General features: G+C 64.5%; 112 protein-coding genes and 4 tRNA genes (1 of these 116 only partly in view). 74 read left to right on the forward strand and 42 right to left on the reverse strand.

Annotation, left to right across the window (positions count from 1 at the left end; all coding sequences use genetic code 11):
* The 7 genes from tolB to nadA form a co-directional block, all read left to right on the forward strand.
* Positions 1-323 carry the end of a Tol-Pal system beta propeller repeat protein TolB gene (gene tolB, locus D7325_RS01735; RefSeq protein WP_120993459.1) on the forward strand. The gene continues 976 nt to the left of window position 1, outside the view, so the window shows 323 of its 1,299 coding nt (coding positions 977-1,299); its start codon lies beyond the left edge, outside the window; it ends in the stop codon at positions 321-323.
* A gap of 54 nt (positions 324-377) precedes the next feature.
* Positions 378-884, forward strand: coding sequence for a peptidoglycan-associated lipoprotein Pal (gene pal, locus D7325_RS01740; protein ID WP_120993461.1), 507 nt, complete (start codon positions 378-380; stop codon positions 882-884).
* 3 nt (positions 885-887) lie between these two features.
* Positions 888-1,700, forward strand: a complete 813-nt coding sequence (gene ybgF / locus D7325_RS01745) for a tol-pal system protein YbgF (protein WP_120993463.1) — start codon at positions 888-890, stop codon at positions 1,698-1,700.
* A 112-nt stretch (positions 1,701-1,812) separates the two neighbouring features.
* Positions 1,813-2,460, forward strand: a complete 648-nt coding sequence (queE, locus tag D7325_RS01750; protein ID WP_120993465.1) for a 7-carboxy-7-deazaguanine synthase QueE — start codon at positions 1,813-1,815, stop codon at positions 2,458-2,460.
* A gap of 20 nt (positions 2,461-2,480) precedes the next feature.
* The gene (gene queC / locus D7325_RS01755) at positions 2,481-3,155 is read left to right on the forward strand and encodes a 7-cyano-7-deazaguanine synthase QueC (RefSeq protein ID WP_120993467.1); all 675 of its coding nucleotides are present in this window, start codon (positions 2,481-2,483) and stop codon (positions 3,153-3,155) included.
* 58 nt (positions 3,156-3,213) lie between these two features.
* A tRNA-Lys gene (locus tag D7325_RS01760) sits at positions 3,214-3,289 on the forward strand.
* Positions 3,290-3,477: 188 nt separating this feature from the next.
* On the forward strand, positions 3,478-4,536 hold the full coding sequence (gene nadA, locus D7325_RS01765) for a quinolinate synthase NadA (protein WP_120993469.1): 1,059 nt from the start codon (positions 3,478-3,480) through the stop codon (positions 4,534-4,536).
* 12 nt (positions 4,537-4,548) lie between these two features.
* Here the strand turns inward: nadA and D7325_RS01770 are convergent, their stop codons facing one another.
* Positions 4,549-5,985, reverse strand: a complete 1,437-nt coding sequence (locus tag D7325_RS01770) for a M48 family metalloprotease (protein ID WP_120993471.1) — start codon at positions 5,983-5,985, stop codon at positions 4,549-4,551.
* Between the two features lie 105 nt (positions 5,986-6,090).
* Between D7325_RS01770 and D7325_RS01775 the strand changes: the two genes are divergently transcribed.
* Entirely contained in the window at positions 6,091-6,339 is a 249-nt protein-coding gene (locus D7325_RS01775) for a sulfurtransferase TusA family protein (protein ID WP_120993473.1), read from the forward strand.
* 9 nt (positions 6,340-6,348) lie between these two features.
* Here D7325_RS01775 and D7325_RS01780 read toward each other — a convergent pair whose 3' ends face one another.
* Both D7325_RS01780 and D7325_RS01785 read right to left on the reverse strand, forming a co-directional pair.
* The gene (locus D7325_RS01780) at positions 6,349-6,825 is read right to left on the reverse strand and encodes a peroxiredoxin (protein WP_120993475.1); all 477 of its coding nucleotides are present in this window, start codon (positions 6,823-6,825) and stop codon (positions 6,349-6,351) included.
* Positions 6,826-6,832: 7 nt separating this feature from the next.
* Complete coding sequence (locus D7325_RS01785; RefSeq protein WP_120993477.1) at positions 6,833-7,390, reverse strand: glycine cleavage system transcriptional repressor; 558 nt, start codon at positions 7,388-7,390, stop codon at positions 6,833-6,835.
* A gap of 181 nt (positions 7,391-7,571) precedes the next feature.
* On the opposite strand from D7325_RS01785, the gene dapA reads away from it, so the two are divergent.
* From dapA to D7325_RS01810, 5 genes are all read left to right on the forward strand, one after another.
* Entirely contained in the window at positions 7,572-8,450 is an 879-nt protein-coding gene (gene dapA, locus D7325_RS01790; protein ID WP_120993479.1) for a 4-hydroxy-tetrahydrodipicolinate synthase, read from the forward strand.
* Positions 8,450-9,553 (forward strand): outer membrane protein assembly factor BamC, encoded by a 1,104-nt coding sequence (bamC, locus tag D7325_RS01795; protein WP_120994109.1) that lies wholly within the window; start codon positions 8,450-8,452, stop codon positions 9,551-9,553. The genes dapA and bamC overlap by 1 nt, the downstream gene beginning before the upstream one ends.
* Before the next feature lie 58 nt (positions 9,554-9,611).
* Positions 9,612-10,481, forward strand: coding sequence for a phosphoribosylaminoimidazolesuccinocarboxamide synthase (locus D7325_RS01800; protein WP_120993481.1), 870 nt, complete (start codon positions 9,612-9,614; stop codon positions 10,479-10,481).
* An 80-nt stretch (positions 10,482-10,561) separates the two neighbouring features.
* A tRNA-Ser gene (locus D7325_RS01805) sits at positions 10,562-10,651 on the forward strand.
* Between the two features lie 529 nt (positions 10,652-11,180).
* Positions 11,181-11,585, forward strand: coding sequence for a tetratricopeptide repeat protein (locus tag D7325_RS01810; protein ID WP_120993483.1), 405 nt, complete (start codon positions 11,181-11,183; stop codon positions 11,583-11,585).
* Positions 11,586-11,590: 5 nt separating this feature from the next.
* Here D7325_RS01810 and D7325_RS01815 read toward each other — a convergent pair whose 3' ends face one another.
* Positions 11,591-15,073 carry a hybrid sensor histidine kinase/response regulator gene (locus D7325_RS01815; RefSeq protein WP_120993485.1) on the reverse strand — a complete coding sequence of 1,161 codons (3,483 nt, stop codon included), beginning with the start codon at positions 15,071-15,073 and terminating at the stop codon, positions 11,591-11,593.
* Between the two features lie 281 nt (positions 15,074-15,354).
* On the opposite strand from D7325_RS01815, the gene D7325_RS01820 reads away from it, so the two are divergent.
* From D7325_RS01820 to D7325_RS01835, 4 genes are all read left to right on the forward strand, one after another.
* Positions 15,355-15,924, forward strand: a complete 570-nt coding sequence (locus D7325_RS01820) for a GNAT family N-acetyltransferase (protein ID WP_120993487.1) — start codon at positions 15,355-15,357, stop codon at positions 15,922-15,924.
* A gap of 62 nt (positions 15,925-15,986) precedes the next feature.
* Positions 15,987-16,697: an AzlC family ABC transporter permease gene (locus D7325_RS01825; protein WP_120993489.1), complete on the forward strand. Its 711-nt coding sequence runs from the start codon at positions 15,987-15,989 to the stop codon at positions 16,695-16,697.
* The gene (locus D7325_RS01830; protein WP_120993490.1) at positions 16,697-17,023 is read left to right on the forward strand and encodes an AzlD domain-containing protein; all 327 of its coding nucleotides are present in this window, start codon (positions 16,697-16,699) and stop codon (positions 17,021-17,023) included. Before D7325_RS01825 ends, D7325_RS01830 begins: the two co-directional genes overlap by 1 nt.
* 33 nt (positions 17,024-17,056) lie before the next feature.
* Positions 17,057-18,928, forward strand: coding sequence for an MFS transporter (locus D7325_RS01835; RefSeq protein ID WP_120993492.1), 1,872 nt, complete (start codon positions 17,057-17,059; stop codon positions 18,926-18,928).
* Here D7325_RS01835 and D7325_RS01840 read toward each other — a convergent pair.
* Together D7325_RS01840 and rdgC are read right to left on the reverse strand one after the other, a co-directional pair.
* Entirely contained in the window at positions 18,903-19,859 is a 957-nt protein-coding gene (locus D7325_RS01840; RefSeq protein WP_120993493.1) for a bile acid:sodium symporter family protein, read from the reverse strand. The genes D7325_RS01835 and D7325_RS01840 overlap by 26 nt on opposite strands.
* 51 nt (positions 19,860-19,910) lie before the next feature.
* Positions 19,911-20,831, reverse strand: coding sequence for a recombination-associated protein RdgC (gene rdgC / locus D7325_RS01845; protein ID WP_120993495.1), 921 nt, complete (start codon positions 20,829-20,831; stop codon positions 19,911-19,913).
* A gap of 191 nt (positions 20,832-21,022) precedes the next feature.
* Between rdgC and D7325_RS01850 the strand changes: the two genes are divergently transcribed.
* Both D7325_RS01850 and D7325_RS01855 read left to right on the forward strand, forming a co-directional pair.
* A tRNA-Val gene (locus D7325_RS01850) sits at positions 21,023-21,098 on the forward strand.
* 14 nt (positions 21,099-21,112) lie between these two features.
* A tRNA-Asp gene (locus D7325_RS01855) sits at positions 21,113-21,189 on the forward strand.
* 348 nt (positions 21,190-21,537) lie between these two features.
* Here the strand turns inward: D7325_RS01855 and D7325_RS01860 are convergent.
* Complete coding sequence (locus D7325_RS01860) at positions 21,538-23,487, reverse strand: DNA topoisomerase III (protein WP_120993497.1); 1,950 nt, start codon at positions 23,485-23,487, stop codon at positions 21,538-21,540.
* A gap of 444 nt (positions 23,488-23,931) precedes the next feature.
* Here D7325_RS01860 and D7325_RS01865 point away from each other — a divergent pair, with 444 nt between their 5' ends.
* Together D7325_RS01865 and D7325_RS01870 are read left to right on the forward strand one after the other, a co-directional pair.
* A complete protein-coding gene (locus tag D7325_RS01865; RefSeq protein ID WP_120993499.1) occupies positions 23,932-24,153 on the forward strand; it encodes a hypothetical protein in 222 nt (73 codons plus the stop codon).
* Between the two features lie 190 nt (positions 24,154-24,343).
* Positions 24,344-24,748, forward strand: a complete 405-nt coding sequence (locus D7325_RS01870) for a hypothetical protein (RefSeq protein ID WP_120993501.1) — start codon at positions 24,344-24,346, stop codon at positions 24,746-24,748.
* Between the two features lie 89 nt (positions 24,749-24,837).
* On the opposite strand, the gene bla is transcribed toward D7325_RS01870, so the two are convergent.
* The gene (gene bla, locus D7325_RS01875; RefSeq protein ID WP_245961988.1) at positions 24,838-25,821 is read right to left on the reverse strand and encodes a class A beta-lactamase; all 984 of its coding nucleotides are present in this window, start codon (positions 25,819-25,821) and stop codon (positions 24,838-24,840) included.
* A gap of 21 nt (positions 25,822-25,842) precedes the next feature.
* Between bla and D7325_RS01880 the strand changes: the two genes are divergently transcribed.
* The 3 genes from D7325_RS01880 (at position 25,843) to mapR (ending at position 29,886) form a co-directional block, all read left to right on the forward strand.
* The gene (locus tag D7325_RS01880) at positions 25,843-26,718 is read left to right on the forward strand and encodes a LysR family transcriptional regulator (protein ID WP_120993505.1); all 876 of its coding nucleotides are present in this window, start codon (positions 25,843-25,845) and stop codon (positions 26,716-26,718) included.
* Between the two features lie 250 nt (positions 26,719-26,968).
* Complete coding sequence (gene ccoG, locus D7325_RS01885; protein WP_120993507.1) at positions 26,969-28,381, forward strand: cytochrome c oxidase accessory protein CcoG; 1,413 nt, start codon at positions 26,969-26,971, stop codon at positions 28,379-28,381.
* A gap of 95 nt (positions 28,382-28,476) precedes the next feature.
* Positions 28,477-29,886, forward strand: a complete 1,410-nt coding sequence (gene mapR, locus D7325_RS01890; protein WP_120993509.1) for a GntR family transcriptional regulator MpaR — start codon at positions 28,477-28,479, stop codon at positions 29,884-29,886.
* A 64-nt stretch (positions 29,887-29,950) separates the two neighbouring features.
* Here mapR and D7325_RS01895 read toward each other — a convergent pair whose 3' ends face one another.
* Entirely contained in the window at positions 29,951-30,916 is a 966-nt protein-coding gene (locus D7325_RS01895; RefSeq protein WP_120993511.1) for an integron integrase, read from the reverse strand.
* A 202-nt stretch (positions 30,917-31,118) separates the two neighbouring features.
* On the opposite strand from D7325_RS01895, the gene D7325_RS01900 reads away from it, so the two are divergent.
* From D7325_RS01900 to D7325_RS01935, 11 genes are all read left to right on the forward strand, one after another.
* Entirely contained in the window at positions 31,119-31,451 is a 333-nt protein-coding gene (locus D7325_RS01900; RefSeq protein WP_120993513.1) for a hypothetical protein, read from the forward strand.
* On the forward strand, positions 31,441-32,040 hold the full coding sequence (locus D7325_RS19195) for a hypothetical protein (RefSeq protein WP_218565167.1): 600 nt from the start codon (positions 31,441-31,443) through the stop codon (positions 32,038-32,040). Before D7325_RS01900 ends, D7325_RS19195 begins: the two co-directional genes overlap by 11 nt.
* A gap of 76 nt (positions 32,041-32,116) precedes the next feature.
* Positions 32,117-32,623: a hypothetical protein gene (locus D7325_RS01910; protein ID WP_120993515.1), complete on the forward strand. Its 507-nt coding sequence runs from the start codon at positions 32,117-32,119 to the stop codon at positions 32,621-32,623.
* A gap of 71 nt (positions 32,624-32,694) precedes the next feature.
* The gene (locus tag D7325_RS19000) at positions 32,695-33,147 is read left to right on the forward strand and encodes a hypothetical protein (protein WP_162987980.1); all 453 of its coding nucleotides are present in this window, start codon (positions 32,695-32,697) and stop codon (positions 33,145-33,147) included.
* A 90-nt stretch (positions 33,148-33,237) separates the two neighbouring features.
* On the forward strand, positions 33,238-33,606 hold the full coding sequence (locus D7325_RS01915) for a DUF2306 domain-containing protein (protein ID WP_120993516.1): 369 nt from the start codon (positions 33,238-33,240) through the stop codon (positions 33,604-33,606).
* A 74-nt stretch (positions 33,607-33,680) separates the two neighbouring features.
* Positions 33,681-34,133, forward strand: coding sequence for a hypothetical protein (locus D7325_RS19005; protein ID WP_162987981.1), 453 nt, complete (start codon positions 33,681-33,683; stop codon positions 34,131-34,133).
* An 87-nt stretch (positions 34,134-34,220) separates the two neighbouring features.
* Positions 34,221-34,622, forward strand: coding sequence for a hypothetical protein (locus D7325_RS19010; protein ID WP_162987982.1), 402 nt, complete (start codon positions 34,221-34,223; stop codon positions 34,620-34,622).
* A 936-nt stretch (positions 34,623-35,558) separates the two neighbouring features.
* Complete coding sequence (locus D7325_RS01920) at positions 35,559-35,897, forward strand: hypothetical protein (protein ID WP_120993518.1); 339 nt, start codon at positions 35,559-35,561, stop codon at positions 35,895-35,897.
* Positions 35,898-36,014: 117 nt separating this feature from the next.
* On the forward strand, positions 36,015-36,272 hold the full coding sequence (locus D7325_RS01925) for a hypothetical protein (protein WP_120993519.1): 258 nt from the start codon (positions 36,015-36,017) through the stop codon (positions 36,270-36,272).
* Positions 36,273-36,506: 234 nt separating this feature from the next.
* Positions 36,507-36,944, forward strand: a complete 438-nt coding sequence (locus D7325_RS01930; RefSeq protein WP_120993521.1) for a DUF2231 domain-containing protein — start codon at positions 36,507-36,509, stop codon at positions 36,942-36,944.
* A complete protein-coding gene (locus D7325_RS01935) occupies positions 36,941-38,233 on the forward strand; it encodes a PQQ-dependent sugar dehydrogenase (protein ID WP_120993523.1) in 1,293 nt (430 codons plus the stop codon). Before D7325_RS01930 ends, D7325_RS01935 begins: the two co-directional genes overlap by 4 nt.
* 64 nt (positions 38,234-38,297) lie before the next feature.
* Here the strand turns inward: D7325_RS01935 and D7325_RS01940 are convergent, their stop codons facing one another.
* From D7325_RS01940 to D7325_RS01965, 6 genes are all read right to left on the reverse strand, one after another.
* Positions 38,298-38,690: an ester cyclase gene (locus D7325_RS01940; RefSeq protein ID WP_120993525.1), complete on the reverse strand. Its 393-nt coding sequence runs from the start codon at positions 38,688-38,690 to the stop codon at positions 38,298-38,300.
* Positions 38,691-39,388: 698 nt separating this feature from the next.
* On the reverse strand, positions 39,389-40,540 hold the full coding sequence (locus D7325_RS01945) for an acyl-CoA dehydrogenase family protein (protein ID WP_120993527.1): 1,152 nt from the start codon (positions 40,538-40,540) through the stop codon (positions 39,389-39,391).
* A gap of 31 nt (positions 40,541-40,571) precedes the next feature.
* Positions 40,572-41,675: an enoyl-CoA hydratase/isomerase family protein gene (locus D7325_RS01950; RefSeq protein WP_120993528.1), complete on the reverse strand. Its 1,104-nt coding sequence runs from the start codon at positions 41,673-41,675 to the stop codon at positions 40,572-40,574.
* On the reverse strand, positions 41,672-42,565 hold the full coding sequence (mmsB, locus tag D7325_RS01955) for a 3-hydroxyisobutyrate dehydrogenase (RefSeq protein WP_120993531.1): 894 nt from the start codon (positions 42,563-42,565) through the stop codon (positions 41,672-41,674). Before mmsB ends, D7325_RS01950 begins: the two co-directional genes overlap by 4 nt.
* A 171-nt stretch (positions 42,566-42,736) precedes the next feature.
* Positions 42,737-43,510, reverse strand: a complete 774-nt coding sequence (locus D7325_RS01960) for an enoyl-CoA hydratase (RefSeq protein ID WP_120993534.1) — start codon at positions 43,508-43,510, stop codon at positions 42,737-42,739.
* 13 nt (positions 43,511-43,523) lie between these two features.
* Positions 43,524-45,029, reverse strand: coding sequence for a CoA-acylating methylmalonate-semialdehyde dehydrogenase (locus tag D7325_RS01965; protein WP_120993536.1), 1,506 nt, complete (start codon positions 45,027-45,029; stop codon positions 43,524-43,526).
* A 135-nt stretch (positions 45,030-45,164) separates the two neighbouring features.
* Between D7325_RS01965 and D7325_RS01970 the strand changes: the two genes are divergently transcribed.
* Positions 45,165-46,058, forward strand: a complete 894-nt coding sequence (locus D7325_RS01970; RefSeq protein ID WP_120993538.1) for a LysR family transcriptional regulator — start codon at positions 45,165-45,167, stop codon at positions 46,056-46,058.
* 159 nt (positions 46,059-46,217) lie between these two features.
* On the opposite strand, the gene D7325_RS01975 is transcribed toward D7325_RS01970, so the two are convergent.
* Positions 46,218-47,405, reverse strand: coding sequence for an acetyl-CoA C-acyltransferase family protein (locus D7325_RS01975; RefSeq protein WP_120993540.1), 1,188 nt, complete (start codon positions 47,403-47,405; stop codon positions 46,218-46,220).
* Positions 47,406-47,651: 246 nt separating this feature from the next.
* Between D7325_RS01975 and bamJ the strand changes: the two genes are divergently transcribed.
* On the forward strand, positions 47,652-48,431 hold the full coding sequence (gene bamJ, locus D7325_RS01980) for a BamJ family beta-barrel-assembly machinery protein (protein WP_120993542.1): 780 nt from the start codon (positions 47,652-47,654) through the stop codon (positions 48,429-48,431).
* 73 nt (positions 48,432-48,504) lie between these two features.
* Here bamJ and D7325_RS01985 read toward each other — a convergent pair whose 3' ends face one another.
* A complete protein-coding gene (locus D7325_RS01985) occupies positions 48,505-49,341 on the reverse strand; it encodes a DUF1206 domain-containing protein (protein WP_120993544.1) in 837 nt (278 codons plus the stop codon).
* A 244-nt stretch (positions 49,342-49,585) separates the two neighbouring features.
* Between D7325_RS01985 and D7325_RS01990 the strand changes: the two genes are divergently transcribed.
* From D7325_RS01990 to D7325_RS02015, 6 genes are all read left to right on the forward strand, one after another.
* Positions 49,586-50,104, forward strand: a complete 519-nt coding sequence (locus D7325_RS01990; protein WP_120993546.1) for a sigma-70 family RNA polymerase sigma factor — start codon at positions 49,586-49,588, stop codon at positions 50,102-50,104.
* Entirely contained in the window at positions 50,101-51,033 is a 933-nt protein-coding gene (locus D7325_RS01995; protein ID WP_120993548.1) for a FecR domain-containing protein, read from the forward strand. Before D7325_RS01990 ends, D7325_RS01995 begins: the two co-directional genes overlap by 4 nt.
* 109 nt (positions 51,034-51,142) lie before the next feature.
* Positions 51,143-53,644: a TonB-dependent siderophore receptor gene (locus D7325_RS02000; RefSeq protein WP_120993549.1), complete on the forward strand. Its 2,502-nt coding sequence runs from the start codon at positions 51,143-51,145 to the stop codon at positions 53,642-53,644.
* Between the two features lie 74 nt (positions 53,645-53,718).
* The gene (locus tag D7325_RS02005) at positions 53,719-54,906 is read left to right on the forward strand and encodes a PepSY-associated TM helix domain-containing protein (RefSeq protein WP_120993551.1); all 1,188 of its coding nucleotides are present in this window, start codon (positions 53,719-53,721) and stop codon (positions 54,904-54,906) included.
* 76 nt (positions 54,907-54,982) lie between these two features.
* Positions 54,983-57,436 (forward strand): pyrroloquinoline quinone biosynthesis protein PqqF, encoded by a 2,454-nt coding sequence (pqqF, locus tag D7325_RS02010; protein ID WP_120993553.1) that lies wholly within the window; start codon positions 54,983-54,985, stop codon positions 57,434-57,436.
* A gap of 248 nt (positions 57,437-57,684) precedes the next feature.
* Positions 57,685-58,860 carry a porin gene (locus tag D7325_RS02015; RefSeq protein ID WP_120993555.1) on the forward strand — a complete coding sequence of 392 codons (1,176 nt, stop codon included), beginning with the start codon at positions 57,685-57,687 and terminating at the stop codon, positions 58,858-58,860.
* 45 nt (positions 58,861-58,905) lie between these two features.
* Here D7325_RS02015 and D7325_RS02020 read toward each other — a convergent pair whose 3' ends face one another.
* Both D7325_RS02020 and D7325_RS02025 read right to left on the reverse strand, forming a co-directional pair.
* On the reverse strand, positions 58,906-59,409 hold the full coding sequence (locus D7325_RS02020) for a L,D-transpeptidase family protein (RefSeq protein ID WP_120993557.1): 504 nt from the start codon (positions 59,407-59,409) through the stop codon (positions 58,906-58,908).
* A 31-nt stretch (positions 59,410-59,440) separates the two neighbouring features.
* A complete protein-coding gene (locus D7325_RS02025; RefSeq protein ID WP_120993559.1) occupies positions 59,441-59,995 on the reverse strand; it encodes an NUDIX hydrolase in 555 nt (184 codons plus the stop codon).
* A 125-nt stretch (positions 59,996-60,120) separates the two neighbouring features.
* On the opposite strand from D7325_RS02025, the gene D7325_RS02030 reads away from it, so the two are divergent.
* From D7325_RS02030 to D7325_RS02040, 3 genes are read left to right on the forward strand one after another with little or no spacing between them, the layout of a single operon-like run.
* Entirely contained in the window at positions 60,121-60,738 is a 618-nt protein-coding gene (locus tag D7325_RS02030; protein WP_120993561.1) for a CoA pyrophosphatase, read from the forward strand.
* The gene (locus tag D7325_RS02035; protein ID WP_120993563.1) at positions 60,735-61,259 is read left to right on the forward strand and encodes a gamma carbonic anhydrase family protein; all 525 of its coding nucleotides are present in this window, start codon (positions 60,735-60,737) and stop codon (positions 61,257-61,259) included. Before D7325_RS02030 ends, D7325_RS02035 begins: the two co-directional genes overlap by 4 nt.
* Positions 61,256-61,459, forward strand: coding sequence for a DUF1289 domain-containing protein (locus tag D7325_RS02040; protein WP_120993565.1), 204 nt, complete (start codon positions 61,256-61,258; stop codon positions 61,457-61,459). Before D7325_RS02035 ends, D7325_RS02040 begins: the two co-directional genes overlap by 4 nt.
* A 28-nt stretch (positions 61,460-61,487) precedes the next feature.
* Here D7325_RS02040 and D7325_RS02045 read toward each other — a convergent pair whose 3' ends face one another.
* Together D7325_RS02045 and D7325_RS02050 are read right to left on the reverse strand one after the other, a co-directional pair.
* The gene (locus D7325_RS02045; protein WP_120993567.1) at positions 61,488-62,771 is read right to left on the reverse strand and encodes an HlyC/CorC family transporter; all 1,284 of its coding nucleotides are present in this window, start codon (positions 62,769-62,771) and stop codon (positions 61,488-61,490) included.
* Positions 62,771-63,571, reverse strand: coding sequence for a cytochrome C assembly family protein (locus tag D7325_RS02050; protein WP_120993569.1), 801 nt, complete (start codon positions 63,569-63,571; stop codon positions 62,771-62,773). The genes D7325_RS02045 and D7325_RS02050 overlap by 1 nt, the downstream gene beginning before the upstream one ends.
* A 167-nt stretch (positions 63,572-63,738) precedes the next feature.
* On the opposite strand from D7325_RS02050, the gene ffh reads away from it, so the two are divergent.
* The 6 genes from ffh (at position 63,739) to D7325_RS02080 (ending at position 67,776) form a co-directional block, all read left to right on the forward strand.
* Positions 63,739-65,115 carry a signal recognition particle protein gene (ffh, locus tag D7325_RS02055; RefSeq protein WP_120993571.1) on the forward strand — a complete coding sequence of 459 codons (1,377 nt, stop codon included), beginning with the start codon at positions 63,739-63,741 and terminating at the stop codon, positions 65,113-65,115.
* A 160-nt stretch (positions 65,116-65,275) separates the two neighbouring features.
* Complete coding sequence (gene rpsP / locus D7325_RS02060) at positions 65,276-65,527, forward strand: 30S ribosomal protein S16 (RefSeq protein WP_120993573.1); 252 nt, start codon at positions 65,276-65,278, stop codon at positions 65,525-65,527.
* A gap of 4 nt (positions 65,528-65,531) precedes the next feature.
* Positions 65,532-66,068: a ribosome maturation factor RimM gene (rimM, locus tag D7325_RS02065; RefSeq protein ID WP_120993575.1), complete on the forward strand. Its 537-nt coding sequence runs from the start codon at positions 65,532-65,534 to the stop codon at positions 66,066-66,068.
* Positions 66,069-66,071: 3 nt separating this feature from the next.
* Positions 66,072-66,821, forward strand: coding sequence for a tRNA (guanosine(37)-N1)-methyltransferase TrmD (trmD, locus tag D7325_RS02070; RefSeq protein ID WP_120993577.1), 750 nt, complete (start codon positions 66,072-66,074; stop codon positions 66,819-66,821).
* 40 nt (positions 66,822-66,861) lie between these two features.
* Positions 66,862-67,212, forward strand: a complete 351-nt coding sequence (gene rplS, locus D7325_RS02075; protein WP_120993580.1) for a 50S ribosomal protein L19 — start codon at positions 66,862-66,864, stop codon at positions 67,210-67,212.
* A 153-nt stretch (positions 67,213-67,365) separates the two neighbouring features.
* Entirely contained in the window at positions 67,366-67,776 is a 411-nt protein-coding gene (locus D7325_RS02080; protein ID WP_120993582.1) for an acyl-CoA thioesterase, read from the forward strand.
* On the opposite strand, the gene D7325_RS02085 is transcribed toward D7325_RS02080, so the two are convergent.
* Complete coding sequence (locus tag D7325_RS02085) at positions 67,773-69,581, reverse strand: cation:proton antiporter (RefSeq protein WP_120993584.1); 1,809 nt, start codon at positions 69,579-69,581, stop codon at positions 67,773-67,775. The two genes, D7325_RS02080 and D7325_RS02085, sit on opposite strands and share 4 nt — an antisense overlap.
* 75 nt (positions 69,582-69,656) lie before the next feature.
* On the opposite strand from D7325_RS02085, the gene xerD reads away from it, so the two are divergent.
* From xerD to thrC, 4 genes are all read left to right on the forward strand, one after another.
* A complete protein-coding gene (gene xerD / locus D7325_RS02090) occupies positions 69,657-70,553 on the forward strand; it encodes a site-specific tyrosine recombinase XerD (protein WP_120993586.1) in 897 nt (298 codons plus the stop codon).
* 95 nt (positions 70,554-70,648) lie between these two features.
* Positions 70,649-71,392, forward strand: coding sequence for a thioredoxin fold domain-containing protein (locus tag D7325_RS02095; RefSeq protein WP_120993589.1), 744 nt, complete (start codon positions 70,649-70,651; stop codon positions 71,390-71,392).
* Between the two features lie 146 nt (positions 71,393-71,538).
* On the forward strand, positions 71,539-72,843 hold the full coding sequence (locus D7325_RS02100; RefSeq protein WP_120993592.1) for a homoserine dehydrogenase: 1,305 nt from the start codon (positions 71,539-71,541) through the stop codon (positions 72,841-72,843).
* 64 nt (positions 72,844-72,907) lie between these two features.
* A complete protein-coding gene (gene thrC / locus D7325_RS02105) occupies positions 72,908-74,317 on the forward strand; it encodes a threonine synthase (RefSeq protein ID WP_120993594.1) in 1,410 nt (469 codons plus the stop codon).
* Between the two features lie 124 nt (positions 74,318-74,441).
* Here thrC and rnt read toward each other — a convergent pair whose 3' ends face one another.
* Positions 74,442-75,116, reverse strand: a complete 675-nt coding sequence (rnt, locus tag D7325_RS02110) for a ribonuclease T (protein WP_120993596.1) — start codon at positions 75,114-75,116, stop codon at positions 74,442-74,444.
* Entirely contained in the window at positions 75,113-76,156 is a 1,044-nt protein-coding gene (pyrC, locus tag D7325_RS02115) for a dihydroorotase (RefSeq protein WP_120993598.1), read from the reverse strand. The genes rnt and pyrC overlap by 4 nt, the downstream gene beginning before the upstream one ends.
* Before the next feature lie 157 nt (positions 76,157-76,313).
* Between pyrC and D7325_RS02120 the strand changes: the two genes are divergently transcribed.
* The 3 genes from D7325_RS02120 (at position 76,314) to gloA (ending at position 79,026) form a co-directional block, all read left to right on the forward strand.
* On the forward strand, positions 76,314-77,216 hold the full coding sequence (locus D7325_RS02120; protein WP_245961989.1) for a flagellar protein MotY: 903 nt from the start codon (positions 76,314-76,316) through the stop codon (positions 77,214-77,216).
* A 122-nt stretch (positions 77,217-77,338) separates the two neighbouring features.
* Entirely contained in the window at positions 77,339-78,556 is a 1,218-nt protein-coding gene (locus D7325_RS02125) for an argininosuccinate synthase (protein WP_120993602.1), read from the forward strand.
* 77 nt (positions 78,557-78,633) lie between these two features.
* Positions 78,634-79,026, forward strand: a complete 393-nt coding sequence (gene gloA / locus D7325_RS02130; protein ID WP_120993604.1) for a lactoylglutathione lyase — start codon at positions 78,634-78,636, stop codon at positions 79,024-79,026.
* Positions 79,027-79,059: 33 nt separating this feature from the next.
* On the opposite strand, the gene D7325_RS02135 is transcribed toward gloA, so the two are convergent.
* The 8 genes from D7325_RS02135 to metG all read right to left on the reverse strand — a co-directional run bounded on the left by D7325_RS02135 (position 79,060) and on the right by metG (position 86,097).
* Positions 79,060-79,242, reverse strand: a complete 183-nt coding sequence (locus D7325_RS02135; RefSeq protein ID WP_120993606.1) for a PA3496 family putative envelope integrity protein — start codon at positions 79,240-79,242, stop codon at positions 79,060-79,062.
* Between the two features lie 109 nt (positions 79,243-79,351).
* Positions 79,352-79,990, reverse strand: coding sequence for an endonuclease III (gene nth / locus D7325_RS02140; RefSeq protein ID WP_120993608.1), 639 nt, complete (start codon positions 79,988-79,990; stop codon positions 79,352-79,354).
* A complete protein-coding gene (locus D7325_RS02145; RefSeq protein WP_162987983.1) occupies positions 79,987-80,541 on the reverse strand; it encodes an Rnf-Nqr domain containing protein in 555 nt (184 codons plus the stop codon). Before D7325_RS02145 ends, nth begins: the two co-directional genes overlap by 4 nt.
* A complete protein-coding gene (locus tag D7325_RS02150) occupies positions 80,538-81,116 on the reverse strand; it encodes an RnfABCDGE type electron transport complex subunit G (RefSeq protein WP_245961990.1) in 579 nt (192 codons plus the stop codon). The genes D7325_RS02145 and D7325_RS02150 overlap by 4 nt, the downstream gene beginning before the upstream one ends.
* A 17-nt stretch (positions 81,117-81,133) precedes the next feature.
* Positions 81,134-82,135 carry an RnfABCDGE type electron transport complex subunit D gene (locus D7325_RS02155; RefSeq protein ID WP_120993613.1) on the reverse strand — a complete coding sequence of 334 codons (1,002 nt, stop codon included), beginning with the start codon at positions 82,133-82,135 and terminating at the stop codon, positions 81,134-81,136.
* The gene (gene rsxB, locus D7325_RS02160; protein ID WP_120993615.1) at positions 82,132-83,223 is read right to left on the reverse strand and encodes an electron transport complex subunit RsxB; all 1,092 of its coding nucleotides are present in this window, start codon (positions 83,221-83,223) and stop codon (positions 82,132-82,134) included. The genes D7325_RS02155 and rsxB overlap by 4 nt, the downstream gene beginning before the upstream one ends.
* On the reverse strand, positions 83,211-83,768 hold the full coding sequence (locus tag D7325_RS02165; protein WP_120994113.1) for an Rnf-Nqr domain containing protein: 558 nt from the start codon (positions 83,766-83,768) through the stop codon (positions 83,211-83,213). Before D7325_RS02165 ends, rsxB begins: the two co-directional genes overlap by 13 nt.
* Before the next feature lie 295 nt (positions 83,769-84,063).
* Positions 84,064-86,097 (reverse strand): methionine--tRNA ligase, encoded by a 2,034-nt coding sequence (metG, locus tag D7325_RS02170; RefSeq protein WP_120993617.1) that lies wholly within the window; start codon positions 86,095-86,097, stop codon positions 84,064-84,066.
* A 167-nt stretch (positions 86,098-86,264) separates the two neighbouring features.
* On the opposite strand from metG, the gene apbC reads away from it, so the two are divergent.
* The 3 genes from apbC to dcd all read left to right on the forward strand — a co-directional run bounded on the left by apbC (position 86,265) and on the right by dcd (position 89,503).
* Positions 86,265-87,356, forward strand: a complete 1,092-nt coding sequence (apbC, locus tag D7325_RS02175; RefSeq protein ID WP_120993619.1) for an iron-sulfur cluster carrier protein ApbC — start codon at positions 86,265-86,267, stop codon at positions 87,354-87,356.
* A 16-nt stretch (positions 87,357-87,372) separates the two neighbouring features.
* Positions 87,373-88,842, forward strand: coding sequence for a helicase HerA-like domain-containing protein (locus tag D7325_RS02180; RefSeq protein WP_120993621.1), 1,470 nt, complete (start codon positions 87,373-87,375; stop codon positions 88,840-88,842).
* A 94-nt stretch (positions 88,843-88,936) separates the two neighbouring features.
* Positions 88,937-89,503, forward strand: a complete 567-nt coding sequence (gene dcd / locus D7325_RS02185) for a dCTP deaminase (RefSeq protein ID WP_120993623.1) — start codon at positions 88,937-88,939, stop codon at positions 89,501-89,503.
* A 137-nt stretch (positions 89,504-89,640) separates the two neighbouring features.
* On the opposite strand, the gene D7325_RS02190 is transcribed toward dcd, so the two are convergent.
* From D7325_RS02190 to D7325_RS02210, 5 genes are all read right to left on the reverse strand, one after another.
* The gene (locus tag D7325_RS02190; RefSeq protein ID WP_120993625.1) at positions 89,641-90,342 is read right to left on the reverse strand and encodes an ABC transporter ATP-binding protein; all 702 of its coding nucleotides are present in this window, start codon (positions 90,340-90,342) and stop codon (positions 89,641-89,643) included.
* Complete coding sequence (livG, locus tag D7325_RS02195; RefSeq protein ID WP_120993627.1) at positions 90,342-91,109, reverse strand: high-affinity branched-chain amino acid ABC transporter ATP-binding protein LivG; 768 nt, start codon at positions 91,107-91,109, stop codon at positions 90,342-90,344. Before livG ends, D7325_RS02190 begins: the two co-directional genes overlap by 1 nt.
* Entirely contained in the window at positions 91,106-92,362 is a 1,257-nt protein-coding gene (locus tag D7325_RS02200) for a high-affinity branched-chain amino acid ABC transporter permease LivM (protein ID WP_120993629.1), read from the reverse strand. The genes livG and D7325_RS02200 overlap by 4 nt, the downstream gene beginning before the upstream one ends.
* On the reverse strand, positions 92,359-93,282 hold the full coding sequence (gene livH, locus D7325_RS02205) for a high-affinity branched-chain amino acid ABC transporter permease LivH (protein WP_120993631.1): 924 nt from the start codon (positions 93,280-93,282) through the stop codon (positions 92,359-92,361). Before livH ends, D7325_RS02200 begins: the two co-directional genes overlap by 4 nt.
* Before the next feature lie 215 nt (positions 93,283-93,497).
* The gene (locus tag D7325_RS02210) at positions 93,498-94,622 is read right to left on the reverse strand and encodes a branched-chain amino acid ABC transporter substrate-binding protein (RefSeq protein ID WP_120993633.1); all 1,125 of its coding nucleotides are present in this window, start codon (positions 94,620-94,622) and stop codon (positions 93,498-93,500) included.
* Between the two features lie 192 nt (positions 94,623-94,814).
* Between D7325_RS02210 and D7325_RS02215 the strand changes: the two genes are divergently transcribed.
* The gene (locus D7325_RS02215) at positions 94,815-95,129 is read left to right on the forward strand and encodes a DUF2288 domain-containing protein (RefSeq protein WP_120993635.1); all 315 of its coding nucleotides are present in this window, start codon (positions 94,815-94,817) and stop codon (positions 95,127-95,129) included.
* Between the two features lie 10 nt (positions 95,130-95,139).
* On the opposite strand, the gene phnE is transcribed toward D7325_RS02215, so the two are convergent.
* The 4 genes from phnE to D7325_RS02235 are packed head-to-tail and all read right to left on the reverse strand — an operon-like array spanning position 95,140 to position 98,379.
* The gene (gene phnE / locus D7325_RS02220; RefSeq protein WP_120993637.1) at positions 95,140-95,907 is read right to left on the reverse strand and encodes a phosphonate ABC transporter, permease protein PhnE; all 768 of its coding nucleotides are present in this window, start codon (positions 95,905-95,907) and stop codon (positions 95,140-95,142) included.
* Complete coding sequence (locus D7325_RS02225; RefSeq protein ID WP_120993640.1) at positions 95,904-96,734, reverse strand: PhnE/PtxC family ABC transporter permease; 831 nt, start codon at positions 96,732-96,734, stop codon at positions 95,904-95,906. Before D7325_RS02225 ends, phnE begins: the two co-directional genes overlap by 4 nt.
* Positions 96,728-97,531, reverse strand: coding sequence for a phosphonate ABC transporter ATP-binding protein (locus D7325_RS02230; protein ID WP_120993642.1), 804 nt, complete (start codon positions 97,529-97,531; stop codon positions 96,728-96,730). Before D7325_RS02230 ends, D7325_RS02225 begins: the two co-directional genes overlap by 7 nt.
* Positions 97,528-98,379, reverse strand: a complete 852-nt coding sequence (locus D7325_RS02235; RefSeq protein ID WP_120993644.1) for a putative selenate ABC transporter substrate-binding protein — start codon at positions 98,377-98,379, stop codon at positions 97,528-97,530. Before D7325_RS02235 ends, D7325_RS02230 begins: the two co-directional genes overlap by 4 nt.
* Before the next feature lie 140 nt (positions 98,380-98,519).
* Between D7325_RS02235 and D7325_RS02240 the strand changes: the two genes are divergently transcribed.
* From D7325_RS02240 to D7325_RS02260, 5 genes are all read left to right on the forward strand, one after another.
* Positions 98,520-99,401, forward strand: coding sequence for an NAD(P)-dependent oxidoreductase (locus D7325_RS02240; RefSeq protein WP_120993646.1), 882 nt, complete (start codon positions 98,520-98,522; stop codon positions 99,399-99,401).
* The gene (locus tag D7325_RS02245) at positions 99,401-100,186 is read left to right on the forward strand and encodes a hydroxypyruvate isomerase family protein (RefSeq protein ID WP_120993648.1); all 786 of its coding nucleotides are present in this window, start codon (positions 99,401-99,403) and stop codon (positions 100,184-100,186) included. Before D7325_RS02240 ends, D7325_RS02245 begins: the two co-directional genes overlap by 1 nt.
* Positions 100,183-100,779, forward strand: coding sequence for an O-methyltransferase (locus D7325_RS02250; RefSeq protein ID WP_245961992.1), 597 nt, complete (start codon positions 100,183-100,185; stop codon positions 100,777-100,779). The genes D7325_RS02245 and D7325_RS02250 overlap by 4 nt, the downstream gene beginning before the upstream one ends.
* Before the next feature lie 138 nt (positions 100,780-100,917).
* A complete protein-coding gene (locus D7325_RS02255; RefSeq protein WP_120993650.1) occupies positions 100,918-102,246 on the forward strand; it encodes a spinster family MFS transporter in 1,329 nt (442 codons plus the stop codon).
* Between the two features lie 437 nt (positions 102,247-102,683).
* Positions 102,684-103,949: an Hsp70 family protein gene (locus D7325_RS02260; RefSeq protein WP_120993652.1), complete on the forward strand. Its 1,266-nt coding sequence runs from the start codon at positions 102,684-102,686 to the stop codon at positions 103,947-103,949.
* 122 nt (positions 103,950-104,071) lie between these two features.
* On the opposite strand, the gene rapA is transcribed toward D7325_RS02260, so the two are convergent.
* Positions 104,072-106,918, reverse strand: a complete 2,847-nt coding sequence (gene rapA, locus D7325_RS02265; protein ID WP_120993653.1) for an RNA polymerase-associated protein RapA — start codon at positions 106,916-106,918, stop codon at positions 104,072-104,074.
* A 146-nt stretch (positions 106,919-107,064) separates the two neighbouring features.
* Between rapA and D7325_RS02270 the strand changes: the two genes are divergently transcribed.
* The 6 genes from D7325_RS02270 (at position 107,065) to D7325_RS02285 (ending at position 110,201) form a co-directional block, all read left to right on the forward strand.
* The gene (locus D7325_RS02270; RefSeq protein ID WP_120993655.1) at positions 107,065-107,355 is read left to right on the forward strand and encodes an aspartate-semialdehyde dehydrogenase; all 291 of its coding nucleotides are present in this window, start codon (positions 107,065-107,067) and stop codon (positions 107,353-107,355) included.
* Between the two features lie 52 nt (positions 107,356-107,407).
* Positions 107,408-108,013 (forward strand): alpha-ketoglutarate-dependent dioxygenase AlkB family protein, encoded by a 606-nt coding sequence (locus tag D7325_RS02275; RefSeq protein ID WP_120993657.1) that lies wholly within the window; start codon positions 107,408-107,410, stop codon positions 108,011-108,013.
* Positions 108,010-108,162: a hypothetical protein gene (locus D7325_RS19015; protein WP_162987984.1), complete on the forward strand. Its 153-nt coding sequence runs from the start codon at positions 108,010-108,012 to the stop codon at positions 108,160-108,162. Before D7325_RS02275 ends, D7325_RS19015 begins: the two co-directional genes overlap by 4 nt.
* 322 nt (positions 108,163-108,484) lie before the next feature.
* A complete protein-coding gene (gene ccoM, locus D7325_RS19350) occupies positions 108,485-108,595 on the forward strand; it encodes a cytochrome c oxidase subunit CcoM (RefSeq protein ID WP_281273480.1) in 111 nt (36 codons plus the stop codon).
* Between the two features lie 266 nt (positions 108,596-108,861).
* Positions 108,862-109,410: a non-canonical purine NTP pyrophosphatase gene (locus tag D7325_RS02280; protein ID WP_120993659.1), complete on the forward strand. Its 549-nt coding sequence runs from the start codon at positions 108,862-108,864 to the stop codon at positions 109,408-109,410.
* Positions 109,410-110,201 (forward strand): SIR2 family protein, encoded by a 792-nt coding sequence (locus D7325_RS02285; protein WP_120993661.1) that lies wholly within the window; start codon positions 109,410-109,412, stop codon positions 110,199-110,201. The genes D7325_RS02280 and D7325_RS02285 overlap by 1 nt, the downstream gene beginning before the upstream one ends.
* Positions 110,202-110,329 lie beyond the last annotated feature (128 nt).

Below are 110,329 nucleotides of genomic sequence, written 5' to 3' on the forward strand. Positions count from 1 at the left end.
TAACTTTTATCGGCAACTACAACGCCAACCCCAAACTTTCTGCCGATGAAAAGACGCTTGTGATGGTTCATCGGCAAGAGGGCTATACCGTCTTCCGCGTCGCTGCGCAGGATTTGGAGCGCGGCAGTCTGAGAATACTTTCCGAGACCAGTCTGGATGAGTCGCCCACTGTTGCGCCCAATGGCACCATGATAATCTACGCCACCCGCCAGCAGGGCCGGGGAGTCTTGATGCTCGTGTCCACCAATGGCCGAGTGAGGCTCCCACTTCCTACCGCTCAAGGCGAAGTCCGAGAGCCATCCTGGTCCCCTTACCTGAACTGATGCGGCGTTACCCAACCAAACCAAAACACACCTGGGGTTATTAGGAGTTACATGATGGAAATGCTGAAATTCGGTAAGTTCACCGCGCTGGCACTGGCCATGGCTGTTGCTGTTGGTTGTTCGTCCAAGGGTGGCGACAACGCCGGTGAAGGCTCGGGCGCTGCTGTCGATCCGAATGCTGGCTACGGTGCGAACACGGGTGCGCTGGATGGCAGCGCAAGCGAAGAAGCCGCTCTGCGTGCTATCACTACTTTCTACTTCGAGTACGACAGCTCCGATCTGAAGCCCGAAGCCATGCGCGCCCTCGACGTCCATGCCAAGGACCTGAAGGCCAATGGCGCTCGCGTCGTTCTGGAAGGCCACGCCGACGAGCGCGGTACCCGCGAATACAACATGGCGCTCGGTGAGCGTCGTGCCAAGGCTGTCCAGCGCTACCTCGTCCTGCAGGGCGTTTCCCCGGCCCAGCTGGAACTGGTCTCCTACGGCGAAGAACGTCCGGTTGCCATGGGTAACGACGATCAGGCGTGGGCCCAGAACCGTCGCGTCGAGCTGCGTAAGTAAGTCATGACTCAGTTCCGCCGTGCCTGTGTTGCGCTGACGCTCTGCCTGCCGGCCCTCGCGCTGGCTCAGGCGCCGGTCATCGAGAGTAACTCCGTAGGTGGCTACGCGACTCCGGTCGCGCCTCCTCCTGCGACTCAAGGCAACGGCGGCGCATACGCAGGGGGTGGGGCGGCTGCCCCATCCTCTGCGGAGGCGATGTTGTTCACGCAACTGCAGCAGATGCAGGATGAAATTACCGAGCTGAGGGGAATGGTCGAGGTTCAGAAGAACCAGATCGAGACGCTTCAGCAGCAAAGCCTGGAGCGCTATCAGGACCTGGATCGGCGCTTGTCATCAGGCGCATCCTTCGATTCCTCCAGGGCACAGGCGCCCGAATCCGGCGCTATAGATGCCAGCCAGAGCCCTACGCCTGCCCGCCAGAATGGCCCAGCAGCGGAGGCTGATCCGGCCAAGGAAAAGCTTTATTACGATGCCGCCTTCGATCTGATCAAGGCAAAGGATTTCGATAAGGCCAGCCAGGCGTTCGCCGCCTTTCTGCGCCGCTATCCCGACAGCCAGTACGCCGGTAATGCCCAGTATTGGCTCGGTGAGGTGAACCTCGCCAAGGGTGATCTTCAGGCCGCGGGCCAGGCTTTCGCTCGCGTGAGCCAAGCCTACCCGGATCACAACAAGGTCCCCGATTCGTTGTACAAACTGGCGGACGTCGAGCAGCGTCTCGGCAACCAGGAAAAATCCCAGACGATACTGCGCGAAGTCGTGTCCCGCTATCCGAATAGTTCCGCGGCGCAACTGGCTCAGCGGCAGTTGAATCGGTAGGGTTCCCCCGCTTTCATAGACCCGCCTTTTGGCGGGTTTTTTCGTTAGAATGCGCGCCCCTTCAAGCAACGGAGGCGGACGGCCTGTCTCGCTGTCACGCCCGTGGCCTTTTATGCAAAACAACCTGCGTATTACCGAAATATTTTTTTCGTTGCAGGGTGAGTCGCGTTCCAGCGGCTTGCCTACCGTTTTCATTCGCCTGACCGGCTGTCCGCTGCGTTGCCAGTATTGCGACACTGCCTACGCTTTCAATGGCGGTGAGCTGTGGTCGATCGACGCCATTATTGCGGACGTCGCGCGCCTCGGTGGCCGGCACGTGTGCGTAACCGGCGGTGAGCCGCTCGCTCAGCCAAACTGCATGCAGCTGCTGTCTCGACTCTGTGACGAAGGCTACGAGGTGTCCCTCGAAACCAGTGGTGCGCTTGATGTATCGCCTGTCGACCAGCGTGTCAGTCGGGTTGTCGACCTCAAGACGCCCGATTCCGGCGAGGTCGCTCGAAACCTTTACGCGAATATCGGCTGCCTGACGCGGCACGATCAAATCAAGTTCGTCCTCTGTTCCAGGATTGATTATGACTGGGCAGTAAGCAAACTCATCGAGTACCGACTTGACGCGCGCGTCGGTGACGTCCTGTTTTCGCCCAGCTATGGCCAGCTTGCTCCCGAGGAGCTGGCCGACTGGATCATCCAGGATCGGTTGCCGGTGCGCTTCCAGCTGCAGCTTCACAAGATTCTCTGGAACGATGCCCGCGGTCGTTGATAGGTGGATGAGGAGACGTCATGAGCACTAAAAAAGCGGTCATTCTGCTCTCGGGCGGCCTGGATTCGGCCACTGTCATTGCGATGGCCAGAGCCGAGGGTTACGCCTGTTACACCATGAGCTTCGATTATGGGCAACGGCATCGTTCGGAGCTGGCGGCAGCCGCTCGTGTCGCCCAGCAGTTGGATGTCGTCGAGCACAAGGTAATTGGGCTCGACTTGAACGGAATCGGTGGTTCTGCGCTGACCGACACGGCGATCGATGTGCCGGAGGTAGGCGGGGAGGGCATCCCAGTCACCTATGTTCCCGCGCGAAATACGGTATTCCTGTCGCTCGCACTCGGATGGGCGGAAGTGCTCGGGGCGCGTGACATTTTCATTGGAGTCAACGCGGTCGACTATTCCGGTTACCCCGATTGCCGACCGGCTTTCATCGAGGCGTTCGAGCGGATGGCTAACCTCGCCACGAAGGCTGGCGTCGAGGGAGATGGCTTCCGCATCCAGGCACCCCTGCAGCACATGAGCAAGGCAGACATCGTCCTGACCGGCACGCGTCTTGGCGTCGACTACGGACTGACAGTCTCGTGTTACCAGGCTGACGAGGATGGTCGCGCCTGTGCTCGCTGTGACAGCTGCAGGCTGCGTGCGGCAGGATTCGTGGCGGCTGGCTTGGCCGACCCGACTCGTTACGCTTGAATTTTTTGGCTGAGGCGGTTGATTTAGCCAATAAAATCAGTATTATGCGCAACGCGTTGGGTCGTTAGCTCAGTCGGTAGAGCAGTTGGCTTTTAACCAATTGGTCGTAGGTTCGAATCCTACACGACCCACCATGAATGCATTGACGAGACCGGACGATCGCAAGATCGCCCGGTTTTGTTTTATTGGGCGCGGAAAGTGCGCAGGGCTCGTGTCGCATGCCTGGCATACCAAGGGGCGGGGATGCTGCGGTATAGTCGGCGTCCCTTGGTAAACATCGAGGCACCGGACGATCCAGCCGGTAAGCAAGCAGGTCCTTCCGATGACGCAGATTCCCGAACGTATCCTTGTCCAGGCTCATCTTGCTGCCCGCCAGCCGGTCGAGCTGAGCGCAGAGCAGGAGGCCGGCCTGCGTCAGGCGATTGCCGAAGAACTCGAGCGGCAAAACGCGGTGCTCGTTGCACATTTTTATACCGACCCGGTGATCCAGGCCTTGGCCGAAGAGACGGGTGGCTGCGTTTCCGATTCGCTGGAAATGGCGCGCTTCGGTAACGAGCACAAGGCCGGTACCGTTGTGGTGGCCGGCGTTCGCTTCATGGGCGAGACGGCCAAGATTCTCAACCCCGAGAAGCGGATTCTGATGCCCACGCTCGAGGCGACCTGCTCCTTGGATCTGGGTTGTCCGGTCGGCCCATTCTCGGCATTTTGCGATCAGCATCCCGAGCGCACGGTAGTGGTCTACGCCAATACGTCGGCAGCGGTAAAAGCCCGTGCTGACTGGGTGGTCACCTCCAGCTGCGCGCTGGAAATCGTCGAAAATCTGATGGACAACGGCGAGACCATTCTCTGGGGGCCGGACCAGCACCTTGGCCGCTATATCCAGGCCAAGACCGGCGCAGACATGCTGCTCTGGGATGGGGCTTGTATCGTCCACGAGGAGTTCAAGGCCAAGCAGCTCGAGGACATGAAAGCGCTCTATCCGGACGCTGCCGTGCTGGTGCATCCGGAATCGCCGTCTTCGGTCATCGAGCTGGCCGATGCGGTAGGCTCGACCAGTCAGCTGATCAAAGCTGCCCAAACCTTGCCTAACAACACGTTCATCGTCGCGACCGATCGCGGCATCTTCTACAAAATGCAGCAGCTGTGCCCCGACAAGGTGTTCGTGGAGGCGCCGACGGCGGGCAACGGCGCCGCCTGCCGCAGCTGCGCGCATTGCCCCTGGATGGCGATGAACACGCTGGAGCGAACCCTTGCCTGCCTGCGTGAGGGGAGCAACGAGATCCTGGTCGATCCGGCACTCATTCCGCGAGCGGTCAAGCCGCTCAAGCGGATGCTGGACTTTACCCAGGCCGCTCGTTTGAGAGCGGCCGGGAACGCCTGAGGCGACCGTTGCTCAACCGAGCATCTGCTCGATCATTCGTCTCTCTTCCATGAGTTCCCGCTGCCGGGCATCGATGCGCGCGGCAGTCTGGAAGTTATCGGAACGGCGCTTGGCGAAATCCAGCTGCTGTATGGCTTGGTCGTAGTCGCCGATGAGGGCGAAATACTCGGCTCGTGCTTCATGTAAGCCAACGATGTTTCCTGTAAGCCCCCTGACTTCGGCAACCTGATACCAGACGTCGGGATCTTTCGGGCGATCGGCGACCAGTTGTTCCAACGCCCGTTCGGCCTCGGCCGTCTTGTCTTCCTTGAGCAGCAGCTCGATGTTCAGCTGCCGTACGGGGTAGCTGGTTGGCAGGAGGCTGAGCAGGCGATCGACGCGTTTGCGCGCCGCGGCAAGTCGCCCCTCCATGACCTCCAGCTCGGCCATCGCAAGGTTGTAGACCAGATCATCCGGGGCCTGCGCCAGCAGCCTTTCCAGCTCGGTCCGGGCTTCCTCGAGCTGGCCGTTTTTCATCTGCGCCAATGCCAGCCCGTAACGGGCAGCGAGTGCGTCGGGGTTTTCGTCGAGTTCGGCGCGGAAGCGCTTCGCCGCCATGCCGGGGCTGAGCTCGAAATGCAATTGAACCCGCGCGCGCATCTGCTGATAGCGGAGGCTGTCCGTGGTACCGCCGCCGTCATACTGCTCGGCCCGGTTACGCGTATCGGCGATACGGGACTCGGTGACCGGGTGCGTCATCAGGAACTCGGGCGGCTTCTGATCGTAGCGATACTGGCGTGCGAGCCGCTCGAACATGCTGGGCATCGCCCGCGGGTCATAGCCGGCCCGTTCCAGGTTGAGTAGGCCGATGCGATCGGCTTCCTGTTCGTTCTGGCGAGAAAAACTGCGCTGAGCCTGGATGGCGGCGGCCTGGGTCGAGGCGATCGCGGCGATTCCCGCGTCTCCGGCACCGGCGGCGGCAGCCACGACGCCGGCGAGCAGGGCGGCCATCAGTGGAAGCTGCATGCGTTGCTGTGCCTCGAGCCCACGCGCGAAATGGCGTTGCGACAGGTGCGCCAATTCATGGGCCAGCACCGAGGCGTATTCCGCTTCGGTTTGCGCGTTGAGGAAAAGCCCTCCGTTGACGCCAATGATCCCGCCGGGGGCGGCGAATGCGTTGAGTTGCGGACTGTCCAGAAGCACGAACTCAAGGCGCCGATCCTCCAGCTGGCTGCTCTCCGCGAGGCGATAGACGCTGCTTTCCAGATAGCTTTTGAGCAGGGGGTCCGAAAGCTGCTCGACCTGGCTTCGCAGCAGGCTCAGCCAGGCGCGGCCGAGACGGTATTCCTGTTCCGGTGAGACGATGCTGGAGCTCGCGTCACCCAATGCGGGCAAGTCGCTCGCCGCCAGCACCGGAGTGCCAAGGGCGCAGGCGAGGGTCAGCAGAGTCGGGCGCAGCAGCGTTTTCATCCAGGCGTGTCCGGAAAGCAGTTGGCCCGCTACTGTAGCCTTGCGGTCAGTTGGCTGGCCAGTGCTTGAGCTTGCCCGGTATCCTGATGGTTTTTGGGGGGCACCATGCCTGAGTCGAACATTGCCCACGATGCCGAAGTGGATGCCAGGGGGCTGAACTGCCCGATGCCGTTGCTCAAGGCCAAGCTCGAGCTGAACCGGCTGGCGCCAGGTGCGGTCCTGAAGATTCTTGCGACCGATCCCGGCTCCCAACGGGATTTTCGAAGCTTTGCTCGCCTTGCCGGCCATGAGCTGCTGGATGAGCGACTGGAAGAAGGGGTGTTTCGCTACTGGCTGCGCAAGGCGAGCCAGTAGGCGGAGCGATCAGGTCGGGGTGTTGAGCGTCTGTGCCGCTTCGAGAACGGCTTCGACGTGGCCGGGCACTTTCACCGAGCGCCATGCCTGCCGAAGTATGCCGTTGGCGTCGATGAGAAAGGTGCTGCGGTCGATGCCCAGATACTCCTTGCCGTACAGCTTCTTGAGCTTGATGACATCGAACAAGGCACACAGCGTTTCGTCCGGATCGGAGATCAGATCAAAAGGAAGTGCCTGTTTGCTGCGGAAGTTTTCATGGGACCGAAGGCTGTCGCGCGAAACGCCGAAAACCTCGGTGTTCGCCGCCAGGAAGGCCGCGTACCGATCGCGGAAGCCCTGGCTCTCCGTCGTGCAGCCCGGTGTGTTGTCCTTCGGGTAGAAGAACAGCACGAACTGGCGTCCACGCAGTTCGCCGGGCATGACGGTTCGGGAGCGGGTTGCGTCCGCCGTGAAATCGGGGATGGGGTGGTCGATGGTGACGGTCATGCCTGCCTCAGTTCGTTTGCGGCCGCCAGGGCTCGATGAGTGCATCCAGGTTCAGCGCATCGGCAAAGTCCAAGAACTGGTCGCGCAACCAGCTGATCTGGGTGCCCGGTGGTAGCGTGACCGTCAGCGAGGCATTCAGCATGGTGCCGCCGGTTTGCGGAGCCAGGTAGGTATCGCAGGTAATGCTCTCGAGTTCGACCCGATGATCGCTGAAGAACTGACACAGTTCGCTGAGGATGTCCGGTCGATAGGCCGCGCTGACGTAGGCGACGTAAGGCAGGGCCTGCGGGCGTACTTCGAGCGCGGCGCTACGAACCACATCGGTCGTGAATCCATGCTTCTTCGCCAGGCCTGGCAATGCCGACTCCATGCGGGCGAGGGCATCCCAGCTTCCTGAAACCTGAAGCACCAGGGCGCTGAATTCCCCGTGACGGGTCAGGCGCGAGCTGACCAGTGCGCAGCGATTCTCATGACTGGTGCGCGAGAGCACGTTGGTCATTTCCATGGGGTTCGGCCCCAAGGCACTGATGACGAGGAATTGTTCGCGAACGGGTGCGGTGGACATGCAGCCTTCCTGATAACGGACCGCCCGGAAGCCGGAGCGGAAAACGGCTAAGGGTAGCCAAATCTGCTGCCTGATGGAATCGACCCCTGTCTGCGGGGCGCCGGGAAACGGGTACGACTATCGCAAAACCCAGGCGAGCCTTGTAGCATTACGCCCTCTGTTTTCCGGCGAGGGTGGATGCATGATTGCGGGCAGTATGGTGGCGCTTGTCACGCCCATGGATACGCAAGGCGGTCTCGATTGGGACAGCCTGAGCAAGCTCGTCGACTTCCACCTGCAGGAAGGCACCAACGCGATCGTCGCAGTCGGCACCACCGGTGAATCGGCGACGCTGACGGTCGAAGAGCATATAGAAGTCATCCGTCGTGTGGTTCGCCAGGTTGATGGCCGCATTCCGGTCATCGCAGGCACCGGCGCTAATTCCACCACCGAGGCCGTCGAGCTGACGACCCACGCCAAGCAGGCCGGTGCGGATGCCTGTCTGCTGGTCACGCCCTATTACAACAAGCCGACGCAGGAGGGGCTGTACCAGCACTTCCGTTTCATCGCCGAGGCGGTCGATATTCCGCAGATCCTCTACAACGTCCCGGGGCGAACGGCCTGCGACATGCTGCCGGAGACCGTGGAGCGTCTGGCAGCCGTACGCAACATCATCGGGATCAAGGAAGCGACCGGTGATCTGCAGCGCGCTCGCGAGGTGTTGGACCGGGTGCCTGACGACTTCCTCGTCTATTCCGGCGATGACGCGACCGCGGTGGAGCTGATGCTCATGGGCGGCAAGGGCAACATCTCGGTAACGGCCAACGTGGCGCCGCGCGGCATGAGCGAGCTGTGCGCGGCTGCGATGGCTGGCGAGGCGGAGAAGGCCCGAGCGATTCATCAGACCTTGATGCCGCTTCATCAAACCCTGTTCATCGAGGCCAACCCGATCCCGGTGAAGTGGGCGCTGCACGAAATGGGCCTGATGCCCGGCGGCATTCGTCTACCCCTGACCTGGCTGAGCCCGCGCTGCCATGAACCGCTGCGTCAGGCCATGCGTCAGTCTGGAGTTCTGCAATGATGGATCGCCGCTTGTGTCTTCTCCCGGTCTTCGTGGCCGCTGCCAGTCTTGGCGGTTGTGGCTGGCTTTGGGGCGAGGAGGGCTACTTTCGTGACCGCGGCAATGATTACCTGACTGCGCGTCAGACCGCACCGATCGAGACGCCGCCCAATACCAACACCCGTTCGCTCGACCCCTTGCTTCCGATTCCCGAGCAGATCCCGGCGCCCAGTCACCAGGATGATTACGAGGTGCCGCGCCCGCCGAAGCTTCAGGTCGCCCTCCAGGCAAGCGACTTCAGCTTGCAACGCGAAGGCGATCGACGCTGGTTGGTGGCGCTGCGTCCGCCCGCGCAGGCTTGGTCCAGCGTTCGCGAATACCTGGTGCAGTCCGGGTTCGTCATCGATGAGGAGCGTCCGCAAACCGGCGAGCTGGTCACTGAATGGCAATCGGGCGAAGCGCTGCCAGCGGCGCTGGCTCGCCGGTTGACCGAACCATCCAGCGATACGCGCGTACGAGTGCGGGTCGAGCCCGGCGTACAGCGTGGGACCAGTGAGATCTTCGTGTTGAGCGCTTCCCGCGCAGCCGACAGCCAGGCCGAGGCCGCATGGGCTGATGAGTCGGTCAACGAGGCGTTCGATGCCGCCTTGCTCGATGACTTGCTGGCCTCGCTGGCCAGTGGTGGTGCAACGCAGGGTGCGTCGGTATCCCTCCTGGCCGAGCGCGAATACGATGCGCCGGCCCGTGTCGTCCTCGAGGAGGATGGCAATGGCAACCCGGTGTTGCAGTTGTCGACCGACTTCGAGCGGGCCTGGTCCGCTGTGGGGCGTGCGCTCGAGGCTGCCGATGTCCGTGTTGACGATCTCAACCGGAGCCAGGGCATTTACTACGTCAACTTGGCTGAGGGCGCCGAGCGTCCGGACGAGAAGCCGGGGTTCTTCGGGCGCTTGTTCGGCAGCGAGCCGGACGAGGAAGAAATCGAAGCGCGTGCCGAGCGCTATCAGCTGCGCCTGACGACTGTAGGGGGTGCCGTCCATGTTTCGCTGGACAAGAGCATCGACACTGTTGCGCCCGAAGAAACGGCACGTCGCGTGCTATCGCTGATCCAGGCCAACCTGGGCTGATCCGGCGCAATCGACCAGGCGCACGCGGGTGCGCCTGTTTCTTCCGAGACGAATCCACATGATCGCTAACATCGATATCGGCCTGAAAAAAATCTATTCCGGCAAAGTCCGTGATCTTTACGAGATCGACGACCGGCGGATGCTCATGGTCGCGAGTGATCGCCTCTCTGCGTTCGATGTCATTCTGGACGATCCGATTCCAGGCAAAGGCAAGATTCTGACGGCCATCTCGAATTTCTGGTTCGACAAGCTGAGCTCGCTCGTGCCCAACCACCTCACCGGCGACCGGGTCGAGGACGTGGTTCCGTCGCATGCCCTGGAGCAGGTGAACGGTCGGGCAGTGGTAGCGAAGCGGCTGAAGCCCATCGCTGTCGAAGCCATCGTGCGGGGCTACATCGCAGGCTCGGGCTGGAAGGAATACCAGCGTGCCGGAACGGTGTGTGCGATCCCTCTGCCGGCAGGCTTGAAGGAAGCGTCCAAACTGCCGGAGCCCATCTTCACGCCTTCGACGAAGGCGGCGGTCGGCGACCACGACGAGAACATTTCCTTTGCTCGATGCGAGGCGTTGATCGGAGCCGATCTGGCCGGCAAGGTGCGTGATACGGCGCTTGCCCTGTACCGCGCAGCGGCCGAATACGCAGCGACGCGCGGCATCATCATCGCCGACACCAAGTTCGAGTTCGGGCTGGATGAGTCGGGCACGCTGGTCCTGATGGACGAAGCGCTTACACCCGATTCGAGCCGCTTCTGGCCGGCCGATGGGTACGAGGAAGGCATGAGCCCGCCAAGTTTCGACAAGCAGTTCATTCGTGACTGGCTGGAATCCACCGGCTGGAACAAGCAGCCCCCGGCGCCCCGGGTGCCGGCCGACGTCGCTCGAAAGACCGCGGAAAAGTATGAGGAAGCGCTGATCCGCCTGACTCGCTGATCGCAAAGACCCCATCTTGCTGATTTGGCAGAGAAATGGGGTCGACAAAGAGGCGAATCGTGCTTATGATTCGCGCCGCTGGAGAGATGCCGGAGTGGCCGAACGGGACGGATTCGAAATCCGTTGTACCTTCGCGGGTACCTAGGGTTCGAATCCCTATCTCTCCGCCATACCTAACGAAGCCCTCGGAACGATGAGTTCCGGGGGCTTCGTCTTTGTGGCCGGCTCGTTCCGTGGCGCGATGGCGCATTGCCAGCGAACAGGCACCGAGCGGCACCCCACAAGGCTCCCTTCGGTCCGTGTGCTTCGCTCCCGGTGGGCTATCGTGCGAACCTTGCGCGCAAGGCGTTCCACAACAGTTGGCCGTGAAGCGGCCGAAGACTTGTACACATTTCTGCCCTGACCCTGTCAAGCGCTTATGACAACATGTCGCGCTCTTTTCGTTTGGTTATTAATCAACCTAACCAATTGATTTTAAAAGATTTATTTTTCTGGCGAAAAAACCGCCAGTTTGAGTCCGGGCGCCGTGGGTTCAGGCCTTCACGACGTTTTCGCCAGCTTTTCAACAGAGTTATCCACAGGATTTGTGGATAGCTTGCGGGTGAAGGGTGGATCGCAAATTAGGCGTTTCGACAAGTCTTTATCTCCAGAAAAATCGGAGTACAGTGCGCAGCCTTCAAGGCTTTTCACCCGAGTCGCATGAGAAACCGTTTTTCCCCATCCTCGTCCTCGGCGCTGCCGGTTCGCGTCGCAGGCTGGCTGCTGGACAATCAGCGGTTGGCGCGTACGGATAGCGTCAAGCGCATCGCCGGTAGCCTCTTGAAACAGCCTGCGCGCGAAGGAGACATCGAGGCGCAGAGCCGCCTTGGGCACCTGCTGTGTTCGGCATGCGAAAGCGCTCGCGACCGGCGGATCGGTCTGGAGCTGTTGCGTCAGGCGGCACGGGCCGGGGATCCGCAGGCGCAGCTGGAACTCGGCCGACTCTACATCCAGCCTCGACATGCCGAGCCGACGCAGGCGCGCCACTGGCTGGAGCAGGCCGCCGCCCAGGGCTTGCCCGAGGCGAGACGTCTGCTCAAGCGTCACCCGATCAGCCGCGGCTGATCCATTCAGCGCAGCGTAACGTGCCTGCTGATGATGGCGCGTAATGCAGCCGGCTTGACCGGCTTGGCCAGGAAATCCAGCCCTGCGGCGTGAATCTCCGCCACCAGATCGGCCCTGCCATCGGCGCTGATGACCACGCCCGGCAAGGGGCTTCCTAGCCGCGTTCTCAGCCAGGCCATCAGTTGCGCACCGGTATCGCCCTCATCCAGGTGGTAATCCACCAAGGCCAACTGTGGCTGTACGTCTTCGGCCAGCAGGTGTTCGCATTCGAGACGATTGCGTGCAGTCCATACCTGGCATCCCCACCGTGAAAGCAGGCTATGCATGCCGGTCAGGATGCTGTCCTCGTTATCGATGCAGAGCACCTGGATCCCGCCCAGTGGCTTCGCGTGGGGTTCGTGCGGCGTGGCGATCGCCACCTTTGGCGTGCTGACGGGGCGGGCGAGCGGAACGGTGACGGCGAATACGCTGCCTTTGCCGACCCACGAGCGGACCGTGATGCGATGACCCAGCACGCGGCACAGGCCGTCGGCGATCGCCAGTCCCAATCCCAGGCCTTTTTCGGCGCGGGTCTGATGGCTGTCGAGGCGCTTGAACTCCTCGAAAATTTCGTTGCGCTTGTCCTCCGGAATGCCCGGTCCCCGATCCCATACCTCGAGTCGCAGGGCGTTGCCCTCGCGACGCGCGCCCAGTACGACACGCCCTTTGGCGTAGCGGAAAGCATTGGTCAGGAAGTTCTGCAGGATTCGTCGAAGCAGCTTGATGTCGCTCTCGATTCGCAAGCGGCTGCCCCGCACGCGGAAATCGACCCCCTGTTCCTGCGCCAGAACCGCAAATTCGGCGCCAAGCGTATCGAACAGCGCAGCCAGCGCGAATGCGTTGCGCTCGGGTGTGATGCGGCCGCTTTCCAGGCGTGAGATATCGAGCAGGTCGGCGATCAGGTCTTCGGCGGAGCGCAGTGAGCTGTCGAGGTGGCGGACCAGCGTGCGGGTGTCGTCGTTGAGGCTGTTTTCCTGGTGCGAGAGGGCGGCGGAGAAAAGCCTCGCCGCATTCAGTGGCTGCATGAGGTCATGGCTGACCGCAGCGAGGAAGCGCGTCTTCGACTGGTTGGCCAGCTCGGCGGTGCTCTTGGCTTCGATGAGCGCCTGGTTCAGCGCCGAGAGTTCGCGCGTGCGCTCGTTGACCCGCTGCTCGAGCCCTTCGTTGGCCTCTTTGAGCGCCTGCTCGGCGCTGCGGAAGGCGGTGATGTCGGTGAAGCTCATGACGAAACCGCCGCCCGGCATCGGATTGCCGATGAGTTCGACGACCCGGCCGTTGGGAAACAGCCGCTCCGAGGTGTGCGGGGTGCCGAGTTCCATCCAGTAGAGCCGCTTGGCGACATGCTCCTCGATGTCGCCGGGGCCGAGAAGGCCGCGACTGGCGTTGTAGCGGATGATGTCGGCGATAGGGCGGCCCACGCTGATCAGCCCCTCCGGGTAATCGAACAGCTCGAGGTAGCGATGGTTCCAGGCCACCAGGCGTAGCGACTTGTCCGCCACGCTGATGCCCTGGGTGATGTTCTCGATCGCGCCCTGCAACAGTGCGCGATTGAATTCCAGCACCTCGGATGCCTCGCCGACGATGCGCACGACATCCTCGACCTCCATCTGGCGACCTTCGAGTGCGGCCTTGACCACGGCGCGGGTCGAGGAAGCGCCGAGCACCCCGGCGAGCAGGCGCTCGGTGTGCGCGATCCACTTGGTATCGGCCGGCTCCTTGGGCGTGAAGGACTGGCCCTGGCGCCTGGCGAAGCGTTTGAAGCTGTCGTGCGCACGTTCGGCGCCAACGAAGCGCGAGGCGAGGGCGAGCAGGTCCTGTACCTGCATGGCCAGCAGGCGACGGCTGCCGGCCTGCGGTGGGATCTCCTGGCCGATGAATCGGCTTGCCTGCCAATGCTCCGAGACCCGCGTGCGGGTGATGATCGAGCCCCAGAAGAACAGCAGGAAATTACCCGCCAGCGACAGCACGACGCCCAGCGTAAGCGGCGAAACGCCCAGCTGCGCTGCCTGCGCGCGTAGCCACGACAAGCCCGGGAAGAGCGCCAGTGGCCAGTCCAGACCCACCGCAACCAGCGGCAGGATCAGCGTGTAGAACCAGATCAGAGCGCCCGCCGTGAGCCCGGCGAAAACGCCGCGCCGATTCGCCGGCTTCCAGTAAAGCGCGCCGAACATGGCCGGTGCGAGCTGCGTCACGGCCGCGAAGGCGATCTGCCCGATCGTTGCGAGACTGGCGGTGGAGCCGAGCAGCCTGTAGCTGACGTACGCGAGCATCAGCATCACGAGGATGCTGAGCCGCCGAACCGACAGCATCCAGTGGCGAAACTCCTCGAACGGCCGCTCGGTTTTTTGCCGACGCAGAAGCCAGGGCAGCAGGATGTCGTTGGAGACCATCGTCGATAGCGCGACGCTGGCGACGATCACCATGCCGGTGGCCGCGGAGGCGCCGCCGATGAAAGCGAGCAGGGCGAGCCCCGGATGCGCTTCGGCCAGCGGCAGGCTGATGACGAAGGAATCCGGAACGATACCGGCCGGCAACCGGATCTGGCCGGCCAGCGCGATCGGCACCACGAACAGCGCCGCGAGCACCAGGTAGAGGGAAAACACCCAGCGGGCCAGGCGAAAGTCCCGCGGGTCGGTGTTTTCCACGACGGCGACGTGGAACTGCCGCGGCAGGCAGATGAAAGCCATCATCGCCACCATCGTCTGCACCAGCATCGACGGCCAGTTGACCGTCTCCTCCCAATAGCGCGCCAGGCGGGGCGCCTCGTGTGCCTGCGCCAGCAGCTCGCCGGGGCCGTCGTACAGGCCGTAGGTGACGAAGGCGCCCACCGCGAGGAAGGCGAGCAGCTTGACGATGGACTCGAAGGCAATGGCCAGCACCATGCCGCGGTGGTGCTCGGTCACATCCAGGTTGCGCGTACCGAACAGCACGGTGAACAGCGCCAGGGCGATCGACACGATGAGCGCGGTGTCCAGCGCGCGCGTGCCGACGCTTTCGGCGCTGCCACCGCTGAGCAGGTTGACGCCGAGCACGATGCCCTTGAGTTGCAAAGCGATGTAGGGCAGCACCCCGACGAGGCAGATCAGCGTCACGACGATCGCCAGCAGTTGCGACTTGCCGTAACGCGCGGCGATGAAGTCGGCGATCGAGGTGATATTTTCCTGTTTGCTGATCAGCAGCATCTTCTGGATGATCTGCGGGCCGAACAGCAGCAGCAGAACCGGACCCAGGTAGATCGGCAGAAACGCCCAGAGCTGCTCGGCGGCCTGGCCGACCGAGCCGAAGAACGTCCAGCTCGTGCAATACACGGCCAGCGACAGGCTGTAGACCCAGGCGCGCACGCGCGGCGACATCGGCCCCTTGCGCCGGTCACCGTAGAACGCGATGGCGAACAGAACGGCCATGTAGGCAAGGGCCACCAGGGCGATGAGCCCGCTGGACAGGGACATGCATACTCCGAGAATGTCGAGGTTCGGCGCGGGCAAGCCCTGTCGCCGCAAGCTGTGAAGAGGGCCGCCATCGTCCGTCAGCCGGATCGGTAGCCGCGTGCCGGCTATTTAGCATGTTTGATTGGCGTGCGGCGTGCTGGCTGCGACGATCGTCGCATGGGGTTTCTGGTCGCAGGCGCGGACAGAATATGCCGGACCCAAGGCACTTCGGCGCAGCCCGAGGATCACACAGGCTGTCGGCTGCCAGGCAGGCACCGATAGCCCCGAGGAGGACACACGACATGTTCACGCCCACGCCCGTGATGTTGCAGCGAGGCGGGTTACGGCTCGACCCGATGATCGACGCCGACATACCGGAGCTGGTCGACCTGGCCATGCAGAATCGAGCGGAGCTGGCGTACCTGAACGGACCGCTGCGGCCTGACTGGTATCGCCAGGCATTGGCCGAGCAGCGTGAGGCGCGGGCGGTGGTCTTCACCGTGCGATTGCTGGATCGCGTGGTCGGCACGACCCGCTATGGCGATTTTCTGCCGACGTTGCCGGCGGCCGAGATCGGCTGGACCTGGCTCGACAAGGCGCAGCACGGGACCGGGCTCAACGATTCGATGAAGTACCTGATGCTGCGTCAGGCCTTCGAGGAATGGCAATTCGTGCGCATCCAGCTCAAGACCGCCTTGGGCAACCTGCGCTCGCAGCGTGCGATCGAGAAACTGGGCGCCCAGCGGGAAGGTGTCCTGCGCAATCATCGGCGGCTGGCCGACGGCCGGCTCGACGATACCGTGCTGTATAGCCTGACTGACCGCGAATGGCCGGCGGCCAAGGCACTTCTGGAGGGACGCTTCTGTCAGTGAGGGCTGCTCGACTCCCCGTGGCGCCTGCGGTCGAGTAAGCTGCTGCGCTCAAAGGAGATCCCATGTCCCGCTCGCACGAATTCCTAAACGGAGCCCGCGATATCCTGCCGCTGGTGGTCGGGGCGGTTCCATTCGGCATCATCTTCGGCACGCTCGCATCCGGCGCCGGCCTGTCGCCCTGGCAAACGATGGGCATGTCGGCGCTGGTCTTCGCCGGCTCCGCGCAGTTCATCGCCATCACCTTGCTCGCCGGCGGCGTCGGCGCGCTGGTCGTGTTGCTGACTACCTTCGTGGTGAACCTGCGCCACGCGCTGTACAGCGCATCGATGCAGCCGTTCGTGCGCCACCTGCCGGCGCACTGGCGCATGCCCTTGGCGTTCTGGTTGACGGACGAGGCCTATGCGGTGATCCAGCACCGGTACGCCCGCGAGGATGACTCGCGCTACAAGCACTGGTTCTTCCTGGGTGCCGGGCTGGCCATGTACCTCAACTGGCAGGCGTCGACGGCGGTCGGTATCGCCTTCGGGCGCGCGGTGCCGGATCTCGCGAGCTGGGGCCTGGATTTCGCCATGATCGCTACCTTCATCGGCATCGCCGTGCCGATGATGCGGACGCGACCGCAGGTTGCATCGGCGGCGGTCGCGGCCCTGGTGGCGCTGGCGACCTGGAGCTGGCCCTACAAGCTCGGTCTCATCGCCGCGGCGATCGGCGGCATCGTGGTCGGTGTGTGGCTGGAGCGCCGGGCGAGCGCTGAAAAAGGAGCCCTCGCCTGATGGATACGTGGCTGCTGATCCTCGGAATGCTGGTGATCACCTTCCTGACGCGCTACAGCTTCTTCGCCTGGCCCCGTCTGCGTTTCCCGCACCTGGTGGAGCAGGGCCTCCATTACGTTCCCGTGGCCGTGCTCACCGCCATCGTCGTGCCGGGCATGCTCATGCCGACCGGCGAATGGGCGCTGCGCTGGGACAACGCCTACCTGCTGGCCGGCGTGTTGGCGATCGTCATCGCCGCGCTCACCCGCCATTTGCTCGCCACCATTGCTGGCGGACTGGTGGCCTTTTTCCTCCTGCGCTGGGCCTTCGGCCAGCTACCGATCTAACGGCCTCATCGACCTGTTCCAAGGATGGACGACATGACTCCACGCTCGCAATTCGCGCTCCTGCGCACCCGGCGCTTCCTGCCCTTCTTCCTGACCCAGCTGCTGGGCGCATTCAACGACAACCTGTTCAAGCAGGCGCTGGTTCTGGCGATCCTCTACAAGCTCGGCACCCAGGCGGACAAGAGCCTGCTGGTGAACTTCTGCGCGCTGTTGTTCATCCTGCCGTTCTTTCTCTTTTCCGCGTTGGGAGGGCAGATTGGCGAGAAATTCGCCAAGGACCGACTCATTCGGCTGATCAAGGCGGCGGAAATCGTCATCATGCTGGCCGGCGCGATCGGGCTATGGCTCGGCAACCTGCCGCTGCTTTTGATCGTGCTGTTCGCGATGGGAACGCAATCGGCTTTGTTCGGGCCGGTGAAATATTCCCTGTTGCCACAGCACCTCGCCGAGTCGGAACTGGTGGGCGGCAATGCGCTGGTCGAGACCGGCACCTTCCTTGCGATTCTCGGTGGAACCATCCTGGCCGGGCTGCTCATGGCGCGCAGCGACTACGCGATCAGCATCGGCCTCGCGGTGGTTGTCTTGGCGGTAACCGGCTACCTGGCGAGTCGCCGTATTCCGATAGCGGCTGCGGCGCTGCCGACACTGGCGCTGGACTGGAACATCCTGCGTCAGTCATGGCAAATCCTGCGGCTTGGCTTTTCGCAGCGCCTGTCGGTGTCCCGCTCGCTGGTCGGCAATTCCTGGTTCTGGTTCCTCGGCGCCACCTACCTCACTCAGATTCCCGAATTCGCCAAGCTCAACCTGAACGGCGATGAAAGTGTCGTGACGCTGATCCTCACCGTGTTCTCGGTCGGCATCGCGCTGGGGTCGGTGCTGTGCGAGCGGCTGTCAGGCGGCAAGGTCGAGATCGGCCTGGTGCCCTTCGGCTCCCTGGGCCTGACCCTGTTCGGCCTGCTGCTGTGGTGGCACGCCTCGTCCGTTCAGCCACCGGCCGAGACGCTCGACTGGCTCGGGCTGCTGCGCATGGGCGAGGCATGGCCCGTGTTGCTGGATGTGCTGGGGCTTGGGCTGTTCGGCGGCTTCTACATTGTGCCGCTGTATGCGCTCATCCAGTCGCGCACGCCGGAGCAGGAGCGCTCTCGCGTCATTGCCGCGAACAACATTCTCAATGCGCTGTTCATGGTCGGCTCGGCGGTGGTGGCGATTCTCGTGCTCTCGGTCGCCGATCTGGCCATCGAGCATCTGTTCCTGCTGGCGGCGCTGTTGAACGTGGCGGTCAACACCTATCTGTTCAGGATCGTTCCGGAATTCACCATGCGCTTCCTCATCTGGCTGCTCGGGCATTCGATGTACCGCGTGCGGCATGTTGGCCTCGAGGCGATTCCGGAGGAGGGGCCGGCGGTGCTGGTCTGCAACCACGTCTCTTACGTCGATGCGCTGCTGATCGGCGGCGCTGTCCGGCGGCCGGTCCGTTTCGTCATGTACTACAAGATCTACCGTCTGCCAGTGCTCAACTTCATCTTCCGCACGGCCGGTGCGGTGCCCATCGCCGGGCGTAACGAGGATGCCGAGGTGTTCGAGCGGGCATTCGAGCGCATTGGCGCCTACCTGGCGGCCGGAGAGCTGGTGTGCATCTTTCCGGAAGGCCGCCTGACCGGCGATGGCGAGCTCAACGAGTTCAAGGCCGGCATCGAGCGAATCGTGCGGGAACACCCGGTACCGATCGTGCCGATGGCGTTGCAGGGGCTATGGGGCAGCTTTTTCAGTCGCGATCCGCAGAAGGGGTTTCTGCGCCGCTTCTGGTCGCGGGTCACGCTGGTGGCGGCATCGCCGCTGCCGCCGGAAACAGGCCGGCAGCAGCTTCAAGCGATGGTGGCTACCCTGCGTGGGGACCGTCGCTAGGGCCCTTGTCGTCCATGCGTCGGAAGACAGTGGCGAGCAGTGGACCGGACAGGTTGTGCCAGACGCTGAACAGCGCGCTCGGGACGGCGGCCAGCGGCGAGAAATGCGCGCTGGCGAGGGCGGCGCCGAGACCGGAGTTCTGCATGCCGACTTCGATGGACAGCGTCTTGCGCTGCGCCAGCGGTAGACCGAACAGGCGGGCGGCAATGTAACCGAGTGCCAGCCCCAGACCGTTATGCAGGACCACCACTGCCATGATCAACAGCCCTGACTCGGCGATTCGCGCCTGACTGACCGCGACCACGGCGGCGACGATGATCACGATGCTGATCACCGATACCAGCGGCAGCACCTGGATTGCCGCCTGGGTACGGTTGCCCAGCAACCGCTGGGCGATCAGTCCGAGCGCGATCGGCAACAGGACGATCTGGACGATGGACCAGAACAGCGCACCGAACTGGACCGGTAGCCAGGCCGAGGCCAGCAGCCAGATCAAGGCGGGGGTGACCAGCGGTGCGAGCAGGGTGGTGACAGAGGTGATCGCCACCGACAGCGCGACGTCGCCACGAGCGAACCAGGTCATCACGTTGGACGCCGTGCCGCCCGGGCAGCAGCCGACGAGGATCACGCCAACGGCGATCTCGTCGGGGAGTCCGAGCAGCTTGCACAGCACCCAGGCTACGCCGGGCATGATGACGAACTGTGCGACCACGCCGAGCGCGACCCGTCCGGGTCGTCGCGCCACTTCGCGAAAATCCTCGGTCTTGAGCGTAAGGCCCATGCCGAACATGACCAGCCCGAGCAGCGGCACGATCCACTTGGCGGCGGGCGCGAAGAAGGCGGGGAAGTAAAACGCCAGGATGGCGAACAGCAGAACCCAGAGGGCGAAGGTATTGCCGACGAAGCGGCTGATGGCGGCGAGCATGCGCATGGTGGCGTCCTGGGCAGTAAGTGGCCGGCGGGTGCCGGCCACGAGGGGTCGTCAGATGCCCTGCGGGACTTCTTCCCCGCCGAGCGCTTCGAACAGCGCGGGGAGGAAGTCGGTGAAGGTCAGCATCATCAGCGTGAAGCTCGCATCCTGCTGACTGAGCGCATCATCTCCGCCATCCTGCTCGGCCTGGTCTTGCAGGAGATCTTCGAAGCGTAGGCGCTTGATCACCAGTTTGTCGTCCAGCATGAAGCTGAGTTTGTCCTGCCAGGCCAGCGACAGCTGGGTGACCTGCTTGCCTGCGCCCAGGTGATTCTGGATCTCGTCGCTGGACAAATCCTGGCGTTTGCAACGAACCACGCCGCCGTCTTCATGGGTATCGCGCAGCTCGCATTCGTCCAGCACGGTGAAGTCGGGGGCGGCCTGCTGCGTTTTCAGCCACTCGGTCAGGGTTGCGGTCGGCGCGACCTTGACGGTCAGCGGGCGCACCGGCAGCGAGCCGATGGCTTCGCGCAGCGTCGACAGCAGATCCTCGGCGCGCTTGTGGCTGGAGGAGTCGACCAGAATGAGCCCTTGCGAGGGCGCGATGGCAGCGAAGGTCGTGGATTTACGGATGAAGGCGCGGGGCAGGAACGCCTGCACGATGTCGTCCTTCAGCTGCTCGCGCTCCTTCTTGTAGACCTTGCGCATCTGCTCGGCCTCGATCTCGTCGATCTTCTCCTTCAGCGCGTCCTTGACCACGCTGCCAGGCAGGATGCGCTCCTCCTTGCGGGTGGCGAGCAGCAGGAAGTCCTGGCTGACATGGACCAGCGGCGCATCGGCGCCCTTGCCGAAGGGCGCAACGAAGCCATAGGTGCTCACCTCCTGACTGTTGCAGGGACGCGCCTGCTTGGCCGCGAGCGCCGCTTCCAGCGTTTCGGCATCGAAGGGAACATCTTGCGTGAGGCGATAGACGAGCAGGTTGCGAAACCACATGGCGTTCGGGCACTCCGGAAAGCAAAGCGCGCATTATTCCCCTCCGTAGAGGTCAGGCCAACCCTGGCCTGCGCAAATCAGGGGGCCGGTGCCCCATTTCTAAGTCGTTGGAAGACTTCGAAAATTTTTTGGGAGGAGGGCTTGCCAAGGTGCGGAAGCCTCTCTAGAATGCGCCCCACTTCGAGAGTGAAGGGTGATTAGCTCAGCTGGGAGAGCATCTGCCTTACAAGCAGAGGGTCGGCGGTTCGATCCCGTCATCACCCACCATCTCGTGGTTACGCGCAGCGGTAGTTCAGTCGGTTAGAATACCGGCCTGTCACGCCGGGGGTCGCGGGTTCGAGTCCCGTCCGCTGCGCCATATTCGCTTCCAGGCCCACTGAACACCTGGAAGCACCAAAAAAACGGCCTGATGGCCGTTTTTTTTCGCCTGCCGAAAGCCAGCGCTCGCTGAGGTTACGCTCCAGGCTTATCGATCAGCCCGGTAGCGGCCCATCGTCACGCAGCAACCCTTCATCGATCAGCACGTGCCTGCAGCATCGCCTCGTTCACCGCGTGGGACATGTTGCCCAGCGGTGCCCGCCAAGGCCGAGAGAGGGAAGTGAAGTGCGCACACGGCGTCCGGATAAAGACGTGGACCTCGCCTGACCGGCCGAGCGACCGCGTGTTCCGGGCCGCTGCGGTTCCGCCGCCTCGCCGTTCCCGAGGATCAATGCGTAGCGGGCTGGCGACGCTTGGGGCGGTTGGTCGTCTTCGATGAGGCGCCTGACGCACGGCCCGGGCGCGCCTTGAACGATCGCGCCGGGCGCGGCGGCTGAGCCGGCGGCGGCCCCGAAAAGGACAGTCGAACCTGCATGCAACGCTCGACGAGCCTGGTCATCCAGGCGGATTGCTTGGTGACGAACTCATCCAGCGACATCTCGCCGCTCTGCACCATATCCAGCGCCTGCTCCCAGATGGCGGTCGTGCCGGGGTCGGCAACTGCGCGCGGGACGGCATCGATCAGGCTGAACGCCGCTGCGGTCGCCGCCAGCGCCTTGCCCTGGCGAACCAGGTAGCCGCGATCGAGCAGGCCCTGGATGATCCCGGCGCGGGTGGCCTCGGTGCCGATGCCGGTGGTTTCCTTGAGCTTCTGTTTGAGTTTCGGGTCTTCGACCAGCCTGGCGACGTTCTTCATCGCCTTGATGAGGTCTCCTTCGGTGTAGGGCTTGGGCGGCTGGGTGAGCAGATCCTTCAACAGGACGTCTTGCACGCCGCAGCGATCATCCGTACGCAACGGAGGCAGGGGCTGCGGTGCGTCCCGTGTCGCTGACGATGACAGCGCCTCGGGCAAGGCGCGCTTCCAGCCGGGCTCGATGATCTGCTTGCCCACCGCGCGCAGCGCATGCCCGGCGCAGGTGAAGTCGGCCTGGGTCCGGTCGTACTCGTGGGCAGGCAGGAACTGGGCGAGGTAGCGGGCCCGCACCAGTGAATAAACGGCGCGATGCTTGCCGCTGAGCCGTGCAAAGCCCTGGGTCGCGGCGGTCGGGATGATGCCGTGGTGCGCACTCACCTTGGCATCGTTCCAGGCGCGGGAGCGGCGTCGAGCGTCCAGATGGGGTTGCAGGCCATCGAGCGTCGGATCGGCCGCTAGCAGCCCGGCCAGGATGCCAGCCGCATCCCCATGCTGGCTGACGGGCAGATAGCCGCAGTCGCTGCGCGGGTAGGTGATCAGCTTGTGCGTCTCGTACAGCGCTTGCGCGATATCGAGTGTTTCCTGCGCCCCGAGTCCGAGCTTCTTCGAGCACAGCTCCTGCAATGTTCCGAGATCGAAGGGCAGGGGGGCGGCCTCTCGCATGCGCTCGGTCTTCAGCGAGACGACGAGGGCCTCGCCGGCCCGTGATAGGTCATCGGCCGCTGCCTGTGCCAGGTTTCGGTCAAGACAGCGGCCATGCTCGTCGGCCTGCGTCTTCGGCGTCTGCCAGTTCGCCGTGAACGGCACACCATCGGCCAGCAACGTCACCTCGATCGCCCAATGCGGCACCGGCACGAACCCGGCGATGCTGCGGTCGCGGTCGACGACCAGCCGCAGGGTCGGTGTCTGCACCCGTCCCACCGGCAACACGCCCTGGTATCCGGCTTGTCGGCCGAGCAAGGTGAACAGGCGGCTCATGTTCATGCCGATCAGCCAGTCGGCCCGCGAGCGGCCCAGTGCCGCCTGGTACAGGTTGAAGGTCTGCTCGCCGGGTCTCAGCGCCGCGAGCGCCTTGCGGATCGAGGCATCATCCAGTGCGCTGAGCCAGAGCCGGCTGATCGGACCCCGGTAACGGCAATGTTCGACCAGCTCGCGGGCGATCATCTCGCCTTCGCGATCGGCGTCGGTGGCGATGACGAGCTCGCTGGCTTCGGCGAGCAGCCGCTTCACGGCTTTGTATTGGCTTGCGGTCTTGGGCTTGACCCGCATCTGCCATCGGGGCGGGATGATGGGGAGATCCGCGAGTACCCATCGCTTGAACTTCGCGTCGTAGGCATCCGGTGGCGCCGTTTCCAACAGATGGCCGATGCACCAGGTCACTGCCAGCCCGCCACCCGTCCAGCAACCGTCCCCTCGGCGCCGCGCGCCAAGGACCTGGGCGATGTCTTTCGCCTGAGAGGGCTTTTCGCAGAGAAACAGACGCATGCGGGGGTGCGCTACAAACGGATGGAGCGCCAGTCTGGCGCCAGGCGACCGGGCGTGGCAACAGAAAACTGTTCATCCATCCAGTATTTGCGAGCGATTGCACGTTGCGGAGGAGGCGTGATAGCAGATGGCTTACAAGTTTCCTGGGTTCGGCTTAAGCAACTTTTGCGTTGTAAAAAACCGGCTCGGATTTGCCGCCCTGTAACAAAACTACAACAGAGGCTGGCGCGGCTATCTTTCTTGGGACAGTTGCAGGCGATCAACAATTCCGCAGAAAACCTGGTAAACGAAACACTTTGAAAAACTTGGCTGCGTGACCCTGACTGATTCGCTACAAGCGCCGGAATAGACATGCCGGCCATCGGTTTCAGGTTGCCAGTGTGGAGCGGGCGGCTACGCTGACATTAAGCACTTATTTATTACAACAAGAAGGTGGAGCCCAAGATGAACGAAAAAACTGCCTATATCTTTGCGCTTGAACTTGGCCGCTTCTGTGCTCACTGCATGGGTCTGATGATCGCCGCCGTCATGTTGTTCGTTGGCATGATCGGTATGTGGGATGTCGCGTTGAAAGTTGGCGTGATACCGCTGTTGGTGATCCTGATGATCGATGTACTGGCCCGCCGGCAGGAAGATCGCCTGCGGATGGTGGTCTGCAAGGCCTGACCTCGACCGCGGTCGTCGAAGCAGGACCGTGCACAAAGGGACGCCGGTGACGCCGGCGGTGCACGCCTCGACGAACGCTATCCGAGACGGCATCCGATGGGGAGACGATGCCGTTTCGTATCCATTTCAAACGATCCGCTTCATCGCCTCGGCAGGCGCGGCTATCTATCGCCGGCTATGATTCCCAGCCATGACTGCCTCACCCATACGCCAACCCTGTCCGTCCGGTGTCTGCGATTGCGACCGCCAGCGTTTGCTCGAAACGCCCGGCGCGGACGTGCGAATCCTGCGTCTGACCCGACAGGAGGAACGTCGCCTGCTCGATCGGCTGGAAGCAGTGACCGATCTGCAAGACCTCGAACGCCTGCAAGCCCGCATGTACGACCAGCTCGGCATTCGCCTGCGCATTGCGCCTGGCCATACCGAAGTGCGCAGCATGCGCGGCATCCTGATCGAGATCGACGAACTACCTGGGCTGTGTCGCAAGACCCGGCAATCCATCCCGGCCGCCATCCGCCGCGGACTGCAAAAGCAGCCGGAGATCGCCTACCGCCTGCTCGATGCGCACGACCTGCTCGGCGGTCAGTCGGGCTGATTGCCAGCGAGTGAGCGGCTTTCGCCAACGATTCTGCCAGAACGCCTCCCGGCGCAACGCGCTTCTTGCCGGTCTACCGGCCGCAGTATTCAGGATGCCGCAATCGCCTCGGCCAACGCCGCACCCACCTCGGCGACGGCCGCGTTGCGGCGGTTCATGTCGGTTTCGCTGCCGGTGAGGTAGACCGTTACCAGGACCGGTTCGCGCGCCGTTGGCCAGAGGATCGCAATGTCGTTCGCCGTGCCGCGCTCGCCCGAGCCGGTCTTGTCGCCGATCCGCCAGGCCGTGGGCAGACCGGCGCGCAAGCGAGCGTCTCCGGTCTCGTTGGCGACCAGCCAGGCCGTGAGCTGCTCGCGCGACGCTGGGGACAGGGCGGTGCCGAGCAGCAGTTCGCGCATGTCGGCGAGCATCGCCGCGGGTGTCGTAGTGTCCCGTGGATCGCCCGGCCGTGCCTCGTTCAAGGCCGTCTCATAGCGATCGAGCCGTGTCTGCCGATCACCAAGGCTGCGCACAAAGGCGGTCAGCCCGGCCGGCCCGCCGAGCCGCGCGAGCATCAGGTTGCCGGCGGTGTTGTCGCTCCGTGTGACAGCGGCTTCGCAGATGTCCGCCAGCGTCATGCCCGTGCCACCCACGCGCCCCTCGGTGACCGGTGAGTATTCGACCAAGTCGGCGGCGCTGAACACCACGCGCTCGGACAGGTGATCTTCGCCGCGATCCTGACGGGCCAGGAGCGCCGCCGCGGCGAGGAACTTGAAGGTGCTGCACAGCGGGAAGCGCTCGTCCTGCCGCCGGCCGGCTTGCAGGCCGCTGGCGGTGTCGAGCATCGCCACGCCGAGGCGGCCACCGATGTCCGCCTCGATGCGCGCCAGACGTTGTTCGAAGGCAAGCGCACGACCATGCGGATCGGCCGCCGCCATGCGAACACCCATAAGCCCGGCTAGGGATGTCATCAGAACCGTACCGGTGAATCTGCGGCGCGTGAGCATCGCCTGTTCTCCCTGTGTTGTTGTGAGGTGCCGACTTTCCGTCAGCGCAGCGCCGCGGGCAAACGATGTTATGTTGCGCCAGCCCATAGAAAATCTAATGGAAGCCCTATGCGACCCCACTTGCCGCTGAAGGCGCTGCGTGCCTTCGAGTCCGCGGCGCGGCACCTGAGCTTCACCCGCGCCGCGCAGGAGTTGAGCGTCACCCAGGCCGCCATCAGCCAGCAGGTTCGGTCGCTCGAAGAGCGGCTCGGCGTGACGCTGTTCAAGCGTTTGCCGCGCGGCCTCGGCCTGACCGACGAAGGACTGGCGCTGCGCCCGGTGCTGACCGATGCCTTCGATCGCATCGAGGCGGTGTTGCGCCGCTTCGAGGGCGGCGGCTTCCACGAGGTGCTCACGCTCGGCGTGGTAGGCACCTTTGCGGTGGGCTGGCTGATGCCTCGGATGCCGGCCTTCCAGCGCGAGCATCGGTTCGTCGAACTGCGCCTGCTCACCCATAACAACCTCGTCGACCTGGCCGCCGAAGGCCTCGATCTCGCCATTCGCTTCGGTCACGGCACCTGGCCCGGACTGGTCGCGACCCGCCTGATGGACGCGCCGCTGAGCGTGCTTTGCGCACCGGCCACCGCGACGCGACTCGACCGCCCCGACGACTTGGCCAACGAAACCCTGCTGCGCTCCTACCGCGCCGACGACTGGCCTGCATGGTTCGCCGCTGCCGGCATCCCGCCGAGGCCGGTGCGCGGTCCGGTGTTCGATTCGTCCCGGTTGATGGTCGAAGCCGCCATGCAAGGCGCCGGGCTGGCGCTGGCACCGGCCGCCATGTTCACGCAGGAACTGCGCGACGGTCGGCTGGTGCGGCCCTTCGACCTGGACGTGGACACCGGCAGCTACTGGCTGGTGGCACAGAAGGGCAAGCCGCCGAGCGCGGCGATGCAGGCGTTCGAACGGTGGATAACCACCCAGATGGAAAGCAGCGGGGCGTAGACGGCCGGCTGGATCAGGCTGCGTGCCGATGTCACCGATCGCAGCCGACGGTCGCCCTGGACTGGGCCAGTCACGTCAATCAAGCGGCCGATAGCGGCGCATCGTCTGCGGCAAGCCGTCGCACGCAGCCCGCGCCAGACAAGGCCTGCACGTCATCTGATCCGTATTTTCGCGCGGGACCTGAGTCTGTATCGCGAGACCCGGACGGCCGATCATGCGCGTCGTTCGAAAACGGCCCGCGAGGCGACGCATGACCGACCAGATTCCCGTCCGCATCATCGAAACCGTCGATGCCAGCAAGCCCATCCGCCTGACACCCGCGCAGCGCGGCGGGCCGATCCACACGCGCGCCTTCACCGGTCTGTTCCGCACGCTGCGGCTGCTCGGTGCCGGCGCGCTGTTCGTGCTGTTCTTCGGCACCGCCTGGCTCGACTGGAACGGCCGGCAGGCGGTGCTCTGGGATCTGGGCAAGCGCCAGTTCCACGTGTTCGGCGCCACCTTCTGGCCGCAGGATTTCATCCTGCTCTCGGCGATCCTGATCATCGCCGCGTTCGGGCTGTTCTTCGTCACCGTGCTGGCCGGGCGCGTCTGGTGCGGCTACGCCTGCCCGCAGAGCACCTGGACGTGGGCGTTCATGTGGGCCGAAAAGGTCACCGAGGGCGATCGCCTGCAACGCATCAAGCTCGATGCCGCGCCCTGGTCGGCCGGCAAGCTGCTGCGCCGCAGCGCCAAGCACCTGCTCTGGCTGGCGATGAGCCTGGTCACGGCGCTGACCTTCGTCGGCTACTTCACGCCGATCCGCGCGCTGACGGCCGACCTCTTCACGCTGGAGATCGGTCTGCAAGCGGCGTTCTGGGTGTTCTTCTTCGCCGCGGCCACCTATATCAATGCCGGCTGGCTGCGCGAGCAGGTGTGCCTGCACATGTGCCCGTACTCGCGCTTTCAGAGCGTGATGTTCGACGCCGACACCCTGATCGTTTCCTACGACGCCAAGCGCGGCGAGGCACGCGGCCCGCGGCGCAAGGACAGCGACCCGACCGCGCAGGGCCTCGGCGACTGCATCGACTGCACCATGTGCGTGCAGGTGTGTCCGACCGGCATCGACATCCGCGACGGCTTGCAGCTCGACTGCATCGGCTGCGGCGCCTGCATCGACGCCTGCGACAGCGTGATGGACAAGATGGGGTACGCCCGCGGCCTTGTGCGCTACACCTCCGAGCGCGCGCTCGAAGGCGGCCGTACCCGCCTGCTGCGTCCGCAGCTGGTCGGCTACGCGGCCATGCTGGCGCTGATGATCGGCGGTTTCGTCTGGGCATTGCAGGCGCGCCCGCTGGTCTCGCTCGATGTCACCCGCGACCGCACGCTGTACCGCGAGAACAGCGCCGGCCAGATCGAAAACATGTACAGCCTCAAGGTCATCAACAAGACTCAGCAGCCGCGCGAATACCGGCTCGCGCTCGCCGATGGCCCGTTCGAGCTGCACGGCCCGAGCCATGTGAAGCTGGCGCCCGGCGAGATCGCCGACGTGCCGCTCAGCGTCGCGCTGGTAGAGGACGGCACGCGGGTATCCCAGCGCGAGCTGCGCTTCACCGTCAGCGATGTGGTCGAACCCGCAAGCCGCGCGAGCACGCCGAGCACCTTCGTCGCCCCGCTCAACCGATGAGCCAGGCAGGGCGGCGGTCTGCAACCGGCGCGGGGTGAATGGGCATGCGCAGCGAAGTAGACTGCCCGACACCCGAGCCGCCGACTGCAGACCGGATGAAGCGCTACGAGAAACTCGCCGACGACATTGCCGAACTCATCCGCACCGGTGTGCTGAACCCGGGCGAGAAGGTGCCCTCGGTACGCCATGCCAGCCGCACCTTCGGGGTCAGCCCCTCGACCGTGTTCCAGGCCTATTACTTGCTGGAGGCGCGCGGGCTGATCCAGGCCCGTGCCCGCTCCGGCTACTACGTGCGCGAGCACGCCGGGCGCGCGCTGCACGAGCCGGACATGAGCGCCCGCACCGCGCAAACCACCGAGGTCGGCGTCAGCGAGCTGGTGTTCTCCGTGCTCGACTCCCTGCGCGATCCCGACACCGTGCCATTCGGCTCGGCCTTCCCCAGCCCATCGCTGTTCCCGCTGCAACGGCTGGCCCGCTCGATGGCGCAGGCCGTGCGCGATCTGCCGCCCGAACAGGTGATCGCCCAGATGACGGCCGGCAACCCCGATCTGCGCCGGCAGATCGCGCTGCGCTACGGCACCAGCGGCACCAGCCTGGCCCCGGACGAACTGGTCATCACCAACGGCGCGATGGAAGCGCTGAACCTCTGCCTGCAAGTGGTCACCGAGCCGGGCGACCTGGTCGCCATCGAGGCGCCGGCCTTCTACGCCACGCTGCAGGTGCTCGAGCGCCTCAAGCTCAGGGCCGTGGAGATACCGGTGCACCCGCGCGAGGGCATCGACCTGCAAGTGCTGGCGGACAGCCTCGCGCACCTGCCGATCAAGGCCTGCTGGTTCATGAGCGGCTTGCAGAACCCGCTCGGCGCGAGCATGGACGACGACAAGAAGGCCGCGCTCTACCGGCTGCTGCACCGGCACGACGTGCCGCTGATCGAAGACGACGTCTACGCCGAACTGCACTACAGCCCGACGCGCCCGCAGCCGGTCAAGCACCATGACCGGGAAGGGCTGGTGATGCACTGCGGCTCCTTCTCCAAGAGCCTCGCGCCGGGCTATCGCGTCGGCTGGGTGGCCGGCGGGCGCTACGCCGAACGCATCGCCCGGCTCAAGCTCATGACCACCATCTCCCCCTCGGTGCCGGCGCAGGCCGCCATCGCCGACTACCTGCAACACGGCGGCTACGACCGCCACCTGCGCAAACTGCGCCACGCCCTGGAACTGCAACAGGCTGCCATGCTCGCCGCCGCGGCGCGCCACTTCCCGGCCGAAACACGCGTCACCCGCCCGAGCGGCGGCTACTTCCTGTGGTTCGAGTTCCCCGAACGCGTCGACGCCCTGCGCCTGCTGCAACAGGCCCTCGCGGAAGGCATCAGCCTCGCCCCCGGCCCGATTTTCTCCGCCACCCAACGCTTCCGCCACTGCGCCCGCCTCAACCACGGCAGCCCGTGGGAGGCACGCAGCGAGAAGGCGATGGAGCGGCTGGGGCGGTTGCTCAAGGCTTTTTGAGCGGAGACGAATGGAAACGATGGCGGCCCATGACAAAAACGGAACAGCTGAACGCTGCGCTGTATCAGCCCAGCGGACTTCTCACACCCGCGAACCCCTGGCCCAGGACATGTGTATAGATCTGCGTGGTGCGCACGTCCGTGTGGCCCAACAGCGTCTGCACCGTGCGGATGTCGCTACCCCGGCGAAGCAATTCCGTGGCGAAGGTATGGCGAAAGGTATGGCAGCCCGCCTGTTTGCCGATGGCCGCTCGGCGTGAGGCTTGCCTTACGGCTTTTTGTATCGAGCTGACATGCAGGTGGTGCCGAACCACGGTGCCGTCTTCGTCAGTGCATAGGGTTGATGATGGAAACCACCATTGCCATTCAAAGGAAAATGGCGCGCGTGGATATTTCCGCCTGAGCGCGAATGGGAGGCTGACGGGCGACTTATAAAAGGGCTCGCAGGCTTGCCAGGCCTTGAACATCCTGAGCCGACGGTCCATCAGCTCGGTAATGAGCGTGGCGGGCAAGAGCGTCGTTCTGTCCTTGCCGCCTTTACCGTCCCGCACCGTAATCACCTGTCGGTCGAAATCTATATCTTTAATTCGTAGCCGAGCCGTCTCCACGACACGCAATCCAGCCCCATACATCAGTGAGGCCATCAGGTCATAAGGCGAGGGAAGTAGCTGAATGATTTCGGTGGCTTCGGCATGGGTGAGCACCGTGGGCAACCGGGGCGGCCGCTTGGCCCGAATCGTTGCGCCAATGTCGCCCAACGGCGTCTCCAGCACCTTCGCGTAGAGGAATACGATCGCATTGAGCGCCAGATTCTGTGTCGCCGCTGCAACATTTCGCTCCGTGGCGAGCCAGCTCAAAAATGCGTTCACCTCCGCACACCCGAGCTCTTGCGGATGACGCATCCCGTGAAAGCGGATGAAATAGCGAATCCAGTACCAGTAACTCTTCTCGGTTCGGATGCTGTAGTGATGGGCACGCATCACCGCGCGAAACCTCTCTTGCAAGCGCGGCGTGGTAGGCGAGCGGTCCATGCTCACTCCTTGGCTGTATGGATATCCAGTAGTAATAAGTGGGCGAAATGAGGAAGTCAAGCGAATACGCGAACAACCCGCGCTTCAACGCTAACATGTTGATTTCGCTAGGCTTGAGCCGGAACACGACTGCGGGTTATACCGAAGTCACCATTAATCATTACCGCGGAACGCGGTCTAATCACTGTTATATTTCTTTCCCATGAAGACTGAAGATAAGTCCAAAATCATCAAAAGGTACGAAAAAGGAGTTTTGCTCAGAAATTTCTCTGGCCAGCTCACATACGAGATTGATGGTTTTTGGTACAAACAGTACAAGCCGGCGAAGAAGAAAGTTGCCAAAGCATTCGGCTTGTTTCCATTTGGGTTCACTATTAATGGGCCGGATGAAGCCTTCCAAACCTTTATCAAGGGCTCTAATCGCATTGGGATAGAGTGGGACGTCTGGTCTGGCTTGATTTTTGTTGCGAAAAATCAGAAATCGGAAGCCTTGATCCTGGAGATTGCAGCGTACTGCGAAGCCAATGAAATATAACAAGGCGCATCAATTCGCGGCCTGCGGCCGCCGGACGCCCTTTTCATTGCGGCTGCGCCTCCATTACAAGGGCGCCGTTGTGCGCTGGCGTTATGCACCGGAAGTAGGCAGCATGAGAACCAGACCAAATGGCCATATATGGATGGCGGCTGAACAATTTTTTAATGCTGCAGAGCACATTTGGACTGATGAAACGGTCGACCTTGATCGCTATGTGTATCCACTGGTTGTAAATTATGCCTTTAGCTGTGAGTTAAGCCTTAAGGCATCAGAGGGCTTAGTGAAATTTTCCGAAGCTACGCCCGAAGGGCTCCTGAAGGCAGTAAACACAGAGTCAGCCGTGCGTGGACACGATCTCCATACGATTTTTATAAAGTTAAAACCAGAAACCCAAAAAGCAGTTGAGACAAATTTTCTTGCTTCAACAGGGACGCAGCTAATTCCATTGCTAAAGGAATGCTCAAAGTACTTTGCACATGGGAGATATTCGTTCGAGCAAATTGGCGGTTCATATTCATTGTCTGGCGTGCGTAACCTTGCCAAAGGACTGCTTGATTCAGTACTTGCTTATGGTAAAGGAAGCGCATAACAACTGGTTCAAATCGTTCGCTTCGCTCACTGGGACGGGCTAAAGCCCGCCCCTTAACCAAACGTTAGAGGCAAACATGGATAAGCAATGGATGCCGCCTCTTGTTGGTGGATTCTCTGATGGAAAGGTTACATGGCAGCGTTTAGAGGAAATTGATTACGATCTTTTAGGCTTCTTACTGAGCTGCCACCTAATTATTGAGCATTACCTAGAGCACTTCATAGCTACTTATACCCGAGCACCTTTTCAATGGGAGGGTGCCAAGCTTACGTTTGGGCAAAAAATAACGCTCATATCAAAGCTTCCCTTTAAAGAGCCATACAACTTACCTCCCACCATTAAGCACCTGAACACCTTAAGAAATAAATTTAGCCATAACATTAATACAACGCTGACCGAGCAAGACTTGTTGCCGTTCAGGCAATTTCTCGAAAAATGCACAGAAGATAAAAGCAAAGTGCCTAGCGAGCCAAAAGAGCTACTTAGCATGTACATGAGTATTGTTTGCGCATATTTTGCAAGTTCAATTTCACATGCGGCGCAGTTTATTAGCAGCCCAACCGAAGGCGCAGCCTCTAACTAGTAGTTCAAATCGTTCGCTTCGCTCACTGGGACGGGCTAAAGCCCGCCCCTTAACCAAACGTTAGGTATCACATGGAAACCAGCTTCTCAGCCAGGGTATGGAACTGGTATGCAGATGATGAGTATGAAAAGCTACTTTCATTCTTACAACTCTGCTATGGGCTAGAGTTTCTTGCACTCGAAGCAAAACAGCAGAGCGAATCGATACCATATTGCCCCGCATGCGAAGTGTGGAGCGAAAAAATATTAAGGATTAAAGATTTTGCTGACGATTACGGAAATGACATTCCAGCCGATATAAAAAACGAGTTACTCTCAATATTTGAAAGCTGCGACAATTTAAGCAGTGATGCATTCCACTGCGATGATCAATTTATGTTTAGCCATAATGAATGGGCGAGCATTAGAAGCGCCGCCATTAATTGTTTGTCGCGCATTGAATGGTGTACTTTACAAACATATTCGCACGAATTTGAAGGGCGAGCTAGAAATGTTCGTTATGGCGTACCGTACCAAGAAACCTAACTAGTGATTCAAATCGTTCGCTTCGCTCACTGGGACGGGCTAAAGCCCGCCCCTTAACCTAACGTTAGCCAGAAGAAATAGGATTCAGGAATGGCCATATCCATTCACTTGTTCGCTGCACTTTGGGCCATTGTTGCCGGCACTAGTCAGCTTCTCACTCGTAAAGGAACCAGGCTACACAAAGTTGTTGGCTGGTCATGGATGGTTTCTATGGTTGTTGTGGCCATTTCATCGTTTTGGCTCACGGGCTTCATGGACGTACTCTGGGGTTTTAGTCCCATCCATTTGCTTTCCATCTGGGTATTGTTCTGCGTTGCCAGCTCAATCTATTCTGCTCGGGTAGGCAATATAAAGAGCCACAAAGCATTCGCCGTGGGTGCTTTTTTCGGTGTGATTGGTGCAGGGCTTGGTGCGTTGGCTCCAGGACGCCTGCTTAATCAGTGGCTGCTGGGTGGCTAACATGTCATTCAACCAGACGTGTGCCGCTGCGCGGCCCACGCTGGTTAATTCCGCGTTAACTGCACGAGAAAAACATGCCGAAATTCGCCATAACGCTTTTGATTTCCGCATCCGTGGTAGTCTTTGCAATATCCTTGGTTCTTCCGGCATTTGAAACCAATGTCAAGTACTTGATCGAAAGTTGGATGCATGAACCAAGCAAGAGTTATCAGGGGTTTGAGGTCCTTTTATTGGGTTGGGCATCAATTTTTGTTGGAAACATTTCTTGGCTTGCCAATGTCGGTTACTTTTTCTCGCTGGTCTCTGTCAAGAAAAGAAGTTATCTAGCCTTGCTCGCTTCATTTGCAGCGCTGATGTTTGCTTTACTCCCTCTAAGCCACCCAATTGTTGAGGTGGGGGAAAATGGTTATTACTTCTATATATCCAATTTGAATTCAGGATATTATTTCTGGCTAAGCGCAATCTCTCTTGTCTGTGCAGCATCACTTGTGCACAGAGCACGATCCTTATCCCGGGACAGCAGCTAACCATGCGCTCAACTGCCACTCACTTTGTTCGCTGGACAGTCAAAAGCTTCGCTTTTGCCTGCCAGTTAGCTTAATCGTTAGGTTCGTATGAGCACACGCTTCAGCAAAGCAGGGGCAGCGCTATCCCTAGCCTATGCCGTAACTACTGTCGGTTGCATTATTGCTTCACTCGTCATCCAGGGCGATGCGAAAGGACGCTTTGTGCTTTTACAGCTTCCTATCGCCTTTCAAATCGGTCCGTTTCAAGCTCTAGGGCTAGGGGAATTTTTGGCATCACTCGGGTGGGTTGCCTCGTACTTAGTTTTTGCCATTCCAACCATAGTCGGTTTGTATTTCGTTGGCAGTACGATTGGTCGGTTTTTTAGTTTGTATCGCTACCTAACAAACGGTTCAAGCCGCTCGCTACGCTCCCTAGGACGGGCTAAAGCCCGCCCCTTAACCAAACGTTATATGCCACTTGAATTATCTGCGAGCCAGCCCGATGGATGAAATCATTACAGTCCTAGCAATAGCCTTGATCTTTCCATTCATGGCTTTTCTTGCCGTCGGCTTCGGTATACCGGCATTTCTGAGTCTTAAAAAAGCAACAGAGAATGAAACGCCTTGGTGGGGAAAAGTAATACTCATATTCGGAGCCATACTATGGGGAACGGCTGCCGTACCCTGCACTTATCGGCTTAGCAATAGGAACTATACTCTGGTGGCTTGCATTCAAAAAAATCGACAAAAGTAAAGAGCAATAAAATCAACAAACACACAAAAACCAGTTACTTTGGAATATAACAATGCGCTCAAAGCGCTCACTTCGTTTGCTGGGGCCGGCGAAGCCGGCCCCTTAGCTTAATCATTAGGCGTTACTGAATGAACCATCCATATCGCACGCCAACCTCAAGCTTGTACATAGGCGCTCTGGGTGGCGGCTACCTTAGCGGGAACAAGCCACTCTGGAAGGCATTTTGGCTTGTCTATATTCTAGGCTTTCTCATTTTCTACACAGCGCAGATAGTAGGTGTGAATTCGAGCTGGTTTACATGCATAATTATAAATATTCGTGACATCACAGGCTTTAATACAAGAACGGCCACCTACATCACAGTTGTACTGCCAATTTTTGTCTACTCAATATTTTGTTGGATTTCAGTTTGGAAATGTTCAAAAAACACAGAAAGAAAATACTGGGCATACATTGCTAAAGCTGTGATTGTTTTGCACGCACTGTGGTTAGCCACGAAAACACTTTCCTTTGTTCCATGGCTTAACTCGTGACCATAATCGAAATACAGAAAATCCATACTCAATCCGTGTCGAAGCCTAACAACTGGTTCAAATCGTTCGCTTCGCTCACTGGGACGGGCTAAAGCCCGCCCCTTAACCAAACGTTGGGCGCCATCATTCATCGCATACGGAAAAGCGAGCATCTAAAAAATGAGAAGACTACTAATCTATCCAAGCTTTTTTGATCTCGCATTAATCATCGCTCTTCATCTGGCGACCAAGTCACTGCTTCAAGAGTTTTACCTGGCTTTAGTCGTGGTCATTACAGTTGTAGTTTTGCGCTTCATTCTGGCATGGGCGCTTTATGGCGTTCTTGTGTCGCGCGCAAGAAATTGGTACATAAAGCAATTTATCTATATGTTTATTGGAGCTCTGGTTGCTTACATTTACAGCTTCCAGCAGTTTCCTTGGATGTTCGCTACATATTTTGCCAGCGCATCGTTTGTAGAGGTTATCTTTTCACTTAAGCGGTCTAAAAATCTTGTTTAGTTTAATCATGCATTCTGCAAGTTTGCGGTGAACGCCCAACAAACGGTTCAAATCGTTCGCTTCGCTCTCTGGGACCGCGTACCGCGGCCCCTTAACCTAAACGTTAGAGCACATCAAATGAGCAGTTGCAGAGTGTTTGAGGGCAGAAGATATGAAGTTATCTTTGGAAGCGACGTACAAAGGAATGGTGTATACCTTGAGCTTTCAGAGAAGACCGATGCGGTTATTGAAATACTAGCCGAGGTATTTTTCTACGACGAAGCGGGTAAGGTTGTTTTCAACACCTACAAGGAAGGCATACCTTTTCAGTTAATCCATTGGCTTGCCGAATCCGCCACCAAAGAAGGGTGGCCTATTACTTGGCTCGAGCTCTAACAATGCGCTCAATCGCTCACTTCGTTCGCTGGGGCGGGCTAAAGCCCGCCCGTTAGCTTAATCGTTAACTGTCATCGAAATCTGAATGTATCCGTCACCAATTCGCTCAGCCAACCCCACTGAACTAACCCCCACCCTCACGATCCTCTCTTAAGCACATTCCACCGCGAGCCTGGCGGGCCGTTGCATTCGCAGCAGTAGCAGGCCAGGTCGCCGAGCGATGAGGAGTCGTCCGTGACCGCAACCACCTACCGTCCCCGAGCCACCTACCGAAGCCGACCCGGTGCGCTGCATGCCACGTTGCTGGCCGGCACCGTGCCGTTGTTTCTCGGTGCCTTGCTGAGCGATGTCGTCTATTACCGCACCTTCGAGATTCAGTGGACCATCTTTGCGTCCTGGCTGATCGCCGGGGGCCTGCTGTTCGGTGGGCTGGCGGTTCTGTTCGCGCTGGTCGGGCTGTTTCGCGCCGCGAACAAAGGCGGACGGCCGCTGGCTTACCTGTTGCTGCTGATCGCGACCTGGGTGCTGGGCTTCATCAATGCGCTGGAGCATGCGAAGGATGCCTGGGCGGTCATGCCGTTGGGGTTGGTGCTGTCGGTCATCGTCACGCTGCTGGCTTGCGTGGCGACCGGCGTCGGACTGGCGAAGCGGCGCGCGGGAGGTGTGGCATGAGGCATTGCAAAGCACTGAGCACCCTGACGATGGCCCTATTGCTGGCCGCCTGCGGTGGCGAGCAGGACGCCACCGTGCTGCTGGTCGGGCCCGATCCGAAGCTGCCCGAGCCGCAGCGCGGGCTGTTGCCCAGCATGAACATCGCCGATCCGGCGAGCTGGGGCGACCGCACGCCGACGGTCCCGGAGGGCTTCAGCATCACGGCTATTGCGAAGGACCTGCAGATCCCGCGGCAGACGCTGGTGCTGCCCAACGGCGACATCCTGGTGGCGGAGGGGCGGGGCGGTAATGCGCCGAAGCTCAAGCCCAAGGACGTGATCGCCGGCTACATCAAGGCGCAGGGCACGACGTCGGTGAAGAGCGGCAACCGCCTGACGCTGCTGCGTGATGCCGATGGCGACGGCACCTACGAACTGCAGACGGTGTTCGCCGACAACCTCAACGCGCCGTATGGCCTCGCTTATCACGACGGCAACCTGTACGTGGCCAACCAGGATTCGCTGGTGCGCTTCGACTACCAGGACGGCCAGACCGAGGCGAGCGGCCCGCCGGTGAAGGTCACGGACCTTCCGTCCGCGATCAACCACCACTGGACCAAGGCGATGACGGTTAGCCCGGATGGGCGCTTCCTCTACGTCGGCATCGGCTCGAACAGCAACATCACCGAACGCGGGATGGAGGCGGAAGTCGACCGCGCCATGATCTGGCAGATCGATGCCGAGACCGGCGCGCACAAGCCCTACGCCACGGGTCTGCGCAACCCGACCGCGCTGGACATGCAGCCGGGCTCCGACCAGCTCTGGGCCGTGGTGAACGAGCGGGACGAACTCGGCCCGCACCTGGTGCCGGACTACCTGACCTCGGTGCGCGAGGGCGCCTTCTACGGCTGGCCGTACAGCTACTGGGGGCAGAATGTGGATGAGCGGGTGCGGCCGCAGAACCCGGACCTGGTGGCCGCCGCGATCAAGCCGGACTACGCGCTGGGCGCCCACGTCGCGGCGCTGGGCCTGGACTTTTCTTCGCCGGTCATGGGGCCGCAGTTTGCCGAGGGCGCTTTCGTCGGCATGCACGGCAGCTGGAACCGCGAGCGACCGGCTGGCTACAAGGTGGTGTTCGTGCCGTTCAGCAATGGCCGCCCGTCAGGCGAGCCGGTCGATTTCGTGACCGGTTTTCAAACCGACGGCAAGACGATGGGCCGGCCGGTGGGCGTGACGGTCGATCCGGAAGGCGCCTTGATCGTGGCGGACGACCTGGCGAACATCGTGTGGCGGGTGACGCGCACGCCGTAGTCGAGTCGGGCAGACCGAACGCAAAGCCGGCGATCGAGAGGTCGCCGGCTTTGTCGTTTCCCCATCACATGCCGAGTTGGGCGGCAACCGCGGCTTTGTCGATGACGGACCAGACGGTTCGAATGTGCCCCTCGCTGAATGTGTAGAACACGTTTTCGCTGAAGCTGACGCGCCGGCCGTTAACCGGCAGGCCGAACAGCAATCCGACCGGGGTGCAGTCGAACCACAGCCGTGCGGCGACGTGGGGCGGGTCGACGATCAGTTGCTGGACCTCGAAGTGCAGGTCCGGGATGGCGGCGAAGTCGCCTTCGAGCATGGCGCGGTAGCCAGCCAGGCCGACGCGCTCGCCGTTGTAGTGCACGGCGTCGTCGACGAAGCGGCCGAGGGTTGGCCAATTCTGCGCGTTGAGGCAGACGATGTAGCCGCGATAGCGCTCGGCGAGGTCGGTCTTTTCCATTGGCGTGCTCGCTTGGTCATGGAGTCATCCACCATCGAACCCGTTGCGGCGAAACAGTTCACGGCCCGGTTCGATGCTTTGTCGTTGGTAGGGCGGATTTAGGCGCGATGCAGAGGATCTGCCGTGGGGTGGTGTTTGGTTTGGGGGTGCATTGCTTTTGCAGATGCGCTCTACGGGTGGAGGAATTGGCCGGCAGAACGATGGGCTGCCGGACGATGTGGGTGCACGGGGCGTGGTTGGTGGAAACGCTTTGCGGTTTTTTATCTTGGTGATCGTGCAGTGCCTTTTCGCCAGCAAGCTGGCTCCTACAAAAAGCGGGTGGGGCATGGGTATGCAGGCGGTGGAGGCGGGCTGGCGGCTGTAGGGCGGATCCAGGCGCGAAGCGGACGATCCGCCGGGGGTTGGTGTTCGGCGAGGTGGGGCATGGGTGTGCAGGCGGTGGAGGCGGGCTGGCGGATGTAGGGCGGATCCAGGCGCGAAGCGGACGATCCGCCGGGGGTTGGTGTTCGGTGTGGTGATGCATTGGGTCGCGAATGCATCCTACGGGCGGCAGGTCGGCAGGTCGGCAGGTCGGCAGGGCGGCAGGGCGGGCGGCAGGGATGGGCGGCAGGGATGGGCGGCAGGGATGGGCGGCAGAGCGATAGGCCGGGCAGGCTCCGCGCGCTCCGCCCCTCTCCCGCGGGGAGAGGGGCGGGTACTTACAGCGCGTAGTTCACCAGCTCGCGCGCGATGAGCAAGCGCTGGATTTCGCTCGAGCCTTCATAGATTTGCGTGATGCGGGCGTCGCGGTAGTACTTCTCGACGGGGTAGTCCTCGAGGTAGCCGTAGCCGCCGTGGATCTGGATGGCCTGCGAGCAGACCTTTTCGGCCATCTCCGAGGCGAACAGCTTGGCTTGCGAGGCTTCGGAGAGGCAGGGCAGGCCGGCGCTGCGCAGGCGGGCGGCATGTAGGATGAGCAGGCGGGTGGCGTTCAGGCGGGTGTGCATGTCGGCGAGCATGTTGGCGATGCTTTGGTGCTCGGCGATGGGCTTGCCGAACTGCACGCGCACGCGGGCGTAGCCGAGCGCGGCCTCGAACGCGGCGCGGGCGATGCCGAGGGCCTGGGCGGCAATGCCGATGCGGCCGCCTTCTAGGTTGGACAGGGCGATCGCCAGGCCCTTGCCGCGTTCGCCGAGCAGGTTGGCTTCGGGGATGCGGCAGTCGCTGAAGGTCACGGCGCAGGTGTCGGAGGCACGCAGGCCCATCTTGCTTTCGGTGCGCTCGACCGCGAAGCCGGGCGTGTCGGTCGGCACGAGAAAGGCGGAAAGGCCCTTCTTGCCGAGATCCGGGTCGGTCACGGCGAAGACGATCGCCAGTTTCGCGCGCTTGGCGTTGCTGCAGAACTGCTTGGCGCCGTTGAGTACCCAGTGGCCGTCCTTCAGTTCGGCGCGGGTGCGCAGGTTGTGCGCCTCGGAGCCGGCCTGCGGTTCGGTCAGGGCGAAGCAGCCGATGGCGTGTCCGCTGGCCATTTCCGCGAGCCACTCGTCCTTCTGCGCCTGGCTGCCGTATTTGAGGATCGGCCCGCAGCCGACCGAGTTATGGATGCTCATCAGCGCGCCCGCCGCACCATCGCCGGCGGAAATTTCTTCGACGGCCAGGGCGTAGGCGACGTAGTCCAGGTAGCTGCCGCCCCATTCCTCGGGCACGACCATGCCCAGCAGGCCGAGGTCGCCCATCTGCGCGACCAGGGCGTCGTCGATCCAGCCGGCTTCTTCCCAGGCGCGGGCGCGCGGGGCGATCTGCTCGCGGGCGAAGTCGCGCGCCATGTCGCGGATCATGCGTTGGTCTTCGGTCAGTTCGATGTCGTGCATCGCACCATTCTCCTCGTGAATTCGGGCGCCTTCAGGCGGTCACCAGACGGCGCGACCTGGCGGCAGCGGGCTTGAAGCCGGCGAAGAAGGCCGCCACCCGGTCGGCGTCGACGGCGTCCAGGCTCGGCGGGTTCCAGTGCGGGTTCTTGTCCTTGTGGACGATGAGCGCGCGCACGCCTTCCATGATGTCGCCCTGGGCGAACCACTGGCGATCCAAGTGCAGTTCGAGGGCGAAGCAGGCCGGCAGGTCGAGCAGGCGGCCGCGATGGAGCAGCTCGCGGGTGACGCACATGGCCAGCGGCGAGCGGCCGTCCATCACCTTGAGCGTCGCTTGCGCCCAGTCGCGGTAGGCGGGGCGCTGCTCCTCGGCCAGCGCGGCGCGGATGGCCTGTACGTCGGCATGCGCGAAGTGCGCGTCGATGGCCGGGCGCAGGGCTTCCAGCTCGGCGGTGGCCGGTCGGCCGACGGCGAGCGAGGAGACCAGCGTACGCAAGGCTTCCTCGGGGTGCACCGACCAGCTCATGCCGTCCAGGCAGCGGTCCAGTTCGGTCAGCTGATCATGGGTGATGCAGTGATCAGCGAGGCCGGCATAGAGCGCATCGGCCGCATCGATGTGGACGCCGGTCACACCCAGGTAGGTGCCGAGTTCGCCCGGCAGCCGTGAGAGGAAGTAGCTGCCGCCGACGTCCGGGAAATAGCCGATGCCGACTTCCGGCATGCCCATGCGCGCCCGCTCGGTGATCACCCGCAGCGTCGCGCCCTGGACCAGTCCCATGCCGCCGCCGAGGACGAAGCCGTCCATTAGCGCCAGCACCGGCTTCGGATAGGTGTGGATGTAGTGATCGAGCGCGTACTCCTCCTCGAAGAAGGTCTCGTGCGCGGTATCGCCGGCCTTGAAGCTGTCGTACAGGAAGCGAATGTCGCCGCCGGCGCAGAAGGCTTTCTCGCCGTTCGCGCGCAGCACCACGGCGTGAATGGCCGGGTCCTCGGCCCACTCGGCGAGCTGGCCGTGCAACTGGCGGATCATGTCCAGCGTCAGCGCGTTGAGGCCGGCGGGGCGATTGAGCGTCAGGTGGCCGATGCGGTTGCGCACCGCCGACAGGACGGGGCGTTCGGTCGCTGGGGTGTCGGTCATAGGTCGTCGCCTTTGCGGTACTGGTTGATGATCGCGGAGAAGTCCAACCCGCCGTGCCCCTGCGCGCTGAAGGCCTGGTAGAGCTGCTGGGCGAGGGCGCCGAGGATCACCGGCTGGCGGATCTGCCTGGCCGCTTCGGTGGCCAGGCCCAGGTCCTTGAGCATCAGGTCGCTGCCGAAGCCGCCGGAGTAGCCGCGCGCAGCCGGCGCCGTTTCGATCACGCCGGGGAAGGGGTTGTAGGTGTCCGAGCTCCAGCAGCGGCCGCTGGAGGTGTTGATCACGCCGGCGAGGGTCTTCGCGTCCATCCCGAGGGCGACACCGAGGCTCATGGCTTCGGCCACGCCGATCATCGAGATGCCGAGCAGCATGTTGTTCGCCACCTTGGCGACCTGGCCGTTGCCGGCCGCGCCGCAGTGCACGATGTTCTTGCCCATCGCGGCGAGGATCGGCTGGGCGAAGGCGAAGTCTTCGGTCGCGCCGCCGACCATGAAGGTCAGGGTGCCGGCCGCCGCGCCGCCGGTGCCGCCGGAGACAGGCGCATCGAGCATCGGGTTGCCGTGGGCGCGGGCGGCCTCTGCCACCTCGCGGGCGCTGTGCGGGTCGATGGTCGAGCAGTCGATCAGCCGCACGCCGGGGCGCACGCGGGCGAGCAGGCCGTCGTCGCCGAGGTAGACGGCTTTCACGTGCGCGGCGGCGGGCAGCATGGTGATGATGAGTTCGGCGTCGCCGGTGGCGATCTCGGCGGGCGAGTGGGCCGTCGCGCCGGCTTCGACCAGGCTGCCGACGGCCGCTTCCGAAAGGTCGAATACGCTCAGCCGGTGGCCGGCCTTGAGCAGGTTGCGGGCCATGGGCGCACCCATGTTGCCGAGGCCGATGAATCCGATGTGCATGAGGTGTTCCTCTTGTTCTTGTTGTCGGGTCTGGCGCGATCGCCGGGGCGATGGGCTGCCAGCCTATACGCCGGTTCGACGGCGGGTTGTTCGCTTCGCTCCTGAACCCGCCCTACGGGCTGTGTGGGCGCCGTAGGGTGCGTTCGCGGAGCGCTGCACCGGACGGTCTGTTCAACGATGCCTGAAGTCCGGTTTGCGCTTTTCGGCGAAGGCGCTCATGCCTTCCTTCTGATCCGCGGTGGCGAATACGGCATGGAACACCCGCCGCTCGAAGCGGATGCCTTCGGCCAGCGTGGTCTCGAAGGCGCGGTTGACGCTCTCCTTGATCATCATGGTCGCCGGCAGCGATTTCTCGGCGATCTGCCGGGCGGCCTCGAGCGCTTCGTCGATCAGCTTGTCCACCGGCACGATGCGCGACACCAGCCCGGATCGCTCGGCTTCCTCGGCATCCATCTGCCGGCCGGTCAGGCACAGGTCCATCGCCTTGGCCTTGCCGATGGCTCGCGTCAGCCGCTGGGTGCCGCCGATGCCGGGCAGCACGCCGAGGTTGACCTCCGGCTGGCCGAAGCGCGCGTTGTCGGCGGCGATGATGAAGTCGCACATCAGCGCCAGCTCGCAGCCGCCGCCGAGCGCGTAGCCGGCCACGGCGGCGATCAGCGGCTTGCGCCGGGTGGCGATGCGGTCGGCCTCGGCGAAGAAGTCGTCAAGATAGACCTGCGGGTAGGCGAGGGCGGCCATCTCCTTGATGTCGGCGCCGGCGGCGAAGGCCTTCGGCGAGCCGGTCAGCACCACGCAGCCGATGCCGGGGTCGGCCTCCAGTTCGCCGAGGGCGGCGTTGAGCTCGCTGATCAACTCGGCGTTCAGCGCATTGAGCGCCTGCGGTCGGTTGAGCGTGATCAGCGCGACACGCTCGCGACGCTCGAGGAGCAGGGTCTGGTAGTCCATCAGGGCCGCTCCGTCACTTGAGGTTGATGGTGGTGTTCACGGCGCCGCCCACTTCGTTTTCATCGAACCAGCGGGCGGTGACCGTCTTGGTCTGGGTGTAGAACTGCACCACCTGCTTGCCGTACGGGCCGAGGTCGCCGAGCTTGGAGCCGCGCGAGCCGGTGAAGGAGAACATCGGCACCGGCACCGGGATCGGCACGTTGATGCCCACCTGGCCGACGTCGATCTCCTCCTCGAAGTGCCGCGCCGCCGCGCCGGAGCGGGTGAAGATGGCGGTGCCGTTGCCGTTGGGGTTGTCGTTGATCAGCGCGATCGCCTCGTCGAGCGTGGCCGCCTGCATCACGCACAGCACCGGGCCGAAGATTTCTTCCTGGTAGATGTCCATCTGCGGGGTGACGCCGGAGAACAGGGTCGGGCCGACGAAGTTGCCTTTCTCGTAGCCGGCGATCTGCGGGTTGCGGCCGTCGAGTTCCAGCGTGGCGCCTTCCTGCTCGCCGCGGGCGATCAGGCCGCTGACGCGGTCGAGCGCCGCGCACGACACGAGCGGGCCGAGGTCCGCGCCCGCCTCGGTGCCGGCGCTGACCTTGAGCGATTTCGCCTTGGCCGCCAGATCGGGAATCCACTGCTGCGCTTCGCCCACGAGGATCACCACCGACAGCGCCATGCAGCGCTGCCCCGCCGCACCGAAGGCGGCGCCGGCGATGGCGTTGAGCGTCTGCTCCTTGTGCGCGTCGGGCAGCACGATGGCGTGGTTCTTCGCGCCCATCATGCACTGCACGCGCTTGCCGGCTTCACTGGCGCGGCGATAGACGTGCGTGCCGACCTTCGTCGAGCCGACGAAGGACACCGCCTTGATGTCGCGGTGATCGCAGATGGCATTCACCGCATCGGCGCCGCCGTGCACCACGTTCAGCACGCCCGGCGGGATGCCGGCCTCCAGCGCCAGTTCGCACAGGCGCATGGTCACCATCGGGTCCTGTTCGGAGGGCTTGAGGACGAAGGTATTGCCGGTGGCGATGGCCATCGGAAACATCCACAGCGGGATCATCGCCGGGAAATTGAACGGCGTGATGCCGGCACAGACGCCCAGCGGTTGCAGCAGGGTGTAGGTGTCGACGCCGCCGGCGACGTTGTTGGCCAGCTCGCCGAGCTGCAGGTTGCCGATGCCGGCCGCGTGCTCGACCACTTCCAGCCCGCGGAACACGTCGCCCTCGGCGTCGGCCAGGGTCTTGCCCTGCTCGGCGGTGAGGATGGCGGCCAGCTCCTTCATGTTTTCGCGGATCAGCTGCTGGTACTTGAGGAAGATGCGCGAGCGCGCGCCGATCGGCGTCTTGCGCCAGGTCTTGAACGCGTCCTTGGCGCTGGCGACGGCGGCGTCGATTTCCTGCGCGGTGGCGAAGGGCACCCGCGCCAGCACCTCCTGGGTCGCCGGGTTGACGATGTCGCGCCATTCGGTGGTGGTGGATTCGACGAACTCGCCGCCGATCAGCAGCTTTACGGTAGGGATGGGCGTGGACATGGGGCTCTCCGAAATTCGTTGTTGTCGAGCGGCCAGCGAGGGCTAACCTGAGCCTAGCAGTGCGTTTTTACTCATACCAACCCGCCGATCTGCAGAGGCGTTCTGCAGATTTGCACGACCGGATCACAAGACAGCATGGACTGGGACAACCTGCGCTTCTTCCTCGAGGTCGCCCGCGCCGGGCGCCTGACCACGGCCGCCCGGCGTCTGGGCGTCGATCACACCACCGTCTCGCGGCGGTTGCAGGCGCTGGAAAAGAGCATGGGATTGCAGCTCTTTCTGCGCGAGCCGGGCGGCTATGCGCTCACCGAAGCCGGGCGCGGCCTGCTGCCGAGGGTGGAAGCGATGGAAAGCGCCAGCGCGGCCATCGAACACGCGCTACCGAATCCGGGCGACAAGCTCTCCGGGCAGGTGCGCATCGGCGCCACCGAGGGTTACGGCGCGCTGATGCTCGCCGGGCAGCTGGCGGCGCTCGGCGAGCGCTATCCGCACCTGAGCATCGACCTGCTGGCGCTACCGCGCGCGGTGCGGCTGTCGCGTCATGAAGCCGATATCGTCATCACGCTGGAGCGGCCGGAGCGCGGCCCGTTCATCATCACGCGGCTGACCGACTACGTGCTGCGGCTGTACGCCTCGCGCGAGTACCTGGCGCGGCATGCGCCGATCAGGCGGCAGGAGGACCTCGCCGCGCATCGCTTCGTCAGCTACGTCGATGACTTGCTGTTCTCCAAGGAGCTGCTGTTCCTCGACGGGCTGGCCGATCCGCAGGCGGTGGGGCTGCGAAGCACCAGCGTACTGGCGCAGCAGGAAGCGGTGGCGGCCGGCGCGGGGATCGCGATCCTGCCGGCGTTCGCGGCGGACCGGGACGCCCGCCTGCAGGTGCTGTTGCCGGACGAGGTGCGCTTCACCCGCACCTTCTGGATGCTGATGCCGATCGAATTCAAGGACCTGGCGCGCATGCGCACGACCTGGGACTACCTCAAGGCGACCGCCGAGCAGGCCAGGGCCACGATGATGGGCGAGCCCTGAGAGCCTGTTCACGATCAGCTGCGCGTCGGCCAAACGGTGGCGAAAGCATCGTCTGAATGCTCATTTACCGCCTGTAAACTCCGCGTCCTCCGCCACGTTCACCACCGTTTGGCTCTGGCTCGCAAGATCGTGAACAGGCTCTGAGCGCCCGTTGAGTGGTTACAAACGCTCGAAAACGGCGGCGATGCCCTGGCCGCCGCCGATGCACATGGTCACCAGCGCATAGCGGCCGCCCGTGCGTTGCAGTTCGTAGAGCGCCTTGGTGGCGATGATCGCGCCGGTGGCGCCGACCGGGTGGCCGAGGGAGATGCCCGAGCCGTTGGGGTTGACCTTCTGCGGGTCCATGCCGAGTTCCTGGATCACGGCGCAGGCTTGCGCGGCGAAGGCTTCGTTGGCTTCGATCACGTCCATCTGCTCGAGCGACAAGCCGGTGCGTGCCAGCACCTGGCGCACCGCGGGGACCGGGCCGATGCCCATGTAGGCCGGCTCGACGCCGGCGTGGGCATAGCCGACCAGCCGGGCCAGCGGCTTGAGCCCCAGTGCGTCGGCGCGCTCGGCCGAGGCCAGCACCAGTGCCGCGGCGCCGTCGTTCAGGCCGGAGGCGTTGCCGGCGGTGACCGTGCCGTTGTCCTTCTGGAACACCGGCTTCATGCCGGCGAGCTGTTCGGCCGTCACCTCGCCGCGCACGTGTTCGTCGATCTCGAAGTGGGTGGTCCCTTTCCGTGTGTGGATCTCGACCGGCACGATCTGCTCGCGGAAGTAGCCCTGCTCGATGGCGTGGGCCGCCCGGCGCTGGCTTTGCGCGGCGAGCGCGTCCTGCTGCTCGCGGCCGATGGCGTAGCGCTTGGCGACGTTCTCCGCCGTGATGCCCATATGGAAGCGGCCCCAGGGGTCGTGCAGCACGCCTTGCAGGTAGTCGATGGCCTGGCTGTCGCCCAGCCGGCCACCCCAGCGCAGGCCGGGCAGCATGTACGGTCCACGGCTCATGCTCTCGGCGCCGCCGCCGATCGCCACCTCGGTATCGCCGAGCAGGATCGCCTGGGCCGCCGAGACGATCGCCTGCAATCCCGAGCCGCAGAGGCGGTTGACGTTGAAGGCGGGCGTTTCGATCGGGATACCGGCGTCGACCGCCGCCACGCGACTGAGGTAGGCGTCGGCCGGTTCGGTGGGAATGACGTTGCCCATCACCACGTGGCCGACTTCGTTCGGCTCGATGCCGGCGCGCTGGAGCGCGCCCTGGCAGGCGGCGGTGGCAAGGCGGGTGAGGGGGATATCCTTGAGCGAGCCCCCGAAGGAGCCGATGGCGGTGCGCGCGGCACCGAGAATGACGACATCGCGTGGGTTCATGGTGGCTCCTGCGGCAGTGACGGCCGGCCTCGTTGTTCGGATGACGGGTCGGAACTTTATCAGCCGAGACGTTCGAAGTGAGACTGGGCGAAACCGCTCGGGGCGCCCCGCATCAGGATGCCGCCATCGCGGCCTGTAAGGACCGTGTAAACCCGGGGGTGCGGCGGTAGCCAGTATTTCGGGAGCCCTGCTAAGCTCCGGCATCGTCAATGTCCGCCCCTGTCGGGCGCTAGAAAAGGAAACAGCATGAGACATCACCGTTTGGCCTCTGCGATGGCCCTTGTCGGCCTGGTGCTGACTGGCTGCGACTCGCAGACCAGCGAAAGCGTCAAGCTCGAGACCCCGGCGCAGAAAGCGTCCTACGGCATCGGCCTGAACATGGGCAAGAGCCTGTCCCAGGAAGGCATGGATGACCTGGACCCGAACGCCGTGGCGCTGGGTATCGAGGATGCCATCGGCGACAAGGAACCGAAGCTCACCGACGAACAGCTGATGGAAGCCTTCACCGCGCTTCAGGCCCGCGCCGAAGAGCGCCTGGCCGAGCAGAACAAGGCAGCCCTCGAAGCGGGCAAGAAGTTCCTCGAAGAAAACGCCAAGCGCGAAGGGGTGGTGACCACCGACTCGGGCCTGCAGTACGAAATCATCGAGAAGACCGAAGGCCCGCAGCCGGGTCCGGACGACGTCGTGACCGTGCATTACGAAGGTCGCCTGGCCGACGGCACCGTGTTCGACAGCTCGATCAAGCGCGGCACGCCGATCGATCTGCCGGTCAGCGGCGTGATCCCGGGTTGGGTCGAAGCGCTGCAACTGATGCACGAGGGCGAGAAGGCCAAGCTGTACATCCCGAGCGAGCTGGCCTATGGCGAGCAGAGCCCAAGCCCGCTGATTCCGGCCAACTCCGTACTGGTCTTCGACCTGGAACTGCTGGACATCAAGGACCAGGAAGGCGAGCAGGAAGCGCAGCCGGAAGCGGCCGAACCCGCAGCCCCGGCCGAGGCCGAAGCCGAACCTGCCACCGAGCAGTAAGCGAACGCCGGTTGTCCTGAAATGAAAAACCCCGCCTCGGCGGGGTTTTTCATTTTCAACGCCACGCTTGCGACTAACGCCGACCCAGGCTGCCGTGGCCTATGCCCGGCGTATTGGCGACCACCTCGGCGATGTTGATGCGTCGCCACAGCGCCTCGGCGAAGCTGTAGGCCGCGAAGGCCAGCAGGCCCAGGCCGATCACCAGCAGCAGAAGCCCGCCGGATGGCAGCGACTGGAGGGCTTCCAGCGCGTCCTTCAGACCGGGCGGATTGGTCGGCTGGTAACGCGCACCGCCGACGAACAGCAAGCCCGCGATGATCAGAAACACCACCCCACGCGCCGCCAGGCCGAAGCGCGAGATCGGTCGCACCAGATTCATCTTGTCTTCGCCGCAGAGAAAGTAGCGCTCGTAGTCGACGCGCCAGGCCTTGATCAGGTGCGCGATGCCGACGCCCAGCGGGATCAGCGCCATCGCATAGATGAGCCACTTGGAGTTCTGCATGCCCAGAAAGCGCGACAGCAGATCGCTGCCCCCGCCCGAGCCGCCGCTGCCGAAACCCGACACCAGCATGCTCAGTGCGAACAGCGCCAGCAGGCCGTTGAACACGCCGCTGCCGATCAGGCCGGCACGGATCAGCAGGCCCTTGCCGTCCGTGCCATGTCGATCGGTGTCGCCGATCGCCTGGGTCAGCCGCCATGCCACGTGGGCGAACAGGCCGATGACGACCAGCCAGAGCAACGTCTCGCCGAACGGCTGGCCGAGGATGCGCTGGATCGCGCCGCGGGTGTCGACCGTGTCGCCCGACCCGGTCGCCGCCAGGACGGCGAAAAAGGCGACGATGACGTACACCACACCCCGTGCCGCATAACCACTGCGTGCCAACCAGACCACACCGCGAGTCACGTTCATCGATACCTCCGCCATGCCTGCCGCGACGTGCGGCCGCTCTACTGGATAGAGGCTGGCCGTCCGGGAGGGTTCATCCGCCGCCGATGCGCGGCGCGCCGGCCGGTGGTGCCGTGCCGTCGACATCCCGCGCCTGTGGGGGCGGTCGCCGCGTGGGCCGTCCGCGCGGTTCGGCGCGATGCAAGCCGGCATGGCGCAGGTTGTTGAGAAGCATTAACATCCGCGGCTGCGAAACGGGAGGACGCGGATGGCGACCGATGGCAGCATCCGGCAGCATGACCTGCAGGCGGTGTATCTGGAGCATCATGGCTGGCTGCACGGCTGGTTGCGGCGCCAGCTCGGTTGCCGCGATCGGGCGGCCGACCTGGCGCACGACACCTTCGTGCGCGTCCTCGCACGTGACCTCGACATTCGCCTGGTGCGCGAGCCGCGCGCCTACCTGCATACCATCGCCCGTGGCCTGCTGGTCGACCACTGGCGCCGTCGGCAGATCGAGGACGCCTACCTGCACGCGTTGGCATCCCAGCCCGAGCCCGAAGCGGCCTCGCCCGATCGCCAGGCGCTGGCGATCGAAACCCTGCTGCGAATCGACCGGATGCTCGCTGGCCTGTCCGCGCGGGCGCGCCAGGCCTTTCTACTGTCGCAGCTCGAGGGCTTGACCTACCTTGCCATCGCCGAGCGCCTGGGCGTGTCCGAACGGATGGTGAAAAAGTACATGGCCCAGGCGATGTACCAATGTCTGCTGTTACAGGCGGAGGATCGGTGAGCGCCGATCCCCGCGTCCTGCAGGAGGCGGCGCGCTGGTTCTCGGTGCTCGCCGACACCAACGATCCGGGCGACCGGCTCGCCTGGCGCGCCTGGCTCGAGGCCAGCCCGGCCCACGCACAGGCCTGGACGCAGGTCGAGCAGATTTGCGGGCATTTCCGCCGGCTCGGCAGCGACGGTGCCGGTCGCGACGCGGCGCGGCTGTTGCAGACACGACCGACCACGCGCCGGCAGGCGATGAAGGGGTTATGCGTGGCGCTGGGCGTTGGTGGTGCCGTAACCCTGAGTGGCGGCGCCTGGCGCGGCTGGATGGCGGACGAACGCACGGCGGTGGGGGAGGTTGGGCGGCTCGACCTGGCGGGCGGCGGCCGCTTGTGGCTGAACACCGACACGGCCATCGACCTGGAGCAGGACGCCGGCGGTGCGCGCATTCGCCTGCACCGTGGAGAGGTGCTTGCGCAACTGGGCGAGGGCACGCGGCTGTCGATCGACGGGCGCGATGGCCTGGTCCTGGCGCGCGGGGCGCGTTTCGGTCTGCATCAGGCGCAGGGCGACAGCCGGCTCAGCATCTTCGATGGCGCGGTGTCGCTTCGGCCGGCCGAGGGTACGGCGCAGCGGTTCGAGGCGGGACAGGCGGTGCGCTTCGATGCACGCCGCACGCAGCCGCCGCAGGCGGCACGACCGGCGGAGCGAGCCTGGGCAGACGGCGTGTTGCTGGCCGATAACCTCACGCTCGGTACGTTCGTGCAGCAACTGGGTCGTTATCGCCACGGTTACCTGGCCTGCGACCCTTCGATCGCCGGGCTGCGGGTGGTCGGTGCCTATCCGCTCGGCGACACCGAGCGCGTGCTCGATGCCCTGGCCGATACGCTGCCGATCCGTGTCCAGCGGCGCCTGCCCTGGTGGGTCACCCTCGAGCCGTTAAGCTGAATCGCCCGCAAACGAAAAAAATTCCCATCCGAGGTTCCCTTTCATCCAGGCTCGCGCGGCTTTAGGGGTCACAGCACTCCGTTTGTGCGCACTGGAACAGGAAACCCTCATGCTCGTCCGACCGACCGCTACTCGCTCCGCCGCCCATCCGCGACTGGCCCTGGCCATCCGCGCCGCCAGCCTGGCCCTGCCGCTGGCCATGACCGTCGTCCCCACCCTGGCCTCGGCTGCCGAGCCGGCATCGAGCGAGCAGGCCGTGCGTGACTACCGCATCCCGGCCGGTTCGCTGTCCAGCAGCCTGAGCCGCTTTGCAGGCGAGGCCGGCGTGCTGTTCTCGGCCGACGCCACGCTCACCGATGGCTTGCAGGCTCCGGCGCTGGATGGTCGTTACACGGTCGACGAGGGCTTCTCGCGGCTGCTGCAGGGCAGCGGTCTGCGCGCCGTCGGCAACGCTAGCAGCGGCTATTCACTCGAGCGCGCACCGCAGCAGGCCGATGCCGTCGAACTCAAGCCAATGGTGGTGCAGGGCTTCGCCCTGGGTAACGCACTCGGCGAGATGGAAGGCTACAACGCGACCCACAGCAGCGTGGCGACCAAGACCAGCATGCCGCTGCTGGAAACCCCGCAGACCGTTTCGGTCGTGACCCGCCAGCAGATGGAAGACCAGGGCGCGCGAACCGTTGCGCAGGCACTGCGCTACACGCCCGGCCTGATGAGCAGCCCCTACGGCGCGACCACCCGCTATGACTACGTCGCCATGCGCGGCATCAACGACGGCTCGGTCGACAACCTGTTCCTCGACGGATTGAAGATGATGGGCGACAGCGGCACCTACAGCAGCCTGCAGGTCGATCCCTACTTCATCGAGCGCATCGACATTCTCAAGGGGCCGTCCTCGGTCCTGTACGGTCGCAGCCTGCCGGGCGGTCTGGTCGCCATGACGACCAAGAAGCCGGAGTTCGACGCCCGCCGTCAGGTGCAGCTGTCGGTCGGCAGCCATGCCTACAAGGAAGCCGCGTTCGATTTCACCGGTCCGCTGGATGACGAAGAGCGCATCGCGTATCGCGTGGTCGGCGTTGCCAAGGACGCCGAAAATCAGGTCGATGGCATCGAGGAGCAGCGTTACGCGCTGATGCCATCGCTGGCCATCAACCTCACCGATGACACCCGCCTGACGCTGCTGGCCATGCTCCAGCGCGACCCGGAAAGCGGTTACCACGGCGGCCTGCCATCCTCCGGCACAGTCACCTCGCGCAACGGGCAGCGCATCTCGCGCGACTTCTTCGAAGGCGATACCGATGCCGAGAAGTTCGAACGCGAGCAGCAGATGGTCGGCTACCAGCTCGAGCATCGCTTCAACGACCTGGTGTCGGCGCGGCAGAACTTCCGCTACGTCGATTCGCAGGTCGAGTCGGGGCAGGTCTATCAGAACGGCTACGTCGCGGGCACCGATCAGCTGGCGCGCTTCTACACCGGCGCCACCGAAAACCTGCACGCCTGGACGATCGACAACCAGCTGCAGTTCGATTTCTACACCGGCGCCTTGAGCCACACGCTGGTTACCGGTCTCGATTATCAGCGCCGCAAGGCGAAGGTTGGCTATGACGCGGGGTACAACCTGCCGACCGTCAACCCTTACACCGGCACTGTCGTGGCCAGCACGCCGGTCTATTACTACCAGTACGACGAAACCCGTTACCTGGAGCAGACCGGCCTGTATGCGCAAGACCTGATCAGCCTGGACAACTGGCGCTTCTCGCTGGGCGTGCGGCAGGACTGGGTCGACGTGTCCTTCGATCACGTCAACGATGCGTCCTACGGCGACCAGAGCGATAGCGCCAAGCAGGAGCAGTTCACCGGTCGTGTCGGCGTGCTCTACGCCTTCGACAACGGCCTGTCGCCCTACGCCAGCTATTCCGAGTCGTTCAACCCCAATACCACCAGCGCCTATAACCTAGTTGCGCCGGGGGTGTACGACATCTCCCTGCTCGATCCCACCGAGGGCGAGCAGGTCGAAGTGGGCATCAAGTACCAGCCGCCCGGCACCGACGATCTCTACACGCTGTCGGTCTTCGACCTGAAGCAGTCCAACCTGTCGAGCAAGGATGCCAGCGAGTATTTCTTCCGCTCGGTGGGCGAGATCACCTCCAAGGGTGTCGAGTTCGAAGCGCGCTTCAGCCCGCTGGAGCGGGTCGACGTGCTGGCCAGCTACACCTACCTGGACGTCGAATACAGCAAGGATTACATCGGCACCGCCGGCATCAACAACCGTGGCAACACGCCGAACGTGGTCGCCGAGCACATGGCCTCGCTGTGGGTCGATTACACGCTTGACCAGGGCCCGCTGGCCGGCTTGCAGATCGGCGGCGGCGCGCGTTACTTCGGCGAGAGCTGGGCCGACGCCGAAAACACCCTGCGCCTGCCCTCGTTCACGCTGTACGACGCCATGCTCGGCTACGACCTCACGCGCGTCGGCCTGGACGGTGTCGGGGTACGCCTGAACGTCAACAACCTGACCGACGAGAAATACGTAGCCGCCTGCAACAGCCTGAACCAGTGCTACTACGGCGCGGAGCGGAACCTGATGGCCACCGTCAGCTACGACTTCTAATCCTCGGCCATCCACCGGGCCGCCCGTTCGCAAGAGCGGGCGGCCTTTCGTCGTTCTTGCGGAGAGGTTTTCCGATGCGCGTTGCGTTGCTGCTGCTTCACCGTTACGTCGGGCTGGCGATCGCCCTGTTCCTGTTCCTGGCTGGTGTGACCGGCACGGTGCTGGCGTTCCATCACGAGCTGGATGAGTGGCTCAATCCCGCGTTCTACCACGCCCCTGGCGTCGGCGAGCCGCTCGATCCCGGCGCGCTGGCCGAAGGGCTCGAACAGCGTTACCCACGCATGCAGGTCTGGTACATGGAGATGCCGGACGAGCCGCAGCATTCGGCATTGCTAGCATTGGTGCCGCGCACCGACCCGGCCACTGGCGAGCCGTTCGCCGAGCGCCCGGTCGTGCGCTACCTGGACCCGGTCACCGGGGCGGAGCTGGGTAGCCGGCACTGGGGCGAGTGCTGTTTCTCGTCCGAAAACCTCGTCCCCTTCCTGCTGGAATTCCACTACAACCTGGCGCTACCGGGCAGTTGGGGGATCTGGCTGATGGGCATCGTCGCGATGCTGTGGGTGCTCGACTGCTTCGTCTCGCTGCTGCTGACCCTGCCGCGCGGGCGACCCTTGCTGCGCAAGTGGGCGCCGGCCTGGCGGATCAAGACCGGCAACCTGCATCGCACGACGCTGGATGTGCATCGCGCCAGCGGCCTGTGGCTGTGGTTGTTGCTGCTGCCGGTGGCCGTCAGCAGCGTGGCGATGAACCTGCCCGAGCAGGTCTTCAAGCCCGTGGTGTCGCTGTTTTCGCCGGCGCCTGCGAGCGTTTATGCCGCACGCGGGGCGATGCCGGCCGATGAGCTGGGTCGCACGGCGTACGGCTACCGCGAGGCCTACCAGCATGCGCTCGGGCATGGCCGCGAGCTGGGCCTCGTCGCGCCGATCACCGAGCTGTACTACAGCTTCGAATACAACTTCTACGGGGCCGGCTTCGGGGCGCATGACGACCCGCAGGGCAACGCCTGGGTGTTCTTCCACGGCACCGATGGCAGTCAGTTGCTCGGCCAGGAAATTCCGGGGCAGGGCAGTTGGGGCGAACGCTTCTTCCGCTTGCAGGCGCCGATTCATGGCGGCCGCATCCTCGGCCTGCCGGGGCGGGTGCTGATCGCGGCGCTCGGCCTGGTCGTCGCGGTGCTGTCCGTTACCGGCGTCGCGATCTGGTGGCGCAAGCATCGGGCGCCGGTGCGGGCCCGCGAGCGTCGGCTGGCGCAGGCGGGCTGAGCGGCTGCTACCCAGGGAGGATTGCATCGAGCGCATCGACGGGCGAAGCTCGGGCCGGTCTCGACAGGTGCCCTCGATGAGCCATTTCTCCAGCGTGTCTCGCCCACAGCCGCTGATCCTTTCGCCCGGCGTGTGCCTCCGGTTCGTCGCGCTGCCGCCGGGCAACCGGGCGGCGGCGCTGGTGCGCGTGCACGCTGGCTTGCACGATGCGCCGGTCGCGTATCCGGGGCTGGCGCACTTTCTCGAACACCTCCTGTTTCTCGGCAGCGAAGGGTTCGGCCCTGACGAGGGGCTGATGCCTTTCGTCCAGCGCTGCGGCGGCCAGCTCAACGCGACGACGCGTGCACGCCACACCGACTACTTCTTCGAAGTGCCGAGCGAGGCGTTGCCCGGCGCCCTGGCACGCCTGTGCGACATGCTGGCCCAACCGCTGCTGGACATCGAGGCGCAGCACCGCGAGCGCGAGGTGGTGCATGCCGAGTTCCTGGCGCGTGCGCAGGATGCCGATACCCTGATCGAGGCGGCGCTGGGGGCGCTGCTGGCCGGCGATCACCCGTTCGGCGGCTTTCACGCCGGCCACCGTGGCACCTTGTCGGTGGAGTCGCCGGCCTTCCAGGACGGGCTGCGGGCGTTTCATCAGTGTCATTACCGCTCGGGCCAGCTGGAGCTCTGGGTCGCCGCGCCGGAGCCGCCTCGCCCGGGCGATCCGTGGCTCGAGCGCGCGCAGGGGCTGTTCGGCGACGGAGCGATCAGGCAACGACCGCCGGCCTTGCCTGCGCTGGACGGTCGGCAGTTCGGGCTACAGCTGCCGGACGGCGCGCCCCAGCTGCTGCAAGTCTTCGCGCTCGACAGGCTGCCGGACGGTAGTTCGGCCGCCCTCGGCGTACTGGGTGAACTGCTGGCTTCGCAGGCGGCGCATAGCCTGCATCAGGTACTGGTGACCCAAGGGTGGTGCGAAAGGGTGAGCCTGCGCGTTGCCTACTTCCATGCCGATCAGGCGGTGGTGGCGATCGAGCTGACCTTGACGGCGGCCGGTCTGGCGGCGCGCGGTGAAGTGGCCGAGGCGGTGCGAAGCTGGCTGCTGTTCGTCGTGCACGCACCGGCGCTGGACGGTTGGCTCGACGAGCAGCGCCGTGTCATGGGACGTCGCCTGATCGGCCTTTCGCCGCTTGCCCGCCTGCGGCATGAGGTGGAACCCCACGCCTGGATGGCGCTGGATGCGCCACGCGCCCTGCACGATTGCCTCGTCGCGGTGCTCGATCGGATGAACCGACAGACACCCGCATTGCTGATCTGTGATGCGCACCCTCGGCCGCCGATGCCTCGGGCGGGCTTTCCGCTGGCGATGACGTGCGAGCCACTCCAGACGACACCGCTTCGCCGCTGGCAATGGCGCCTGCCGGCCGCCAACCCCTGGCTGTGCGATCGGCCGCGCAGGCCGATGCCGGACGCGCCGCCGTCCCCGGCGCTTCGCGCGCTGCCGGACGAGGCGGGGGAGCCGATGCTCCTGTTGCGCTGGCGTTTCGGCGGCCTGCCCGATGCAAGGGTAGCCGGGCGGGCTCGCCGGTTGGTGGCTCGGCACGCCTGGGCGGCGCAGCAGGCGGGGGTCGCGCTGCGGCTGGACACCCTGCCGACCGAGTGGCGATTGACGCTGAGCGGCTGCGCCGAGCCGATTCCGGCGATCCTGCTCGATCTGGCGCCGCTGTTCGTGTCGTTGGAGGCGGCCGAAGACGAACCCGCTGCCGAGTCGGGGCCCGGCGGGCTGGCAATCCGGCAGCTGCTCGAATACTTGCCGACGGCCCTCGATCTGCCGACCGAGCAAGCGCAAGCGCGGCCAGTCCCGGCGGGGCGTCTCTGGGAGCGGGCGCGCTGGGACGCACTGGCGCTTGGGCTGGATGCCGGAACGGCCGGGATGCTGGCCGAGGCAATGACCGGGCTGGGCACGCCGACGCCGGTGGGTCAGTCGTTCGACGGCGCCACGCCGGCGGGCTGGCACCGGTTCGGCCCGGCAACGGGCGATGCGGCGTTGCTGCTGTTCTATCCGCTCCCGGCGCCCACTCCGCTGATCGAAGCCAGCTGGCGGCTGCTGGCCCGGCACTATGAGTCGCCGTTCTACCGCCGCCTGCGCAGCGAGCTGCAACTGGGTTACGCCGTGTTCTGCGGCTTTCGCCTGGTGGGTGGGCATGCCGGGCTGCTGTTCGGCGTGCAATCGCCCACGGCCAGCGCGGACGAGGTGCTGACGCACATCGAGGCCTTTCTCGGCGATCGGTACGCGCTGCTGCGCCGCGCCATGCCTGCGCCCGGCGAGCTCGCGGCGGACGTCCGTGCGGCACTGGACAGCGCGACGAGTCGGGCATCGGCCCATCGCCAGGCCTTCCTCGCGGGCTTGTCGACCGGGTATCCGCAGGCGGTGCAACAGGCGCTCGGCGAGGTCGATGCCACACTGCTGCTCGAGCAGGCGCAGCGGCTGGCGCACCCCTCGACGCCGCGCGTCGTGCTCTGCAACCAGGCGCCGAGCCACTGCGCCTGAATCCCGCTGACAGCCATCATCCCTTCGCTCGACCGTGCAGCCCTTCGCCGCTCGGACGGCTCGCATGCTTTGGGCGTACGACTTAAGCGTCGCGTCTTCTGGCGAGCCTTGGACTAGTGCCTTCAGCGCAGAGACCGGAACGGCGCAAAGCAGCAGGCAATCGGGCCGAAGGCAGCGTATGGGGGGCAGAGGGGCGTTTCGATAATCGCGGTGCCACGACGTCCGTCGTCCACTCAGCGGAGATCGCCATGTACAACAAGAACAAAGCCCTTCCTGCGTTGCCCCTTGCGCTCGCCAGCGCCGTCGCCATGAGCCTGGCACAGCCGGCGATGGCCGAGATCGTTCTGTACGACAAGGACCAGACCACCTTCTCGACGGACGGCTACATCAACGCCTTCTACGTCAGCAGCGATGTCGATCGCGAGGGCGAGCTGTTCGACCGGCGCCAGTCGCGGGTGAAGATGGGCTTCCTGCCGAACTGGATCGGCTTCAACTTCGGCAAGCAGATGGGCGATCTCAAGCTGGGCGCGCGCTCGTCGTTCTGGGTGACGATCAACGACAGCGAGCAGAACGGCACCGACACGGCGATCGATGTTCGCCAGTTCTACGGCACCGTCGCCGGCGATTGGGGCGAGGTGCTGGTCGGCAAGGATTTCGGCCTGTTCTCGCGCTCCAACATCTTTCTCGACGAGCTGCTTTCCGGCTACGGGCAGGTCAGTGACACGCTCGGGCTGGTGGATTTCGGCGGGGTGTCATTCGGCAACATCGGGACGGGCTACCCGTACCCCTTCCCGACGGCGCAGATCACCTATCGCACGCCCGTGATGAGCGGGCTGCGCGTGGCGGCGGGAATCATGGATCCCTACGATTCCAATCAAGTCGACGCCAACGGCAAGGCCTACCAGGACAGCCCGCGCCTGGAGACGGAAATCACCTATCAGTTCGACCTGGCCGGCGCGCAGATCTACTCCTGGGTCAACGCGGCGCACCAGACGTCCGATAACACCGACTCGAGCGTCGACTCGGTGACCTCCAAGGGGTTGGGCTATGGCGTGCAGGCCAAGCTCGGCGGTTGGTCGGTCACGGCCTCTGGCTTCCAGGCCGAGGGGATGAACCCCTTCTATACGAACAATGCGGGGGAGGCGACGCTGCGCGAGGTGGACAGCGATGGCTACCTGCTGCAAACGTCCTACAGCTTCGGCAAGAACCGCGTGGCGCTCTCCTATGGCGAGACCCAGGACGATGGCAACGGCCTGGGCACCGAGGCGGATTTCGAAACCCGCGGCATCGCGTACTTCCGCACCATCAACGACAACCTCAAGCTGGTCGCCGAGTACAACCAGCTGGAGATCGACGCGGCGGCGGGCACCGGGCTGGGCGAAGACACCGATACCTTCGCGGTGGGTGCGGTGCTGAACTGGTAAGAGGATGGCCGGAGCGGGCGCCCCGGGCGCTCGCTCCGTCGCCTGTCAGGGACGGATTTCGATCAGCGTGCCGTCCTTGACCAGCGACCAGACCTCGCGCATGTCGTCGTTCTTCAGCGCGATGCAGCCTTCGGTCCAGTCGAGCGTGTGAAAGTACCACTCAGGGTATTCCTCGTCGATCGGCGTGCCGTGCAACATGATCATCCCGCCCGGCGGTACGCCCTGGGCGTGCGCACGCGCCAGGTCGCGGGCGTTGGGGTAGGAGATATGCATGGCCAGGTTGTACTTGTCGCTGATCTTGCGCCAGTCGATCCAGTAGAAGCCTTCGGGCGTGCGCCGGTCGCCTTCCCGCTGCTTCGGTCCGTCGGGCTGCTTGCCGAGCGAGATGCGGTAGCTGCGCAGCGTTTCGCCATGGCTGACGAGATGGAGCTTGCGCTCGGATTTGATCACCAGAACCTTGTCGATCCGACGCTCCGTCGACGGGGATGCGGTGTTGGCGTGGGCGAACAGGGTGAAGCAGAGACAGACGAGTACGAGCAACCAGCGCATCGAAAAGCACTTCCCGGAAAAAGCGACTGCATCAGACCTGTTGGCGCAGGGCCCGCAACGGCGGCACGCCTTCGTTGCGCACCGGGAAGGTCTGCTGTACCCGGTCGGCGAAAAAGCATTCTAGGGTACGGCCGATGGTCGGGAAAGCGAGCTCTGACCAAGGGATGTCGGCTTCGTCGAACAGTCGCACTTCCAGGCTTTCGCAGCCGGGCGCGAAGTCCAGATCGGCCAGTTCGGCACGGAAGAACAGGTACACCTGGTCGATGTGCGGCAGGTCGAACAGCATGTACAGGCTTGCGTTTCGTACCCGCGCGCAGGCTTCCTCCAGCGTTTCCCGCTGAGCGGCCTGCTGCATGGTTTCGCCGTTCTCCATGAAGCCGGCCGGCAGGGTCCAGAAACCCCGTCGCGGCTCGATGGCACGGCGGCAGAGCAAGACCTGATCGCCCCACACCGGCAGGCAGCCGGCGACGATGCGCGGGTTCTGATAATGGACGACCTCGCAGGCCGAGCAGACATACCGCATCCGGTTGTCGCCTGCGGGCATGCGTTGTTCCACTTCACCGCCGCATTGATTGCAGAATTTCATCGACCAGCCCCCTCGCGCATCCGCCAATCTTGGCTGCGGATGCCACGCACGGCAAGGCGGCCGGGACCTTGGGCGGTTGGCGGCTTTCATGCCATGATGCCCGGCAAACGTCGATGAGTAGCCCCATGCTGGATGACATTCTTCAGAGAGTGCGCGATCACCAGCCGCGGATCCTGACACCGGAGCGGCGCCTGCCCGAGGCGGCCGTCCTGATGCCCATCACCCGGGCCGAGCAGCCGGAACTGGTACTGACCCTGCGCGCGAGCGGCCTGTCCACCCACGGCGGCGAGGTGGCGTTCCCCGGCGGCCGGCGTGACCCGGACGATCCCGACCTCGTGTACACCGCGCTGCGCGAGGCGCAGGAGGAGGTCGGCCTGGCGCCGGGTATCGTGGAAGTCGTCGGACCGATGAGCAGCCTGGTGTCCCGCTATGGCATCCATGTCACGCCTTATGTCGGCGTGGTGCCCGACTTCGTCGAATACCGGCCCAACGATGCGGAAATCGCGTCGGTCTTTTCCGTCCCGCTGGACTATTTCCGGACGGACCCGCGCGAGGTCACCCATCGCCTCGATGACAGCGGCCGTAGCTGGTATGTGCCGGCCTACCAGTACGGCGAATACCGCATCTGGGGCCTGACCGCGATGATGATCGTCGAGCTGGTCAATGTGGTATTCGACGCCAACATCGATCTGCACCGTGCTCCCGCTTCCTTCATCGATCTGACCACGAGGACCACACGATGAATTACCGCCTGGGCGATAGCGCCGTGGACGCCGATCCGCAAAGCTGGGCCGCACCCAACGCAACGCTCGTCGGCAAGGTGCGCCTGGATGCCGGCGCGAGCGTCTGGTTCGGGGCGGTGCTGCGTGGCGACAACGAACTGATCCACATCGGGCCGAACAGCAACGTGCAGGACGCCGCGGTGATGCATACCGACATGGGGCACCCGCTGACGCTGGGCACCGGTGTGACGGTGGGCCATCACGCCATGCTGCACGGCTGCACGGTAGGCGACTACAGCCTCATCGGGATCAATGCGGTGGTGCTCAACGGCGCGAAGATCGGTCGTTACTGCATCATCGGCGCCAATGCGCTAATCCCGGAAGGGAAGGAAATTCCCGATGGCTCGCTGGTGATGGGCTCGCCCGGCAAGGTGGTGCGGGAGCTGACCCCCGAGCAGCGCAAGATGCTCGAAGCGAGCGCGGCGCACTATGTTCACAACGCCCAGCGCTACCGGCGCGATCTTCAGGAGCAGGGGGCATGAGCGAGGCGGCTCAGCCCGGCGAGCGGCCGGTGCGGTCGCCCTGCGTGAGCGTCTGCGCGCTCGATGAGCAGGACATCTGCATCGGTTGCCAGCGCACGGCGGCGGAGATCAGTCGCTGGGGGCGGATGGACAATGCCGAGCGACGCCAGGTGTTGGCAGCATGCGAGGCGCGCGCCCGTGCGATGGGCAGCCTGCTGTAGGCCGGCTCGGTCAGGCGGAGCGGGCGGTCTAGGGTTGTTCGTCGTCGCGCGGCGCGTCGTTCGCTTCCCATACCCGTACGCTGCGTACGCGGTTCTCGGCGGCTTGCAGGATTTCCAGCCGGTAGGCGCCGGTCTGTAGGCAGACGCCGCTGTCCGGGATGCTTTCCAGTGCTTCGGTGATCAGGCCGTTGAGCGTCTTGGGCCCATCGCAGGGAAGCTGCCAGCCGAGCGCACGGTTGACCTCGCGGATGTAGGCCGCGCCATCGATGACATGGGTCCCGTCTTCCTGCGGGTGGATGTCCGGGCTGCGCAAGGCGTCCTGATTGCTGAACTCGCCGACGATTTCCTGAAGGATGTCTTCCAGCGTGACGATGCCCAGGACGTCACCGTACTCGTCCACCACGATGCCGATGCGCCGCTTCTGCTTCTGGAAATTAAGCAGCTGCGTGGAGAGGGGCGTGTTCTCCGGCACGAAATAGGGCTCGTTGCACGCGGCGAGCAGCGCCTCGCGGGAGAGCTGGTCATGGCTCAGCAGGCGGGCGATCTGGCGCATGTGGATGATGCCCTCGATCTGGTTGATGTCATCGCGGAAGACTGGCAGACGCGTGTGCGGCGTGGTGCGCAGCTGGGCGATGATCGTATCGAGGTCATCGTTCAGATCGATGCCGGCGACCTCGTTGCGCGGAATCATGATGTCGTCGACCGTGACGCGTTCCAGGTCGAGGATGCTGAGCAGCATGCTCTGCCGATTGGTGGGCAATGAAGCGCCGGATTCGCGAACCACGCTGCGCAGTTCTTCGGTGGACAGGCTGTCGCTGCCCTTGCTGGCCGGGTCGATGCCCAGGAGCCGGATCAGGCCGTTGCTGATCCAGCCCAGCGAAGACACCAGCGGGTGGAGCACCTTCTGCAGCAGCGTGAGCGGAAGGCTGAACGGATAGGCGATCATTTCCGGACGCAACGCGGCGAGCGTCTTCGGCGTGATCTCACCGAAGATCAGCAGTACGAGCGTCAGTCCGACGGTGGCAACCGCGATGCCCGCCTCGCCCCAGAGCTGCATGGCCAGCACCGTCGCGATCGACGAGGCAAGGATGTTGACGAAATTGTTGCCGACCAGAATCGTTCCGAGCAGTCGATCCGGGTGGGCCAGCAATTCACTGGCCCGTCGGGCGGCACGATGGCCTTCTCGGGTCTGGTGGCGCAGCCGATAGCGGTTGAGGCTGAGCATGCCGGTCTCTGCGCTGGAAAAAAACGCGGAGCACAGCAACAGCACGATCAGCAGTGCGAGCAGGAAACCGGGGTGCAGGTCGTCCATCAGATATGAAGGATGAATTCACGGACCAGCTTGCTACCGAAGTAGGCGAGCATGAGCAGGCAGAAGCCCGCCAGCGTGAGGCGGATCGCCTTGTGCCCGCGCCAGCCGAGACGATGGCGGCCCCAGAGCAGCACGCCGAAAACGACCCAGGCCAGCACCGAGAGCAGCGTCTTGTGTACCAGGTGCTGGGCGAAGAGGTCGTCGAGGAACAGCCAGCCCGAGACCAGCGAAGCGGAAAGCAGCAGCCAACCGGCCCAGAGGAAGCCGAACAGCAGGCTTTCCATCGTCTGCAACGGAGGGAAGTTGCGGATCACGCCCGAAGGGTGTTTGTGCTTGAGGTAGTGATCCTGCAATAGAAGAAGGAACGACTGGAAAACGGCGATGGTCAGCAGGCCGTAGGCGAGTATCGACAACAGGATGTGACTCAGGATGCCAGGCGCTTCATCGATCACCTGCGGCGTTCCGGTAGGGGCGAATTGCCCGAACAGCACCGTCACGCAGCCCAGCGGAAACAGCAGCAGAAGGAGGTTTTCCACGGGCATCCGGTTGACTGCCAGCAGCAGCAGGAAAATCACCGCGGCGGCGATGAGGCTGGACGCGGTGAAGAAGTCCATGACCAGGCCGTTCGGAGCCAGGAGCTGGAGGCACAGGCTGATGGCGTGTGCGACAAGCGCGATGACGCCGAGCAGTTGCAGCAGACGCTTGTCGGGGACGGTGCGCTGCGCCAGGTGCAGGCCTTGATAGCCGGTTGCACCGGCGTAAAGACAGGCAGCGGCGAGGCTTGGCAGCAAAGGATGCATAAGTCCTGGGAACGGCGCTGGAAAGTGCCAGAGTGTGGCACAAAGACGTGGCCGGAAAAAGCGGCGACCCGTACTGCCGGATGGCACAAAAGCATGACCGACGGGGTACCGGGTGTTCGCGGGCAGCTTCTATAATCGCCGGCTCACCCCATCGGCGTGGAATGCTCATGTTCGAAAACCTTACCGACCGTCTTTCCCAAACCCTGCGGCATGTCACCGGCAAGGCCAGGCTGACCGAGGACAACATCAAGGACACCCTGCGTGAAGTGCGCATGGCCTTGCTCGAAGCCGACGTGGCGCTGCCCGTGGTCAAGGAGTTCGTCAACCGCGTTCGCGACCGGGCCGTGGGTACGGAGGTTTCAAAGAGCCTGACGCCAGGCCAGGCGTTCGTGAAGATCGTTCGCGCCGAACTCGAAGAATTGATGGGGGCGGCCAACGAGGAACTGGTGCTGAACGTTGCGCCGCCCGCCGTGGTGCTCATGGCGGGTCTGCAAGGTGCGGGCAAGACCACGACGGTCGGCAAGCTGGCGCGGCACCTCAAGGAGCGCAAGAAGAAGTCGGTGCTGGTGGTGTCGGCGGATGTCTATCGCCCCGCGGCGATCAAGCAGCTCGAGACACTGGCCAATGAGGTCGGCGTCACTTTCTTCCCGTCCGATACCAGCCAGAAGCCCGTCGACATCGCCCAGGCCGCCATACGCGAAGCCAAGCTCAAGTTCATCGACGTGGTACTGGTCGATACCGCCGGCCGTCTGGCCATCGATGGCGAGATGATGGCCGAGATCCAGGCCGTGCATGCGGCGATCAAGCCCGCCGAGACGCTCTTCGTGGTCGATGCGATGACCGGCCAGGACGCCGCCAACACGGCCAGGGCGTTCGGCGACGCGTTGCCGCTGACCGGCGTGGTGCTGACCAAGGTCGATGGCGACGCGCGCGGCGGCGCGGCACTGTCGGTAAGGCACGTCACGGGTAAGCCGATCAAGTTTCTCGGCATGGGCGAAAAGAGCGATGCGCTCGAACCCTTCCACCCGGACCGGATCGCCTCGCGCATTCTCGGCATGGGCGACGTGCTCAGCCTGATCGAACAGGCCGAGCAGACCCTCGACCGGGAGAAAGCCGAAAAGCTGACGAAGAAGCTCAAGAAGGGCAAGGGCTTCGATCTCGAGGATTTCCGCGATCAGCTGCAACAGATGAAGAACATGGGCGGCCTGGGCGGACTGATGGACAAGCTGCCGATGATGGGGGGCGTGAACCTGTCGCAGATGGGTGGCGTCCAGGGTGCGGCGGAAAAGCAGTTCAAGCAGATGGAGGCCATCATCAACTCCATGACGCCGGCCGAGCGGCGCGATCCTGAAATGATCAGTGGCTCGCGCAAACGGCGTATCGCGCTGGGCTCCGGCACGCAGGTGCAGGACATCGGGCGCCTCATCAAGCAGCACAAGCAGATGCAGAAGATGATGAAAAAGGTCACCGCCAAAGGCGGCATGGCCAAGATGATGCGGGGCATGGGAGGCATGTTCCCGGGTGGCGGCATGCCGAAGTTCTGATGGTCTGCGGCGGCATCCGTGCCGCCGTTGCCCGCTGGCCCGCGACGCTGGGCTCGAAACCATTTGCAATCCACGTATTTGCTCTTAAAATACGCGGCCTTTCGGGGCCTTGCCCCTGCATCCCAGTTTTTGCTGCACCGACTACAGGAACGATGTTCACATGGTAACCATCCGTCTCGCCCGTGGCGGCTCCAAGAAGCGCCCTTTCTACCACCTGACCGTGACCAACAGCCGCAACGCGCGCGATGGTCGCTTCGTCGAGCGCATCGGCTTCTTCAATCCGGTCGCCACAGGTGCCGAAGTTCGCCTCTCCGTTGACCATGAGCGTGCCAGCTACTGGCTGAGCCAGGGTGCCCAGCCGTCTGAGCGCGTCGCTCAGCTGCTGAAGGAAGCCGGCAAGGCTGCCGCCTGATCTCATGAATACCGGGCCGGAGCCGGCCGAAGACCTGCTGGTCCTCGGCAAGATCGTTTCGGTTCATGGGATTCGTGGGGAAGTGAAGGTGTATTCCTTCACCGATCCCATCGACAACCTGCTCGATTATCGTCACTGGACGCTACGGCGAGGTGACGAGATGAAACGTGTGGAGTTGGCCGGTGGAAGGCTGCAGGGCAATGTCCTGGTAGCCAAGATCAAGGGGTTGGATGATCGGGAAGTCGCGCGCACCTATTCGGATTTCGAAATCTGCGTGCCGCGCTCCGAACTACCGGACCTCGATGAAGGCGAGTTCTATTGGCATCAGCTTCAAGGCTTGCGCGTCATCGATCAGAACGACCAGCTGCTTGGTCAGGTCGATCATCTGTTCGAGACCGGAGCCAATGACGTCCTGGTGGTGAAGCCATGCGAAGGCAGCCTCGATGAACGAGAGCGCCTGCTTCCCTACACGGACCAGTGTGTGCTTGGTATCGACCTCGAACAGGGCGAAATGCGCGTCGACTGGGATGCGGATTTCTGATTCATGGCGCTGCGTGTCGAGGTCATTACGTTGTTTCCGGAGATGTTCGCGGCCATCAGTGACTGCGGCATCACCAGTCGGGCTGTCCGGCAAGGCCTGCTGAAGCTGACCTGCTGGAACCCGCGCACCTTTACCGAGGACCGTCACCAGACCGTGGACGATCGCCCTTTTGGCGGTGGTCCGGGCATGGTGATGAAGATCGCTCCGCTGGAAGCGGCGCTCGGCCAGGCGAAGCGGGCGGCCGGCGACGAGGCGAAGGTGATCTACTTGTCTCCGCAGGGGCGGCCATTGAAACAGGCCGCCGTGCGGGAACTGGCTGGGGCTGAGGCGCTGATCCTCATCGCTGGCCGCTACGAAGGTATCGACGAGCGCTTCATCGAGGCGCATGTCGACGAAGAATGGTCGATTGGCGACTACGTGCTGTCTGGCGGTGAGCTGCCAGCCATGGTGCTGATCGATGCGGTGACCCGCTTGCTTCCCGGCGCGCTGGGTCATGCTGATTCGGCCGAGGAAGATTCGTTTTCGGACGGTCTGCTCGACTGTCCGCACTACACCCGCCCGGAGGTGTATGCGGAGCAACGTGTTCCTGAGGTGCTGCTCAGCGGCAACCATGAACACATCCGGCGTTGGCGGCTTCAGCAGTCCCTTGGACGGACCTGGGAACGTCGCGCTGATCTTCTGGATAGCCGCTCGCTTTCTGGAGAAGAACAAAAGCTGTTGGCGGAATACATCCGTCAGCGGAACGATAGTTAACGTATCGATGGCCGCCGAGTGGCTGCCTTAGGAGCACAGCATGACCAATAAAATCATCCAGCAGCTCGAAGCCGAGCAGATGAGCAAAGAGATTCCTCCGTTCGCCCCGGGCGACACCGTGATCGTTCAGGTCAAGGTGAAGGAAGGCGACCGCCAGCGTCTCCAGGCGTTCGAAGGCGTCGTGATCGGCAAGCGTAACCGCGGCCTGAACAGCGCCTTTACCGTTCGCAAGATTTCCAACGGCGTCGGCGTGGAGCGTACGTTCCAGACCTACAGCCCGCTGGTCGACAGCGTCAGCGTCAAGCGTCGCGGCGACGTGCGCAAGGCCAAGCTGTACTACCTCCGTGATCTGTCCGGCAAGGCCGCACGCATCAAGGAGAAGCTGTCCTGAGGACGGCGCCTCCTGCGTGACAGAAAGCAGCCTACGGGCTGCTTTTTTGTGTCCGCAGAACATGAAAACACCAAGACCAGGCCTGCTGGCCAGCGTGATAACAACCACAACGATTCGCGGCATTGCGGGCGATCACACCAAGAGCGCCGTGGTATGACCCCGAGAGAGCAAGAGATCCAGGCCCGCAGTATTCGGGCCGAAACCCGCGTGACCAAGGCTGTGTTTCCGCCGACGACCAATCACCACAACACCCTTTTCGGTGGCACTGCGCTGGCCTGGATGGACGAGGTGTCCTTCATCACCGCGACGCGCTTCTGCCGGCTGCCGCTGGTGACGGTGTCGAGCGAGCGCATCGATTTCAACCACCCCATTCCTGCCGGCTCGATCGTCGAGCTGATCGGCCGCGTGGTGAAGGTCGGTCGGACCAGCCTCAAGGTGGATGTCGAGGTCTTCGTCGAGAGCATGCATGCCGACGGCCGCGAACGGGCGATCACCGGTGCGTTCAACTTCGTCGCGGTCGATGACGCCCAGCGTCCCATCCCGGTGTTGCCGGACTTCGCCTAGGTATCGGCGGCCTCTGGCTGGATCAGCGCAATGAGCCGCCAGCCGGCGGCGGGCTGAATCTCTTCGTCGGCCGTGATCACATGGATTCGCTTGTCGTCGTCCTGCGCGAACAGGACGGTGGCGGCGTTACCGTGACGGCGGCGGTAGCTGTCCCAGTCGAAGGTTTCCGTGAGGGTGGTGCAATTGATGGCCGCACCGCGCGCCAGATCGTTTTCCAGTTGGGAGTAGGTCAGTGCCGGTTGGCCGAGGGTGCGGCCGCGCCGCTCCTGGCTGGATTGGTGTTTCTCGCCGGAACCGCCCTCCAGTCCGCTGGCGATCGTATAAAGCCCGCTTTTGCCGAATTCTTCGGCGAAGCGCATCGAGGTAAGGCTGTTGAGCTCATCGATCGGCGAAATGGCCAGCAGGTTGCCGATCCCGGCCCGGTCGAGATGAATGTCGGCATGCCGGGAGGTGGGGTTGCCGTAGTAGGTCGCCAGGCCTTCCATGCGTGCGGCCTTGATGTTCGACCAGCTGGAGTCGGCCAGCAGGACCTGGACATCGAACCCCTGGAGTGCTTTGCCGATCTCTCGGGCGATGCGGTTGGCGCCCAGTATCAGAAAGCCCTTGGGCGGCGGCTCGACGACCTTCAGCAGCCGGGCGATGGGCTTCGCGGTCGCGCTTTGAAACACCACGGTGCCAATGATGACGGCGAACGTAAGCGGCACCAGCAGCGTCGCCAGCTCATGCCCGGCTTCGCTCAGGCGAATCGAAAAGACCGCTGAAACCGCGGCCGCGACGATGCCGCGCGGGGCGATCCAGGCAAGCAGGGCCCGCTCTCGCCAAGGCATGGACGTCCCGATCGTCGCGATCAGTACCGCAAGCGGTCGAACGACGAACTGGATGATGGCGAGCAGTATCAGCACGGCCGGTCCGAGGGCGATGAGCTCGCTCAGATCCAGCCGCGCTGCCAGGATGATGAACAGGCCCGACACCAGCAGCATGCTCAGGTCTTCCTTGAAGTGGGCGATGTGCTCGACGTCGATATCGCGGGTGTTGGCCAGCCAGATGCCCATCAGCGTCACCGCGAGCAGTCCCGACTCCGGAGCCAGGAGGTTCGCCCCGATGAAGACGCCCAGCACGACCGCCAGAGTCGCCAGGCTGTGCAGATATTCGGGCAGCCAGCGCCGCTTGAGCAGCTGGCCCATCGTCCAGCCGCCAAGGATGCCCAGAAAACTGCCGGTGAGAATGACCTTGCCGAAGGTGAGAAGGCCCTCCGTCCAGGCGGCGTCGATGTCGCGTGTGACGATGAAGCTGAAGACCACGACCGCCGCGAGCGCACCCATCGGATCGATGATGATGCCTTCCCAGCGCAGCGTGTTGCCGATCGCTGCGCGCGGCCGGACCACGCGTAGCAGCGGCCCGATCACGGTTGGTCCGGTCACCAGCGTCAGGCTGCCGAACAGCAATGCGAGGTCCCACGGAAAGTCCAGCAGCCAGTGTGTGCAGACGGTGATGAGTGCCCAGGTCGTGAGCGTGCCGAATGTCACCAGGCGACGCACCACACTTTCGATGCCGCGCAATTCATGGAAACGCAGGGTCAGGCTGCCTTCGAAAAGGATGACCGCGACCGAAAGCGATACCAGCGGGAACAGCAACTGGCCGAACAGCGCCGTTGGGTCCAGCCAGCCGAGGCCGGGGCCGATGGTGATGCCGACCAGCAGCAGAAAGAGGATCGCCGGCAGGCGCATGCGCCAGGCCAGCCATTGGCTGGCGATCGCCGCCAATCCGATCAGCCCGAGGGATAGCAGAATCTCGTGTTCGTTCATGGATCGCTCGCAGCGGCTGGCCCCGGTCGCGGGCCTGTGAAAGACTCAGACACCCCGCGCACCGAAGCTCTCCGTATGCCCGTCCGCAGTGACCCGCTGATCGAACGTTTCCTCGACCATCTCTGGCTTGAAAAGGGCCTGTCGGACAATACCCGGTCCGCCTATCGCACCGACCTCAGCCTGTTCGCGGACTGGTTGGCCTTGCGGAACCTGTCGCTCGAGGCCGCTGGTCGGGACGCCATCCTCGATCACCTGGCGTGGCGTTTCGATCAGGCCTACACCGCCCGCTCGACCGCCCGGCTGCTTTCCAGCCTGCGGGGGTTCTATCGCTTTCTCGTGCGCGAGCAGGTGAGGGCGAGCGATCCCACCCTGCAAGTCGACCTTCCCCGTATCGGGGCGCCATTGCCCAAGGCGCCGTCCGAAGCCCAGATCGAAGCCCTGCTGGCCGCCCCCGATGTCGACACGCCGCTGGGTTTGCGTGACCGCACCATGCTCGAAGTGCTCTACGCGACCGGCCTGCGGGTCAGTGAGCTGGTCGGCTTGACGCTGGAGCAGATCAGCCTGCGGCAGGGGCTGGTGCGCACGGTCGGCAAGGGCAACAAGGAGCGGCTGGTGCCGCTCGGCCAGGAAGCGGCGTTTTGGCTGGAGCGGTATTACCGCGAAGCGCGGGGCAGCCTGCTTGGCGGTCGGCCGGCTGACGTGGTGTTTCCGTCGCTGCGGGGCGAACAGATGACGCGCCAGACGTTCTGGCATCGCATCAAGCAGCATGCGGCGGTCGCGGGCATCAGCTCGACGCTGTCGCCTCATACCCTGCGTCATGCCTTCGCGACCCACTTGCTCAACCACGGCGCGGACTTGCGCACCGTGCAGATGCTCCTCGGTCACAGCGACCTGTCGACCACCCAGATCTATACCCATGTGGCCAAGGCCAGGCTTCAGGCCCTGCACGCCGAGCACCATCCGAGAGGCTGATCGCAACGCCGATCGGCTGCCGGCAAGCTGCGCATCGCCCGCTCGAGCCCTGTGGTAGGCTGCGCGCATTTCCGCGGCGCCCGAGAGGAGTATCCATGCGCACGTTTCCGTTCTTCCTGGCGGCCGCATTCGGTCTGTCGAGTGCCATCGCCCAGGCTGCCGATCCGGACAGCGATATTCGCCAGACTCTTCGCGCGTTGCAGCCGGACCTGCCGATCGAGACCATCGCCGAGAGCGCCATGCCGGGCCTGTACCAGATCCAGCTCAAGGGTGGGCGCCAGTTGTATGCCAGCGCCGACGGTCAGTTCCTGCTGCAGGGTTATCTGTTCCAGGTCAGGGACGGTCAGGCGGTCAACCTCACCGAGCAGGCCGAAAGCCGCTCGGTTGCCAAGCTGATCGATGAGATTCCCGAGTCGGAGATGGTGGTCTTCCCGGCCAAGGACTCGAAGGCGAAGATCACCGTCTTCACCGACACCGATTGCGGCTACTGCCAGAAACTGCACAGCGAAGTGGCCGAGCTCAATCGCCAGGGCGTGGATGTCCGTTATGTCGCCTTCCCGCGGCAGGGGGTCGGTTCGCATGGCTACCAGACGCTGGTCAGCGTGTGGTGCGCGGAGGACCGGCAAGCCGCGATGAATCAGGCCAAGGCGCGCAAGGAGATTCCCGCCGCCAGCTGCGACAACCCGGTCAGCCAGCAGTATCAGCTTGGCCAGATGATCGGTGTCCAGGGCACGCCCGCCATCGTGCTGGAGAACGGGCAGGTCGTCCCGGGCTATCAGCCGGCACCGCAGCTGGCGCAGATCGCGCTCGAAGCCGCCGCGGCCGCCAAAGCCAACTGAAAGATGGCTCGGCGTCGAGCGGCCGGTCTGGGCCGGCTCGAGGCAGAGCGCATGGCTCATTGACTTGGAACGGGTCGCTTCGTAATGTGCGGCTCTTTTCTGCGCCCGGCTTGCCGGGCGCTTCGCGTGATGGAGGGGCTGCGAGCGTGAAACCGGTGAAAGTGGGGATCTGCGGATTGGGAACCGTCGGCGGCGGTACCTTCAATGTTCTCAAGCGCAACGCCGAAGAGATCGCTCGCCGCGCCGGTCGTGGCATCGACGTCGCACAGATCGCCGCTCGCCGCGCCAATCCCAAGTGCGACACCGGCTCCACCCCGATCACGGCCGATGTGTTCGAGATCGTCAACAACCCCGACATCGATATCGTCGTCGAACTCATCGGGGGCTACACGCTGGCCCGCGAGCTGGTACTCCGAGCCATCGACAACGGCAAGCACGTGGTCACCGCCAACAAGGCGCTGATCGCGGTGCACGGGAACGAAATCTTCGCCCGAGCCCAGGAACGGGGCGTCATCGTCGCGTTCGAGGCTTCGGTGGCTGGCGGCATTCCGGTCATCAAGGCGATTCGCGAAGGGCTCGCCGCCAACGACATCAACTGGCTCGCCGGCATCATCAACGGTACCGGCAACTTCATTCTCAGCGAGATGCGTGAGAAGGGGCGTACCTTTCCCGACGTGCTGGCCGAAGCGCAGGCCCTCGGCTATGCCGAGGCGGACCCGACGTTCGATGTCGAGGGCATCGACGCCGCTCACAAGCTCACCATTCTCGCGTCCATCGCCTTCGGCGTGCCGCTGCAGTTCGACAAGTCCTATACCGAAGGCATCACGCGCCTGACCACCGCCGATGTGAACTACGCCGAAGCGCTCGGCTATCGCATCAAGCATCTCGGCGTGGCGCGCAAGACTGCCGCCGGGATCGAGCTGCGCGTGCATCCGACGTTGATTCCGGCGGACAGGCTGATCGCCAATGTCAACGGCGTGATGAACGCGGTCATGGTCAACGGCGACGCAGTGGGCTCGACCCTGTTCTATGGCGCGGGCGCCGGGATGGAGCCCACCGCATCGGCCGTCGTCGCCGATCTGGTCGACGTGGTGAGGGCATTGACCACCGACCCGAACAACCGCGTGCCGCACCTGGCATTCCAGCCCGATGCGTTGTCCGACCTGCCGATCCTGCCGATCGCCGCGTGCCAGAGCGCCTACTACCTGCGTATCCAGGCCAAGGACCATCCGGGCGTGCTCGCGCAGGTGGCCAGCATCCTGTCGGAGCGCGGCATCAATATTGAATCGATCATGCAGAAGGAAGCCGAGGAGCAGGACGGGCTGGTCCCGATGATCCTCGTCACCCACCGAGTGGTCGAGCAGCGTATCGACGACGCCATCGCCGCGCTCGAAGCGCTGGACGATGTGGTCGGCAACGTCGTCCGTATCCGCGTGGAACAACTGAATTAACCGGAGCCGGAGGCCGGAGGTCGGAAGGCTTCAGGCTTCAGGCTCGAACCGAAGGTTTGAACACATGCGTTATATCAGCACCCGCGGCCAGGCACCGGCCCTGAATTTCGAAGACGTCCTGCTCGCCGGTCTGGCCAGCGACGGCGGCCTCTATGTGCCGGAGAACCTGCCGCGCTTCACGGTGGAAGAGATCGCCTCGTGGGCGGGCCTTCCCTACCACGAGCTGGCCTTCCGGGTGATGCGCCCGTTCGTGGCGGGCAGCATTCCGGACGCCGACTTCAAGAAGATTCTCGAGGAGACCTACGGCGTCTTCGCCCACGCCGCCATCGCACCGCTGCGCCAGCTCGATGCCAACGAATGGGTGCTGGAGCTGTTCCACGGCCCGACGCTCGCGTTCAAGGACTTCGCGCTGCAACTACTCGGCCGGTTGCTCGACTACGTGCTGGCCAAGCGCGGCGAGCGGGTCGTCATCATGGGGGCCACCTCCGGCGACACCGGTTCGGCCGCGATCGAAGGCTGCAAGGCGTGCGAGAACGTCGACATCTTCATCATGCACCCGCACAACCGGGTGTCCGAGGTGCAGCGTCGCCAGATGACCACCATTCTCGGCGACAACATCCATAACATCGCCATCGAAGGCAATTTCGACGATTGTCAGGAAATGGTGAAGGCGAGCTTTGCCGATCAGGGCTTCCTCAAAGGCACGCGCCTGGTGGCGGTCAATTCGATCAACTGGGCGCGGATCATGGCCCAGATCGTCTACTACTTCCATGCCGGGCTACAGCTGGGCGCCCCGGCCCGCTCGATCGCATTCTCGGTGCCGACCGGCAATTTCGGCGACATCTTCGCCGGCTACCTGGCGCGCAACATGGGATTGCCGGTGAGCCAGCTGATCGTCGCGACCAACCGCAACGACATCCTGCATCGCTTCATGTCCGGCAACCGCTACGACAAGGACACGCTGCACCCGTCGCTGTCGCCGTCGATGGACATCATGGTGTCATCCAACTTCGAGCGGCTGCTGTTCGACCTGCATGGGCGCAACGGCAAGGCCGTGGCTGATCTGCTGGATGGCTTCCGCGCCAGCGGCACGCTGTCGGTGGACGAGGATCGCTGGACCGAGGCGCGCAAGCTCTTCGATTCGTTGGCCGTGGACGACGAGCAGACCTGCGCGACCATCGCCCAGGTATTCGAGAAAACCGGCGAGGTGCTCGATCCGCATACCGCCATCGGCGTACAGGCTGCCCGCCAATGCCGCCGCAGCCTGAGCACCCCGATGGTGACGCTTGGCACGGCACACCCGGTGAAATTCCCGGATGCGGTGAAGAAGGCTGGAATCGGCCAGGCGCTGGCATTGCCGGCGCATCTGTCCGATCTGTTCGAGCGCAGCGAGCGTTGCACGGTATTGCCGAACGAGCTCAAAGCGGTGCAGGCCTTCGTCGGCCAGCACGGCAACCGCGGCAAGCCGCTCTAAGCGGCGGTCACATGAAAAAGGCCAGTCATGCGACTGGCCTTTTTCGTTTGGAGACAAGTCCCGGTTCGAGCAAGCGTGCCTCGACGAAGGGAAGAGGCGCCGAACACGCTTGCCTGGGAAGGGATCAGGCGTCGAATTCGTCCCAGCCGCCCATCTCCCGCCACCGATTGACGATGCCGCAGAACAGCTCGGCGGTCTTTTCGGTGTCATAGCGCGCCGAATGCGCTTCGCGTCCGTCGAACTCGATCCCGGCGGCCTGGCAGGCCTTGGCCAGGACGGTCTGGCCATAGGCAAGGCCGGCCAGCGTGGCCGTATCGAAGCTGGAGAAGGGGTGGAATGGGTTGCGCTTGAGCTGGCAGCGTGCAATGGCAGCGTTGAGGAAGCCCAGGTCGAAGCTGCTGTTGTGCCCGACCAGGATCGCGCGCTTGCAGCCGCTGGACTTCACCGCCTTGCGCACGTTGCGGAAGATTTCGCCTAGCGCATGCGATTCGGCGACCGCCATGCGCAAGGGGTGATCGAGCTTGATGCCGGTGAATTCGAGCGCGGCCGCTTCGATGTTGGCGCCGGCGAAGGGTTCGATGCGGAAGAACTGAGGCTCCTCGGGATAGAGAAGGCCTTGCTCGTCCATCGCGATGGTGACGGCTGCGATTTCGAGCAGCGCATCGGTCGCGCAGTTGAAGCCGCCACACTCGACATCCACGACCACCGGCAGGTAGCCGCGAAAGCGCCGTGCCATCGGATGGCGCGTATCGCCGGGTAGCGCACCGTCCAGTTCGTCGTCATACAGCTCTTCGCTCATGCCGATGCCTCCAGCCGCCACCGCAGCGTCTCGCCGGCCCGCAGCGGCACGAGCGCGTGGGCGCCGAACGGAAGTTGCGCAGGTACCGTCCAGTCCTCGCGAACCAGCGTCACGGTGCCGGTATTGCGCGGCAAGCCATAGAAGTCCGGGCCGAAGTGGCTGGCGAAAGCTTCGAGCCGGTCCAGCGCGTTACGCGTTTCGAAGGCTTCCGCATAGAGCTCGAGTGCGGCGAAGGCGGTGTAGCAGCCGGCGCAGCCGCAGGCGCTTTCCTTGGCGTGCTGGGCGTGCGGGGCCGAGTCGGTGCCCAGGAAGAACTTGGAGTTGCCGCTGGTGGCCGCGTCCAGGAGCGCCTCCTGGTGAACGTTGCGCTTCAGGATTGGTAGGCAATAGAAGTGCGGACGAATGCCGCCAACCAGCATGTGGTTGCGGTTGAACAGCAGATGATGGGCAGTGATGGTCGCGCCGACGTTCGGCCCCGCACCCAGCACGAACTGCACCGCATCGCGGGTGGTGATGTGTTCGAAGACCACCTTCAGCGTGGGGAAGCGTTCGACGATACGACTCAGGTGTTCATCGATGAAATGCTGCTCCCGATCGAAGACATCGATCTCCGGCCGGGTCACCTCGCCGTGGACAAGCAGCGGCATGCCGACTTCGGCCATGGTCTCGAGGACAGGGAAGACGTTGTCGATGCGCGTCACTCCCGAACCGGAGTTGGTCGTCGCGCCGGCCGGATAGAGCTTCACGGCATGCACGAAGCCGGATCGGGCCGCGGTGCGAATATCGTCCGGTTGGGTGTTGTCGGTCAGGTAGAGCACCATCAGCGGCTCGAACGGCGTACCGGCGGGGCAGGCGGCCAGAATCCGATCGCGGTAGGCCGAGGCTTCCTCGGCGTTGCGCACCGGGGGAACGAGGTTCGGCATGACGATCACCCGGGCGAACTGGCGGGCGGCGTCGGCGACGGTGTGTTGAAGCGTCGCGCCGTCGCGCAGGTGGATATGCCAGTCATCGGGGCGCAACAGGGTCAGTCGTTCGGTCATGGGGCACCAGGCGCTAAAACGTGCGCGAATGCTACCGGAAAACCCGGAGCGACGGCACGCCGCATGGCCGTCCGATCCGGAACGGGCCCCAGGCGCGCTTAAGTTTCCGCGCGCCGCACCGATACCCAAGACAACTGAACCGAACCGGAGCACGTCCGTGCGCCTGCGCTATTGCCTCTTTCTCGGCCTGCTGACCGCCGGCCAGGCCTCCGCCATCACCTTCCAGACACGGCTGGAGCAGGTGGAGTGGCGGGTCGAGGGCGACCAGTTCGAGTGCCGGCTGAGCCAGGCGATCGCCGGTTTCGGTGTCGGTGAGTTCGTTCGGCGGGCCGGCGAGCAGGCGACCTTTCGCCTGAAGTCTTCCGAGCGCTGGTTCGACAACGGGTCGGCGAGGCTGCTGGCTGCCGCTGCGCCCTGGCAGCCCAGTCGAGGCGACTGGAGTCTCGGGCAGGTTGCCGTCGGGGCGGGCGAAACGCCGTTCAACAGTACCCAATTGCAGGCCGGACGGCTGCTGACCGGCCTGCTGGAGGGGCGCGGTCCGTTGGTGCGCCATCGCACCCGGCAGGGCGGCGATCCGCTCGAAGTACGGTTGTCGCCGGCCCGTTTCGGCAAGGCTTACGATGATTACCTGGCGTGCACCGCCAAGCTGCTGCCCGTCAACTACGACCAGATCCGCCAGAGCCAGATCGGCTTCCCGAGCGAAGCGATCGAACTGGATGACCTGGCTCGCGCCAAGCTCGACATCATCCTCGACTACGTCAAGGCCGATCCGTCGATCAATCGCTTCCAGCTCGATGGTCACTCGGACAACAGTGGCAATCGCCTGACCAACCGGGAACTCTCGCGCAACCGCGCCCTGGCGGTGCAGGCCTACTTGGTCAGTCGCGGTATCGCACCCGAGCAGATCACGCTGCGCTTCCATGGCGAGCGGTACCCGCTGGTACCCAATTCCAGCAAGGCCAACCGGGCGACGAACCGGCGCGTGACGTTGCGCCTGGATAGGGCACCACCGCAGGCCGAGGCCGCCCAGGCGAGCGCCACCGTCAGCGACGCGTCCTGACGCGCACCCATGCGAGGCCGTGCAGCCACCTGCCGTGCCGGTCGCTGGCTCCCGCGCCCCTGTGAAAGCCGCGCCGCGACCAGTAGAATCGCGGTTTTCGCAACCCCCGTGGAGTGATGGTAATGGCCGATGTCAAGAAGGTGGTCCTGGCTTATTCCGGTGGCCTGGATACCTCGGTGATTCTCAAGTGGTTACAGGACACCTATAACTGCGAGGTGGTCACTTTCACCGCCGACCTCGGACAGGGCGAAGAAGTGGAACCGGCCCGTGCGAAGGCCCAGGCGATGGGTGTCAAGGAAATCTACATTGACGACCTGCGCGAAGAGTTTGTCCGTGACTTTGTCTACCCCATGTTTCGCGCCAACACTGTCTACGAAGGCGAATACCTGCTCGGCACCTCCATCGCCCGGCCGCTGATCGCCAAGCGCCTGATCGAGATCGCCAACGAGACAGGGGCCGATGCCATCTCCCACGGGGCTACCGGCAAGGGCAACGACCAGGTGCGCTTCGAGCTGGGCGCGTACGCCCTCAAGCCGGGCGTGAAGGTCATCGCCCCCTGGCGCGAGTGGGACCTGCTGTCTCGCGAGAAGCTGATGGACTACGCCGAGAAGCACGCCATCCCGATCGAGCGCCACGGCAAGAAGAAATCGCCCTACTCCATGGACGCCAACCTGCTGCACATTTCCTATGAAGGCGGCGTGCTGGAAGACACCTGGACCGAGCACGAAGAAGACATGTGGCGCTGGACCAAGTCGCCGGAAGCCGCGCCTGACACCCCCACCTACATCGAGCTGACCTACCGCGCCGGTGACATCGTCGCCATCGACGGCAAGGCGCTGAGCCCTGCCCAGGTGCTGGCCGAGCTGAACCGCATCGGCGGCGAGAATGGCATCGGTCGCCTCGACATCGTCGAGAACCGCTACGTCGGCATGAAGTCCCGCGGCTGCTACGAGACGCCCGGCGGCACCATCATGCTCAAGGCCCACCGTGCGATCGAATCCATCACCCTCGACCGTGAAGTGGCGCACCTGAAGGACGAGCTGATGCCCAGGTACGCCAGCCTAATCTACACCGGCTACTGGTGGAGCCCCGAGCGCCTGATGCTGCAGCAGATGATCGATGCGTCCCAGCAGAATGTGAACGGTGTGGTTCGCCTGAAGCTCTACAAGGGCAACGTCATCGTGGTCGGCCGCAAGTCGGACGATTCGCTGTTCGACCTGAACATCGCGACCTTCGAGGAAGACGGCGGCGCCTACGACCAGGCCGATGCGGGCGGCTTCATCAAGCTAAACGCGCTGCGCATGCGCATCGCCGCGAACAAGGGTCGCAAGCTTTTTTAAGCGCAAAGCCCGAAGCGAACGCCACCAAGCCCCGGTCAAAAGCCGGGGTTTGTCATTCAGTTCATGAGGAGAGAACGATGCGACTGCTGCATACCATGCTGCGCGTAGGCGATATGGACCGCTCCATCGCCTTCTATACCGAGGTGCTGGGCATGGCCCTGCTGCGCCGCAAGGATTACCCGGAGGGCAAGTTCACGCTGGCCTTCGTCGGCTACGGCGACGAGGCGCACAACAGCGTCCTGGAACTGACCCACAACTGGGGCGTGGACAGCTATGAGCTGGGCACCGGCTATGGCCACATCGCCCTGGAGGTCGAGGACGTCTACAAGGCCTGCGAGGACATTCGTTCGCGCGGCGGCAAGATCACGCGTGAGCCCGGCCCCATGAAGCATGGCACCAGCATCCTGGCGTTCATCGAAGATCCGGACGGTTACAAGGTCGAGCTGCTGTCGCCGAAACGGGCCGACTAGAAACGAAAAAGCCCCTACCAAGGGGCTTTTTCATCAGAGGTCGAAATCGTAGTCGTTGAGCTGCTTCTGCAAGCGCCGCTCTTCGAGCAGGTTGTCGATGATCCGGCGCTTGGTGAGGTTGGTCTTGGCGACTTCCACCGGCGCCTCGGGTGCCGCGCCGTCGTCTTCGTCCGCTACGAAATCGTCTTCGATTTCAATCTCTTCTTTCTCGGCCACTCGGGGTTACTCCAGCTACGCAGGGCACTGATGGCGCACCTTATAGCGGCAAAGCCGAGGGCCGTAAAAAAGATTTTTTCAATCATCGGGACCGCAATTCAGCGATCGCTCAATCATCGGAAGTCTTGTGCTTGTACTCGCACAGATCCTCGATTCGGCAACTGCCGCAGCGCGGTCTGCGCGCCTGGCAGACATAGCGCCCGTGAAGGATGAGCCAGTGATGGGCATCGAGCAGGTAGTCCTTGGGAACGAACTTCACCAGCTTGCGCTCGACCTCCAGCACGTTCTTGCCCGGTGCGATGTTGGTGCGGTTGGCGACGCGAAAGATGTGCGTGTCGACCGCCATGGTCGGCTGGCGAAAGGCCGTGTTCAGCACCACGTTGGCGGTCTTGCGGCCGACGCCCGGCAACGCCTCGAGCGCTTCGCGCGTCTGCGGGACCTGACTGCCGTGCTGCTCGATGAGGAGGCGGCAGGTTTCGATGACGTTCTTCGCCTTGCTGTTGTAGAGACCGATCGTCTTGATGTACTCCGACAGGCCGTCGACACCGAGTGCGTAGATGGCCTCCGGCGTATTGGCAACCGGATACAGCCGGGCCGTGGCCTTGTTGACCCCGACATCGGTGGCTTGTGCCGAGAGAATCACTGCGATCAGCAATTCGAACGGTGAGCTGTACGCCAGCTCGGTCTGTGGGTTGGGGTTGTCTTCGTGCAGGCGGCGGAAGATTTCCAGGCGTTTGGCGGCGTTCATGGGGAATCGTCTCGGGAACGGTGTCGAAGCGCGGCGAGCAGCAGGCCCAGCACCATCAGGGCGCCCGCGGTCTCTGTCAGCAAGGGCAAGCCGTCGAAGCCTGTCCAGCCGTCGAACGACCCGCCAAGCACCCACTGCGCGTGGGCGAACAGGCTGCCGTGGCCGAGCATCTCGCGCACGGCGCCCAGCAGGGTGGCCAGGAGCAGGAACAGCGCCCCGGCCCTGAGTCCTGTCCGGATGCCGTGCGAGCCATCCGCTGCCAACGCCAGGCAGGGCAGCAATAATAGCGGCACGAAGGGCGAGGTTATCCGGTACAGCTCGTGGCTGAGGGCCTGCAGCGCTATCTCGGCGCAACTGGCGAGCGTGCCGGCGATGAACAGCGCGGCGAGCGTCAGGGTGCGGGCGGCCAGGAAGCGGCGCAGTGGCTGGAGCAGGGCACCGCACCCGCCGATGACGAACAGGCCGGCGCCGCCGATGGCCAGCGCCGTTATCAGCAGGTCGGTACAGGCCAGCAGCGGCGCGAGCGCCAGCAGATGGACGCGCGACGTCATGGTCGTGCCTCCAGCAGCGTGGCCCGCTCGGCGTCGAAGAACGTTAACGCGCCTTCGATGGCTTGCAGCACCGTTCGGGAGGTGATGGTCGCGCCGGCGATCGCATCGATCTCGCCGCCGTCCGTGCGCAGCGTCCATGCCGCCGGGCCGTCCTCGATCCGCTGACCGGCGAGCTGGCGCATCCAATGCTTGGGGCCTGATTCGTCGAGCGCCGCCAGGCCGGGCGTTTCCTGCTGGGCAAGCGCCTTGCTGGCCAGCAGCCGACCGTCGGGTGCGATGGCGACCAGCAGGTGGATCGGTCCTTCGTAGCCCTTCGCATGCACGGGCAGCAACACGGCGCTGGGCTGGCCGTCGCGCCTGGCCAGGTAGGCCCGCTCCGTGCCGGAGGTGCCCAGTCGCGCATCGGCCGGGAGCACAACGGGCGCTTGCAGGGGGCGATTGTCATAGAGCGATGGCGGAAGGAGGTCGAGCAGCCGCCGCTCGGTGGCAAGGTCGCGGCGCTGCTCGATCATGGGCTTCGAGACCTGATAAAGCGCCGCCACCGTGGCCGCGCCAAGCAAGGCGACGAGCGCCACGACCGCTCCGCCGCGCATCATCGGGCTCGCCCCAGGTGGTCGAGCCGCGTGACGCACAGGTTCATCAGCAGCACGGCGAAGGCAATGCTATCCGGGTAGCTGCCCCAGGTTCGGATCGCATAGGTCAGCAGGCCGACGCCGATGCCGAACAGCAGCCGTCCCCGCGGGGTCGACGCACCGGTGACCGGTTCGGTGACGATGAAGAATGCCGCGAGCAGGGTGCCGCCGCTCGACAGATGAACCAGCGGCGAACCGTTCGAATCCGAGCCGGACCCATTCCAGCACAGCAGGCTCGCGACGAAGAGCGCGCCGAGCATGCCGAGAGGCCCCTGCCAGCCAATCACCTTCTGCCGCAGGAGCAGCAGGCCGCCGGCCAGGAAGGCCAGGTTCACCCACTCCAGCCCGCGCGCGCCGAACGCGCCAAAGGCCGGAACGCGCTCGAACAGTTCCTCGATGGTCAGTCGCTGGTTGTGCTTGAGGATGTCGAGCAACGTCGCCTGGCTCCAGCCATCCGGCAGGCCATCGCCGATGCGAAAGACCTGCTGCAGGCTGTCGAGCAGGTCAGGCGAAGCGCCGGGCGCTGGCCATTGCGCCATCTGCGCCGGGAAAGCCATCAAGGCGAAGGCATATCCGAGCATGGCCGGATTGAACGGATTGCGGGCAGGACCGAACGGCGCTTTGCCCGCCAGGCTGGCGAACGCCGCCGCGGTCACGACAACCCACCAAGGTCCATAGCCGGGCAGGGCGACGCCGAGCAGCAGGGCGCTGACCAGCCCGCTGCCGTCGCCCAGCAACGGCCGGCCGCCCAGGCTGCGATCCGCAGGCATCCGCTGCTTGCGAAGACGCCGGGCGAGCGCGTCGCAACCGCAGAAGGTGACGATCGCCAGGCCCAGTTGGATGAGCGGGCCCCAGCCGTACCACCCGATCAGAACGAGAACGCCCGGTGCGAGCGCAACCAGTACCCGGCGCATTGCCGTCCGCGGATCATGTGGGGCGTGGGCGACGGTCGGGTGGGTCATGGCGCCGACTGATCGTCCAGCTGTCTTTGCGCTTCAGTCAGACGCAGGCGCGCCGCTGCCAGCGCCGCCTCGTCGTGTGGTTGCCGACGCTCCAATTGCTTGAGCGCGGCACGGGCATAGGCCAATTCGCTCTTCAGCGCCCGCAGCGTGGCGCTGCCGCCCGGCGCTGCTGCGCTCTCGACGCGTCCCGTGCCGCCGGTCAGATGCTGTTCGGCCTCGGCGACGGCACTACGCAGCGCATCCAGGCGCAGCGCGTCGGCCCCTGTGCGTTCCGCCTTGGCCAGTTCGGCACGGCGCATGGCCAACTGAATCTTCGCCTGCTTCAGCGCGGCCGCCTCATCCGCCGCGGTGGGCAGGCGCACCTGGGCCTGTGCGACGGCATCGAGGGCACGCTGTGCCTGCTCGGCGGCGAGGCGCAGGGTCTCGACCTGCTGCCGGAGCTCGGCAGTCTGATGCTGTGCGTACTGCTTTTCGGCCTTGCCCAGCACGACCTTGGCCATGGCCGCCTCGATCTTCAGGCGTTTGTGCGTGTCGTCCTCGCCAACGACCGGCGCCACCGCCGCGATGCTCGGTCGGCGACGGGTGCGCTCGGCATTGCGACGCGCTTCATCGCGGGCCAACCGGGCCTGCCTCGCCTCGTACCGACGGCGGAACTGATCGGCACGCTCGCGCTGTGCGGACGCCTCGCTGGGGTTCAGCGGTCGGATGTCGATGCAATCGACCGGACACGGCGCGACACACAGCTCGCAGCCGGTGCATTCGTCCCGGATCACGGTATGCATGAGCTTGGCGGCGCCGACGATGGCATCGACCGGACAGGCCTGAATGCACTTGGTGCAACCGATGCATTCAGCCTCGCGGATGAAGGCGATCTGCGGTGGCACTTCCGTTTGTTCCAGCGGCTGCATGGGACGTTGCAGCAGTCGCGCGAGTGCCTGGACCGTCAGCTGTCCGCCGGGTGGACATTTATTGATCGCCTCGCCCGCGGCCATGCCTTCGGCATAGGGCCGGCAGCCGGGATGGCCGCACTTGCCGCACTGGGTTTGCGGCAGCAGGGCATCGATTGCCGCGATGGTCACCGGGCCCATGCCACCCCCAATCCACTGAAGCCCATGAAGGCCAGGCTCATCAGGCCGGCGGCGAAAAGCATCATCGGCACGCCGCGCAGACGGGCCGGCACGTCACAGCGCTCGAGGCGCGTCAGCAAGTCGGAGAACAGTTGCATCACCAGCCAGAAACCCAGCCCGCCGCCGATACCGAGCGCCAGCACCGCGGACAGCTGCTCCAGCGAACGGGCCAACAGCATGGCGCCCAGGCCGATGCCGATCAGCAGCGGCCATAAGTCCGGCTGTGCCGACGACGGGCGCAGCCGGACCGCCAGCGCCTGGACCGCCCAGCCCAGCGCCGCCAGCAGGGGCAGGAAGACAAACAGGTAAAGGTGCGCCAACGAGAACGTGCGCAGCAGCTGATCGGCCAGCCAGCCCAGCGGCGCGGCCAGCAGGATGATCGCGGCGCCGGCCGGGCCGAACATTCGTGTCCTGGCCTTGCGCAGGCCATCGGCGGCGAGCGGTAGGCCAAGGACCAGGTTGCTGACCAGGGCAGCGCCGATCAGGGCGAAGAGAAAATCGGTCATGCGCGAGCTGAGCGGCCTGGCGGAAAACAAGGGCGCGTATTATCCGGGCCCCTGCGCGACGCCACAACCGCCGCGGCGCCGGCTTATCGCGTGCGGCCTCGATAGACCATGCAGGCCGCGTGATCAGGCCGACCCCCATCGCGACACCGCCAAGGAAGAGGCCAATGGGCAAGATCGCCGCTGACGATGCCGTCTTTCAGGCCCGGCAGTAGCCGCGAGACGGTCATTAGACGAGCGATTGCAAGGCCAGGGCGACGAGGCCGGCTCGTCAGCTCCTGGCGCTGCTTGTAGCGTGTTACTTGACGCGCTGTCCCGGCTTGGCGCCGCTGTCCGGGCTGAGCAGGTAGATCTCTTCGCCGCCTGGGCCTGCGGCCAGCACCATGCCTTCGGATACGCCGAACTTCATCTTGCGGGCGGCGAGGTTGGCGACGTACAGGGTCAGGCGGCCTTCCAGCTTGCTCGGGTCGGGGTAGGCGCTCTTGATGCCGGAGAACACGTTGCGCTTTTCGTCGCCGATGTCGAGGGACAGGCGCAGCAGCTTGTCGGCGCCCTCGACGAACTCGCACTTCTCGATCAGCGCGATGCGCAGGTCGACGGCGGCGAAGGCGCCGAAGTCGATTTCGGGTGCCAGCGGGTCTTTCTTCAGCTCGCCGTTGCCCGTCGAGGCTTCGGTGGCGGCGAGGTCTTCCTTGGAGGCTTCGATCATGGCGTCGATCTTCGCGGGTTCGATACGGGTCATCAGCGGGGTGAAGGCGTTCAGCTTGTGGTTGGCCAGCGGAGTCGCCAGGTCGCTCCAGGTCAGCGGCGCGACGTTGAGGAAGGCTTCGGCCGCGCTGGCCAGGTTCGGCAGCACCGGCTTGAGCATGATCACCAACTGACGGAACAGGTTGACGCCCAGCGCGCAGATGGCCTGCACCTCATCCTGCTTGCCTTCCTGCTTGTTCAGGGCCCAGGGCGCCTTGTCGGCGATCCAGGCATTGGCGCGGTCGGCCAGCGCCATGATCTCGCGCATGGCACGGGAGAAATCGCGCGCCTCATAGGCTTCGGCGATGCTCGGTGCCGCGCTCTGGAACGCAGCCCAGAGTTCCGGCTCCGGGTTGGCGTCGATCAGCAGGCCGTCGTTGCCCTTGTGAATGAACCCGGCGCAGCGGCTGGCGATATTGACTACCTTGCCGACCAGGTCGGAATTGACCTTCTGCACGAAGTCCTCGAGGTTCAGGTCGAGGTCGTCAACCCCGCGGCCGAGCTTGCTCGCGTAGTAATAGCGCAGGTACTCGGGATTCAGGTGCTCGAGGTAGGTGCGCGCCTTGATGAAGGTGCCGCGCGACTTGGACATCTTCTGCCCGTTGACCGTCAGGTAGCCGTGCACATTGATCGCGGTCGGCTTGCGGTAGCCGGCACCCTCAAGCATCGCCGGCCAGAACAGGGCGTGGAAATTGACGATGTCCTTGCCGATGAAGTGGTACAGCTCGGTGCCTGAGTCTTTCTTCCAGAAGGCGTCGAAATCGAGCTCCGGCCGACGTGCGCAGAGGTTCTTGAAGCTGGCCATGTAGCCGATCGGCGCATCCAGCCAGACATAGAAGTACTTGCCGGGCTCGTCGGGAATCTCGAAGCCGAAGTAGGGCGCGTCGCGCGAGATGTCCCACTCCTGCAGGCCGGCGTCGAGCCATTCGGCGAGCTTGTTGGCGACCGCCTCCTGCAGCGTGCCGCTGCGCGTCCACTGCGCCAGCATGGCCTGGAAGTCCGGCAGCTTGAAGAAGAAGTGCTTGGAGTCGCGCAGCACCGGCGTAGCGCCGGAGATCGCCGACTTCGGGTCCTTGAGTTCGGTGGGCTCGTAGGTCGCGCCGCATTTCTCGCAGTTGTCGCCGTACTGGTCCTCGGCGCCGCACTTGGGGCAGGTGCCCTTGATGAAGCGGTCGGCGAGGAACATGCCCTTCTCGGGGTCGAAGTACTGGGTCACCGAGCGGGTGGCGATATGCCCAGCGTCGCGCAGCTTGAGGTAGATCGCTTCGGAGAGCTGGCGATTCTCTTCGCAATGGGTCGAGTGGAAGTTGTCGAAGTCGACCAGGAAGTCGGCGAAGTCGGCGCTGTGCTCGGCCTGCACCTCGGCGATCAGTTGCTCGGGGGAAATGCCCTGTTTCTCGGCGCGCAGCATGATCGCCGAGCCGTGCGCATCGTCGGCGCAGACGTAGATGCACTGGTTGCCGCGCAGCTTCTGAAAGCGCACCCACATGTCCGTCTGGATGTACTCGAGCATGTGGCCAAGGTGGATCGAACCGTTGGCGTAGGGCAGGGCACTGGTGACGAGGATCTGGCGGGCTTCGGACATGGGAATCTGCGGTCACGATTGCTGGGAAAGGTCGGCAACTATATAGGGCACAGGCGCTTTTTTCATCCGCGCGGGGCCTGCGGCCAATGCGCCGCCGAACCTTCCGGACGGCCTCCGGTCGGTTACCATGCCCCGCATCTCGCCCGTCCTTTTCAGGGAGTCAATCCATGCCTATCACCCGCGAAGCGGTCGAAGCCGCGCTGCGTCAATACACCGACCCCCACCTCGACCAGGACCCGGTCAGCGCCGGGTGCGTACGGTCGATCGACATCAACGGGGACCGGGTCAGCGTCCAGCTCGAGCTCGGCTACGCCGCCGGCCTGTTCCGCAGCGGCTGGGCCCAGATGCTGGCGATGGCGATCGAGAACCTCGACGGCGTCAGCCGCGCCGACGTGCAGGTCGATTGCCTGATCAAGCCGCACAAGGCCCAGGAGCAGCTGCCCGCGCTGGCCAACGTGAAGAACGTGATCGTCGTGGCATCGGGCAAGGGCGGTGTCGGCAAATCGACCACCGCCGCCAACCTGGCGCTGGCGCTGGCTCGCGAGGGCGCGCGGGTCGGCATGCTCGATGCCGACATCTACGGCCCGAGCCAGGGCATCATGTTCGGCATTCCCGAAGGCAGCCGGCCGCAGATTCGCAACCAGAGCGCCTTCGTTCCGCTGGAAGGGTACGGCGTCCAGGTGATGTCGATGGCCTTCCTGACCGATGACAAGACGCCGATGGTCTGGCGCGGGCCGATGGTGTCCGGCGCGCTGCTCCAGCTGATCACGCAGTCGATCTGGAACGACCTGGACTACCTGGTCGTGGACATGCCGCCTGGCACCGGCGACATCCATCTGACCCTGGCGCAGAAGGTGCCGGTCGCCGGCGCGGTCATCGTCACCACCCCGCAGGACCTGGCGCTGCTCGACGCCAAGCGCGGCGTGGAGATGTTCAACAAGGTCAACATTCCGGTGCTCGGTGTCGTCGAGAACATGGCCGTGCACATCTGCTCGAATTGCGGACACGTCGAGCACCTGTTCGGCGAAGGGGGCGGCAGTCGCCTTGCGGCCGATTACCACGTCGAACTGCTGGCTTCGCTGCCGCTGTCGATGGCGATCCGCTCGCAGGCCGATGCGGGTAAGCCCACGGTCGTCGCCGATCCGGAGTCGCAGATCGCCATGATCTACCAGGACATGGCCCGCAAGGTCGGCGCCAGGATTTCGCAGGGCGGCATGGGCGCCTCGGCCATGCCCAACATTGTCATCAGCGACGATTGATCTTCGGAGTGCACGCATGGACAGCCCCAACCTGCTGCTCGGCGCCGACCCCGCCGGCCAGCCATTCGGTCACCCGCTGCGCCTGGGCAACCGCCACGGTCTGATCGCCGGCGCGACCGGCACCGGCAAGACGGTGACGCTCCAGCGCCTGGTGGAACAGTTCAGCCAGGCGGGCGTCGCGGTCTTCGCGCCCGATATCAAAGGCGATCTGTGTGGGCTCGGAGCGTCGGGGCAGCCAACCGGCAAGATCGCCGAGCGCATCGCCAGCATGCCCTGGCTGAACTACCGACCCGAAGCTTGCCCGGTCGTGCTCTGGGACGTCGACGGCGTTAGCGGGCATCCCTTGCGCACCACCCTGAGCGAAATGGGACCATTGCTGCTCGGCAACCTGCTCCAACTCACCGAAAGCCAGCAGGCGGCGCTCTACGCGGTATTCAAGGTCGCCGATCGCGACGGCTTGCTGCTGCTCGACCTGAAGGACCTCAAGGCCCTGCTGTCGCACCTTGCCGAGCATCGCGAGCTGCTGGGCGACGACAGCGCGCTGTTCACCACCCAATCGGCCCAGGCCTTGCTCCGGCGTCTGGCCGCGCTTGAGCAGCAGGGCGCCGAGCGGCTGTTCGGCGAGCCGTCGCTCCAGCTCGAAGACCTTCTACGGCCGACGCCGGACGGGCGTGGGGTCGTCCACCTGATGGACGCCAGCCGGCTGGTCCATGAGGCGCCGAAGGTTTACGCCACCTTCCTGCTGTGGCTCTTGTCCGAGCTGTTCGAGCAGTTGCCCGAGCGCGGCGACGCTGACAGGCCGGTGCTGGCGCTGTTCTTCGACGAGGCGCACCTGTTGTTCGATGGCACGCCGAAGGCCCTGCAGCAGCGGCTCGAGCAGGTCGTGCGGCTCATCCGCTCCAAAGGCGTCGGGGTGTTCTTCATCACCCAGTCGCCGACCGATCTTCCCGACGACGTCCTGGCGCAGCTGGCCCTGCGTATCCAGCATGGCCTGCGCGCCTTCACCGTCCGCGAGCAGAAGGCACTGAAGGCCGTGGCCGACGGCTTCCGCCCCAACCCGGCGTTCGACACGCTGGAAGTGCTCACCACGCTGGGCATTGGCGAAGCGCTGGTCGGTACGCTGGAAGACAAGGGCACGCCTTCGCCGGTGCAGCGCGTCGCCATTGCGCCCCCGCAGTCACGCATCGGGCCGCTGACCGAGGCGGAGCGCGCACAACGGGTTGCCCAGTCACCGCTGCGCGGGCGTTACGACACGGCGATCGATCGCGAATCGGCCTACGAGATGCTGAGTCGTCACGCCAGCGAGAAGCTCGACCCGCAAGCGCCCGCGACGCCGAAGGCCGGCGGGAACGGCGTCAGCGATGTGCTGCTCGATTTCGCCGCCAAAACGCTCAAGGCCTCGGCTCGCCAGGCAGCCAACCAACTCGGCCGGCAGCTTGTTCGCGGGCTGATGGGCTCGCTGTTCGGCGGCAAGTCCCGGCGTTGATTCGATCGCCTCGAACGGCGGCGCCGAGCGCCGCTTCAACTCGCAACCGTCGCCCGTTACTATGTGCGCCCGTTGCCGCCTACAGGACGCTGCCATGAGCATCAAATCGGACAAATGGATTCGCCGCATGGCCGAGGAACACGGCATGATCGAGCCGTTCGTCGAGCGGCAGGTGCGTACCGAAGGCGCCGAGCGCCTGATTTCGTATGGCGTGTCCAGCTACGGCTACGACGTGCGCTGTGCCGATGAATTCAAGGTGTTCACCAACATCAATTCGGCGACGGTCGATCCGAAGAACTTCGATGAGAAGAGCTTCGTCGACATCAAGAGCGATGTCTGCATCATCCCGCCAAACTCTTTCGCGCTGGCCCGCACCGTCGAGTACTTCCGCATTCCGCGCAACGTGCTGACCATCTGCCTGGGCAAGAGCACCTACGCGCGCTGCGGCATCATCGTCAACGTCACGCCGCTCGAGCCCGAGTGGGAAGGCCACGTGACGCTGGAGTTTTCCAACACCACCACGCTGCCCGCGAAGATCTACGCCAACGAGGGTGTGGCGCAGATGCTGTTCCTCGAATCCGACGAAGCCTGCGAAGTCTCTTACCGCGACCGCGGCGGCAAGTACCAGGGCCAACGCGGCGTGACGCTGCCCAAGGCCTGAGCCTCAGCCGAGTAGGGTGGGTCTCAGCCCACCACCACGCCGATCTCGGATCGGGGCGGCTCGACGCCCCCCATGCGTAACGGCAAGCGAACAAGAAAAAGCCGGGCGATTGCCCGGCTTTTTCTTGCCTTCACGAATTACCCGCCAAGATAGGCGTCGCGAACCTTCGGGTCGGCCAGCAGCTCCTCGCCCGTTCCCTGCATGACGATGTGGCCGTTCTCCAGCACGTACCCCCGGTCGGCCAGCTTGAGCGCCTGGTTGGCGTTCTGCTCGACCAGGAAGATGGTGACGCCATCCTCGCGCAGCTGCTCGATGATCTCGAAGATCTGCTGAATGATGATCGGCGCCAGCCCCAGCGACGGCTCGTCGAGAAGCAGCAGCTTGGGCTTGCTCATCAGCGCGCGGCCGATGGCGAGCATCTGCTGTTCGCCGCCGGACATGGTGCCGGCGCGCTGTTCGAGCCGTTCCTTCAGGCGCGGAAAGAGCGTCAGCACGCGGTCCATTTGTTCCTGGAAGTCCTGCTTGGCGGTGAAGAAGCCGCCCATCGCCAGGTTCTCTTCGACCGTCAGGCGCGCGAACACGCGCCGCCCTTCCGGCACGACGGCGATGCTCTTGCGCATGATCTGCGGCGTCTGCAGGCCCACCAGTTCTTCGCCTTCATAGCGAATGCTGCCGCTGGCCGCCTGCGGCGAGCCGCACAGGGTCATCAGTAGGGTCGACTTGCCCGCGCCGTTGGCGCCGATGAGGGTGACGATTTCGCCCTTGCGGACCTCGACGTTGACCTCGTGCAGCGCCTGGATCTTGCCGTAGCAGGTGGAAACGTTGGTGAAATAAAGCATCAGGCTTCCCCCAGGTAGGCTTTGATCACGTCCGGATTGGCGCGTATTTCCTCCGGCGTGCCGTCGGCCAGCGGGCAGCCCTGGTTGATCACGACGATGTGGTCGGAAATGCTCATGACCAGTTTCATGTCGTGCTCGATGAGCAGCACGGTCACGCCATGCTGATCGCGCAGCAGGGCGATCAGAGCCTTCAGGTCTTCCGTTTCACGCGGGTTCAGTCCGGCGGCGGGTTCGTCGAGCATGAGGATGCGCGGGCGCGTCATCATGCAGCGGGCGATTTCCAGACGCCGCTGTTGTCCGTAGGCGAGCGTGCCTGCCGGTCGGTTGGCACAGTCGACCAGATCGACCTGCTCCAGCCAGTGCGCGGCATATTGCATGGCTTCACGTTCGCTCTTGCGGAACGCCGGCGTCTTGAACAGCCCGGCGAGAAAGCCCGTGTTGAGGTGCCGGTGCTGCGCGACCAGAAGGTTTTCTATCGCCGTCATGTCCTTGAACAGACGGACGTTCTGGAAGGTGCGCACCACGCCCTTGCGCGTGATCTGATGGCCGGGAAGGCCCTCGATCGATTCGCCATCGAGCAGGATCTTGCCCTCGGTGGGGCGGTAGAAGCCGGTCAGGCAGTTGAAGACCGTGGTCTTGCCGGCGCCATTCGGGCCGATCATCGAGACGACCTGCCGATCATGGACTTGCAGCGCAACGCCGTTGACCGCCAGCAGCCCGCCGAAGCGCATGGTCAGGCCGCTCACATCGAGAAGGGGGCGGCTCATGGCTTCAACTCCAGGTGCGGGCGCTGCATGGGCAGGAGGCCCTGCGGGCGCCAGATCATCATCACGACCATCAGCGCACCGAACATCAGCATCCGGTATTCGCTGAACTCTCGCATCAGCTCGGGCAGCAGGATCATGACTGTCGCGGCCAGGATGACCCCAAGCTGCGAACCCATGCCGCCAAGTACGACGATGGCGAGGATGATCGCCGACTCGATGAAGGTGAAGGATTCCGGCGAGACCAGCCCCTGGCGTGCGGCGAAGAAGCTGCCGGCGAAACCGGCGAAGGTGGCGCCGAGGGTGAAGGCCGAGAGTTTGATGATGGTCGGGTTCATCCCCAGGGCACGGCAGGCGATCTCGTCTTCGCGCAGCGCTTCCCAGGCGCGGCCGATCGGCATGCGCAGCAGGCGGTTGATCACGAACAGCGTCAGCAGCACCAGCAGCACGGCGATCAGGTAGAGAAAGATCACCTTGTGGATCGACTCGTATTCCAGCCCGAAGAACTGGTGGAAGGTCTGCATCCCTTCCTCGGCTCGCCGATCGAAGCTGAGGCCGAACAGGGTGGGCTTTTCGATACCGCTGATGCCGTTGGGCCCGCCGGTGATGTCGGTCATGTTGCGCAGCAGGATGCGGATGATCTCGCCGAACCCGAGCGTGACGATCGCCAGGTAGTCGCCCCGCAGGCGCAGCACCGGGAAACCGAGCAGGAAGCCGAACAGGGCCGCCATCGCGCCTGCGATCGGCAGGGCCGACCAGAACCCGAAGCCGAAATACTCCGACAGCAGGGCGTAGGTATAGGCGCCGACCGCGTAGAAGCCGACGTAGCCCAGGTCGAGCAGGCCGGCCAGGCCGACCACGATGTTCAGTCCGAGGCCGAGCATCACGTAGATCAGGATCAGCGTGGCGATGTCGACCGCGCCGCGCGAGCCGAAGAACGGCCAGACCAGGGCGACCACGATCAGCGTGCAGATGATCCAGCGCTGGGTCGATGGCAGCGTCAGGAAGCTGCCCGCACCGGCCAGGATTCGCGGCAGGTTGGGGCTGGCTGCCCAGCCGGCGGCGAGCCGCTCGTGGAACAGGGTCCAGAAGAACATGCCGACCGCACAGGCGGCGATGATCCAGTAGGTGCTGGCGGTCGCGCCCTCGACGATCAGGGCGATGCCCTCGGTGGTGAGCTTCAGGCCGAACACCGGGACGGACAGGGCGATCACCAGCAGGGCGCTGAAGAACGCGGGTCTGATTCGATGCGTCATACCTTTTCAACCTCCGGGCGGCCGAGAATGCCGGTCGGGCGGAACAGCAGCACCAGCACCAGCAGGCTGAACGCGACCACGTCCTTGTAGGCGGCGCCGAAGATGTCGGCACCGAAGGCTTCGGCCACGCCAAGCACCAGCCCGCCGAGCATCGCGCCCGGAATGCTGCCGATGCCGCCGAGGACTGCGGCGGTGAACGCCTTGATCCCGGCCAGGAAGCCGATGTGCGGGTTGATGACGCCGTACTGCATGCCGATCAGCACGCCGGCAACGGCGGCGAGGGCAGCGCCGACCACGAAGGTCAGCGCGATGATGTTGTTGGTGTTGATGCCAAGCAGGTTGGCCATGCGGATGTCTTCAGCGCAGGCGCGGCAGGCCCGGCCGTGGCGCGAGCGCGAGATGAACAGCGTGAGCCCGAGCATCGAGAGGAAGGTGACGATGAAGATCAGCACCTGCATGTAGGAGACCACCACCCCATCCATCGCGCTTTCGCCGAAGATGAAATTTCCGGGCATCAGGTTGGGGATCGCCTTGTCCTTCGAGTCCTGGGCCAGAAGGATCAGGTTCTGCAGGAAGATCGACATGCCGATCGCCGAAATCAGCGGGATCAGGCGGTTGCTGCCGCGCAGTGGCCGGTAGGCGACGCGCTCGATGCTGTAGCCATAGGCGCTGGTGACGATGATGCTGGCGACGAACGCACCGATCATCAGGATCGGCAACGCATCGAGTCCCATCATCGACAGGCCGACGATTGCGATGAAGGCAACGTAGGAACCGATCATGTACACCTCGCCGTGGGCGAAGTTGATCATCCCGATGATGCCGTAGACCATGGTGTAGCCGATCGCGATCAGCGCGTAGGTGCTGCCGACGGTCAGGCCGTTTATCAATTGTTGTAGGTAGTGATGAAACTCAGGCATTTCGATCTCCTGATGTCCCTGCTTGCCGACGACCCCTAGACCGACGGAACGGCCGCCCGGATAAGGGCGAACCTCGATGTCCCTGGCGTGCGGGCGGTGGCCCGACGCCGAGCAAGAGCAGGGATGGCCCTTGGTTGGGAGGGCCTCACCCGTTTCAGCGGCTTAAACAAAGAGAGCCCACTGCAGGCAGTGGGCTCTGTGCGCGATGGTTTAGATCAGTTGGTCTTGGCTTCGGTCTTGGTGCCGTCCTGATGCCATTCGTAGACGACGAAGCTGAAGTCCTTCAGGTCGCCTTTCTCGTCGAAGGCCAGGTTGCCGGTAGGCGTGTCGAAGGTGTTGCTGCGCAGCGCTTCGGCGACTTCGATCGGGTCGGTGCTGCCGGCCTTCTCGATGCCTTCGGCGATGACTTGCACGGCTGCATAGGCGGGGAATACGAACGGACCGCTCGGGTCCTGATCCTTGGCCTTGAAGGCCTCGACCAGCTTCTGGTTCTTCGGATCCTGGTCGAACGAGCGCGGCAGCGTCACGAGCATGCCCTCGGAGGCGGGACCTGCAATCGCCGAAATCTCGGAGTTGCCGACGCCCTCGGGACCCATGAAGCGCACGTCGAGCCCGCGTTCCTTGGACTGGCGCAGAAGCAGGCCCAGTTCCGGGTGGTAGCCGCCGTAATAGACGAAGTCCACGCCTTCCTGCTTGAGGCGGGCGATCAGCGAGGAGAAGTCCTTGTCGCCGGCATTGATGCCTTCGAACAGGCCGACCTTCACGCCTTTCTTCTCGAGCGTTTCCTTCACCGCCGTGGCGATGCCTTCGCCGTACTGCTGCTTGTCGTGGATGACCGCGACATTCTTCGGCTTGATCACGTCGGCGATGTAGTTGCCCGCAGTCGGGCCCTGCATGCTGTCCAGGCCGATGGTGCGGAAGATCAGCTCGTAACCGCGGGAGGTGATGTCCGGGCTGGTCGAGGCCGGCGTGATCATCAGGATGCCTTCGTCTTCGTAGATGTCCGAAGCCGGCTGGGTCGAGCTGGAGCACAGGTGCCCGACCACGAACTTCACGCCATCGTTGACGATCTTGTTGGCCACCGCCACGGCCTGCTTGGGATCGCACGCGTCATCGTAGACGACGCCTTCCAGCTGCTGGCCGTCGACGCCGCCGGCCTTGTTGATCTGCTCAATCGCCATCTTGGCGCCGATGAACTGCATTTCACCGTACTGGGCGACCGGGCCGGTGACCGGACCGGCCAGACCGATACGGATGGTGTCGGCGGCCAGGCTGTAGCTTGCGGCTCCCGTCAGGGCAATGGCCAGGAAAAGCTTGGAAAGACGCTGGGGGGTCTTCATAAGTGCTCCAGAATGCATCGTTATTGTTAGATCCTGCAGGCCGAGGCTTGCGTGACAGCCTATAGAGTAGCCGGCCAACTGTACCGGTACAGTGTAAGTCGGTTACCGACCGTTGCACAGCCGGCCGCGGTTGCGCTTGAAGGCCCGTCGCGGCGCTATAAGATGCCCGTTTTCGACTGTTCGGACAGGATCATGCAGGAAGATCGAAGCACGCTTTATGCCAAGCTCTTGGGCGAGACGGCGGCCATTGACTGGCCCGAGCTGCAGCCGTTCTTCGCTCGCGGCGTGCTGTTGCGCGTAGGTGGGGAACTGGATCTGGTGGACGTCGCGCTGGCCGTGGCGAGCGACGAGGGCGCCGCGGTCGCGGCATGGATGAAAGCCGGTTCGCTCGGCCGACTCGAGGCGGATCAGGCGCAGGATTGGCATGATCGTCGCCCGTCGTTGTGGGCTGTGGTTGTTGCGCCCTGGGTGCTCGTCCAGGAGCGCACCGCAGCGCCGACGCACTGAAACGGCGCGGCTAGCGCCGTACCCAGCGCTGGCGGGCCCAGCCGCTGAGGGCATCCACCGCCAGCACCATCAGCAGCATGACGAGCATCACGGTCGAGGCCTGGGCTTCCTGGAACAGGCTCAGGCTCATGTAGAGCATCTGCCCGAGCCCGCCGGCCCCTACGAAGCCGAGCACGCTGGCCATGCGGATGTTGTTCTCCCAGCGATAGAGCGTGTACGCAAGGAGCTGCGGCCACAGCCCCGGCAGTACGCCATAGCAGAACACCGCGATCCGCCCGCTACCGGCCAGGCGCAGCGCCTCGCCCGGCGGGCGCGGCGCGTTCTCCAGCGCTTCGGCGAACAACCGCCCGAGCACGCCGGCGGTGTGCAGCGCCAGGGCGAGGGTGCCGGCATTCGGGCCGAGACCGGCCGCCAGGACCATCAGCGCCGCCCAGACCAGCTCGGGTACCGCCCGCAAGGCGTTGAGGATCAGCCGCGCCAGCGCGCGTGCCGCAACGCCGAAGCGACCGGCGGCCGGGAGCGCCAGCGCAAGCCCCATGACGGCGGCCAGCAAGGTACCGAGCGCCGACATGGCCAGGGTTTCGAGCGCAGCCCAGGCGACCGAGCGCAGGTGGCCGGCCGAGAGATCAGGCCGGAGGAAGCCGCGGGCATAGTCCCCCATCTGCGACAGGCCGTCCGGGCTGAACAGCGCCGTGGCTTGCATGTCGAGAAAGGCGAACGACAGGGCGGTGGCCATCAGCAGCGACAGCGGGATCAGGTACCGCACCAGTGTCCTCATGCCAATCCCCAGCGCAGCGCGCGGCTGATCAGGTCCGCCAGGAGTACCAGCACGAGGAAGGTGACCAGCATGCTCGCCACTTCGGCGCCAGCGAACATGCGCATCGACAGGTCCATTTGCTGGCCGAGCCCGCCGGCACCGACGAACCCCATCACCACCGATGCCCGGATGCCACACTCCCAGCGATAGACGCCGTAGGACAGCATCTCGGCCGCGGCCTGCGGCAGGATGCCGTACAGGAACGCCGCGAGCCGGCCGCTGCCGGCGCCGAGCAGGGCCCGTGCCGGCAAGGGATCGACCGACTCGTAGATCTCCGCGTAGACCTTGCCGAGCATGCCGCTGTAGGCAATGGCGATCGCCAGCACGCCCGCGGTGGGGCCGAGCCCGACCGCGCGGACGAACAGCAGCGCCCAGACGATCTCCGGCACGCTGCGCAGGACGATCAGCACGGTGCGCGCCGGCCAGCGCAGCGCCTGGCTCCACCAGGCCGATCGACCCTCGCGGCTGGCGGCCGAACGCGACAACGCCCGGCTGGCCAGGAGCGAGGCCGGCAACGCGATCAGCAGGGCAAGCGCCATGCCGGCGGTCGCGATGGCCAGCGTCTCCAGCGTGGCGCGGCCGAGCAGGCGGAGAAATTCCGGGTCGTGCGCCAGCGGCCAGAACCCGGCGAGAAAGCCGCCCATGGTGCGGCGGTTGTCCTCGTCGAACAGCACCAGCGGGTTCAGCTCGCTGAGCATCAGTCCTGGCCAGAGCAACGCCACAGCGGCGATCGTCAGCATCAGGCGCGGCAATGCGGCGGGGTCGGTGGCGTGGCGGGCATTCAGCATCGCGGCAGGGTCAGTGCCTGGGCCATCGGCGCCATGGGTTGCAGTGGCTCGGCGAGCTGCCGGTTTGCGTAGAGCGCCGTCAGCGCCTGTTCATCGACCCGTGACGCTGGGGCGTCGAACAGGATCCGGCCGTCCCGGATGCCGATGACCCGGTCGAAATGAGCAAGCGCGAGGTCCACCGCGTGCAGGCTCGCCAGCAGCGTCGCGCCTTGCTGTCGCGCCTCCTGAGCCAGGATGCCGAGCGTGTGGCTGGCCAGCACCGGATCCATCGCCGACACCGGCTCGTCGGCCAGGATCAGCTCCGGCCGCTGGTACAGCACGCGCGCGATGCCGACCCGCTGCAACTGGCCGCCGGAGAGCTGCTCGCAGCGCTGATAGAGCTTGTCGGCGATGTCCAGCCGGGCGAGCGCCTGCTCGGCCCCGGCGGCGTCGAGCGGATACACAAGGCTGAGCAGGCTGCGGGGCAAGGACCATTGGCCGAGCCGACCGGCCAGCACGGCGGTGACCACGCGCTGCCGGGCCGGCAGGGGCGGCGCCTGGTGGATCAGTCCGATAAGTGCGCGCAGGCGCTGCCGCGCAGCGCCGCCGAGGGTCCACGGGGACATGCCGAGCACTTCCAGCGAGCCGCTGCCGGGCCGCAGGGCGGTGGCCAGCAGGCGGAGCAGGGTGGTCTTGCCGGCGCCGGACGGGCCGATGACCGCCACGCACTCGCCGGCATCCAGCGACAGCGTCAGCCCGGTCAGCGCGGCCTGCCCGTTGGCATGGACGTAGTCCACGCCAGCCAGGCGTACCGTCACTTCAGCAGGCCCGCCGCCAGCGCGGCTTCCTTGATGCCCTCGTAGTTTTCCGGTCGCGTCTCGACGAAGCGGGTCGCGGCCTGCAGATCGAGGATCGCCTTGTGTTCAGGGTTGGCCGGATCGAGCGCCAGGAAGGCCGCCCTGATCTTGTCGACCAGGGCTGGCTCCAGGTCGCCGCGCACCGTCCAGTTGTAGTCGTAGTAGGGCGGGGTGGTGGCGAAGACGCGCACCTTGGTCGTGTCGACCTTGCCGGCCTCGACCAGCTTGTTCCACACCGAGGCGTTCAGCACGCCGGCATCGGCCTTGCCGGCCTGGACCCAGGCGGCGGTGGCGTCATGCGCGCCGGAATAGGCAACCCGATCGAAGAACTGCTCCGGCACGATGCCGTCCTTGAGCATGAAGTAGCGCGGCATCAGGCTGCCGGAGGTGGACGAAACCGAGCCGAAGGCAAAGGTCTTGCCCTTCAGGTCCGCGATCGATTCGACCGCAGGGTCGGCCGTGATGAAGGTGCTGGTGAACCGCTGGTCCTGCTCGCGCTGCACGAGCGGGATCGCATCGCCGGTCTTTTCGCGCGCCTGGACGAAGGTGAAGCCGCCGAGCCAAGCCAGGTCGACCCTGTCGGCGGCCAGGGCTTCGACCACGGCGGCGTAGTCGGATACGGGGGTGAATTTCACCGGCATACCGAGCCGGTCTTCGAGATAGGCGCCCAGCGGTTCGAACTTGCGCAGCAGCTCGGTGGGGGCTTCGTCAGGAATGGCCGAGACGCGCAATACGTCCTGGGCATGGGCGGAGGAAAAACAGAACGGCAGGGCAAGGCCGGCAACGGCTGCCAGAAGGGCTTTCAGCATTGGGTTCTCCGGTTCAATAGCGGAAAAAGCGCGCGAATTATGTGGCGCCGCCGCACGACCGGCAAGCGGACCGGCCCGTTGCGTTGCCTGGCGGGCGCGGCGGGCTACACTCGCCACTGCGCCCTTACAGGAGATTGCCCGTGTCTGAGTTGCCCTCTCTTGCCTTTGCCGGCATCGGCCTGATGGGCCTGCCGATGTGTAGGCGCCTGCTGGCGGCGGGCTATCGCGTGACGGTATGGAACCGCTCGCCCGACAAGTGCGCGCCGCTGGTGGCGCTGGGTGCGCAGGTCGCTGACACCCCGGCCGCGCTCTGCGACGCGGCGGACATCGTGTTGCTCTGCCTGGCCGATACCGCCGTGGTGAGAGCGGTCGTGTTCGGGCCGAACGGCATCGTCGAGGGTGCGCGAGAGGGGCAGCTGCTGGTCGATCACTCCAGCCTGGAACCCTCTGCCACGCGCGAGATGGCCGCGGCTCTGGCGGCACGCGGCATGCGCTGGGTCGACGCGCCGGTCTCCGGCGGTACGGCAGGCGCCGAGGCGGGCAGCCTGGCGATCATGGCGGGCGGTCGCGCCGAGGACATCGAGCGGGTGCGCCCGATCCTGATGCATCTCGGCCAGCGCCTGACGCACATGGGCGAGGTGGGCGCCGGCCAGGTGACCAAGGCCTGCAACCAGATGATCGTCGCCTGCAACGCGCTGGTGATCGCCGAGGTGGTTGCGCTGGCCGAACGCGCCGGCGTCGATACGCGGCTGCTGGCCACGGCGCTCGCCGGTGGCTTCGCCGATTCCAAGCCGCTCCAGATCCTCGCGCCGCAGATGGCGGCCAGTGAGTTCGAACCGGTGAAGTGGCACGTGCGCACCTTGCTCAAGGACCTGGATACCGCGACCGGCCTCGCGCGCGAGCAGGGCGGCGCCACGCCGATGACCGGTCTGGCCGCGCAGCTGATGCGCCTGCATGGCAGTCATGGCCATCTCGAACGTGACCCCGCCACCCTCGTCGAACTGTTCCGGGAGCGCCGCTGATGAAGATTTCCGCCAACCTGTCCTTGCTGTTCACCGAACAACCGCTCATCGACCGTGTGCTGGCTGCGCGCCTGGCCGGATTCGATGGCGTGGAAATCCAGTTCCCGTACGAGCTGGCCGCCGTTCGGCTCAAGGAGGCGCTCGAGCGTGCCGGTTTGCCGCTGGTACTGATCAACCTGCCGGCCGGCGACTTCATGTCGGGTGGGGCCGGCCTGGCGGGCGTTCCGGGGCGCCAGGCGGAATTCGACGCCGCACTGGACGACGCCTTGGCCTACGCCGCGATGACGCGTCCGGCGCACGTCAACGTGCTGGCCGGTCGTCTGGCTGACGGCGTGACGCGCGCCGAGGCGCTGGATGTGCTGGTCGAGCGGTTGCGCAAGGCGGCCGAGGCCTTCGCGGTGCTGGGCATCCCCGTGTTGTGCGAGGCCATCAACCCGTTCGACATGCCCGGCTACCTGGTCAACACCGCCGAGCAGCTGGACGAGCTGCTGCGTCGCGTCGATCATCCCAACTGCCTCGCCCAGCTGGACCTGTACCACATGGCTCGCCAGGGCCTGGAGATCGGTGCCTGCGTGCGGCAGCTCGGTGGGCGCATCGGTCACGTGCAGTTCGCCGATTGCCCCGAGCGGGGCGAGCCGGGCAGCGGCGAGACGGATTTCGAGGCCGCCTTCACGGCGCTCGATGCGGTCGGTTATGCCGGCTGGCTGGGCGCCGAATACCATCCCGGCCCGCAGGGCACCGCCGCGAGCCTGGCCTGGCTCGACGCCTGGAAGGCGCGCCCATGACCATGCCCGCCGGGCTGGACAGGCTCAAGGCCGAGCTGGAGCGCTTCGGCCGTGAGCACGACGCGTCGGCCACCGAGCGTAGTGCGCGCCTGCTCAACATCACCCGAGACACCGGTCAGTTCCTCGCGCTGCTGGTGCGCGCCACGCGGGCCGCCGGCATCGTCGAGGTCGGTACCTCCAACGGGTATTCGACGCTCTGGCAGGCCGAAGCCACGATTGCCACCGGTGGCCGTGTCGTCACGGTGGAGCGTGCCGCGCACAAGGTCGAACAGGCGCGCCGTACCTTCGAACGCTCGGGGTTGGCCGGGCGCATCGAGCTGATGCATGACGAGGCGGCGGCCGTGCTCGCCCGGTTACCGGATGCCTCGGTGGATCTGCTGTTTCTCGATTCCGAGCGCAGCCAGTATCTCGCCTGGTGGCCACGGGTCCGCGCGTTGATACGGCCTGGCGGCCTGCTGGTGGTGGACAACGCCGTGTCGCATGCCACCGAGATGGCGCCTTTCATCGCCGCGGTCGAAGCGGACGACGCCTTCACCACCAGTCTGGTTCCTGTCGGCAAGGGCGAATTCCTCGCCGTGCGCGAACCGCTCTAGCGCGGCTCGGACCGGCCGGTCGCATCGCCGGGCATAAGGCCGGCGAATGGTGGCAGACACCCGCAGGCGAACGCCCCTAGAGTGCGTGGCGCCAGACGCTGGGTGTCTGGCGACCGACAAGAACAAGAGACCGATCGCATGCAACCCTCGACCCAAGCCAGCAACGCCTGGCGCGTGCTCTTCCTGTTGTTTCTGGCCAACCTGTTCAACTTCTTCGATCGCACCATTCCGGCGATCATCAACGAGCCGATCCGCCTGGCCTGGAATCTCAGCGATTTCCAGCTCGGCCTCATCGGCACCGCCTTCACCATCGTCTACGCCATCGCCGGCGTTCCGCTGGGGCGGATGGCCGACACCGGCGCGCGACGCACGATCATGGGTTGGGGCCTGATGGCCTGGAGCGGCCTGACCGCCGTCAATGGCTTCGCCTGGAATTTCTGGAGCTTCCTGCTCATTCGCATGGGTATCGGTGTCGGCGAGGCGAGTTACGCGCCAGCGGCCAACTCGCTGATCGGCGACCTCTTTCCCGCGCACAAGCGCGCCCGCGCGATGGGCATCTTCATGCTTGGCCTGCCGCTGGGCCTGCTGCTGGCGTTCTTCACCGTCGGCGCGATGGTGCAGGCGTTCGACAGCTGGCGCGCGCCGTTCTTCATCGCGGCGGTTCCCGGCATCGTGCTGGCCCTGTTCATGTTCTTCATTCGCGAGCCGCAGCGCGGCGCGGCCGAGTCGGTGAAAATTTCGCAGGTGCCGATCGACAAGCCGCTGCGCCGGGTGCTGGCGATTCGCACCTTCTGGTGGCTGACCCTGGCGGGCCTGACGTTCAACTTCGCGACCTACGCCTGCAACGCCTTCATGGTCCCGATGCTGATGCGCTACTTCGCGGTGCCGCTGACCGAGGCATCGGTCGCCACGGGCATCATCGTCGGGCTGACCGGGTTGGTCGGTCTGACGCTCGGCGGCTGGCTGGCCGATCGCATCCATGAGCGCTTCGAGCGCGGCCGGCTGCTGTTCGCCGCCGTCAGCATGCTGATCGCCACACTGTGCACCGGCTACGCGCTGCTGGCCGGGCGGATCGAGGTGGCCGTGTTCATCGCCGTGTTTGCGGTGGGTTGGCTGTTTTCCTACAACTTCTACACCTGCGTCTATACGGCGATCCAGGATGTGATCGAGCCGCGCCTGCGGGCCACGGCGATGGCGTTGTTCTTCGCCGGGCTCTACCTGCTCGGTGGTGGACTCGGCCCGGTGGTGGTGGGGCTGCTGTCCGACCATTTCGCCGAGGCGGCCATGCTGGCGGAAGGGGCGAGCGCCCTGAGCGAGGCCCACAAGGCCGTCGGTCTGCATGACGCCATGTACCTGATTCCGGCGTCGCTGCTGCTGACGATGGGCTTCCTGCTCCAGGCCGCCCGCAGCTTCGGTCACGACGCCCGAACGATGAAGGCCGGCATGGCAGCGGCGGTACCGGCCTGAGATAGGGCCGGGCCGGTGTAACGGGTTCTAGCGATGTAGGGCGGATCAGGCGCGCAGCGAACAATCCGCCAAGGTCACACGCCACTGCGAAACCTCCGGTGCATTGCTGCGCGAATGCACCCTACACAGCCAGCCTGGCGATGTAGGCGGATCAGGCGCGCAGCGAACAATCCGCCAAGGCCACGCCGCTGCGAAACTTCCGGTGCATTGCTGCGCGAATGCACCCTACGCGTTCCATCGCAGCCCAGAGGTTGTCTCTTCCTTCGCCGGGGCAACCGCCAATCGCGTATCGAGCGGTTGCGGGTTCCCGCTGTAGGGTGGGCCAGCGATAGGTGCGGGTCTCGCCTCGCGAACCCATGTCGTCGGTCATGACGGGCCCTGTCGGGCGCGGCGCTCGCGTACACTGCGCGGCCGTTTTTACGACCGGATCGTCGCGCATGTTTCACGACACCCCCGCCCGCGCCTGCGGCATCGACTTCGGCACCTCCAATTCCACCGTTGGCTGGTGGCGCCCCGACACCGATCCGCTGATCGCCCTCGAACAGGGCCAGCCGACCCTGCCGTCGGTGGTGTTCTTCAACCATGAAGAGCGCCGCCCGGTCTTTGGCAGACAGGCGCTTGCCGAGTACCTGGAGGGCTACGAGGGCCGGTTGATGCGCTCGCTCAAGAGTCTGCTCGGCTCGAAGCTGCTCAAGAGCGAAACCACCGTGCTGGGCAGCGCGGTGCCGTTCAAGGACATCCTCGGCCTGTTCCTCGGGACGCTGAAGCAGCGCGCCGAGGCGGCGGCCGGTCAAGCCTTCGAGGAGGTGGTGCTCGGCCGTCCGGTGTTTTTCGTCGATGACGACGAAAAAGCCGATCGCGAAGCCGCCGACACCCTGGCCGCCGTCGCTCGCAAGCTGGGCTTTCGCGAGGTGTCGTTTCAATTCGAGCCGATCGCGGCGGCGTTCGACTATGAGTCGCGCATCGAGCGCGAGGAGCGCGTGCTGATCGTCGACATCGGTGGCGGTACCTCGGATTTTTCGCTGGTGAGGCTGTCCCCCGAACGCCGTCGGCTCGACGACCGCCGGGACGACGTGCTGGCCACCGGGGGCGTGCACGTCGGCGGCACCGATTTCGACAAGCAATTGAGCCTTCACGGCGTGATGCCGCTGTTCGGCTATGGCAGCCGGATGAAGAGCGATGCGCCCATGCCGACCGCGTCCCATCTGAATCTCGCCACCTGGCACACGATCAATGCGGTGTACTCGGCGGCGTCGCAGCGCTCGTTGCAGAGCATGCGCTACGACATCGTCGATCCGACCGGCATCGATCGCCTGTTCCGGCTGATCGACCAGCGTGCCGGCCACTGGCTGGCGATGCAGGTCGAGGACGGCAAGATCGCGCTGACCGAGGCGCAGGCGCACCGCATCGACCTGCAACGCATCGAGCCCGCGCTCGAGGTGCTGCTCACGCGAGCGACCTTCGAGCAGACGCTCGCGCCGTTGCTGGCGCGTATCGATGCGAGCATCGCCGAGCTGCTCACGCGCGCCGGCGTCTTGCCGGACCAGGTGGACACCCTGTTCTTCACCGGTGGCTCGAGCGCCATTCCTGCGCTTCGCCAGCAAGTGGCACAACGGTTCGCGCAGGCACGGCAGGTGGAGGGCAACCGCTTCGGCAGCATCGGCAGCGGCCTGGCGATCGAAGCGAAGAAGCGCTACGGGTGACGCTTGGCGCCTTCGCCTGGCCCGAGGACGGCGGCGGATTGTTCGCTGCGCTCCTGAGCCCGCCCTACAGGTCGTGGGGCGGGGTGCGTAGCGATGCGCCGAAATGCCTGGAAATGCTGGCCTCAGCCGGCGACCAGCACTCGAATCGCTTCGAGCCGCAGCGCGGCCTTGTCCAGCATCGCCATGCCTTCCTCGCGCTGTGTGCGTAGCGCCTCGATCTCGGTGTCGCGAACGCTGGGGTTGACGGCTTGCAGGGCGGTCAGGCGGGCGATTTCTTCGTCGAGGTTGGCTTGCCAGCGGCGTTGCGCCTCGGCGACGCGCTCGGCGTGGCGGGGCGTGACCTTGGCTTCGGCCGCAGCGATCTGCGTGGCCAGTACGTCGCGCTGCGCCTGGACGAACTTGTTGGCGCTCGAGCGCGGCACGCTTTCGAGCTGGTCGTTGAGCGTGTCGAAGGCCACCTTGGCGGCCAGGTCGTTGCCATTTCCGTCGAGCAGGCAGCGCAGCGCCATGGGCGGCAGCACGCGGTGCAGCTGCAAGGCGCGCGGGGCCACCACTTCGCTGACGTAGAGCAGTTCGAGCAGCACCGTGCCCGGCTTGAGCGCCTTGTTCTTGATCAGTCCGACCGCGGTATTGCCCATCGAGCCGGACAGCACCAGGTCCATGCCGCCCAGCACCATCGGGTGTTCCCAGGTGAGGAACTGCATGTCCTCGCGGACCAGCGCCTGCTCGCGGTCGTAGGTGACGGTGACCGCTTCGTCGTCGCCCAGCGGGAAGCTCGCGTCGAGCATCTTCTCGCTGGGACGCAGGATCAGCGCATTCTCCGAGTGGTCCTCGCTGTCGATGCCGAAGGCGTCGAACAGCTCTTCCATGTAGATGGGCAGGCGGTACTGGTCGTCCTGCTCGAGGATGTCCTCGACCAGCTGCTGACCCTGTTCGCCACCGCCGGAGTTGAGCTCCAGCAGGCGATCGCGACCGCTGTGCAGCTCGCTTTCGAGCCGCTCGCGCTCGGCGCGCGCGTCGACGAGCAGCGCCTGGAAGGCGTCGTCCTCGCCCTCGTCCAGCAATTCCAGCAAGCGTGGGCCGAACTGATGCTGCAGGGCGTTACCGGTCGGGCAGGTCGCCAGGAAGGCGTTGAGCGCCTCGTGATACCAATGGAACAGGCGCGCCTGCGGGCTCGGCTCCAGGTAGGGAACGTGCAGCTGAATGACATGCTTCTGACCGATACGGTCGAGGCGGCCGATGCGTTGCTCCAAGAGGTCCGGGTGCGCGGGCAGGTCGAACAGCACCAGATGGTGCGCGAACTGGAAGTTGCGGCCCTCGCTCCCGATCTCCGAGCAGATCAGCACCTGCGCACCGAACTCTTCGTCGGCGAAGTACGCGGCGGCGCGATCGCGCTCGACGATGCTCATGCCTTCATGGAACACGGTCGCCGGGATGCCCGAGCGCACGCGCAGCGCGTCTTCCAGATCCAGCGCCGTCTCGGCGTGCGCACAGATCACCAGCACCTTGAACTTCTTCAGCATCTTGAGCTGGTCGATCAGCCACTCGACGCGCGGATCGAAGCGCCACCAGCGCTCGTCGTCGGTGACCTCCGGCAGGGTCTGGTAGCTGACTTCCGGGTACAGCTCGGCATGTTCGCCCAGCGGCAGCTCCATGTACTGGACGGGGCAGGGCAGCGGGTAGGCGTGCAGCTCGCGCTCGGGGAAGCCCCGCACTGCGGCGCGGGTGTTGCGGAACAGCAGGCGGCCCGTGCCGTGGCGATCGAGCAGCTCGCGGACGAGGCGGGCGCTGGCCTCGACGTCGCCGTCGGTCACGGCCGTCAGCAGGGCTTCGCCTTCGCTGCCGAGCATCTGCTGGATGGTCTGGTGGGCGCCTTCGGACAGACGGCCTTCGTCCAGCAGCTCCTGCACCGCTTCGGCGACCGGGCGGTAGTTCAGGCTTTCGGCGCGGAAGGCCTCGAGGTCGTGGAAGCGGTTCGGGTCGAGCAGGCGCAGGCGCGCGAAGTGGCTTTCCTGCCCAAGCTGCTCGGGGGTCGCGGTGAGCAGCAGCACGCCGGGGATGACTTCGGCCAGTTGCTCGACCAGCTGGTACTGCGGGCTGGCGCCTTCCGGGTGCCAGACCAGATGGTGCGCCTCGTCGACCACGAGCAGATCCCAGCCGGCGGCGAAGGCGGCATCCTGTGCGCGCTCGTCGTTCTTCAGCCAGTCGAGCGCGACGAGTGCGAGCTGCGCATCCTCGAAGGGGTTGGTGGCATCGCTCTCGGCAAAGCGCTCGGCATCGAACAGGGTCACCTGCAGGTTGAAGCGGCGGCGCATTTCGACGAGCCACTGATGTTGCAGGGTCTCCGGGACCAGGATCAGCACGCGGCTGGCGCGGCCCGACAGCAGCTGGCGGTGGATCACCAGGCCGGCCTCGATGGTCTTGCCCAGGCCCACTTCATCGGCGAGCAATACCCGCGGGGCGATGCGGTCGGCGACTTCCCTGGCGATGTGCAACTGGTGCGCGATGGGCTGCGCCCGGGCACCGCCCAGACCCCAGAGCGATGACTGCAGCTGGCGGCTCTGGTGTTCGAGCGTGTGGTAGCGCAGGGCGAACCAGTTCAGCGGATCGATCTGTCCGGCGAACAGACGGTCGCTCGCCAGGCGGAACTGGATGAAATTCGACAGCTGGGTTTCCGGCAGGGTGCGGGCTTCGTTCTGCGCCGTCAGGCCGTGGTAGACCAGCAGGCCGTCGACGTCCTCGACCTCCCGCACGGTCATCTTCCAGCCTTCGAAGTGGGTGATCTCGTCGCCGGGCACGAAGCGCACGCGGGTCAGCGGTGCGCTGCGCGTGGCGTATTGGCGGGTTTCGCCGGTGGCGGGGTAGAGCACGGTGAGCATGCGTCCATCCTGGGTAAGGACGGTGCCGAGGCCGAGTTCTGCTTCGCTATCGCTGATCCAGCGTTGCCCCGGTAGATACTGCTGCGCCATGCTGCCTCCCGCTGTGAAAAAAGCCGGCTATGGTAACGGAAGGACACCGTCACGGCGATGGCGGATGCCGACCGGATAACGGATCGCCGGGAGTCGTCCCGTTACACTCGCCCAGTGTCCATGCCGTGCGGCGACAGGAGAACGCCATGCTGCCCACCCTTCCGACCGGTGCCATCCCGCCTGCAACGCAGGATGTCGCCCGTATCAGCCATCAGCCGGCCGTCGCGCCGGTCCAGCCCGCTGCGAGCGACAGCTCGGTCGGGTTCGACCAGCGCCGCCCCGAGGAATCGGCCGATCGCCTGCGCGAGGAACAACGCCGTCGTCGCCGTCGCGGCTATACGCCCGAGCAACTGGCAACCGGTGCTACCGAGGCAGAAGACCGCGAGGCACTCGCCGAGTTGCCCCGGCAGGGTCTGTGGATAGACACCGAGGCGTGAATCCGGTGGCCCGCGTCGGCACTCTGCCGCGGTCGTTGGCGATCGAATGAGCATGGAGGCCGATAAGGACGTGCCGATGCTGCCCGATGCCGACCTTTACTACTGGCCTGAGTGGGTCGAGCCCGCCCTGGCCGACCGCTGGCTGGCGACCCTGCTGGCGCAGACGCCGTGGGAGCAGCCGCGCGTCAAGGTCTTTGGCCGCGAACACCCGGTGCCGCGCCAGGTGGCCTGGTACGGCGATCCGCAGGTCGGTTACCGGTATTCGGGGCTCTATCACCCGCCGCTGCCCTGGACGCCGTTGCTCGCCGAGATTCGCGCTCGCGTTCAGGCCACCACCGGCGTGCCATTCAATGGCGTGTTGCTGAATCACTATCGCGATGGGCAGGACGCGATGGGCTGGCACAGTGACGATGAGCCCGAGCTCGGACCTGCGCCGGTGATCGCCGCCCTGAGCCTCGGGGCGAGCCGCCGCTTCGATCTGCGCCGGCGCGGCACGCAGCCCATCGGTCATTCGCTTGTACTGGCGCACGGCTCGCTGCTGGTCATGGCGGGCGCGACGCAGCATCATTGGCAGCACCAGATCGCCCGCAGCCGCAAGGTGCTTGCGCCGCGCCTGAACCTCACTTTCCGCCTGATCAATCCCGAGCCGACTTCATGAGCGACGACAAGCTGATCGATTTCGCCGCTGAACGCAGCAAGCGCATTCACGACCTGAACGACCGGCGCCTGGCCGACCTGCGCCAGGCGTTCGAACAGGCGCTGCCACTCAAGCCGGGCAAGAAGCGCAAGCCGAAGAAGAAGCGCTGAGACCGCCACCGCGCGCCCGCAACGCGACGCCTGTCGCTCTCACCCGATGAGGCTCGAACGAGCCATGCCGATCCCACCGCTGTGAAGACCGCTTCCTAGCCGGCGGTTCGACTCGGTCATCCAGCGGCTGGGTCACGGTGGCCGCCCCCTTGCGGGTACCGCCATCGTCGCCGCCGAAGCCCGATTTCGTTGATCCAGATCAGCTGGAAAGGCTCGTTATTCATCGCCTCGTTGCGGCTATTGACGTTCGTCAATTTTTGTCGCGCGGCCCGCGGTTAACGTTCACCCATCGAAACGCGCAAGTGGCGCAGGAGACAGGGTCATGTTCGTCGATAACGTGGTGCTCGCAGGGGTGGTAACGGTCGGCCTGATGGTGGCCTTTCTCGGCGGGTTTGGATATTTCGTTTGGCAGGACGCGCACAAGAAGCGCTAGTTCGCCAATGCACAGAGCACGCAAGGCAATTCGGGCGACTTCGGTCGCCCTTTTTTTGCTCCTTTTTCGGCGCTCAAGCGGCTTCGCACGGCGAGCCTGGAGACTCAGGGTCGACGCCAGCCCAGCGTCCTGACACGAAAACGCCATTGTGCAGGCGCTCAGCGACATAAATGAGCGCGCGATGAGCCTCGTCCGCCAGCCGACCGGCAGCCCGAACCCCATCCGGGCAAGAGCGTCCTATCAGAGGGACCACGACGGATGCAGCCGTGAAGATCAGGTTCGCTTGCAGCAACGAACGAAAGACCCGGGAGGTCTGCGATATCGCCGCGACGCTCGGGCTGGACGTGCGCGCGTATCCGCTCGAACACGAAGAGCTGCATAGCGATGACATCGAGCAGCTCGCCGACATCAACCTGCTGGCGGCGTTCCGCCTGCTGGGCAAGCCGGTGTTCGTCGAATACAGCGGACTGGAGATCCCGAGCCTGAATGGATTCCCCGGCGGGCTGACGCAGCGCTTGTGGGACATGCTGCAGGCCGAGCGCTTCGCCGCGCTGATCGGTCAATTCGAGGACCCGCGCGCCACCGCACGCAGCGTGATCGGCTACTGCGACGGTCGCAAGCGGCACTTTTTCGAAGGTCGGCTGGACGGGCGGATCGTGACCGAACCGGCGGCCGACCGGTCGTCCCAGTGGGACAGCGTGTTCGTGCCCGAAGGCTACGACCGCACCCTGGCCGATCTTGGCGAGCAGAAGAACGAGCTGTCCATGCGCCGCCGCGCGCTGGAGGCCTTCGCCAGCTTCCTGAGGGCCAACTGATGGAGCGGCTTCGCGAGGCCTACCGCAGCGACCAACTGATCCTCTTCGTCGGCTCGGGCGTATCGGCCAACATCGGCCTGCCGCCCTGGCGCCGGCTGGTCGACCAGATCGCGCTGCAGCTGGACTACGACCCCGAGGTGTTCGGCACCTACGGCAATTTCCTCTCGCTGGCCGAGTACTACCGCATCAAGAAGGGCAACATCGGCGGGCTGCGCAGCTGGATGGACCGCGAGTGGCACCGGAACATCGACATTCGCGAGTCGGCCATTCACCGCATGATCGTTCACGGCCGTTTCGCCTCGATCTACACCACCAATTACGACCGCTGGCTGGAATACGCGCACGACGCCTACGACGTCGACTACGTGAAGATCGCCAATGCCAGCGATCTGGCCAAGGCGCGCGACGGCGTGCGGCAGATCATCAAGTTTCACGGCGACTTCGATGACGACTCGACCATCGTCCTCGACGAAACCAGCTACTACGAACGCCTGCAATTCGAGACGCCGCTGGATATCAAGCTGCGGGCCGACACCCTGAGCAAGGCGGTGCTCTTCATCGGATACAGCCTGTCCGATACCAACATTCGCCTGCTGTTTCACAAGCTGTCGAAGATCTGGAGCCGTCATGAGCGACTGGGTGTGCGGCCGATCTCCTACGTCTTTTCCCACAAGCCCAACCCGGTGCAGGAAGAAATCCTCAGCCAATGGGGCATTCGCATGCTGTCCTCGGAAATCGACGATCCCGGCCTGGCGCTCTGCCGGTTCATGCAGGACCTGGTCGAGGATTGAGCGTGCAGCCTCGCCTGACCGCAGCGGCGCCCGAGACGGATAGCCGGTGCTCGGGTGGAGGAACGGCCCGCGCCGCTGGCCTGTCGTAACGGTAGGGCGGGCTTCAGCCCACCGCGGGTTAGCTCGGT

Origin of the sequence: Stutzerimonas urumqiensis (assembly GCF_003640395.1) — a bacterium.
GTDB classification, from domain to species: Bacteria; Pseudomonadota; Gammaproteobacteria; order Pseudomonadales; family Pseudomonadaceae; genus Stutzerimonas; species Stutzerimonas urumqiensis.

What these genes read in the sequence shown, in the direction of transcription:
- pal (WP_120993461.1), top strand. Translation starts at nt 378, where the DNA reads ATGGAAATGCTGAAATTCGGTAAGTTCACCGCGCTGGCACTGGCCATG.
- ybgF (WP_120993463.1), top strand. Translation starts at nt 888, where the DNA reads ATGACTCAGTTCCGCCGTGCCTGTGTTGCGCTGACGCTCTGCCTGCCG.
- queE (WP_120993465.1), top strand. Translation starts at nt 1,813, where the DNA reads ATGCAAAACAACCTGCGTATTACCGAAATATTTTTTTCGTTGCAGGGT.
- queC (WP_120993467.1), top strand. Translation starts at nt 2,481, where the DNA reads ATGAGCACTAAAAAAGCGGTCATTCTGCTCTCGGGCGGCCTGGATTCG.
- nadA (WP_120993469.1), top strand. Translation starts at nt 3,478, where the DNA reads ATGACGCAGATTCCCGAACGTATCCTTGTCCAGGCTCATCTTGCTGCC.
- D7325_RS01770 (WP_120993471.1), bottom strand. Translation starts at nt 5,985, where the DNA reads ATGAAAACGCTGCTGCGCCCGACTCTGCTGACCCTCGCCTGCGCCCTT.
- D7325_RS01775 (WP_120993473.1), top strand. Translation starts at nt 6,091, where the DNA reads ATGCCTGAGTCGAACATTGCCCACGATGCCGAAGTGGATGCCAGGGGG.
- D7325_RS01780 (WP_120993475.1), bottom strand. Translation starts at nt 6,825, where the DNA reads ATGACCGTCACCATCGACCACCCCATCCCCGATTTCACGGCGGACGCA.
- D7325_RS01785 (WP_120993477.1), bottom strand. Translation starts at nt 7,390, where the DNA reads ATGTCCACCGCACCCGTTCGCGAACAATTCCTCGTCATCAGTGCCTTG.
- dapA (WP_120993479.1), top strand. Translation starts at nt 7,572, where the DNA reads ATGATTGCGGGCAGTATGGTGGCGCTTGTCACGCCCATGGATACGCAA.
- bamC (WP_120994109.1), top strand. Translation starts at nt 8,450, where the DNA reads ATGGATCGCCGCTTGTGTCTTCTCCCGGTCTTCGTGGCCGCTGCCAGT.
- D7325_RS01800 (WP_120993481.1), top strand. Translation starts at nt 9,612, where the DNA reads ATGATCGCTAACATCGATATCGGCCTGAAAAAAATCTATTCCGGCAAA.
- D7325_RS01810 (WP_120993483.1), top strand. Translation starts at nt 11,181, where the DNA reads ATGAGAAACCGTTTTTCCCCATCCTCGTCCTCGGCGCTGCCGGTTCGC.
- D7325_RS01815 (WP_120993485.1), bottom strand. Translation starts at nt 15,073, where the DNA reads ATGTCCCTGTCCAGCGGGCTCATCGCCCTGGTGGCCCTTGCCTACATG.
- D7325_RS01820 (WP_120993487.1), top strand. Translation starts at nt 15,355, where the DNA reads ATGTTCACGCCCACGCCCGTGATGTTGCAGCGAGGCGGGTTACGGCTC.
- D7325_RS01825 (WP_120993489.1), top strand. Translation starts at nt 15,987, where the DNA reads ATGTCCCGCTCGCACGAATTCCTAAACGGAGCCCGCGATATCCTGCCG.
- D7325_RS01830 (WP_120993490.1), top strand. Translation starts at nt 16,697, where the DNA reads ATGGATACGTGGCTGCTGATCCTCGGAATGCTGGTGATCACCTTCCTG.
- D7325_RS01835 (WP_120993492.1), top strand. Translation starts at nt 17,057, where the DNA reads ATGACTCCACGCTCGCAATTCGCGCTCCTGCGCACCCGGCGCTTCCTG.
- D7325_RS01840 (WP_120993493.1), bottom strand. Translation starts at nt 19,859, where the DNA reads ATGCGCATGCTCGCCGCCATCAGCCGCTTCGTCGGCAATACCTTCGCC.
- rdgC (WP_120993495.1), bottom strand. Translation starts at nt 20,831, where the DNA reads ATGTGGTTTCGCAACCTGCTCGTCTATCGCCTCACGCAAGATGTTCCC.
- D7325_RS01860 (WP_120993497.1), bottom strand. Translation starts at nt 23,487, where the DNA reads ATGCGTCTGTTTCTCTGCGAAAAGCCCTCTCAGGCGAAAGACATCGCC.
- D7325_RS01865 (WP_120993499.1), top strand. Translation starts at nt 23,932, where the DNA reads ATGAACGAAAAAACTGCCTATATCTTTGCGCTTGAACTTGGCCGCTTC.
- D7325_RS01870 (WP_120993501.1), top strand. Translation starts at nt 24,344, where the DNA reads ATGACTGCCTCACCCATACGCCAACCCTGTCCGTCCGGTGTCTGCGAT.
- bla (WP_245961988.1), bottom strand. Translation starts at nt 25,821, where the DNA reads ATGGGCTGGCGCAACATAACATCGTTTGCCCGCGGCGCTGCGCTGACG.
- D7325_RS01880 (WP_120993505.1), top strand. Translation starts at nt 25,843, where the DNA reads ATGCGACCCCACTTGCCGCTGAAGGCGCTGCGTGCCTTCGAGTCCGCG.
- ccoG (WP_120993507.1), top strand. Translation starts at nt 26,969, where the DNA reads ATGACCGACCAGATTCCCGTCCGCATCATCGAAACCGTCGATGCCAGC.
- mapR (WP_120993509.1), top strand. Translation starts at nt 28,477, where the DNA reads ATGAAGCGCTACGAGAAACTCGCCGACGACATTGCCGAACTCATCCGC.
- D7325_RS01895 (WP_120993511.1), bottom strand. Translation starts at nt 30,916, where the DNA reads ATGGACCGCTCGCCTACCACGCCGCGCTTGCAAGAGAGGTTTCGCGCG.
- D7325_RS01900 (WP_120993513.1), top strand. Translation starts at nt 31,119, where the DNA reads ATGAAGACTGAAGATAAGTCCAAAATCATCAAAAGGTACGAAAAAGGA.
- D7325_RS19195 (WP_218565167.1), top strand. Translation starts at nt 31,441, where the DNA reads ATGAAATATAACAAGGCGCATCAATTCGCGGCCTGCGGCCGCCGGACG.
- D7325_RS01910 (WP_120993515.1), top strand. Translation starts at nt 32,117, where the DNA reads ATGGATAAGCAATGGATGCCGCCTCTTGTTGGTGGATTCTCTGATGGA.
- D7325_RS19000 (WP_162987980.1), top strand. Translation starts at nt 32,695, where the DNA reads ATGGAAACCAGCTTCTCAGCCAGGGTATGGAACTGGTATGCAGATGAT.
- D7325_RS01915 (WP_120993516.1), top strand. Translation starts at nt 33,238, where the DNA reads ATGGCCATATCCATTCACTTGTTCGCTGCACTTTGGGCCATTGTTGCC.
- D7325_RS19005 (WP_162987981.1), top strand. Translation starts at nt 33,681, where the DNA reads ATGCCGAAATTCGCCATAACGCTTTTGATTTCCGCATCCGTGGTAGTC.
- D7325_RS19010 (WP_162987982.1), top strand. Translation starts at nt 34,221, where the DNA reads ATGAGCACACGCTTCAGCAAAGCAGGGGCAGCGCTATCCCTAGCCTAT.
- D7325_RS01920 (WP_120993518.1), top strand. Translation starts at nt 35,559, where the DNA reads ATGAGAAGACTACTAATCTATCCAAGCTTTTTTGATCTCGCATTAATC.
- D7325_RS01925 (WP_120993519.1), top strand. Translation starts at nt 36,015, where the DNA reads ATGAGCAGTTGCAGAGTGTTTGAGGGCAGAAGATATGAAGTTATCTTT.
- D7325_RS01935 (WP_120993523.1), top strand. Translation starts at nt 36,941, where the DNA reads ATGAGGCATTGCAAAGCACTGAGCACCCTGACGATGGCCCTATTGCTG.
- D7325_RS01940 (WP_120993525.1), bottom strand. Translation starts at nt 38,690, where the DNA reads ATGGAAAAGACCGACCTCGCCGAGCGCTATCGCGGCTACATCGTCTGC.
- D7325_RS01945 (WP_120993527.1), bottom strand. Translation starts at nt 40,540, where the DNA reads ATGCACGACATCGAACTGACCGAAGACCAACGCATGATCCGCGACATG.
- D7325_RS01950 (WP_120993528.1), bottom strand. Translation starts at nt 41,675, where the DNA reads ATGACCGACACCCCAGCGACCGAACGCCCCGTCCTGTCGGCGGTGCGC.
- mmsB (WP_120993531.1), bottom strand. Translation starts at nt 42,565, where the DNA reads ATGCACATCGGATTCATCGGCCTCGGCAACATGGGTGCGCCCATGGCC.
- D7325_RS01960 (WP_120993534.1), bottom strand. Translation starts at nt 43,510, where the DNA reads ATGGACTACCAGACCCTGCTCCTCGAGCGTCGCGAGCGTGTCGCGCTG.
- D7325_RS01965 (WP_120993536.1), bottom strand. Translation starts at nt 45,029, where the DNA reads ATGTCCACGCCCATCCCTACCGTAAAGCTGCTGATCGGCGGCGAGTTC.
- D7325_RS01970 (WP_120993538.1), top strand. Translation starts at nt 45,165, where the DNA reads ATGGACTGGGACAACCTGCGCTTCTTCCTCGAGGTCGCCCGCGCCGGG.
- D7325_RS01975 (WP_120993540.1), bottom strand. Translation starts at nt 47,405, where the DNA reads ATGAACCCACGCGATGTCGTCATTCTCGGTGCCGCGCGCACCGCCATC.
- bamJ (WP_120993542.1), top strand. Translation starts at nt 47,652, where the DNA reads ATGAGACATCACCGTTTGGCCTCTGCGATGGCCCTTGTCGGCCTGGTG.
- D7325_RS01985 (WP_120993544.1), bottom strand. Translation starts at nt 49,341, where the DNA reads ATGAACGTGACTCGCGGTGTGGTCTGGTTGGCACGCAGTGGTTATGCG.
- D7325_RS01990 (WP_120993546.1), top strand. Translation starts at nt 49,586, where the DNA reads ATGGCGACCGATGGCAGCATCCGGCAGCATGACCTGCAGGCGGTGTAT.
- D7325_RS02000 (WP_120993549.1), top strand. Translation starts at nt 51,143, where the DNA reads ATGCTCGTCCGACCGACCGCTACTCGCTCCGCCGCCCATCCGCGACTG.
- D7325_RS02005 (WP_120993551.1), top strand. Translation starts at nt 53,719, where the DNA reads ATGCGCGTTGCGTTGCTGCTGCTTCACCGTTACGTCGGGCTGGCGATC.
- pqqF (WP_120993553.1), top strand. Translation starts at nt 54,983, where the DNA reads ATGAGCCATTTCTCCAGCGTGTCTCGCCCACAGCCGCTGATCCTTTCG.
- D7325_RS02015 (WP_120993555.1), top strand. Translation starts at nt 57,685, where the DNA reads ATGTACAACAAGAACAAAGCCCTTCCTGCGTTGCCCCTTGCGCTCGCC.
- D7325_RS02020 (WP_120993557.1), bottom strand. Translation starts at nt 59,409, where the DNA reads ATGCGCTGGTTGCTCGTACTCGTCTGTCTCTGCTTCACCCTGTTCGCC.
- D7325_RS02025 (WP_120993559.1), bottom strand. Translation starts at nt 59,995, where the DNA reads ATGAAATTCTGCAATCAATGCGGCGGTGAAGTGGAACAACGCATGCCC.
- D7325_RS02030 (WP_120993561.1), top strand. Translation starts at nt 60,121, where the DNA reads ATGCTGGATGACATTCTTCAGAGAGTGCGCGATCACCAGCCGCGGATC.
- D7325_RS02035 (WP_120993563.1), top strand. Translation starts at nt 60,735, where the DNA reads ATGAATTACCGCCTGGGCGATAGCGCCGTGGACGCCGATCCGCAAAGC.
- D7325_RS02040 (WP_120993565.1), top strand. Translation starts at nt 61,256, where the DNA reads ATGAGCGAGGCGGCTCAGCCCGGCGAGCGGCCGGTGCGGTCGCCCTGC.
- D7325_RS02045 (WP_120993567.1), bottom strand. Translation starts at nt 62,771, where the DNA reads ATGGACGACCTGCACCCCGGTTTCCTGCTCGCACTGCTGATCGTGCTG.
- D7325_RS02050 (WP_120993569.1), bottom strand. Translation starts at nt 63,571, where the DNA reads ATGCATCCTTTGCTGCCAAGCCTCGCCGCTGCCTGTCTTTACGCCGGT.
- ffh (WP_120993571.1), top strand. Translation starts at nt 63,739, where the DNA reads ATGTTCGAAAACCTTACCGACCGTCTTTCCCAAACCCTGCGGCATGTC.
- rpsP (WP_120993573.1), top strand. Translation starts at nt 65,276, where the DNA reads ATGGTAACCATCCGTCTCGCCCGTGGCGGCTCCAAGAAGCGCCCTTTC.
- rimM (WP_120993575.1), top strand. Translation starts at nt 65,532, where the DNA reads ATGAATACCGGGCCGGAGCCGGCCGAAGACCTGCTGGTCCTCGGCAAG.
- trmD (WP_120993577.1), top strand. Translation starts at nt 66,072, where the DNA reads ATGGCGCTGCGTGTCGAGGTCATTACGTTGTTTCCGGAGATGTTCGCG.
- rplS (WP_120993580.1), top strand. Translation starts at nt 66,862, where the DNA reads ATGACCAATAAAATCATCCAGCAGCTCGAAGCCGAGCAGATGAGCAAA.
- D7325_RS02080 (WP_120993582.1), top strand. Translation starts at nt 67,366, where the DNA reads ATGACCCCGAGAGAGCAAGAGATCCAGGCCCGCAGTATTCGGGCCGAA.
- D7325_RS02085 (WP_120993584.1), bottom strand. Translation starts at nt 69,581, where the DNA reads ATGAACGAACACGAGATTCTGCTATCCCTCGGGCTGATCGGATTGGCG.
- xerD (WP_120993586.1), top strand. Translation starts at nt 69,657, where the DNA reads ATGCCCGTCCGCAGTGACCCGCTGATCGAACGTTTCCTCGACCATCTC.
- D7325_RS02095 (WP_120993589.1), top strand. Translation starts at nt 70,649, where the DNA reads ATGCGCACGTTTCCGTTCTTCCTGGCGGCCGCATTCGGTCTGTCGAGT.
- thrC (WP_120993594.1), top strand. Translation starts at nt 72,908, where the DNA reads ATGCGTTATATCAGCACCCGCGGCCAGGCACCGGCCCTGAATTTCGAA.
- rnt (WP_120993596.1), bottom strand. Translation starts at nt 75,116, where the DNA reads ATGAGCGAAGAGCTGTATGACGACGAACTGGACGGTGCGCTACCCGGC.
- pyrC (WP_120993598.1), bottom strand. Translation starts at nt 76,156, where the DNA reads ATGACCGAACGACTGACCCTGTTGCGCCCCGATGACTGGCATATCCAC.
- D7325_RS02125 (WP_120993602.1), top strand. Translation starts at nt 77,339, where the DNA reads ATGGCCGATGTCAAGAAGGTGGTCCTGGCTTATTCCGGTGGCCTGGAT.
- gloA (WP_120993604.1), top strand. Translation starts at nt 78,634, where the DNA reads ATGCGACTGCTGCATACCATGCTGCGCGTAGGCGATATGGACCGCTCC.
- nth (WP_120993608.1), bottom strand. Translation starts at nt 79,990, where the DNA reads ATGAACGCCGCCAAACGCCTGGAAATCTTCCGCCGCCTGCACGAAGAC.
- D7325_RS02145 (WP_162987983.1), bottom strand. Translation starts at nt 80,541, where the DNA reads ATGACGTCGCGCGTCCATCTGCTGGCGCTCGCGCCGCTGCTGGCCTGT.
- D7325_RS02155 (WP_120993613.1), bottom strand. Translation starts at nt 82,135, where the DNA reads ATGACCCACCCGACCGTCGCCCACGCCCCACATGATCCGCGGACGGCA.
- rsxB (WP_120993615.1), bottom strand. Translation starts at nt 83,223, where the DNA reads ATGGGCCCGGTGACCATCGCGGCAATCGATGCCCTGCTGCCGCAAACC.
- D7325_RS02165 (WP_120994113.1), bottom strand. Translation starts at nt 83,768, where the DNA reads ATGACCGATTTTCTCTTCGCCCTGATCGGCGCTGCCCTGGTCAGCAAC.
- metG (WP_120993617.1), bottom strand. Translation starts at nt 86,097, where the DNA reads ATGTCCGAAGCCCGCCAGATCCTCGTCACCAGTGCCCTGCCCTACGCC.
- apbC (WP_120993619.1), top strand. Translation starts at nt 86,265, where the DNA reads ATGCCTATCACCCGCGAAGCGGTCGAAGCCGCGCTGCGTCAATACACC.
- D7325_RS02180 (WP_120993621.1), top strand. Translation starts at nt 87,373, where the DNA reads ATGGACAGCCCCAACCTGCTGCTCGGCGCCGACCCCGCCGGCCAGCCA.
- dcd (WP_120993623.1), top strand. Translation starts at nt 88,937, where the DNA reads ATGAGCATCAAATCGGACAAATGGATTCGCCGCATGGCCGAGGAACAC.
- D7325_RS02190 (WP_120993625.1), bottom strand. Translation starts at nt 90,342, where the DNA reads ATGCTTTATTTCACCAACGTTTCCACCTGCTACGGCAAGATCCAGGCG.
- livG (WP_120993627.1), bottom strand. Translation starts at nt 91,109, where the DNA reads ATGAGCCGCCCCCTTCTCGATGTGAGCGGCCTGACCATGCGCTTCGGC.
- D7325_RS02200 (WP_120993629.1), bottom strand. Translation starts at nt 92,362, where the DNA reads ATGACGCATCGAATCAGACCCGCGTTCTTCAGCGCCCTGCTGGTGATC.
- livH (WP_120993631.1), bottom strand. Translation starts at nt 93,282, where the DNA reads ATGCCTGAGTTTCATCACTACCTACAACAATTGATAAACGGCCTGACC.
- D7325_RS02210 (WP_120993633.1), bottom strand. Translation starts at nt 94,622, where the DNA reads ATGAAGACCCCCCAGCGTCTTTCCAAGCTTTTCCTGGCCATTGCCCTG.
- D7325_RS02215 (WP_120993635.1), top strand. Translation starts at nt 94,815, where the DNA reads ATGCAGGAAGATCGAAGCACGCTTTATGCCAAGCTCTTGGGCGAGACG.
- phnE (WP_120993637.1), bottom strand. Translation starts at nt 95,907, where the DNA reads ATGAGGACACTGGTGCGGTACCTGATCCCGCTGTCGCTGCTGATGGCC.
- D7325_RS02225 (WP_120993640.1), bottom strand. Translation starts at nt 96,734, where the DNA reads ATGCTGAATGCCCGCCACGCCACCGACCCCGCCGCATTGCCGCGCCTG.
- D7325_RS02235 (WP_120993644.1), bottom strand. Translation starts at nt 98,379, where the DNA reads ATGCTGAAAGCCCTTCTGGCAGCCGTTGCCGGCCTTGCCCTGCCGTTC.
- D7325_RS02245 (WP_120993648.1), top strand. Translation starts at nt 99,401, where the DNA reads ATGAAGATTTCCGCCAACCTGTCCTTGCTGTTCACCGAACAACCGCTC.
- D7325_RS02250 (WP_245961992.1), top strand. Translation starts at nt 100,183, where the DNA reads ATGACCATGCCCGCCGGGCTGGACAGGCTCAAGGCCGAGCTGGAGCGC.
- D7325_RS02255 (WP_120993650.1), top strand. Translation starts at nt 100,918, where the DNA reads ATGCAACCCTCGACCCAAGCCAGCAACGCCTGGCGCGTGCTCTTCCTG.
- D7325_RS02260 (WP_120993652.1), top strand. Translation starts at nt 102,684, where the DNA reads ATGTTTCACGACACCCCCGCCCGCGCCTGCGGCATCGACTTCGGCACC.
- rapA (WP_120993653.1), bottom strand. Translation starts at nt 106,918, where the DNA reads ATGGCGCAGCAGTATCTACCGGGGCAACGCTGGATCAGCGATAGCGAA.
- D7325_RS02270 (WP_120993655.1), top strand. Translation starts at nt 107,065, where the DNA reads ATGCTGCCCACCCTTCCGACCGGTGCCATCCCGCCTGCAACGCAGGAT.
- D7325_RS02275 (WP_120993657.1), top strand. Translation starts at nt 107,408, where the DNA reads ATGGAGGCCGATAAGGACGTGCCGATGCTGCCCGATGCCGACCTTTAC.
- D7325_RS19015 (WP_162987984.1), top strand. Translation starts at nt 108,010, where the DNA reads ATGAGCGACGACAAGCTGATCGATTTCGCCGCTGAACGCAGCAAGCGC.
- ccoM (WP_281273480.1), top strand. Translation starts at nt 108,485, where the DNA reads ATGTTCGTCGATAACGTGGTGCTCGCAGGGGTGGTAACGGTCGGCCTG.
- D7325_RS02285 (WP_120993661.1), top strand. Translation starts at nt 109,410, where the DNA reads ATGGAGCGGCTTCGCGAGGCCTACCGCAGCGACCAACTGATCCTCTTC.